This is a genomic window from Micromonospora sp. NPDC049101 (genome assembly GCF_040648675.1).
In the GTDB taxonomy this organism is placed as follows: Bacteria; Actinomycetota; Actinomycetes; order Mycobacteriales; family Micromonosporaceae; genus Micromonospora.
In genome coordinates this window covers 1-115,343 of the sequence record NZ_JBEZED010000022.1, presented here as the reverse complement: position 1 = coordinate 115,343, position 115,343 = coordinate 1, and the positions used below count along the sequence as shown (strand labels likewise).

General features: G+C 71.7%; 84 protein-coding genes and 1 pseudogene (1 of these 85 running past the window's edge). 52 read left to right on the top strand and 33 right to left on the bottom strand.

Features of this window, described 5'->3' with window-relative positions; genetic code table 11:
- The 9 genes and pseudogenes from AB0B57_RS26450 to ribD all read left to right on the top strand — a co-directional run.
- Positions 1-3,172: the 3' portion of a type I polyketide synthase gene (locus AB0B57_RS26450; RefSeq protein WP_357075206.1), read on the top strand. Its footprint begins 2,387 nt before the window's first position; only the last 3,172 of its 5,559 coding nucleotides appear in the window; its start codon lies beyond the left edge, outside the window; the stop codon is at positions 3,170-3,172.
- 34 nt (positions 3,173-3,206) lie between these two features.
- A pseudogene (locus AB0B57_RS26445) lies at positions 3,207-5,915 on the top strand (type I polyketide synthase); the annotation flags it as partial.
- 150 nt (positions 5,916-6,065) lie between these two features.
- Positions 6,066-12,107 (top strand): amino acid adenylation domain-containing protein, encoded by a 6,042-nt coding sequence (locus AB0B57_RS26440; protein WP_357075256.1) that lies wholly within the window; start codon positions 6,066-6,068, stop codon positions 12,105-12,107.
- 4 nt (positions 12,108-12,111) lie between these two features.
- Positions 12,112-13,458, top strand: a complete 1,347-nt coding sequence (gene ccrA, locus AB0B57_RS26435) for a crotonyl-CoA carboxylase/reductase (protein WP_357075203.1) — start codon at positions 12,112-12,114, stop codon at positions 13,456-13,458.
- Positions 13,455-14,459, top strand: a complete 1,005-nt coding sequence (locus tag AB0B57_RS26430; RefSeq protein ID WP_357075200.1) for a ketoacyl-ACP synthase III — start codon at positions 13,455-13,457, stop codon at positions 14,457-14,459. Before ccrA ends, AB0B57_RS26430 begins: the two co-directional genes overlap by 4 nt.
- Positions 14,460-14,600: 141 nt before the next feature.
- Positions 14,601-16,049, top strand: a complete 1,449-nt coding sequence (locus tag AB0B57_RS26425) for an FAD-dependent monooxygenase (protein WP_357075197.1) — start codon at positions 14,601-14,603, stop codon at positions 16,047-16,049.
- Between the two features lie 110 nt (positions 16,050-16,159).
- Entirely contained in the window at positions 16,160-16,870 is a 711-nt protein-coding gene (locus AB0B57_RS26420; protein ID WP_357075195.1) for a ThuA domain-containing protein, read from the top strand.
- On the top strand, positions 16,840-17,955 hold the full coding sequence (locus tag AB0B57_RS26415) for a Gfo/Idh/MocA family oxidoreductase (protein WP_357075192.1): 1,116 nt from the start codon (positions 16,840-16,842) through the stop codon (positions 17,953-17,955). Before AB0B57_RS26420 ends, AB0B57_RS26415 begins: the two co-directional genes overlap by 31 nt.
- Positions 17,956-18,080: 125 nt before the next feature.
- A complete protein-coding gene (gene ribD, locus AB0B57_RS26410) occupies positions 18,081-18,965 on the top strand; it encodes a bifunctional diaminohydroxyphosphoribosylaminopyrimidine deaminase/5-amino-6-(5-phosphoribosylamino)uracil reductase RibD (protein ID WP_357075190.1) in 885 nt (294 codons plus the stop codon).
- 275 nt (positions 18,966-19,240) lie between these two features.
- Here ribD and AB0B57_RS26405 read toward each other — a convergent pair whose 3' ends face one another.
- Entirely contained in the window at positions 19,241-20,194 is a 954-nt protein-coding gene (locus AB0B57_RS26405; RefSeq protein WP_357075187.1) for a cyclase family protein, read from the bottom strand.
- 223 nt (positions 20,195-20,417) lie between these two features.
- On the opposite strand from AB0B57_RS26405, the gene AB0B57_RS26400 reads away from it, so the two are divergent.
- Entirely contained in the window at positions 20,418-21,872 is a 1,455-nt protein-coding gene (locus AB0B57_RS26400; RefSeq protein ID WP_357075184.1) for an alkaline phosphatase PhoX, read from the top strand.
- A gap of 68 nt (positions 21,873-21,940) precedes the next feature.
- Here the strand turns inward: AB0B57_RS26400 and AB0B57_RS26395 are convergent, their stop codons facing one another.
- On the bottom strand, positions 21,941-23,683 hold the full coding sequence (locus tag AB0B57_RS26395; protein WP_357075181.1) for an RICIN domain-containing protein: 1,743 nt from the start codon (positions 23,681-23,683) through the stop codon (positions 21,941-21,943).
- Positions 23,684-23,993: 310 nt separating this feature from the next.
- Between AB0B57_RS26395 and lanKC the strand changes: the two genes are divergently transcribed.
- The 4 genes from lanKC (at position 23,994) to AB0B57_RS26375 (ending at position 30,328) form a co-directional block, all read left to right on the top strand.
- On the top strand, positions 23,994-26,630 hold the full coding sequence (gene lanKC / locus AB0B57_RS26390; RefSeq protein ID WP_357075178.1) for a class III lanthionine synthetase LanKC: 2,637 nt from the start codon (positions 23,994-23,996) through the stop codon (positions 26,628-26,630).
- A gap of 5 nt (positions 26,631-26,635) precedes the next feature.
- A complete protein-coding gene (locus AB0B57_RS26385) occupies positions 26,636-26,755 on the top strand; it encodes a SapB/AmfS family lanthipeptide (protein ID WP_013734295.1) in 120 nt (39 codons plus the stop codon).
- A gap of 73 nt (positions 26,756-26,828) precedes the next feature.
- The gene (locus AB0B57_RS26380; RefSeq protein WP_357075174.1) at positions 26,829-28,556 is read left to right on the top strand and encodes an ABC transporter ATP-binding protein; all 1,728 of its coding nucleotides are present in this window, start codon (positions 26,829-26,831) and stop codon (positions 28,554-28,556) included.
- Positions 28,553-30,328, top strand: coding sequence for an ATP-binding cassette domain-containing protein (locus tag AB0B57_RS26375; protein ID WP_357075171.1), 1,776 nt, complete (start codon positions 28,553-28,555; stop codon positions 30,326-30,328). The genes AB0B57_RS26380 and AB0B57_RS26375 overlap by 4 nt, the downstream gene beginning before the upstream one ends.
- A gap of 29 nt (positions 30,329-30,357) precedes the next feature.
- Here AB0B57_RS26375 and AB0B57_RS26370 read toward each other — a convergent pair whose 3' ends face one another.
- From AB0B57_RS26370 to AB0B57_RS26360, 3 genes are all read right to left on the bottom strand, one after another.
- Positions 30,358-30,942, bottom strand: a complete 585-nt coding sequence (locus AB0B57_RS26370; RefSeq protein ID WP_357075167.1) for a response regulator transcription factor — start codon at positions 30,940-30,942, stop codon at positions 30,358-30,360.
- A 120-nt stretch (positions 30,943-31,062) separates the two neighbouring features.
- Positions 31,063-31,668 carry a response regulator transcription factor gene (locus AB0B57_RS26365; protein WP_357075164.1) on the bottom strand — a complete coding sequence of 202 codons (606 nt, stop codon included), beginning with the start codon at positions 31,666-31,668 and terminating at the stop codon, positions 31,063-31,065.
- Positions 31,669-31,867: 199 nt separating this feature from the next.
- Complete coding sequence (locus tag AB0B57_RS26360) at positions 31,868-33,064, bottom strand: hypothetical protein (protein ID WP_357075161.1); 1,197 nt, start codon at positions 33,062-33,064, stop codon at positions 31,868-31,870.
- 416 nt (positions 33,065-33,480) lie between these two features.
- On the opposite strand from AB0B57_RS26360, the gene AB0B57_RS26355 reads away from it, so the two are divergent.
- Positions 33,481-34,776, top strand: coding sequence for a GAF domain-containing protein (locus tag AB0B57_RS26355; protein WP_357075158.1), 1,296 nt, complete (start codon positions 33,481-33,483; stop codon positions 34,774-34,776).
- On the opposite strand, the gene AB0B57_RS26350 is transcribed toward AB0B57_RS26355, so the two are convergent.
- The 6 genes from AB0B57_RS26350 to AB0B57_RS26325 are packed head-to-tail and all read right to left on the bottom strand — an operon-like array spanning position 34,773 to position 40,864.
- Complete coding sequence (locus tag AB0B57_RS26350) at positions 34,773-35,858, bottom strand: LLM class flavin-dependent oxidoreductase (RefSeq protein WP_357075155.1); 1,086 nt, start codon at positions 35,856-35,858, stop codon at positions 34,773-34,775. The genes AB0B57_RS26355 and AB0B57_RS26350 overlap by 4 nt on opposite strands.
- Positions 35,858-36,901 (bottom strand): aldo/keto reductase, encoded by a 1,044-nt coding sequence (locus tag AB0B57_RS26345; protein ID WP_357075152.1) that lies wholly within the window; start codon positions 36,899-36,901, stop codon positions 35,858-35,860. The genes AB0B57_RS26350 and AB0B57_RS26345 overlap by 1 nt, the downstream gene beginning before the upstream one ends.
- Before the next feature lie 18 nt (positions 36,902-36,919).
- A complete protein-coding gene (locus tag AB0B57_RS26340; protein WP_357075149.1) occupies positions 36,920-38,257 on the bottom strand; it encodes an LLM class flavin-dependent oxidoreductase in 1,338 nt (445 codons plus the stop codon).
- Positions 38,254-38,937, bottom strand: a complete 684-nt coding sequence (locus AB0B57_RS26335) for an ABC transporter ATP-binding protein (protein ID WP_357075253.1) — start codon at positions 38,935-38,937, stop codon at positions 38,254-38,256. The genes AB0B57_RS26340 and AB0B57_RS26335 overlap by 4 nt, the downstream gene beginning before the upstream one ends.
- A gap of 29 nt (positions 38,938-38,966) precedes the next feature.
- Positions 38,967-39,803, bottom strand: coding sequence for an ABC transporter permease (locus AB0B57_RS26330; RefSeq protein WP_357075146.1), 837 nt, complete (start codon positions 39,801-39,803; stop codon positions 38,967-38,969).
- Positions 39,800-40,864: an ABC transporter substrate-binding protein gene (locus AB0B57_RS26325; protein ID WP_357075143.1), complete on the bottom strand. Its 1,065-nt coding sequence runs from the start codon at positions 40,862-40,864 to the stop codon at positions 39,800-39,802. Before AB0B57_RS26325 ends, AB0B57_RS26330 begins: the two co-directional genes overlap by 4 nt.
- 484 nt (positions 40,865-41,348) lie before the next feature.
- Between AB0B57_RS26325 and AB0B57_RS26320 the strand changes: the two genes are divergently transcribed.
- From AB0B57_RS26320 to AB0B57_RS26280, 9 genes are all read left to right on the top strand, one after another.
- The gene (locus tag AB0B57_RS26320) at positions 41,349-42,674 is read left to right on the top strand and encodes a glycoside hydrolase family 6 protein (RefSeq protein ID WP_357075250.1); all 1,326 of its coding nucleotides are present in this window, start codon (positions 41,349-41,351) and stop codon (positions 42,672-42,674) included.
- Between the two features lie 89 nt (positions 42,675-42,763).
- Positions 42,764-43,945, top strand: coding sequence for a MalY/PatB family protein (locus AB0B57_RS26315; protein WP_357075140.1), 1,182 nt, complete (start codon positions 42,764-42,766; stop codon positions 43,943-43,945).
- A gap of 38 nt (positions 43,946-43,983) precedes the next feature.
- Complete coding sequence (locus AB0B57_RS26310; protein WP_357075137.1) at positions 43,984-44,343, top strand: DNA polymerase ligase N-terminal domain-containing protein; 360 nt, start codon at positions 43,984-43,986, stop codon at positions 44,341-44,343.
- Positions 44,344-44,444: 101 nt separating this feature from the next.
- Entirely contained in the window at positions 44,445-45,161 is a 717-nt protein-coding gene (locus AB0B57_RS26305; RefSeq protein WP_357075134.1) for an alpha/beta hydrolase, read from the top strand.
- A 315-nt stretch (positions 45,162-45,476) separates the two neighbouring features.
- Positions 45,477-45,776, top strand: coding sequence for an acyl carrier protein (locus AB0B57_RS26300; protein WP_357075131.1), 300 nt, complete (start codon positions 45,477-45,479; stop codon positions 45,774-45,776).
- Positions 45,776-47,047, top strand: a complete 1,272-nt coding sequence (locus tag AB0B57_RS26295) for a beta-ketoacyl-[acyl-carrier-protein] synthase family protein (protein ID WP_357075129.1) — start codon at positions 45,776-45,778, stop codon at positions 47,045-47,047. The genes AB0B57_RS26300 and AB0B57_RS26295 overlap by 1 nt, the downstream gene beginning before the upstream one ends.
- A gap of 38 nt (positions 47,048-47,085) precedes the next feature.
- Positions 47,086-49,134 carry a 3-oxoacyl-[acyl-carrier-protein] synthase III C-terminal domain-containing protein gene (locus AB0B57_RS26290; RefSeq protein WP_357075126.1) on the top strand — a complete coding sequence of 683 codons (2,049 nt, stop codon included), beginning with the start codon at positions 47,086-47,088 and terminating at the stop codon, positions 49,132-49,134.
- 11 nt (positions 49,135-49,145) lie between these two features.
- Positions 49,146-51,116, top strand: a complete 1,971-nt coding sequence (gene asnB, locus AB0B57_RS26285; RefSeq protein ID WP_357075123.1) for an asparagine synthase (glutamine-hydrolyzing) — start codon at positions 49,146-49,148, stop codon at positions 51,114-51,116.
- Complete coding sequence (locus AB0B57_RS26280) at positions 51,113-52,156, top strand: NAD-dependent epimerase/dehydratase family protein (protein WP_357075120.1); 1,044 nt, start codon at positions 51,113-51,115, stop codon at positions 52,154-52,156. The genes asnB and AB0B57_RS26280 overlap by 4 nt, the downstream gene beginning before the upstream one ends.
- Positions 52,157-52,171: 15 nt before the next feature.
- Here the strand turns inward: AB0B57_RS26280 and AB0B57_RS26275 are convergent, their stop codons facing one another.
- From AB0B57_RS26275 to AB0B57_RS26265, 3 genes are read right to left on the bottom strand one after another with little or no spacing between them, the layout of a single operon-like run.
- Complete coding sequence (locus AB0B57_RS26275) at positions 52,172-55,039, bottom strand: FAD-binding and (Fe-S)-binding domain-containing protein (RefSeq protein WP_357075117.1); 2,868 nt, start codon at positions 55,037-55,039, stop codon at positions 52,172-52,174.
- Positions 55,040-55,062: 23 nt separating this feature from the next.
- Positions 55,063-56,235 carry an anhydro-N-acetylmuramic acid kinase gene (locus tag AB0B57_RS26270; RefSeq protein WP_357075114.1) on the bottom strand — a complete coding sequence of 391 codons (1,173 nt, stop codon included), beginning with the start codon at positions 56,233-56,235 and terminating at the stop codon, positions 55,063-55,065.
- 11 nt (positions 56,236-56,246) lie between these two features.
- Positions 56,247-57,809: a sodium:solute symporter gene (locus AB0B57_RS26265; protein ID WP_357075111.1), complete on the bottom strand. Its 1,563-nt coding sequence runs from the start codon at positions 57,807-57,809 to the stop codon at positions 56,247-56,249.
- A 263-nt stretch (positions 57,810-58,072) separates the two neighbouring features.
- Here AB0B57_RS26265 and murQ point away from each other — a divergent pair, with 263 nt between their 5' ends.
- Positions 58,073-58,966 carry an N-acetylmuramic acid 6-phosphate etherase gene (murQ, locus tag AB0B57_RS26260; protein ID WP_357075109.1) on the top strand — a complete coding sequence of 298 codons (894 nt, stop codon included), beginning with the start codon at positions 58,073-58,075 and terminating at the stop codon, positions 58,964-58,966.
- Positions 58,967-59,062: 96 nt separating this feature from the next.
- On the opposite strand, the gene AB0B57_RS26255 is transcribed toward murQ, so the two are convergent.
- The 4 genes from AB0B57_RS26255 to AB0B57_RS26240 form a co-directional block, all read right to left on the bottom strand.
- Entirely contained in the window at positions 59,063-59,341 is a 279-nt protein-coding gene (locus AB0B57_RS26255) for a hypothetical protein (RefSeq protein ID WP_357075106.1), read from the bottom strand.
- 13 nt (positions 59,342-59,354) lie between these two features.
- Complete coding sequence (locus AB0B57_RS26250) at positions 59,355-60,104, bottom strand: hypothetical protein (protein WP_357075103.1); 750 nt, start codon at positions 60,102-60,104, stop codon at positions 59,355-59,357.
- 203 nt (positions 60,105-60,307) lie between these two features.
- Positions 60,308-61,546: an MFS transporter gene (locus AB0B57_RS26245; RefSeq protein ID WP_357075100.1), complete on the bottom strand. Its 1,239-nt coding sequence runs from the start codon at positions 61,544-61,546 to the stop codon at positions 60,308-60,310.
- A 146-nt stretch (positions 61,547-61,692) separates the two neighbouring features.
- The gene (locus tag AB0B57_RS26240) at positions 61,693-64,008 is read right to left on the bottom strand and encodes a tetratricopeptide repeat protein (RefSeq protein WP_357075098.1); all 2,316 of its coding nucleotides are present in this window, start codon (positions 64,006-64,008) and stop codon (positions 61,693-61,695) included.
- A gap of 118 nt (positions 64,009-64,126) precedes the next feature.
- On the opposite strand from AB0B57_RS26240, the gene AB0B57_RS26235 reads away from it, so the two are divergent.
- A complete protein-coding gene (locus tag AB0B57_RS26235; RefSeq protein ID WP_357075095.1) occupies positions 64,127-64,726 on the top strand; it encodes a hypothetical protein in 600 nt (199 codons plus the stop codon).
- Between the two features lie 161 nt (positions 64,727-64,887).
- Complete coding sequence (locus tag AB0B57_RS26230; RefSeq protein WP_357075092.1) at positions 64,888-66,153, top strand: PHB depolymerase family esterase; 1,266 nt, start codon at positions 64,888-64,890, stop codon at positions 66,151-66,153.
- A 48-nt stretch (positions 66,154-66,201) separates the two neighbouring features.
- Here the strand turns inward: AB0B57_RS26230 and AB0B57_RS26225 are convergent, their stop codons facing one another.
- The 6 genes from AB0B57_RS26225 to AB0B57_RS26200 form a co-directional block, all read right to left on the bottom strand.
- Complete coding sequence (locus tag AB0B57_RS26225; RefSeq protein ID WP_357075089.1) at positions 66,202-66,405, bottom strand: hypothetical protein; 204 nt, start codon at positions 66,403-66,405, stop codon at positions 66,202-66,204.
- On the bottom strand, positions 66,375-67,655 hold the full coding sequence (locus AB0B57_RS26220) for a transposase (protein ID WP_357075086.1): 1,281 nt from the start codon (positions 67,653-67,655) through the stop codon (positions 66,375-66,377). The genes AB0B57_RS26225 and AB0B57_RS26220 overlap by 31 nt, the downstream gene beginning before the upstream one ends.
- 190 nt (positions 67,656-67,845) lie before the next feature.
- Positions 67,846-69,321: a family 43 glycosylhydrolase gene (locus tag AB0B57_RS26215; RefSeq protein WP_357075084.1), complete on the bottom strand. Its 1,476-nt coding sequence runs from the start codon at positions 69,319-69,321 to the stop codon at positions 67,846-67,848.
- A gap of 238 nt (positions 69,322-69,559) precedes the next feature.
- Positions 69,560-70,306 carry a phosphotransferase gene (locus AB0B57_RS26210; RefSeq protein ID WP_357075247.1) on the bottom strand — a complete coding sequence of 249 codons (747 nt, stop codon included), beginning with the start codon at positions 70,304-70,306 and terminating at the stop codon, positions 69,560-69,562.
- A gap of 49 nt (positions 70,307-70,355) precedes the next feature.
- Complete coding sequence (locus AB0B57_RS26205; RefSeq protein ID WP_357075081.1) at positions 70,356-71,015, bottom strand: response regulator transcription factor; 660 nt, start codon at positions 71,013-71,015, stop codon at positions 70,356-70,358.
- Positions 71,012-72,382: a histidine kinase gene (locus AB0B57_RS26200; RefSeq protein WP_357075078.1), complete on the bottom strand. Its 1,371-nt coding sequence runs from the start codon at positions 72,380-72,382 to the stop codon at positions 71,012-71,014. The genes AB0B57_RS26205 and AB0B57_RS26200 overlap by 4 nt, the downstream gene beginning before the upstream one ends.
- Positions 72,383-72,587: 205 nt before the next feature.
- On the opposite strand from AB0B57_RS26200, the gene AB0B57_RS26195 reads away from it, so the two are divergent.
- Together AB0B57_RS26195 and AB0B57_RS26190 are read left to right on the top strand one after the other, a co-directional pair.
- Complete coding sequence (locus AB0B57_RS26195; protein ID WP_357075075.1) at positions 72,588-73,280, top strand: ABC transporter ATP-binding protein; 693 nt, start codon at positions 72,588-72,590, stop codon at positions 73,278-73,280.
- The gene (locus tag AB0B57_RS26190; RefSeq protein WP_357075072.1) at positions 73,277-75,670 is read left to right on the top strand and encodes an FtsX-like permease family protein; all 2,394 of its coding nucleotides are present in this window, start codon (positions 73,277-73,279) and stop codon (positions 75,668-75,670) included. Before AB0B57_RS26195 ends, AB0B57_RS26190 begins: the two co-directional genes overlap by 4 nt.
- 62 nt (positions 75,671-75,732) lie before the next feature.
- Here the strand turns inward: AB0B57_RS26190 and AB0B57_RS26185 are convergent, their stop codons facing one another.
- Positions 75,733-76,488, bottom strand: a complete 756-nt coding sequence (locus AB0B57_RS26185) for an MBL fold metallo-hydrolase (protein ID WP_357075070.1) — start codon at positions 76,486-76,488, stop codon at positions 75,733-75,735.
- Between the two features lie 135 nt (positions 76,489-76,623).
- Entirely contained in the window at positions 76,624-78,036 is a 1,413-nt protein-coding gene (locus tag AB0B57_RS26180) for an acyl-CoA synthetase (RefSeq protein WP_357075244.1), read from the bottom strand.
- A gap of 474 nt (positions 78,037-78,510) precedes the next feature.
- Between AB0B57_RS26180 and rph the strand changes: the two genes are divergently transcribed.
- Positions 78,511-81,111, top strand: coding sequence for a rifamycin-inactivating phosphotransferase (gene rph, locus AB0B57_RS26175; protein WP_357075067.1), 2,601 nt, complete (start codon positions 78,511-78,513; stop codon positions 81,109-81,111).
- Positions 81,112-81,184: 73 nt separating this feature from the next.
- Entirely contained in the window at positions 81,185-81,619 is a 435-nt protein-coding gene (locus AB0B57_RS26170; RefSeq protein ID WP_357075064.1) for a VOC family protein, read from the top strand.
- A 36-nt stretch (positions 81,620-81,655) separates the two neighbouring features.
- On the opposite strand, the gene AB0B57_RS26165 is transcribed toward AB0B57_RS26170, so the two are convergent.
- The gene (locus tag AB0B57_RS26165; RefSeq protein WP_357075061.1) at positions 81,656-82,600 is read right to left on the bottom strand and encodes an acyltransferase domain-containing protein; all 945 of its coding nucleotides are present in this window, start codon (positions 82,598-82,600) and stop codon (positions 81,656-81,658) included.
- A gap of 232 nt (positions 82,601-82,832) precedes the next feature.
- Here AB0B57_RS26165 and wrbA point away from each other — a divergent pair, with 232 nt between their 5' ends.
- From wrbA to AB0B57_RS26145, 4 genes are all read left to right on the top strand, one after another.
- Positions 82,833-83,432: an NAD(P)H:quinone oxidoreductase gene (gene wrbA / locus AB0B57_RS26160; RefSeq protein WP_357075058.1), complete on the top strand. Its 600-nt coding sequence runs from the start codon at positions 82,833-82,835 to the stop codon at positions 83,430-83,432.
- Positions 83,433-83,578: 146 nt separating this feature from the next.
- The gene (locus AB0B57_RS26155) at positions 83,579-84,319 is read left to right on the top strand and encodes a GNAT family N-acetyltransferase (protein ID WP_357075055.1); all 741 of its coding nucleotides are present in this window, start codon (positions 83,579-83,581) and stop codon (positions 84,317-84,319) included.
- A 49-nt stretch (positions 84,320-84,368) separates the two neighbouring features.
- On the top strand, positions 84,369-85,106 hold the full coding sequence (locus AB0B57_RS26150; protein WP_357075052.1) for a tetratricopeptide repeat protein: 738 nt from the start codon (positions 84,369-84,371) through the stop codon (positions 85,104-85,106).
- A 196-nt stretch (positions 85,107-85,302) separates the two neighbouring features.
- On the top strand, positions 85,303-86,748 hold the full coding sequence (locus AB0B57_RS26145) for an FAD-dependent monooxygenase (RefSeq protein WP_357075049.1): 1,446 nt from the start codon (positions 85,303-85,305) through the stop codon (positions 86,746-86,748).
- On the opposite strand, the gene AB0B57_RS26140 is transcribed toward AB0B57_RS26145, so the two are convergent.
- Positions 86,730-89,378: a family 78 glycoside hydrolase catalytic domain gene (locus tag AB0B57_RS26140; protein ID WP_357075046.1), complete on the bottom strand. Its 2,649-nt coding sequence runs from the start codon at positions 89,376-89,378 to the stop codon at positions 86,730-86,732. The two genes, AB0B57_RS26145 and AB0B57_RS26140, sit on opposite strands and share 19 nt — an antisense overlap.
- Before the next feature lie 264 nt (positions 89,379-89,642).
- On the opposite strand from AB0B57_RS26140, the gene AB0B57_RS26135 reads away from it, so the two are divergent.
- From AB0B57_RS26135 to AB0B57_RS26115, 5 genes are all read left to right on the top strand, one after another.
- Positions 89,643-90,272, top strand: a complete 630-nt coding sequence (locus AB0B57_RS26135; RefSeq protein WP_357075043.1) for a GTP cyclohydrolase — start codon at positions 89,643-89,645, stop codon at positions 90,270-90,272.
- A gap of 51 nt (positions 90,273-90,323) precedes the next feature.
- Complete coding sequence (locus AB0B57_RS26130; protein WP_357075242.1) at positions 90,324-91,004, top strand: creatininase family protein; 681 nt, start codon at positions 90,324-90,326, stop codon at positions 91,002-91,004.
- Positions 91,001-91,672: an HAD hydrolase-like protein gene (locus AB0B57_RS26125; RefSeq protein WP_357075040.1), complete on the top strand. Its 672-nt coding sequence runs from the start codon at positions 91,001-91,003 to the stop codon at positions 91,670-91,672. Before AB0B57_RS26130 ends, AB0B57_RS26125 begins: the two co-directional genes overlap by 4 nt.
- Before the next feature lie 98 nt (positions 91,673-91,770).
- Positions 91,771-92,067, top strand: a complete 297-nt coding sequence (locus AB0B57_RS26120) for a chorismate mutase (protein WP_357075038.1) — start codon at positions 91,771-91,773, stop codon at positions 92,065-92,067.
- A gap of 54 nt (positions 92,068-92,121) precedes the next feature.
- Positions 92,122-92,340: a hypothetical protein gene (locus AB0B57_RS26115; protein ID WP_357075035.1), complete on the top strand. Its 219-nt coding sequence runs from the start codon at positions 92,122-92,124 to the stop codon at positions 92,338-92,340.
- An 81-nt stretch (positions 92,341-92,421) separates the two neighbouring features.
- Here AB0B57_RS26115 and AB0B57_RS26110 read toward each other — a convergent pair whose 3' ends face one another.
- Together AB0B57_RS26110 and AB0B57_RS26105 are read right to left on the bottom strand one after the other, a co-directional pair.
- Positions 92,422-93,534 carry a hypothetical protein gene (locus tag AB0B57_RS26110; RefSeq protein ID WP_357075033.1) on the bottom strand — a complete coding sequence of 371 codons (1,113 nt, stop codon included), beginning with the start codon at positions 93,532-93,534 and terminating at the stop codon, positions 92,422-92,424.
- Between the two features lie 78 nt (positions 93,535-93,612).
- Entirely contained in the window at positions 93,613-94,374 is a 762-nt protein-coding gene (locus AB0B57_RS26105; protein WP_357075030.1) for an IclR family transcriptional regulator, read from the bottom strand.
- Between the two features lie 160 nt (positions 94,375-94,534).
- Between AB0B57_RS26105 and AB0B57_RS26100 the strand changes: the two genes are divergently transcribed.
- From AB0B57_RS26100 to AB0B57_RS26075, 6 genes are all read left to right on the top strand, one after another.
- Positions 94,535-95,782 carry a sugar ABC transporter substrate-binding protein gene (locus AB0B57_RS26100; protein ID WP_357075027.1) on the top strand — a complete coding sequence of 416 codons (1,248 nt, stop codon included), beginning with the start codon at positions 94,535-94,537 and terminating at the stop codon, positions 95,780-95,782.
- Positions 95,783-95,857: 75 nt separating this feature from the next.
- A complete protein-coding gene (locus AB0B57_RS26095) occupies positions 95,858-96,811 on the top strand; it encodes a sugar ABC transporter permease (protein ID WP_357075024.1) in 954 nt (317 codons plus the stop codon).
- Positions 96,808-97,638, top strand: a complete 831-nt coding sequence (locus AB0B57_RS26090) for a carbohydrate ABC transporter permease (protein ID WP_357075021.1) — start codon at positions 96,808-96,810, stop codon at positions 97,636-97,638. Before AB0B57_RS26095 ends, AB0B57_RS26090 begins: the two co-directional genes overlap by 4 nt.
- A gap of 8 nt (positions 97,639-97,646) precedes the next feature.
- Entirely contained in the window at positions 97,647-98,828 is a 1,182-nt protein-coding gene (locus AB0B57_RS26085; protein WP_357075017.1) for a mandelate racemase/muconate lactonizing enzyme family protein, read from the top strand.
- Positions 98,825-100,036, top strand: coding sequence for a fumarylacetoacetate hydrolase family protein (locus tag AB0B57_RS26080; RefSeq protein ID WP_357075014.1), 1,212 nt, complete (start codon positions 98,825-98,827; stop codon positions 100,034-100,036). Before AB0B57_RS26085 ends, AB0B57_RS26080 begins: the two co-directional genes overlap by 4 nt.
- The gene (locus tag AB0B57_RS26075) at positions 100,033-101,550 is read left to right on the top strand and encodes an aldehyde dehydrogenase family protein (RefSeq protein ID WP_357075011.1); all 1,518 of its coding nucleotides are present in this window, start codon (positions 100,033-100,035) and stop codon (positions 101,548-101,550) included. Before AB0B57_RS26080 ends, AB0B57_RS26075 begins: the two co-directional genes overlap by 4 nt.
- 99 nt (positions 101,551-101,649) lie before the next feature.
- Here the strand turns inward: AB0B57_RS26075 and AB0B57_RS26070 are convergent, their stop codons facing one another.
- A complete protein-coding gene (locus AB0B57_RS26070) occupies positions 101,650-103,173 on the bottom strand; it encodes an alpha-L-arabinofuranosidase C-terminal domain-containing protein (protein ID WP_357075008.1) in 1,524 nt (507 codons plus the stop codon).
- 673 nt (positions 103,174-103,846) lie between these two features.
- Between AB0B57_RS26070 and AB0B57_RS26065 the strand changes: the two genes are divergently transcribed.
- From AB0B57_RS26065 to AB0B57_RS26040, 6 genes are all read left to right on the top strand, one after another.
- The gene (locus AB0B57_RS26065; protein WP_357075005.1) at positions 103,847-104,869 is read left to right on the top strand and encodes a LacI family DNA-binding transcriptional regulator; all 1,023 of its coding nucleotides are present in this window, start codon (positions 103,847-103,849) and stop codon (positions 104,867-104,869) included.
- Positions 104,870-104,977: 108 nt separating this feature from the next.
- A complete protein-coding gene (locus tag AB0B57_RS26060) occupies positions 104,978-107,137 on the top strand; it encodes an alpha/beta hydrolase-fold protein (protein WP_357075002.1) in 2,160 nt (719 codons plus the stop codon).
- Between the two features lie 105 nt (positions 107,138-107,242).
- Positions 107,243-108,583, top strand: a complete 1,341-nt coding sequence (locus AB0B57_RS26055) for an extracellular solute-binding protein (RefSeq protein ID WP_357074999.1) — start codon at positions 107,243-107,245, stop codon at positions 108,581-108,583.
- 81 nt (positions 108,584-108,664) lie between these two features.
- Positions 108,665-109,606 carry a sugar ABC transporter permease gene (locus AB0B57_RS26050; protein WP_357074995.1) on the top strand — a complete coding sequence of 314 codons (942 nt, stop codon included), beginning with the start codon at positions 108,665-108,667 and terminating at the stop codon, positions 109,604-109,606.
- A complete protein-coding gene (locus AB0B57_RS26045; protein ID WP_357074992.1) occupies positions 109,606-110,490 on the top strand; it encodes a carbohydrate ABC transporter permease in 885 nt (294 codons plus the stop codon). Before AB0B57_RS26050 ends, AB0B57_RS26045 begins: the two co-directional genes overlap by 1 nt.
- 59 nt (positions 110,491-110,549) lie before the next feature.
- Positions 110,550-112,277, top strand: coding sequence for an IlvD/Edd family dehydratase (locus AB0B57_RS26040; RefSeq protein ID WP_357074989.1), 1,728 nt, complete (start codon positions 110,550-110,552; stop codon positions 112,275-112,277).
- Between the two features lie 78 nt (positions 112,278-112,355).
- Here AB0B57_RS26040 and AB0B57_RS26035 read toward each other — a convergent pair whose 3' ends face one another.
- Together AB0B57_RS26035 and AB0B57_RS26030 are read right to left on the bottom strand one after the other, a co-directional pair.
- Positions 112,356-114,089 (bottom strand): cellulose binding domain-containing protein, encoded by a 1,734-nt coding sequence (locus AB0B57_RS26035; protein WP_357074986.1) that lies wholly within the window; start codon positions 114,087-114,089, stop codon positions 112,356-112,358.
- A gap of 168 nt (positions 114,090-114,257) precedes the next feature.
- Entirely contained in the window at positions 114,258-115,187 is a 930-nt protein-coding gene (locus tag AB0B57_RS26030) for a hypothetical protein (RefSeq protein WP_357074983.1), read from the bottom strand.
- Between the last annotated feature and the right edge of the window lie 156 nt (positions 115,188-115,343).

Genomic DNA, 115,343 nt, shown 5'->3' with positions numbered 1-115,343 from the left:
CGGCGGCGAGTTGACCGGCGACTACTGGTTCGACAACCTGCGTCGTCGGGTGGACTTCGTCGGCGCGGTCGACGCGCTGCTGACCGACGGACACCGCGCCTTCGTCGAGTGCAGCCCGCACCCGGTGCTGACGCACGGGATCGAGGAACTGGCCGAGCACCGGGGCTTCGAGGTGACGGTGACCGGCTCACTGCGCCGCGACGACGGCGGCCCCGCGCGGTTCCTGACCTCCCTGGCCGAGCTGCACGTCCGTGGCGGCCGGGTCGAGTGGCAGGGGCTCTTCACCGGCACCGGCGCCCGGCGGGTGCCGCTGCCCACGTACGCCTTCCAACACCGCCGCTTCTGGCTGGACAAGCCGGCCCGCGCGAAGGGCGACGTCCGCGCCGCCGGCCTGCTGCCGGTGGACCACCCGCTCCTGGGCGCGACTGTCGACCTGGCCGGTGCTGCCGGCGCCGTGCTCACCGGTCGGCTGTCCCCGACCGACCAGAGCTGGGTCACCGACCACGCCGCCGGCGGCACCCTGCTCGTGCCCGGCACGGTCTGCGTGGAACTGGCCGGCCAGGTGGCGGCGCGGGCCGGCCTGGGCAGCGTCGAGGAGCTGACCATCGAGGTGCCGATGGTCATCCCCGACGAGGACGAGCTGGCTCTCCAGGTGACCGCCGGCGACCCGGACGAGACGGGCCGACGGCCGTTCGCCGTGTACTCCCGACCGGCCGGCACGGCGGCCGACGCGTCGTGGGTCCGACACGCCGGTGGCATCGTGCGCGCCGACCTGCCCGAGCCGGACCCGGCGGCCTGGTCCGCCCTCCGCGGCGCCTGGCCGCCGGTCGGCGCCGACCCGGTCGACGTGACCGGGGTGTACGACCGGCTCGCGACCCTCGGCTACCAGTACGGCCCCGCCTTCCAGGGCCTGCGCGGGGTGTGGCGGCGCGGCGCGGAGCTCTTCGCCGAGGTGGCGCTGCCCGACGGCGTACCGGCCGCGGGTTTCGGCCTGCACCCGGCGCTGTTCGACGCGGCGATGCACGCCGTTCTGGTCGACCGCGCGGACGGCGCGACCGGCGCGGGGTCGCTGAGCCTGCCGTTCGCCTGGCACGACGTGGTGGTCCACCGGGGCGGCGCGGAGGCCCTGCGGGTCCGGCTCGCCTACCGGGGTGCGGACGACGTCACCATGGCGGCGGTGGACCCGGGCGGCGCGCCGGTGGTCTCCGTCGGTCTGCTGACCACCCGCCCGGTGACACTGGAACAACTGCGGGCGGCCCGGGGGGCCCTGCGCGACGCCTGGTTCCGCCTGGACTGGACGCCCGTCGCGCCCACCGTGGAGGCGGCCGGGCCACCGCAGTTCGCGCTGCTCGGCGACGTCCCGGGCGTCGCGACCGCGAAACGGTACGCCGACCTCACGGCGCTGAGCGCGGCTCTGGACGCGGGCGGGCCCGCGCCGGACGTGGTCGTCGCCGGCGTCGCACCGGCCGACCAGGGGTCCTCGCCGGCCGAGGCGGTGCGCGCGGCACTCGACGGCACGCTGGCGCTGCTGCGGGCCTGGCTCGCCGACGACCGGTTGCAGGCGACCCGACTGGCCCTCGTCACCCGGGGCGCGGTGGCCGTGGACGGCGACGAGACACCACGACTGGACGGCGCGGCGGTGTGGGGGCTGGTGCGCTCGGCGCAGTCCGAGCACCCCGGACGCTTCCTGCTCGTCGACATCGACGGCACCCCGGCCTCCGGCGCGGTCGTGCCCGACGTGCTCGCCGGTGCCGAACCGCAGTGCGTGCTGCGGGCCGGGTCGGTGCGGGTCGCCCGCCTGGTCCGGGCCGCCACCCCCAGCACCGAGCCGGGGCCGGTCGCCGACGGCACGGTCCTCGTCACCGGCGGCCTGGGCACGGTGGGTGCGACGGTGGCCCGGCACCTGGTGACCCAGCGGGGCGCCCGGCACCTGCTCCTGATGGGACGCCGGGGCGCCGACACCCCCGGGGCGGATCAGCTCGTCGAGGAGTTGACCGCGCTCGGCGCGGCCGTCACGGTGGCCCGCTGCGACGTGGCGGACCGCGCCGCCGTCGCCGAGTTGCTGGCCGCGATCCCGGCGGAGCACCCACTGACCACCATCGTGCACACCGCCGGCCTGGTCGACGACGGTCTGGTCGACGCCCTGACCCCGGACCGGTTGGACCGGGTGCTGCGGCCCAAGGTCGACGGTGCCCTCAACCTGCACGAGCTGACCCGGGGCGACAACCTCGACGAGTTCATCCTCTTCTCCTCCCTCGCCGGGGTGCTCGGTGGCGCGGGCCAGGCCAACTACGCCGCGGCGAACGCCTTCCTGGACGCCCTCGCACAGCACCGCCGTCACCTCGGGCTCCCCGGCCTGTCGTTGGCCTGGGGGCACTGGGCCCAGACCAGTGGGCTCACCGGCGACCTGGCGGAGAAGGACCTGCGCCGGCTCGCCGCGGCCGGGATCGTGCCGATGCCGTCGGAGGAGGCGCTGGCCCTGCTCGACGCCGGTCGGGCGTCCGACGGGTCCGCCGTGGTCGCCGCGCGGCTGGACCTGTCCGCGCTGCGTACGGCGGCCGGCGCCGGCCCGCTGCCGCCGGTGCTGACCTCGCTGGTGCGCGTACCGGCCGTCTCGTCCGGGCCGGACGGCGCGGCGGACGCCTCGGTCGGGGACGCCGCGACGTGGCGGCGGGACCTGGCGGGGCTGCCGGCGGACGACCAACTCGTCCGGCTGACCGACCTGGTTCGCTCCCGGGTCGCCACGGTCCTCGGGCACCCGCCCGCCGCCGGCGCGTCGATCGACGCGGATCGCCCCTTCAAGGAGCTCGGGTTCGACTCGCTGACCGCCGTGGAACTGCGCAACCGGCTCGGCGCGGCCACCGGGCTGCGGCTGCCCGCGACGCTGGTCTTCGACCACCCCACCCCGTCCGCGCTCGCGGAGTTCCTCCGCACCGAACTCGTCGGCGACGAGGCCACGGGGGCCGACCCGGTGACCGCCGCCGTGGAGCACCTGCGTGCCGTGGTCGCCGCGCAGCCACCGGACGACTCGGCTCGGGCCGGGCTCACCGCCCGCCTGCGGGAGCTGATGCGCGAGCTCGACGTCCGCCCGCAGGAGCCGGCGGTGCAGGTGGAGTCCGCCACGGCCGACGAACTCTTCGACCTCCTGGACGAGCAGCTCGAAACCTTCTGAGCGAGCCGACCGCCAGCCGTCACCCGACACATCCATGGGGGTACCAGTAGTGGGCAACACTTCCGATTCGTTGGTCGAGGCGCTGCGGGCGTCTCTGCTCGAGAACGAGCGGCTGCGCCGACAGACCCAGGAGCTGGCGGACGCTGCCCGTGAGCCCCTGGCCGTCGTGGGGATGGCCTGCCGGCTGCCCGGCGGTGTGAGCACTCCCGAGGAGCTGTGGCGACTCGTCACCGACGGTGAGGACGCGGTCGGGCCGTTCCCCGTCGACCGGGGATGGGACGTCGACGCGATCTACGACCCGGAGCCGGGACGGCCACGCCGCTCCTACGTGCGCGAGGGCGGGTTCCTGCACGACGCCGCCGAATTCGACGCGGCCTTCTTCGGCATCTCCCCGCGCGAGGCGCTGACCATGGACCCACAGCAGCGGCTGCTGCTGGAGTGCTCCTGGGAGGCGCTGGAGCGCGCCGGGATCGACCCGAAGTCCCTGGCGGGCAGCCGGACCGGCGTGTTCGTCGGGCTGATGTACCACGACTACCTGGGCAACACCAGCTCCGGCAGCGTCGCCTCGGGCCGGATCTCGTACACCCTGGGCCTGGAGGGCCCGGCGATGACCGTCGACACCGCGTGCTCGTCCTCGCTTGTCGCGCTGCACGCGGCGGGGACCGCGCTGCGCCAGGGCGAGTGTTCGCTGGCCCTGGTCGGTGGCGCGACGGTGATGGCCACCCCGCAGGTCTTCGTCGAGACCTCGCAGCAGCGGATGCTGGCACCCGACGGTCGCTGCAAGTCGTACGCGGCGGGGGCCGACGGGGTCGGCTGGGCCGAGGGCGCCGGGGTGGTGGTGCTGGAACGACTCTCCGAGGCGCGGCGGCTGGGCCACCGGGTGCTGGGGGTGGTCCGTGGGTCGGCGATCAACCAGGACGGGGCGAGTAGCGGGCTGACCGCCCCGAACGGCCCGTCGCAGCAGCGACTCATCCGGCAGGCGCTGGCCAACGCGGGCCTCACGACTGCCGACGTGGACGTGGTGGAGGGGCATGGCACCGGCACCACCCTCGGCGACCCCATCGAGGCACAGGCGCTGCTCGCCACGTACGGCGCGGACCGGCCGCTCGGCCGGCCGCTGCTGCTGGGTGCGCTCAAGTCCAACATCGGGCACGCCCAGGCCGCGGCGGGCGTCGCCGGTCTGATCAAGATGGTGCTGGCCCTGCGCCACAGCGCCGTGCCGAGCACCCTGCACCTGGACGCCCCCAGTCCGCAGGTCGACTGGACGGCGGGCGCCGTCGAGCTGGTGACCAAGACCCGGCCGTGGCCGGACACCGACCGCCCGCGCCGGGCGGCGGTCTCCTCGTTCGGGCTGAGCGGCACCAACGCCCACGTCATCCTCGAAGAGGCGCCCGAGCCGCCGGCCGTCGAGCAGCCGCCGGCCGCCCCGGAGGTGGCGATGCCGTGGGTGGTCTCCGCCCGGTCGGCCGTCGCGCTGCGCGCCCAGGCCGCGCGGTTGCTCGCGTACGTGCAGGCGGAGCCGGACCTACGCCCCGCGGACCTGGCCCGCGCGCTGGCCGCCCGCACTCCCTTCGAACACCGCGCGGTGCTCGTCGGCCGCCACCGGGACGACCTGGTCGCCGGGTTGCAGGCGGTGGCCCGCGGGGTCGACGCGGCGGGCGTGGCCCGGGGCACCGGCCGGGCCGGTCGCCGGGTGGTCCTGGTCTTCCCCGGCCACGGGTCACAGTGGGTACGGATGGCCACCGACCTGCTGGACACCGAGCCGGTCTTCGCGCGGGAGATGGCCGCCTGTGACGCGGCCCTCCGGGAGCACCTGGACTGGTCGGTGGTCGACGTGCTGCGGGCGACGCCCGGCGCCCCGGAGCTGGACGGCGTCGCGGTCGTCCAGCCGGCGCTCTTCGCCGTGATGGTGTCGCTCGCCGCCCTGTGGCGCTCCTACGGCGTGGAGCCCGACGCCGTGCTGGGGCACAGCCAGGGCGAGATCGCCGCGGCCCACGTGGCCGGCGCGCTCAGCCTCGCCGACGCGGCCCGGGTGGCGGCGCTGCGCAGCCGGGCCATCGCCCAGGTGATGGAGGGCCGGGGCGGGATGGCCGTGGTCTCCGCCACCGAGGAGACCGTCACGGAGCTACTCGACCGCTGGTCCGGGCGACTCGTGGTGGCCTCCGTGAACGGGCCGTCGTCCATCCTGGTCTCCGGCGACGCCGACGCGATCGATGAGCTGGTCGCCGCGGGCGAGGCCGGCGGGCCGCGGGTCCGCCGCGTCGCCGCCGGGTACGCGCCGCACTCGCCGCACGTGGACGGCATCCGGGACACCCTGCTGGCCGACCTGGCCGAGGTGCGCCCCACTCGGGCGACGGTGCCGTTCTTCTCGCCGGTCACCGGCGAGTGGCTGGACACCACCGAGATGGACGCCGAGTACTGGTTCCGGGTGCTGCGCGGCCCGCTCCAGCTCGCGTCGGCCGCCACCGCCCTGCGCCAGCAGGGCTTCGACACGTTCATCGAGGTCAGCCCGCACCCGGTGCTCGCGTCCGGGGTGCAGGAGACGTTGGAGGCCGTCGGCGACCCGTTCGCCACGCTCGGCACGCTGCGGCGCGGTCAGGGCGACCGCGACCGGTTGCTGACGTCACTGGGGGAGGCGTTCGTCGCGGGCGTCCGGCTGGACTGGGACGCCGTCCTGCCCGCCGGCGACGGCACGGCCGTCGAGCTGCCCACGTACGCCTTCCAGCGGCAGCGGTTCTGGATCGACACCGTCGCGCCGGGCGTCGCCGCCGACGGGGAGGACCCGTTCGCCGGTCTGCCGGCGGAGGACGAGACCGTCGACGACACCCGCGAGCTGTTGCTCACCGGCAACGAGCAGACCCGGCGTACGGCCGCCGGCGGCCTGGTCGCCGGGGTGGTGGCCAGCGTGCTCGGCTACCGCCAGCCGGAGGAGATCGCACCGGACGCCGACTTCCTCGACCTCGGGTTCGACTCGCTGACCGCCCTGGAGGTCCGCAACCGGCTCAACCGGGCCACCGGGCTCACCCTGCCGGTGAGCATGGTCTTCGACCACGCGACGCCGACCGCGCTCGCCGACTTCGTCCTCGCGCAACTCGCCGCGTCCGACGGCGGTGACGACGACGGCGTCGAGCTGCTGCGCATCGCGCGCCGACGGCGGGCGGTGGCGACCCCGGACGAGCAGATCCCGCTCTCCTTCGCCCAGCAGCGGCTCTGGACCCTCGACCAGCTCGTGCCGGACAGCTACGCGTACAACGCCGCGTTCTCGCTGGCGCTGGACGGCCCGGTGCGGCCGGACGCCGTCGAGCACGCGGTCAACGAGCTCGTCCGGCGGCACGAGGTGCTGCGGACCACGTTCCCGAGCCGCGACGGCCAGGCCTGGCAGCGCATCGCACCCCACCTCACCGTGCCGGTGCCGGTGGTCGACCTCGCCGACCTGCCCGACGGCGAGCGGGAGGCCGAGTGCGAGCGGTTGGTCACGGTGGAGTCGCGCCGGACGTTCGACCTGGCCGAGGGGCCGCTGCTGCGGGTCGTCCTGTACCGCCTCGGCCCGACCGAGCACCGGATGCTCGTCACCGTGCACCACATCGTGGTGGACGTGTGGTCCGGCGGCATCTTCGCCCGGGAGTTGGCGGTCGCCTACGAGGCGTTCGTCGAGGGCCGTCGCCCGGAGCTGCCGGAGCTGCCCGTGCAGTACGCCGACTACGCGATCTGGGAGCGGCAGCGGCTCGGCGAGGACCGGCTCGCCGCCAGGCTGGCGCAGTGGCGCGAGCTGCTCGGCGGGTCGACCGGCGTGGAGCTGCTGACGGACCGGCCCCGACCGGCGGTGCAGAAGTTCAGCGGCGGCAGCCTCAGCTTCGACCTGGACACCGCCACCTCGGCGGCGTTGCGCGGATTCAGCGCGGAGCACGGTGTCACGCTGTTCACCACGCTGCTGACCGCGCTGAAGGTGGCGCTCTACCGGTACGCGGGCGACATGCAGGGCACCGGCGACGTGATCATCGGTACCGCGATGGCCAACCGGCAGCACGACGCCGTGCAACACCTGGTCGGCTTCTTCGTCAACACGGTGGTGCTCAAGACCGCGCTGGGTGACGATCCGACAGTCGCGCAACTGCTCGACCGGGTCGGGCAGGCGGTCAAGCGGGCCTACGACGAGCAGGACCTGCCGTTCGAGGCGCTGCTCGCCGAGCTGGCCCCCGACCGGGGCGCCACGACCAACCCGCTGTTCCAGGTCGTCTTCGACATGAAGCGCTACAGCGGCGACTCCCGGCCCGGTGCCGCGACCGTGGACGTGGCCGAGGTGCACACCGACACCAGCAAGTTCGACATCGAGATCTCGGTGACCGAGCAGGCCGAGACCCTGCTGGTGGACGTGGAGTACAACAGCGAGATCTTCGACCACGCCACCGTGGAGCGTCTGCTCGACGTCTACCGGACGCTGCTCGGGGCGTTCGCCGGCCCGCTCGACCGGCGGGTCTCGCAGCTGCCGGTGCTGCCGCCGGCGATGGCGCACCAGCTCCTGGTGGAGTGGAACGACACGGACGTGCCGTACCCGCTCACTCGTTGCCTGCACACGCTGATCGAGGATGCCACCGACCGGTGGCCGGACGTGGTCGCGGTGACCTTCGAGGGGGTGGAGGTCACCTACCGCGAGCTGGACCGCCGGGCGAACCGGGTGGCGCACCGGCTGCGCCGGATGGGCGTGGGGCCGGACCAGCCCGTCGGCATCTGCGTCGAACGCTCGGTGGAGATGGTCGTCGGTCTGCTGGGCATCCTCAAGGCCGGCGGCGCGTACGTCCCGATCGATCCGACGTACCCGCCGCAGCGGGTGGCGTTCATGCTCGCCGACGCGGAGCCGAGCCTGCTGCTGGTGCAGGAGCGGCTGGTGGAGCGCCTGCCCGAGCACGGCGCGGTGACCCTGCCGCTGGACCGGCCGGGAGAGTTCGACGACGAGCCGGACACCCGTCCGGACAACGTCGCCGGCATGGACGACCTGGCCTACATGATCTACACCTCCGGGTCGACCGGCCAGCCGAAGGCCGCCATGATCACGCACCGGGGCGTGGTGAACCGGCTGCTGTGGATGCAGGACGCGTTCGGTCTCACCCTCGACGACCGGGTCCTGCAGAAGACCCCGTTCAGCTTCGACGTCTCGGTGTGGGAGTTCTTCTGGCCGCTGCTGACCGGCGCCCGGATGGTGGTGGCTCGACCCGAGGGGCACAAGGACCCCGAGTACCTGAGCAACCTGATCCAGGAACACGGGATCACGACCCTGCACTTCGTGCCGTCGATGCTCCGGGTGTTCCTGCAACACCCCGGTATCGAGCGGTGTACGTCCGTGGTGCGGGTGATGGCCAGCGGCGAGGCGCTGCCCCCGACGTCCATCCGCGCGCTCTACGAGCGCTGGCCGGGCGCGACCATCCACAACCTGTGGGGCGCCACCGAATGCTCGGTGGACAGCACCTGCTGGGAGTGCCCCCGCGACCCGGGTGTGGTGTCGCTCGGGCCGCCGATCGCCAACACCCAGACCTACGTCCTCGACCGACACCTCAACCCGGTGCCGATCGGTACGCCCGGCGAGGCGTACATCGGTGGCATCGGCGTGGCCCGGGGCTACTACCGCCGCCCGGAACTGACCGAGCAGCGGTTCCTGCCGGACCCGTTCCGCCCGGACCTGGGCACCACCCTCTACAAGACCGGCGACCTGGCCCGGTTCCTGCCCGACGGCACGATGGTGTTCCTGGGCCGCACGGACTTCCAGGTCAAGGTGCGCGGGATGCGGATCGAGCTGGAGGAGATCGAGACGGCGATGGCCGGGCACCCGGCCGTCGACGAGGTGGTGGTCCTGGCCCGGGAGTTGCCGCACGACGCCGAGGACAAGCAGCTCGTGGCGTACGTCATCCCCGCCGAGGACGCCACCGCCCCGGAGGCGTCCGCCGAGGACCGGGTGGCGCAGTGGCAGAACCTGTTCGACCAGAGCTACGGGCGCGACACCGACGTCACCGAGACCGACTTCAACATCATCGGCTGGAACAGCAGCTACACCGACGAGCCGATCCCTGAAGCGGAGATGCGGATCTGGCTGGACTCCACGGTGGAGCGCATCCTCGCCCTGATGCCGCGCCGGGTGCTGGAGGTCGGCTGCGGCACGGGCATGCTGCTGGCCCGGATCGCACCGCACGCCGAGGCGTACCGGGGCACCGACATCTCGGGCACCGTGCTCGACTACGTCCGGGAGAACCTGCTGCCCGGGCTGCCCGACGGGGTCGACATCGAGCTCTTCCAACGCGATGCCAACGACTTCACCGGCCTGGCCGACGAGCGGTTCGACGCGGTCGTGGTCAACTCGGTGGCACAGTACTTCCCCGACCCCTCCTACCTGCGTGCGGTGATCGCTCAGGTGGTGGCCCAGGTTCGCCCGGGTGGGGCGGTCTTCCTGGGTGACCTGAGGCACCTGCCGACCCTGGACGCCTTCCACGTCGAGGTCGAGGTGGCCCGCGCCGAGCCCGGTCTGACCCTCGGACGACTCCGCGGCCGGGTGCAGCAGCGCACCCAGCACGAGCGGGAGCTCGTCGTGGCACCGGAGTTCTTCACCGCGTTGCGCGAGGAGGTGCCCGGCATCGCACGGGTCGAGCTGATGCTCAAGCGCGGCGAGCACCACAACGAGCTCACCCGATACCGCTACGACGTGATCCTGCACATCGGGGAGCCGGTCACGCCGTCGGCCGAGCCGATCCGTACACCGTGGACGTCGGTGGCGGAGGTCCGCCGCCTGCTCACCGAGGACCGGCCCGAGGCGCTGCGGGTGGACGACGTCCCGAACGCCCGGCTGGCCGGCATCAACGGCTTCCGCAGGGCCGCCCGGGACGCCGCCGACGACCGGCTGGTGTCCGACCTGCGCTACGAGCCGGCCGACGGGGTGGAGCCCGAGACGTGGTGGGCGCTCGCCGATGAGTTGGGTTACGTTGTCGACGTGGCGTGGGTCGGTGGTGCCGACGACGGCCGCTACCGGGTGACGTTCCGGCGGCCCGGGTCGGCGTACGTCGCCGACTGGGCCGACCCGGTGTTGCCCGGCCGCACCTCGCGGCACTACACCAACAATCCCCGCCTGCTCGAGTTGAGCCGGTGGTTGAGCACCGACATCCCGCGCTTCGTCCGGGACAGCCTGCCCGACTACATGCTGCCCTCGGCCGTCGTCGCCATCGCGGAGTTCCCGACCGACGCCAACGGCAAGCTCGACCGGCGGGCCCTGCCGATGCCGGTGCGGGCGCTGCACGCCACCGGTGAGGTGGTCACCCCACGTACCGAGGTGGAGCAGCAACTCGCGGCGATCTGGCGGGACGTGCTCGGCCTGGAGGAGGTGAGCGTCGACAGTGGATTCTTCGCCCTCGGCGGGGACTCCCTGCTCGGCATCCAGATGGTCAGCCGGGCCAACGCCCGGGGCATGGCGCTGAACCCGCAGGACGTGTTCCAGAGCCCGACCATCGCGGAGCTGGCCGAACTCGTCGGCGCCCGGGGGGCGGTGCAGACGGAGAAGGTCGCCGAGCGCGACCCGGCCCTGTTGGAGTGGGCCCGGGCGCACTTCTCCGACGCGGAGGACGCCTTCCCGACCACGGGCACCCAGCAGCGCATGCTGGAGACCGCGCTGCGCAACCCGGGCCTGGGGATAAACGTCACCCACCAGCGGTTCCGGTTCACCAACGGGGGCCTCGACCCGGACGCGCTGGAGCGGGCCTGGCAGCACACCATCGACCGCTTCCAGTCGATGCGGGCCAGCTACGAGCGCGACGACACCGGCCGCTGGATCCAGGTCGTCCACCGCGACGTCCGACTGCCGATCGAGCGGTTCGACCTGCGCGGGGTCTCCGAGACCGAGCAGCACCGGCGGATCGAGACGTACGTCGAGGCGCAGCGACGGCGCGGGTTCGACGGGACGCCGCCGCAGATGCGGCTGGCGCTCTTCCGCCTGGAGCACGACACCTGGGAGCACATCCACATGTTCAGCCTCCCGGGGCAGGACGGCTGGAGTTACCAGATCATGGTGGTCAACCTGCTGGAGACGTACGGCGCGATCCTGGCGGGTCGCGAGCCGGCGGCGTGGCCCGTGTCCCGGGTGTACGGCGACTTCTGCACCGAGCAGGCGCAGCGGGACACGACGTCGGTCGAGGAGTTCTGGCGACGGGAACTCGCGGACGTGGCGTTCCCGCTGGCACCCATCACCCTGCCCCCGGCGCAGCGGAGCACCGAGCTGGTGCCGACGCTGTTGCAGGAGACGGTGCAGGTCAGCCAGGAGGTGTCGATCCGGCTCAGCGGGCTGGCCGCCGAGTCCGGGATCAGCCTCAACACGGTGCTGCACGGCGCCTGGACACTCATGCTCAGCGCGATCAGCGCGTCGCCGGACGTGGTCTGCGGGGCTGTCTACTCCGGCCGCAGCACCACCTCGGTCGACGTCGACCAGGCGGTCGGTCTGCTGTTCAACGTGCTGCCGGTGCGGGCTCGGGTGGAGCGGTCGACGCCGCTGCTGGCCTGGCTCAACGAACTGCACCAGCGGATCTCGACGCTCAACCAACACGAGTACGTGACGCCGGCCGCCCTGTACGAGATCACCGGCGTTCCCGTCGAGCAGCCGATCTTCGAGAGCTATTTCGTCAGCGAGACCCTGCCGGGCTTCGGCACCAACCTGGGTCAGTTCATGTCCCTCCTGGGTGCCGCGCCGGTGCAGGTTCTCGCCCAGACCGAGCACCCGCTGCGGGTCGAGGCGGCGGTGGCGTACGACAACATCTTCATCTCGATCAACCACCGGTCGGGCCTCTTCCCGGCCGGCGCGGTCGCCCGCTGGAGCCGAGCCTTCGAGGGGCTCCTGGCGTCCATCGCCGCAGATCCGGAACGTCCCCTGGGCGACATCCTCCCCGACCTCGCCGACCCGCAGGAGTAGACCGATGGACCCACTGAGTGAGGCCGTACTCGCCGGCGCCTCCCCGGAGACGCTGTCCGCGGCGCCGGTGCCGGACCGCTATCTCGCCGCGCACCTGCGGGTCGAGGACGTCAAGATGTTCACCGGCGTCGAGGACAAGGACGTCCGTAAGTCCCTGCGGGTCGGCGAGGTGCCGATGCCGGAGCTGGCCCCGGACGAGGTGTTGGTCGCCGTCCTGGCCAGCTCGATCAACTACAACACGGTCTGGTCGGCGATGTTCGAGCCGATGCCGTCGTTCGGCTTTCTGAAGCGGTTCGCCGCCACCGGGGGCTTCGCCGGCCGGCACGACCAGCCGTACCAGGTGGTCGGTTCCGACGGCGCGGGCGTCGTGGTGCGCGTCGGCGTCGGGGTGCGGCACTGGCGGGTCGGCGACCACGTGGTGGTCAGCCCCGCCTACGTCGACGACCAGGAGCCCGCCACCCACGGTGACGGGATGATGGGCAACGAACAGCGGGCGTGGGGCTTCGAGACGAACTTCGGCGGGCTCGCCCACTACACGGTCGTCCGGGCCACCCAGCTGTTGCCCAAGCCCGCCCACCTGACGTGGGAGGAGGCGGCCTCGGTGACGCTCTGCGCCGGCACCGCGTACCGGATGCTGGTGAGCCGGCAGGGCGCGGACATGAAGCAGGGCGACATCGTGCTGATCTGGGGCGCCACCGGCGGCCTCGGCGCCTATGCCGTGCAGATGGTGAAGAACGGTGGCGGCATCCCGGTCGGGGTGGTCAGCTCGCCGCAGAAGGCGGAGCTGCTGCGCCGGCTCGGCTGCGACATCGTCGTCGACCGCGAGGAGCTGGGCCTGGGCGGGGCGGAGGACGGGCCGGAGGAGACCGTCGCCGCCGGCAAGCGCCTCGGCCGGATCATCCGGGAGCGGGCGGGCGGCGACCCGCACATCGTGTTCGACTACGTCGGCAAGGCGACCTTCGGCCTGTCGGTGTTCCTGGTCCGGCGCGGCGGGACGGTGGTGACCTGCGGCTCCAGCACCGGCTACCAGCACCAGTACGACAACCGGTACCTGTGGATGAACCTGAAGCGGGTGATCGGCAGCCACGTGGCCAATCTCCAGGAGAACACGGAGTGCATCCGCCTGTTCGACCTGGGGCACCTGTCGCCGGCGCTGTCGCGCAGCTACCAGCTCGCCGAGGTGGGTGAGGCGGCCCGGCTGGTGCAGACCAACTCGCACATCGGCAAGGTCGGGGTGCTCTGCCTGGCGCCGGAGCCGGGGCTCGGCGTCACCGACCGGGCGGCCCGGGAGCGGATCGGCGAGCAGCGGATCAACCCGCTGCGCCTGCCGGTCGCGGCGGAGGCGTTGTGAGGGCGCGCGGCACGGGCATCCTCGGCACCGGGTCTTACCTGCCCAAGCAGGAGGTGACGAGCGTGGAGTTGGCCGAGCGGATGGGGCTCGACCCGTCCTGGATCGAGCGCAAGACCCAGATCGCCTCCCGGCGCTACGCCGCCCCCGACGAGGCCACCTCCGACCTGGCGGTCAAGGCCGCCGAGCGGGCGCTGGCGCAGAGCGGACTGTCGGCGGACCAACTGGCTTACGTGATCGTCTCCACCTCCACCGGGGACTCACCGCAGCCGCCCACCTCGTACCTCGTGCAGGACGCGCTCGGCGCCACCCGGGCGGCGTGCTTCGACGTCAACGTGGTGTGCAGCGGCTTCGTCTACGCGTTGGCGCTCGCGCACAGCCTGCTGGCGGTGGGCGAGGACGACCGCTACGCGTTGGTGATCGGTGCGGACGTGTACTCCCGGTCGCTGGACTTCGACGACCGCCGCACCGCCGTGCTGCTCGGTGACGGGGCGGGCGCGGCGGTGGTGGGCCCCGCGCCCGAGGGGAGCGGCTTCCTGGCCTTCGACCTGTCCAGCTTCGGGTCCGCACACGGGCTGATCCACGTGGCGGCCGGCGGCAGCCGCCTGCCGGCGTCGGCGGAGACGGTGGCCGCCGGCGGCCACTTCTTCCGGATGGACGGCCGCGGGGTGCGCGACTTCGTCTTCGAGCACGTCCCGCCCGCGATGCGGGGTCTGGCGGAACGGGCCGGCGTCGGCCTGGACGACATCGACCACTTCGTGCCGCACCAGCCGAACGGGGTGCTGCTGAGCGAGTTGGTGCAGCGGTGCGGCCTGGCCGGGGCACACACCTGTCGGACCCTGGAGCGGTACGGCAACGTGGGCAGCGCCTCGGTCCCGGTGACGCTCGACGATGCCAACCGCGAAGGCCGGCTACGCCCCGGTGACCTGGTCCTGCTCGCCGGCTTCGGCGGCGGCATGAGCCTCGGCGCGAGCCTGCTCCGGTGGGGTCCCGCACCTCAGTGACGGCAGCGGCCGGCGGGTTCACCCCGCCGCGCACCAACCTTCATCGAACGCGAGAGGACACTCCATGACCGACCCTGCCCGCCACGCCTCGGCGGTCCGCCGCGTGGCGCGTACGGCGGCCCCGACGACCCGGGCCACGCGGTGAACCCGGCGGAGCGCCGGGCCGTCGTCCTCGGTGGCGGACTCGCCGGCATGCTCGCCGCGCAGGTCCTCGCCCGGCACTTCGGCACGGTCACCGTGGTGGACCGGGACGACCTGGGCGCGCCCGGCCCACAGCCGCGTACCGGGCTTCCGCAGGCCCGGCACCTGCACCAGTTGTGGTCCAGCGGCGCGCGGGTGCTCGACACCCTGCTGCCCGGCCTGACCCAGCAGCTGTTGCGGGCCGGCGCGAAGCGCGTCAGCATCCCCACCGGCAACGCCCTGTTCAGCGCGTACGGGTGGCAGCACCGGTTCCCCGAGGCGCAGTTCATGCTCTCCGCCAGCCGGGACCTGTTGGACTGGACCGTCCGCCAGCGGGTGCGCGCCGATCCGAGGATCGTGGTGCGGGATCGCACGCAGGCGGACGGCCTGCTCGGCTCGGCCGAGACGGTGACCGGCGTCGCGGTGCGTTCGGTGGCCGACGGCGAGACCACCGAGCTGGCCGCCGACCTCGTCGTGGACGCCACCGGTCGCTCGTCGGCGACCCGGCGGTGGCTCGCGGAGTTGGGGCTGCGGCCGGTCGAGGAGGACCTCGTCGACACCGGCATCACGTACGCCACGCGGCTGTTCCGGGTGCCGGAGTGGGTGGACGGCAGCTTTCCCGGGGTGAGCGTGCAGCCGGACCACCGCGACGGGCGCCCTGGTCAGAGCGGATACCTTCTGCCGATCGAGGGCGACCGGTGGATCGTCGCGTTGTCCGGCACCCGCGGCGGCGAGCCGTCGGCCGACGACGCGTCCTTCACCGAGTTCGCCGGCAACCTGCGGCACCCGATCATCGCGGAGTTGATCGGTGGCGCGGAGCCACTGACCTCGGTCCAGCGGTCGCGGAGCACCGCCAACCGCCGCCTGTACCCGGAGCGCGCCGCCGACTGGCCCCACGGCCTGCTCCTGCTGGGCGACTCGATGGCCTCGTTCAACCCGTCGTACGGCCACGGCATGGTCACCGCCGCCCGCAGCGCCGCAGTCCTGGACCGGGAACTGTCCACCGGCGACGCCGGCCCGGCGACGATGCGGCGCGTCATGCGCGGCCTCGCCGACGTCGTCGACGAGGCCTGGACGTTCGCCACCACGCAGGACATCTGCTACCCCAACTGCCGGGTACGCAGCGGCGACGACCGTCTGCTGCCGCAGCAGGCCAACGCTCGACGGGAGATGACGGACGCGATCGGAACGGCCGCCGCCCGGCAGCCGGAGATCGCGTCGGCACTCTTCGACGTCGTCACACTCGCGGCCCCGGTGAGCAGCCTGATGGAACCGCGCGTCCTCGCGGCGCTGCGCGCCGGGCCCACCCACCCGCCGCTGAAGGCTCCTCCGTTCACCCCGGAGGAACTCGCGATGCTCAGACGGTCCACCCGGCGTACGGTCCGCGAGAGCACACCGGCCGCCGGCTGACGGGCGCACCGCAACAACCCCTAGTACGGTTTTCGGTGCGCGACATTCACGGGCATCGTCGAGGCACGAACGGTCAACCCGGTGGCGACCAACCGGGGGAGGGAGCGAGGGTGGCGCAGCGGAGAGCACTTGTGGTGCGGGGCGGGTGGGAGGGGCACCAGCCGGTCAGGGCGACGGAGTTGTTCCTCCCCTTCCTGAAGGACAGCGGCTATGCCGTACGGGTCGAGGAGTCGACCGAGGTCTACGCCGATGCCGCCGAGATGGCCGACACCGACCTCATCGTGCAGTGCATGACGATGTCGCAGATCACCGCGGAGCAGGTCGCGGGCCTCAGCGCGGCGGTCGTCGCCGGCACGGGGTTCACCGGCTGGCACGGCGGCATCGTCGACTCGTTCCGCGCGTCATCCGAATACCTGCATCTGGTCGGTGGCCAGTTCGCCACCCACCCGGGCAAGGAGCCGTGCGAGCGGCACGGTGGCCCGGAGGACAACTTCCTGCCGCACCCGGTGCGCGTCACCGACCTCGGCCGGGAGCACCCGATCACCGCCGGCATCGACGACTTCGACCTGGTCACCGAACAGTACTGGGTGCTGCACGACGACCTCGTCGACGTCCTGGCCGTGACGACCCACCCCACCCAGGCGTGGCACCCGTGGCACCGGCCGGTCACCTCGCCCGCCATCTGGACCCGGCGCTGGGGTGCCGGGCGCATCGTCGTGACGACCCCGGGGCACAGCCTGGACGTGCTGGAGCACCCGAGCGTCCGTACCGTCATCGAGAGGGGAATGCGGTGGGCGACCCGCACCTCGTCGGCATCGTAGGTCTCGGGGTCATCTCCCGCGCGTACCTGGATACCCTCGCGAACCACCCCGCGGTGCGCGTCGCCGCACTGGCCGACCTCGACGCCTCCCGGGCCGCCGAGGCCGCCGCCCTCATTCCCGGGGCCGAGGCGTTGAGCGTCGAGCGCCTGCTCGCCCACCCGGACGTGCGGACGGTGCTCAACCTCACCATCCCCGCGGCGCACGCCGACATCTCCCTCGCCACGATCGACGCGGGCAAGAACGTCTATGTCGAGAAGCCGCTCGCCGTGACGTTCCCGGAGGGTCGCACGATCATCGAACGGGCCGCGTCGGCCGGCGTACGCGTCGGCTGCGCGCCGGACACCGTCCTGGGCACGGGTACGCAGACGGCGCGGGCGGCGATCGACGGCGGGCTCATCGGACGCCCGATGTCCGCCTCGGCCGTCATGGTCACCGCGGGGCACGAGCGCTGGCACCCCAACCCCGACTTCTACTACGCCCCGGGCGGCGGCCCGTTGCTGGACATGGGGCCGTACTACATCTCGGCGCTCATCCACCTGCTCGGGCCGGTGCGCGCGGTGGTCGGAGCCGCCAGCCGGCTGCGTGCCGAGCGCATCATCAGCTCGGGCCCGCGCACCGGCCAGCGGATCCCGGTGGAGGTGGACACCCACGTGACAGGCGTGCTCGAACACGCCAACGGTGCCCTGTCCACCATCACCACGAGCTTCGACGGCGTCACGACGGCTGCCGCGCCGATCGAGGTACGGGGGGAGACCGGCACCCTCGCCGTACCCGACCCGAACCACTTCGACGGGGAGGTCCGCCTCTTCGCGCTCGGCGGCACCGAATGGCGCGTTCTCCAACCGCAGGCCGGATACGCCGAGTCGTCCCGCGGCATCGGTCTGATCGACTTCGTCCGGGCCGACGGTCAGCGTCCGCCGCGCGCGGGCGGCGACCTCGCACTACACGTACTCGAAACGATGACCATGCTGCTCCAGTCGGCAGCCGAAGGCCGCCGGATCGAGCTGACGACCGGGGTGCGGCGGCCCGCGCCGGTCCCGCTCACCCCGGCCGAGGAGTGGAAGGCTCACCTCGCAGAAACGTAGATTGACTTCCAGGTCCGTAGCGGTACCGACGGGTTGCACCGGCCGATGTGGCGGTACCGGTTCGTTGTGGGCAGGCGGGCGGGGCGTGCTCGTGCGTTCCTCGACGATCTTGTGGAGACCGCCTGATGGCCTCAGCCGTAGAGCTGTCCGCGATGCGGCATGCCATCACCCTCTCCGCTCTTGGGCTGGGCACCACGAGCCCGAACCCGCCCGTCGGGTGCGTGATCCTGGAGCAGCACGGAGCCGTTGTCGGTGCGGGATTTCACCGCCGCAAGGGGGAGTCGCACGCCGAAGCGCACGCTCTCAACGCGGCGGGAGGTGCCGCTCGCGGCGGTACGGCTGTCGTCACGCTGGAACCCTGCAACCACGTCGGAGTCACGCCGGCGTGTCGCCAGGAGCTGATCAACGCCGGTGTCTCCCGGGTGGTCATTGCTGTCATGGACCCAACGTCCCGTGGTGAGGGTGGCGCCTCGATGCTCGCCGCGGCGGGCGTGGAGGTCGAGATCGACGTGTTGCGCGACGAAGCCCTGACCGTCCTTGAGCCGTGGCTGACCGCAACACAACGGCGCAGGCCCTACCTGACGTGGGCGTTCGCAGCGGAGAGCGGGCATCGAACGGCGGCGGAAAAGCGACTCCTACGCGTTCTTCGCGCGACCGCTGACCTCGTCATTGCGGACAACACTCTCCAGGAGGGCATTCCCGGGGGTCACGCTGACGCGTACTTCGCACTGCCCGGCGCTGCCGAGATCGGCGGGAACCTCTCGCAGTGGCAGTCAGCGGCCTACGAAGTCGGCGTACGCAGCATGCTCGTTGTCGGTCACGAGCAGGCCGCCGCGCTGCGACCGCACCTGCACGCGGTCGACGAGATCGTCATCGCTGTGCCGCGAACCGACCCGTTGCGAGCGTTGGACGTGGTCCACCCCGACCTCATGCCGGTCGGCTTTCGCCTGGTCGAGGTCGCTGCCGACGCGGAGTCGATGACGCTGCGCCTGCGACGCCTGGGTGTTTAGCGCGAGATCGGGTCGGGTCCGCGGGCGTACGTCCTCGGACCAAGCGAGGGTCGCAACGTCTGTGACCGGCGCGTATTGGGGTGCAGAGCAAAGAGCTGCACTCGTCCTCGGTCCTCGGACCGAGCGAGGGCCGCAACCGCGTCACGTGCCACCCCTAGGCGTGCGACGTGCACGGGTGTGAGCGGTGCCAGTCCCACCGGTCCGAGCGGAAGTCGTCCGCCGCTGTCAACGGAAGTCCTCCTGGCCGCTCCGGTGGGCCGCCGCTCGACGCGCGGTCAGAAGGTGGCGATCGGGTTGACCAGGCTGCCGGACGTGCCGGCGAAGCGGACCGGTGCGACCGCGAGCTGGAAGTCCCACTGGCCGAGCTCGGCGGCGGTCGTCGCGCACGCCTCCAGGTCGCAGTTGTCGAGCAGCCACAGACCCATCGCGACGAGGCCCACCGCGTGGACGGGCATCAACACGCGCTCGTACCCCGACGGTTGCACGTCCTGGGGGCTGTCCGCGCCGATCAGCGCGACCTGCCGATCCTGGAGCCACGGCAGGCAGGACGCGTGCCAGCCGGCCTGCGCGAAACCGCTGGCCGCGCCGGCCTCGTGCCGGAAGCGGCCGTAGCCGGTGCGCAGGAGCACCGCGTCGCCGGGGAGCACGCGTACGCCCTGGCGGCGCTCGGCCTCTTCGAGATCGTCGGGGAAGACACCCTGCCCCGGCTCCAGCCACGGCACGTCGCGGGCCCCCGCGACGTCGAGCAGGACTCCACGGGTGATGATCCCGTTGGCTGCCGCCGTCACGGCGGCCCACGCCGATCCCGTCTCGGCGTCGACCAACGCGTGCGACCGCCCGTTGTACATCTTGCCGTCCCAGAACAGGTGGCAGGGCGAGTCGACGTGGGTGAGGGTGTTGCCGTGGAACGTGATGCCGAGCCGTTCGGACGAGAAGCCCCAGCTCCGGTCGCCGTGGAAGTGGGGCGGCATGTGCTCGGCGCCCGGCATGTCGGCGGCGCACGGGCACGTCGTCGTCGACCGCTCCATGTCCGTCGGTGCGGCGACCTCCCACGCGCAGGACACGCTCCTGCCGTGGCGCACGGCCCGCGCCGCCGCCAGCCGGACGTCGTCGGTGATGTGGTTCAGCGTGCCGCGTTCGTCGTCGTCGCCCCACCGTCCCCAGTTCGACAGCGTGTCGAAATAGCCGAGTACGTCGTCCTGGGAGGGCATCTGTCGCTCTGCCGTCATTCCCGTATCGACTCCTCCGGTCCGGCTCCGCTGGTCACCGCGGTCAGGGTATCCCGCCGCCGGATCGAGGTCCGCGACGACCTGTGACCAGCTTCGGGACGGGTGCCCGGCCCTGATTCTTCACCTCGATGTCACCACGGGAACCCTCGGGCGACGTGTCGGTGTCCGTCCACGGGAGTTGGCTGTCAGCCGTCGTACATCCCTGGACCAGGAGCTGATCCGCGTGCCTTCCTCCCGTCGTACCTTCCTCGCGGGCGGCGCCGCCGCCGGTGTGGGCCTAGCCGTCGCCGGTGGCCTGCCGTCCCTGGCCCAGGCCAGCCCCGGCCGGCCGCACTCGCCGGTCCCGGGCGGTCACGTGCCCTTCCCGCCGCTGGTGGACGACCCCAAGGGGATCCTGGCCCTGCCCGAGGGCTTCAGCTACACGGTGGTCACCCGGACCGGCGTCACCCGACTCGACCGTGGCCAGGGCGTGACGCCGTCGGACCACGACGGCATGGCCGTCTACGACGCCGGCCACGGCCGTTACACACTGATCCAGAACCACGAGATCGACCCGGGCGCCGAGTTCGGCGTACCGCACGTCAAGGGCACGGTGTACGACGCGGGCGCCACCGACGCCGGCGGTTGCACCGTGATCAGGACCGACCGCGCGGGCCGCAACCTGGGTGAGTTCGTCGCCCTGTCCGGCACCATCTCCAACTGCGCGGGCGGGCCGACCCCCTGGGGGACCTGGCTGACCTGCGAGGAGACCGAGGACCGGGCCGGCGACGAGTGGGAGGAGGGCACCCGGTCGGGCGTCTACCAAAAGGATCACGGCTACGTCTTCGAGGTCTGGGCCGACGGCAGTGCGGACCCGCGGCCGATCAAGTGCCTGGGCCGCTACTCCCACGAGGCCCTGGCGGTCGACCGGGACCGCACCCGGATCTACCTGTCCGAGGACGCGGACGAGCCCAACGGCCTCTTCTACCGCTGGACCGCCCCGGCCGGGGTCAAGCTCGGCCCCGGTGTGCTCACCCGCCTCGCACCCAACGCCGGTGTCCTCGCCGCCATGCAGATCATCATGGATGACGGCTCGGTGCTGCCGGACGTCGCCTACCTGACCTCGGCCCAGTTGGGCCGCCCCTTCCCCGTACGGTGGATCGAGGTGCCGGACCGCGACGCGCGGCACACGTCCGTGCGCGAGCAGTTCGCCGACGGTCAGGTCACCCGCGGACGCAAGTTCGAGGGGGTGTGGAGCACCGACGAGGGCGTCTACGTGGTCAACTCCTACGCCTGGGACGACGGTGACCTGCCGGCCGACGCCGCGCCGCACGACGGCATGGTGTGGTTCTACAACTTCCGGACCCAGACCATCCAGCTGGTGACGTACTTCCCGCACCAGGTGGCCTCCGAGGAGGGCGCGCCGGTCAAGTACAACGACCTCACCTTCGACGGACCGGACAACGTGTCCGTCACCCCGTGGGGCAGCCTGGTGCTCGCCGAGGACGGCACCGGCGCCTCCCACGTGCTCAGTACGACCCCGGGTGGACCGACGTACGCGATCGCCCGCAACCAGCTCAACGATTCGGAGTTCTGCGGGCCGACCTTCAGCGCCGACGGCAGGGTGCTCTTCGTCAACATGCAGGACCCCGGCCTCACGCTGGCGATCACCGGCCCGTGGGAGAAGTACCTGGGCTGACCGAGGGGGACCGGCCGGTGGGGATCGGGTGATCAGCCTGATCCCCACCGGAGGCGTGCGGTGTTCGGTCAGCCGACCGGCACCAGACGCCAGTTGTTCCTGGTGCTGCCGTTGTCGGTGTACTGGACGGCCTGGGTGCCCCAGGTGCTGGAGCCGTTGAGGATGGCGAGCACCTTGCCGCTGTTGGCGTTGCGGATCCGGTAGGAGCCGTCGCTGTTGGCCACCAGGGTCCAGCGGTGGTCCGCGGTGCCGTTGTCGCTCCACTGCATGACGCGGGCGTTGTCGGCGGTCGACATGTTCTCGACGCCGAGGACCTTGCCGCTGTTGACGTTGCGGAACCGGAACGCGCTGCCGTCGGTGACCCGGACCCAGTTGTGGTCGGCGGTGCCGGTGTCGCCCCACACCACGGCCAGACCACCATCGGCGGTGGACATGTTCTGGACGCCGAGGACCACACCGGTGTCGACGTTGACCAGCTTGTAGGTGTCACCCACCGGGGTGGTGCCGGTCACGCTGGTCACGAAGGTCATCACGCTGCGGGCGGGGAGCGTGACGGTGAGCGAGCCGTTCGACATGGTGAGCGCGCCCTGGGGCGCGACGGTCCGGCTCGCGTCGGTCAGCCAGTTCGACACGCTGCCGGACGCGCTGGTGTTGGACAGGGTGAACTGCTGGCTCACCGACGAGGTGTTCTTGTTGACGGCGACGATCACGACGGTGTTGCCGCCGCGGTACGCCGAGACGTAGACGTTCGACGCCGGGTTGGCCGTCGCGTCGATCCGCTGGTATCCGGGGCGGACGAACCTGGCGAAGTGCGCCATCATGGCCCCACGCTTGCTGATCTGGCCGTCCTCGCGCATCGGACCGTAGCTGCGCCGCAGATACCACCAGACGTACGCCTGGAACTCGGCGTCCACCATGGCGCGGTGGATGTGCTCGCCCACGTCGAGCGCCTCCGGCCAGGCGTCGCCCGAGTTCGTGTTGCTGTTGGGGTAGTAGACCTCGGTCATCCAGAGTTCTTTGCCCGCACCCTTCTGCTTGAACAGCGGGTAGGCGAAGTTCGAGTACGACGTGCCGTAGAGGTGCGCCCCGATGATGTCCACGTTGGCCAGCGCCGTGGCGTCGTTGAGGATCGGGTCCGACACGGACTTCACGTACTGGAAGGACTCCGGGGCGATGACCCGGGTGCTGATCGAGCCTGCGTTCTCCCGCAGGAACCGCACCATTTCGGTGGTGGTCCACCACGTCCACTCGGCCGCGTAGTCGGGCTCGTTCTGTACCGAGATGGCGTACAGGTCCACCCCGTTGTTGCGCAGGTGCGTGGTGAAGTTGTTCAGGTGCGTGGCGTAGGCGGCGTACGAGCTGTACCGCAGGCGCCTCGCGTTGGTCTGGTTGCCGCGGGTGAAGGTCTCGATCATGCTGGCCGGGGGGTTCCACGGCGACGCGAACACGGTGGCTCCGAGTGCGACCGCGCGTTGCGCCGTCGCCAGATCAGCGCTCCAGTCCGCCTGGTTCTCGTTGACGGGGATCCGCAGCAGGGAGAACCCCAACTGACCCTGGCCGGTGCCGAACGCCGTGTCCCGCTGGGCGGCCGTCAGGTCACCGATCCAGGCCGCGTGGGCCATGGCGCCGAAGCCTCGGATCGTTTGCCGCGTCGCGGACGGATTGATGCTCGCCGGTGCGGCCGAGGCCGGCGTGGCCCCCGCGACCGCGGCGACCGCCGCGACCGGTACGGCCCCCATTGTCGTCAGGACGGTTCTCCGGCTCAGCAATTTCCGCTCGCCGCTCACCGGCTCGTTCTGCTCGTGCGTCATGTCTCGTCCTCCTGGCTGGTGGTGGTACGCGCCTTCGCGGTCCCCTCGGCCCGGTCGGCACTGGTCTGTCGCGTGGCCACCGGGGTTGACGGGGACCCCGGCGGTGATGACCTGTCGATTACGATCGAATGACGTGACTGTTAACGTTAACAATCACGGGAGTCTAAGTTCCGTTCTCGCCGGGGGTCAAGAACACGCAGCTCAGTGAGCAGGCGGCCACCCTGTGTGTCAGGCCCTGACTAATGTCACTGGGCACCGTGCGCCCCGCATCGAACGTCGTGACTATGTGCACTGGGGCACGGCACGTCCCGTGGACGAGACTCGATGCAACGCCGGAACACAGCCGGCCGAGTCGAAGGGCGGCGGGACAGTGGACGAACGCTACGACAGCTACTGCGCCGCGGACCCGCTGTTCTACGACTCGCTCGGCAGCGCCGTCGCGCAGCCCGTCTTCCCGGCCGCCGAACGGCCGCTGCCGACCGGCTGGCGCCGCGAGCCGCTCGACGACTGGCTGATCTACGCCCCCGACGGCGGCTCGCTGCCGCAGCAGGGCTGGAAGATCCACATCTCGGCGGGTCTGGCGAACGCCGAGCGGGTGCTGGACACCGTCTGGGACTACTGCGTCCCCCGTGGCCTGTCCTTCAAGTTCCTGCGCGGGCCCCGCACACTGCTGCTGCGCAACTCCAAGTACGCCGCCCGCGCCGCCAGCGGCAAGTTCGTCACGGTCTACCCCCGCGACGACGCGGAGCTGGAGCTGACCTGCAAGGAGCTCGACGAACTGCTCACCGGCGAGACCGGGCCGTACATCCTCAGTGACCTGCGCTACGGCAGCGGCCCGGTGCACGTGCGCTACGGCGGCTTCGCCGCCCGCTACTGCCTCTCGCCCGACGGGCAGGTGGTGCCGGCCATCGAGGACGACTCCGGCACGCTGGTGCCGGACCGCCGGGAGCCGGTCTTCCACGTACCGTCCTGGATCACCCTGCCCGACTTCCTCGGCCCGCACCTGGCCGCCCGCAGCGGCACCAGCACCGACCAGGTGCCGTACCGGATCGAGCGGGTGATCCACTTCTCCAACGGTGGCGGGCTGTACGTGGGCCGGGACCTGCGTACCGACACCGAGGTGGTGCTGAAGGAGGCCCGGCCGCACGCCGGCCTGGACGCCGACGGCACCGACGCCGTCGCCCGGCTGGCCCGCGAGGCGGACGCCCTGCGGCAACTCGCCGACCTGCCGCAGGTGCCCCGGGTGCACGACGAGTTCGCCCTGGGCGAGCACCGGTTCCTCGCGCTCGAGTTCATCGAGGGCCGACCGCTGAACAAGGTGCTCGTCGACAGGTACCCGCTCATCGACGCCGACGCGACCGACGACGACCGGGCGGCGTACGCCCGGTGGGCCCGGCAGACCTACGAGCAGGTCGAGTCGGTCGTCGCGGCTATCCACGAGCGCGGCCTGGTCTACGGTGACCTGCACCTGTTCAACATCATGATTCGGCCGGACGACCGGGTCGCCCTCGTCGACTTCGAGGTGGCCGCGCCGATCGCCGGGCACCGCCGGCCCGGGCTGCGCAACCAGGGGTTCGCGGCACCGCGGGACCGGACCGGGCCGGCGGTCGACAGGTACGCCCTGGCGTGCCTGCGGCTGGCGCTGTTCCTGCCCCTGACCCAGTTGGTGCGGCTCGCACCGGCGAAGGTGGCGCACCTGGCCGACATCGTCGCCGCGAACTTCCCGGTGCCGAGGTCCTTCCTGGACCCCGCGGTCGAGGAGATCACCGGTGGCCCCCGGCCCGCGGACGTACACCACGCGTCGCTCACGCGGGAGAAACTGGCGACGGCCATCCTGGCCAGCGCCACCCCGACCCGGGACGACCGACTCTTCCCCGGCGACATCGAACAGTTCCGCAGCGGCGGCCTCAACCTCGCCCACGGGGCGGCGGGAGTGCTGTACGCGCTGGACAAGAGCGGTGCCGGGCGGTGGCCCGAGCACGAGGACTGGCTGGTGCGGCGGGCGACAGCGCCGCCGTCCGGCACCCGCTGCGGCTTCTACGACGGGCTGCACGGCGTCGCCCACGCGCTCGATCACCTCGGCCGACGGCAGGACGCGCTGGACGTCGTCGACATCTGCCTGCGCGAACCCGTGGACGGGCTCGACCACAGCCTGGCGAGCGGACTGTCCGGGATCGCGCTCAACCTGGCCGAGCTGGCCGCGCGTACCGGAGAGGCGTCGTTGCGCGACGCCGCGTGGCGGGTCGCCGAGCGGGTGATCGGGCAACTGGCCGACGACCCGGGGCCGGACCTCAGCGGCGGACGCAATCCGTACGCCGGGCTGCTGCGCGGCCGGACCGGACCGGCGCTGATGCTGCTGCGGCTCTACGAGCTCGGCGGCGACGAGGAGCTGCTGGGGCACGCCGCCACGGCGCTGCGCCAGGATCTGCGCCGATGTGTGCTGCGCCCGGACGGCGCCCTGGAGGTCAACGAGGGCTGGCGGACCATGCCGTACCTGGCGCACGGCAGCGTCGGCATCGGGCTGGTCCTCGACCAGTACCTGCGCCACCGCGCCGACGAACGGTTCGCCGAGGCGAGCGCGGGGATCCGCCGCGCCGCGCGGTCACCGTTCTACGCACAGTCCGGACTCTTCGCCGGCCGCGCCGGCATCATCGCCTACCTGGCCGCCTCGACCGACGACACCGACCGCCGGGAACTCGCCGCGCAGGTGGACCGGCTGACCTGGCACGCGCTGCCGTACCGGGACGGGACCGCGTTCCCCGGTGAGCAGTTGCTGCGGCTCTCCATGGACTTCGGCACCGGCACCGCCGGCGTGCTCTACGCGCTGGCCTGCGCACAGCGCGACCAGCCGCCGGTGCTGCCCTTTCTCGCGCCCCTGCCGGGCGCGCAGAGACTCCCTCGCGACAGCGGGGGCGACCGGTTCGGCGAACAGAAGGAAGGGAGGTGAACGACATGGCGCTTCTGGACCTCCAGGGCCTGGAGATGGCTCCGGCCGACCGCACGGGTGGCGGTAGCCGGGCGAGCCTGCTGCTCTGCGGCGACAGCTCGCTCTCCGTCACGACCTGCAACTGATCCGCCGCACAAGCGAGGCCCTGGGTGGGCAGACGTGCCCACCCAGGGCAGTCGCGTACCAACGGGAGGACCGATGCCGACGTTCGCCGCGGGGGACCGGTTGCTGTGGCGGACGGTCCGAGCGGGCGGCGGCTGGACCGGTGGGCTCGCGGCGGTCGCGCTGCTCGGCGCGGCCGCCGAACTGTTGCTACCCGCGGCTCTCGGCCGCGCCGTCGACGCCGCCCTCGCCGGCGGCTCCGGCTGGTGGGCGGTGTCCGCCGGTGGCCTGGTCGTCGTCCTCGTCTGCGTCGACACCCTCACGGATCTGACCAGCGGATTCGGCGCGGCACGCGCCACCGCCGGGCTGCGCCGGCACCTGCTGCGGCACGTGTTCGCGTTGGATGTCCGCGCCACCCGCCGCCATCCCGTAGGTGATCTCGTCGGCCGGTTGGTCGGCCAGGCCGCCGACGCGGGACAGGCTGGCAACGCCGTGGTGCTGGCCGTCGTGGCGGTGCTGCCACCGCTGGGCAGCGTCGTCGCCCTCGCCCTCATCGAACCGGTCCTCGGGGTCACCCTGCTCGCCGGTCTCGTCCTGCTCGCCGTCCTCATGCGCGCCTTCGTGGCCGACGCCTCGGCTGCGACCGCCGCGTACCAGCGGGTGCTCGGCACCATCGCCGGCCGGCTGCTGGAGTCGCTGACCGGTGCCCGGACCATCGCCGCCGCCGCCACCACCCACCGCGAGGAGGACCGCGTGCTGGCGGCCCTGCCGGAGCTGGGCCGGCACGGCCGGCGCGGTTGGGACCTGTTGGCCCGGGCGAGTGCGCGCACCTCCGCCGTGGCGCCGCTGCTGAACCTGAGCGTCATCGCGGTCGGCGGGTACGCGCTCACGGCGGGCTGGCTCACGCCGGGCCAACTGGTCGCCGCGGTCCGCTACGCGGCCATGGGCGCTGGGCTCGGCGCGGTGCTCGCCACCCTCAACCACCTGGTCCGCAGCCGCGCCGGGGCACACCGGCTCGCCGAACTGCTGCACCAGCCGGCCACGTCGGCCGGCGACCGGCCCCTTGCACCCGGCGGAGGCGCCCTGCGACTGCGCGGGGTACGCGTGCACGCCGACGACGGCCGGCCCATCCTGGACGGCATCGACCTGGACGTACCGGCCGGCGCGACGGTGGCTGTCGTCGGAGCCTCCGGTGCCGGCAAGTCGACACTGGCGGCCGTCGCCGGACGGCTGTACGACCCCGACGCCGGTGAGGTGCGACTCGACGGCGTACCGCTGCGCGACCTCGACGGGTCGGCACTGCGCCGAGCCGTCGGCTACGCCTTCGACCGGCCGGTGCTGATCGGCGCGACGGTCCACGACGCGATCGGGTTGGCGCTGCCGGTCGACGCGGCGGCACCACCGGCCGACCCGAGCCCGGCCACACCGGCGGTCCTGCGGGCGGCCCGCCTGGCGGCGGTCGCCGACGTGATCGACCGGCTGCCCGACGGCTACCGCACCCCGCTGGTGGACACACCGCTCTCCGGAGGCGAGGCCCAACGCCTCGGCCTGGCTCGGGCGTTCGCCGCCGAGCGGCTGCTCATCCTGGACGACGCGACGTCCAGCCTGGACACCGCGACCGAACACCGGATCACCCAGGCGGTGCTCGGGCGGGCCGGCGAGCGTACCCGACTGGTGGTCACCCACCGGCCGGCGGCGGCCGCGGCGGCCGACCTCGTGGCCTGGCTGGACGGCGGTCGGCTGCGCGGCCTGGCACCGCACCGGCGGCTCTGGGCCGACCCGGACTACCGGGCCGTCTTCCAGCCGGCCGGCGGTGGGCCGTGAGCCGTCTGAGCGTACGGCGGGTGACCTGGCGGGCACTGCGAGCCCGGCGGGGTGCTCTCGTCCGGCTCTGCGGCTGGTCGCTCGTCGAGTCGCTGCCCGCCCTGCTCGCCGGCCTCCTGGTCGCCCGCGCCGTCGACGAGGGTTTTCTGGCCGGACGTCTTTTCAACGGCCTGGCGTGGTTGGGCGCGCTCGCCGTGGCCGTCCTGGTCGGCGCGGCGGCGACCGGTCGGACGTACCGGAGCCTCGGTGCCGTGGTCGAGCCGTTCCGCGACGACGTGGCCGCCCAGGTGGTCCGGGGTGCGCTGCGCGACGCCACCCGGGCGGGCGGTCGTCCGGACAGCGCCGCGGTGACCCGGCTGACCCACCAGATGGAGATCGTCCGCGACACCTTCGCCGGTCTGCTCATGGTGACCCGCGGTTTCCTCTTCTCCGCCGGTGCGGCCCTGCTCGGCCTCCTCGCCCTGGCACCGGTGGTGGCGGCGCTGGCCGCCGCGCCGCTGGTCGCCGGCTTGGCCGTGTTCCTCGCCGCGCTGCCGGCGATGGTCGCGCACCAGCGCGCGTACGTCCGGGCCGGTGAGCACCTCGGCCAGTCGGCGGGGGCCGCCCTGGCCGGTCACCGCGACGTGGTGGCCTGCGGCGCCCAGGCACGCGTGACGGCGGACGTGGAACGCCGAGTGTCCGCGCAGGCCGCCGCCGAACGCACCCTCGCCCGGATGGCGGCGATCCGCAGCCTCAGCCTCGGCATCGGTGGCTGGCTGCCGCTTGTGGTGCTGCTCGTGGCCGCGCCGTGGCTGGTCGAGCGCGGGTTGACCGCGGGCGCGGTGCTGGGCGCGCTGATCTACGTCTCCACCGGTCTGCAACCCGCCCTGCACACCCTGGTGCAGGGCCTCGGCGGCGGCGGGCTGCGGTATGCGGTCACCCTGGAGAACATCCTGCGTGCCTATCCGGGGCCCACCGCCCCCCGCCCGCCGGCCCCCGCCACCCGGGCACCCCGACCGCCAACCGGGCCGGTCGGCCGCTCACCGGCCGTCGAGGTCCGGGGGCTGACCTTCGGGTACGGCCCGCGCGCCCGGCCCGTGCTCCGGAACTTCTCGCTGACACTGGCCGAGGGGGAGCACCTCGCCGTGGTGGGCCCGAGTGGAGCGGGCAAGTCCACACTGGCCACCCTGCTGGCCGGGCTGGTGCCGCCGCAGACCGGCACGGTCCACCTGGCCGGCGCGACGGTCGCCGACGCCGAGCCGTCCGCCCTGGGCGAGATGCGGGTGCTGGTGCCCCAGGAGGCGTACGTCTTCACCGGCAGCCTCGCCGACAACCTGCGCTACCTGCGGCCGGACGCCGACGACCACACGCTGGAGGCCACCCTCGACGCGCTCGGTGCGCGTCCCCTGGCGACCCGCCTGGGAGGCCTGGCCGCGCCGGTCGTGCCGGCTCTGCTCTCCGCCGGCGAGCGGCAGCTCATCGCGGCGGTCCGGGCCTGGCTGGCACCCGCCCCGCTGGTGATCCTGGACGAGGCGACCTGCCACCTGAACCCGGCGCTGGAGGCGACAGTCGAGGACGCCTTCGCCCGGCGGCCCGGCAGTCTCGTGGTGATCGCGCACCGGATCAGCTCCGCGCTGCGGGCCGATCGGATGCTGGTCCTCGACGGCGACGAGGCCGTCCTCGGGACGCACCGGGAGTTGCTGGCCCGCTCGGCCACCTACCGCATGCTCGTCGGCTGCTGGGACGACCCGGTGGTGCCGTCCCGGGCGGCGTCGGCCCGGCGGCGGGGCTGAACCCCGCGCACCAGGGCCGACGGCACCGGTCAGATCCAGCCGGCCTCGCCGGCCATCCGCACGGCCTCCACCCGGGTACGCGCGCCCACCTTGCGGGCGATCCGACCGAGGTGGTTGCGGACGGTGCCACGGCTGAGCCCGAGTGACGCCGCCACCTCCGCGACCGGCGCACCCGCCGCGGTCAGCCTCAACACCTCCGTCTCCCGGCTGGTCAGTGGGCCGTCCGACTGCAGTGCCGCGACGACGAGGTCCGCGTCGAGCACGGGCTCCCGCCGGGCGAGCCGGCGGATCCCGTCGATGACGCGTTGGGGGGCGGCGTCGCTGCGCAGGATGCCGACCGTCCGGGTCGGGTTGAGCATGCCGCGCAGCCGCCGGGCCCGATGGGGGTGGGCCAGCACCAGGACGGGGCACGGGTCGAGGCGACCCGAATCGACGTCCTCGACGAGGTCGAGGTCGGCCACCACCACGTCGGGTCGTTGGGCGCGGACAGCCGCGGAGACCGCGTCGCCGCGATCCACCTCCGCCACGACATGGATGTCCTCCTCGGCGGCGAGGACGAACGACAGCGCGCCCAACACCAGGGCGCCGTCCAGGGCGAGCAGGGTACGGATCACGACGAACCTTCCCGCACTCCGATGACGATCACTCAACGTCAACATTCAAACACGACTCGGCTGGGTCCGCACGGCGACGGGAGGCGGGCCCGGACGCCTTCGCCGGACCCGCCACCACGGCTACAACCAGCCGTTACGCCGCGCGCGCCACACCGCCTCCAGGCGGTTGCGGGCTCCGGTCTTCCGTAGGATCACCGACAGATGGTTGCGCACAGTGCCGTGTGCCAGGTAAAGACGGACGGCGATCTCCTTCAGGGGCAGACCCTCGGCGGCCATCCGCAACACGTCCATCTCCCGAGGTGTCAACGGGATCTCCGGAGGGCTCAGCACCGCCACCGCCGCGGCCGGGTCGATCGCCCGTTCCCCGGCCGCGAGCGCGCGGATCGCCCGTACCAACTCCGTCAGAGAGCTGTCCTTGCCGACCAGGCCGCGCGCCCCGGCCGCCAGCGCGGCCTCCACCAGGGTCGGGCTCCACCGGGGGCTCATCGCCAGCACGGCCGCGTGCGGCGCCTCCGCGTTGATCCGGGCGACCACCTCCACCGGGTCGGACGACTCGGGTGTCAGCGCCAACACCACCACCTGGGGTCGGTACCGCCGGACCGCCGTCAACAACTCGCCGACACCCTCGACGTCGGCGACCACCTCCATGTCCTCCTCACGTGACAGCGCGGCGCAGAGCGCACCACGCAGCAAACCCATGTCTTCGGCGACGACAACGTGGATCACCACGTTTCTCCGATCTCAGGTACGCGGCACGACGGCCACCGGTCCCGGAACATCCACGGGTTGGTCGGGGCGCTCGTGCGCGACGGACGGGATAGGCACCGCCCCGTGGCACCGTCACGGCGGACGGGCGCGGGGCCCTGTCGACCGAGCCGGGTGGAGTTGGCCGTGTGTGCCAGCCACCCGGGTCGGTCGACCCGCCTCAGCCCGGCCGGGCGATCCCGGACGGAGTGTGGCCCTCGACGAGAAGCGGCAGGAGATGGCAGGGCTGCGCGACACCGAGGTGCGACTGCCGGTCGGCCGCCCGGACCAGCCCCGGCCCCGGCGTCGATCCATCGTCGACACCGGCGGCGTCCTGGTCGACGGGCGCGACGGGTCCGCCCGGTGGGTCGGCAGCCGCGAGCACCGGACCCGGACGCGCGGCGAGGTGCCGGGTCGAGGCCGTCGGGCGCGTGCATTCGGCGACGGACACCCGCGGCGGCGCGGCGGGGGTCAGCACCGCCGTGACGGATACCGGCACCAACGCCGGGTCCGCCGGGCCCGTCGGGTCCGCCGGTGGCGCTGGTGGCGTCGGTACGGTCGGCGCGGGTGTCGGGTCGGCCACCGGCACGGCGGGCGGCCCGAGTGCTCGGCGAGCGGGTGGTGGTGGTGCCGCCGGAACGACCACCGCGTCGAGAACGGGCGCCAGAACGGCGTCGGTGACACCGAGGAGTGCCAGGACGACCGGCCGGATCGGCACGATCTCGACGACGTGCGGCAGTGCGACACTCGCGGTGTCGACGACGTGCGGCAGCGTGGCGTTCGCGATGTCGACGACGGGCGGCAGCGTGGCGTTCGCGGTGTCGATGACGGGCGACAGCGTGGCGTTCGCGATGTCGATGACGTGCGGCAGGGTGGCGGTGATCAGCGGGGCGGTGGCCCGGTCCGTCGCGGGTGGGTCGGCCGGCCCGTGCGCCGCGGGTGCGGTGCTGGCCGCTTGTCGTGGTGGAGCAGCGGCCGGTCGCGACGGGTGGGCGGGGGAGGCGGGCCGGAGCCGTTCGCGCTTTCCCGCACCGGTTGGGTCGACCCGGGGCGGCGACACGAGCGCCGGTGACGCGCCCTTCGGCGGTCGAGGCGGCGTCGAGGAGGTGGCGTCGCGGGGGGCGACGGCGGCGGCGATGGTCCCTGCCAGCGGGGTGTCGGGGTGCCCGTCGCGGCGGGCGTCGGCACCGGTGGGGCGTTGACGGTGCGGGTCGGGGAGCCGTGCGACCGTGAGCCGCGTGACCGGCTCGACCAGGCCGCCGATCCGCGCCTGAGGGTCGTCTCCGGCGCCGCCGCGTATCCCGCCGGCGGCGGCCGGCCCGTCGAACAGGGCGGCCAGGAGGAAACCGGCCCCGACGGCAGCCGCGAACAGCACCATCAGCCGGGCGAGCCTGCGGAGTCGGCCGGCCGCAGGCGGCGCGGGTCGACCCGGCGTAGACGTCGGCGCGGTTCCGTTGACGGGACTTCGCACGCGGGCACGACCCCCTTCCGTCTGGATTGCTGACCCATAGTAGCGATGCGCTCACATATCCGCATCTGTTGATGTGTGCATGTGTTGGCCGGGTGCGACCACCGGCCGGCGCGGTGTCCGCCGTCCCGCTGCGCTGGCCTGGGGAACGGGTGTACGGACCAGGTGCGCCGGGCGCGCCGTCGCCGCTGCGTTCGCCGCCGGTTCCGCCCGCCGGTACGCTGCATCGGCGGCCCCAGCCACCTCCTCGCACACGGTGAGCACCGTTACCGAGCGACGCACCACCCAGTCATCCCCGTAACCGCAGACGAGAGGCGGACCACGACGTGACGGCGGTACCAGGCCAGCTGTCCTCGACCGCGGATTCGGCGGGCGCCGGGCCGGGAGCGGCGGAGGAGGATCTGCGGGCGTTGTTCGGGCAGTCCACCGCGGTCTTCGCCTCGCTGGCCGGCCCGGAGCATCTGGTGGAGACGGCGAATCCGGCGTTCTTCGCCACCATCGGCGAAGAACGGGCCCGCACCGGCGTCGCCCTCGTGGACCTGATGCCCGAGCTGGCCGGTCAGGGCTTCATCACCCTGCTGGACCAGGTCTACCGCACGGGTGAGCCGTACACCGGCGGCGACGTCCGGGTCATCCTGGGGACCGGCCCGCAGGCGCGGGAGGCATACTTCGACTTCACCTACGAGCCGCGCCGGGACGCCGCCGGTCAGGTCTGCGGGATCCGGGTGCTCGGCGTGGAGACCACCCAGGTCAAGCAGGCGCAACGGCTGATGGCCGAACACCGCGCCCTGTTGGAGCAGATCGCCCGTCAGGCGCCCCTGGCCGAGGTGCTCGACGGGATGGCCCGCTGCATCGAGAATCTCGCACCGCAGGAAGTGCTCGTCTCCGTTCTCCTCGCCGATGCCGACGGTCGGCACCTGCGCCACGGCGCCGCACCCAGCCTTCCCGCCTTCTACAACGAGGCCATCGACGGGATCGCCACCGGCGAGGGCGTCGGCTCCTGTGGCACCGCCGCCCACCGGCGGCAACCGGTGATCGTCACCGACATCAGCACCGACCCGTTCTGGGACGACTTCCGGCACCTGGCCGATCAGGCCGGCGTGTCGGCCTGTTGGTCCACCCCGATCCTGGCCCGCGACGGCGGCCTCCTGGGCACCTTCGCCATGTACCACCGCACTCCGCGGGCTCCGCAGGACTCCGACCTCGCCCTCGCCCGGGTCTTCGCCGGCACCGCCGCCCTGGCGATCGAGTGTCACCACAGCGAGCAGGCACGCCGGGCCGCCGAAGCACGTGCCCGGTCAGCCCATGACGAGCTGGCCAGGGTGGTACGCGTGGAACGGGAGCTGCGCGCCGAGGCCGAGCAGCGCGCCGCGGCCGCCGCGGAACTCGCCGCCCGGATGCGCGCCGCCGCGGCCGCGCAGGCCGCGATGCCGCACCCGGAGCACTGCGAACTCGGTGGCGCCCTGGGATGCACCGCCCCGGCCGAGATCAAGATCGCCGATTCGTGGGGCGACGCGGCGTGGGGCTGCTCCGCCCACGTCGAGGAGGCCATCCTCAACGTACGGTCGGTGTTCATCGCCAGCGAAGAGCTCGGCGGTCTGGCCGCCTACCTCAGGCGCTAGGTGTTCTGTCGCACGGCTCCTTCGCGCAGCAGCGGCAGGAGCTGCGTACCCTGGCGTTTGATCTCCGGTAGGTAGGGCGTGTCGGAGAGTACGAAGTGTCTGATGCCGAGATCTTCGTACCTGCGCAGTGATCGCGCCACGTCCTCGGCCGAGCCCACCAACCAGGTGGTGCCGGCCCCGCCGCCGCCATACCTGCCGGGTGCGGTGTAGAGGTTGTCGTCGAGCACGTCGCCGCGCGCGGCGAGGTCGAGCAACCGCCGCTGCCCGACGGCGGCCTGCCAGTGCGGGTTGCGCTCGATGCCGCCGGCGCGGCGTGCCAGCTGGGCAACCTTCGCCTCGGCGTCGGCCCACGCCTGCTCGGTGGTGTCCCGGACCAGGGTGGTGACCCGCAACCCGAACTCCAGTGGGGCGTGCTCGCGCCCCAGCTTCTCGCTGAGCTGCCGCAGCCGCTCGATCCGCTCGGCCACGCCGTCGAGTGGCTCGCCCCAGAAGAGCTGGACGTCGGCCTCGGTGGCTGCCACCTCCTCGGCGGCGGCCGAGGCGCCACCGAAGTACAGGCGCGGGTGCGTGCGCTCGCCCCGGACCACCGGTCGGAGCGCCAGGGTGGAGTCGGTGACGCCGAAGTGCTCGCCGCGGTAGGTGACGGCGTCCTCGGCCCACAACCGGCGCACGAGCTGGATGAACTCTCTGGTCCGGGCGTAGCGGGCGGCCTGGTCGCCGTCGGTGTCACCGTACGCCGCCAGGTTGTCCTTGCCCGACACGATGTTGATCAGCACCCGCCCCTCGCTGAGGTGGTCCAGCGTCGCGGCGGCCGACGCGAAGTTGGCCGGCCGCCAGTAGCCGGGCCGGATCGCGATCAGTGGCTGGAACGTCGTCGTACGGGCGGCGAGCGCGGCGGCGACCGTGAAGGTGTCGGGGCGTCCCCAGCCGGTGCCGATGAGGGCGCCGGACCACCCGTGCCGCTCAAGAGCCTCGGCGTGGCCGGTGAGGGTGTCGAGGCTGTTGTGCTGCTGGACGACGTCGTCGCCGCGGTGGCCCGGCTCGACCTGGTTGGGGATGTACCAGAGGAACTCCGAACTCATCAGCCGTTCCTCCCGCCGCGACGCCGGTGGGCCGGGTCGCTCAGCGACGGCGGTTGGTATCCGGCGTCGGCGGGGTTCAGCGTGGTGCCCGGCGGGACGATGGCGTCGATGCGGTCCAGCACGTCGCGGGACAGGCTCACCTTGGCGGCGCCGAGCTGTGACTCCAGGTGGGTCAGCGTGCGCGGGCCGATGATCGCCGACGTGACGGCCGGGTGCTCCAGGACGAACGCGATCGCCAGGTGGATCAGGGACAACCCGGCCTCGTCGGCGAGGGCGGCCAGCTCGTCGACGACGGCGAGCTTGGCGGCGTTGGCTGGCCACGACGGGTCGAACCGGGCGGGCAACCGGTCGGCCCGGCGGGAGATCGGCGCGTCGAGCCCGCCGTGGTAGCGCCCGGAGAGCCAACCGCCGGCCAGTGGGCTCCACGGCAGCACCGCCAGCTCGTAGCGCTGCGCCACCGGCAGCACCTCGCGTTCGATCCCGCGGGCCAGGATCGAGTACGGCGGCTGCTCGCTGACCACCCGCTCCCGGCCGCGCCGCTGCGCGACCCACTGACCCTCCACGATGGCCGACGGCTCGAACGTGGAGGTGCCGAGGTAGCGGATCTTGCCCTGGCGGACCAGGTCGGTGAGCGCGCCCAGGGTCTCGTCGAAGTCGGTGTCCGGCTCCGGCCGGTGCACCTGGTAGAGGTCGATCCAGTCGGTGCCGAGCCGGCGCAGGCTGTTCTCCACGGCTCGGAAGATCCAGCGGCGGGAGTTGCCCCGGTGCTGCGGGTTGTCGCCCACCTGGCCGTGGAACTTGGTGGCGAGGAAGACCTCGTCGCGACGCCCGCCGGCGAGGGCCTTGCCGACGATCTCCTCCGACTCGCCGTGTGAGTAGACGTCTGCGGTGTCGATGGCGTTGATGCCCGCGTCGAGCGCCCGGTGGATGATCCGGATGCCGTCCTCGTGGTCGGGGTTGCCCCGTTCGCCGAAGTTCATCGCACCCAGCGTCAGCGAGCTGATTCGTACGCCGGTGCGCCCGAAGGGTCGTTGGTCGACCATGGTTCGTCCTCCTGGTGGTCAGTGGGAAGCGGCGGCGAGCCGCCGAGCGGACTGGTTGGCCGGGCGGGGCAGCCCGTAGTGGTCGCGCAGGGTGGTCCCGGTGTACTCGGTGCGGAACAGCCCTCGGCGCTGGAGGATCGGCACCACGTGGTCGACGAACGTCTCCAGCCCGGACGGCAGCACCGGCGGCATGATGTTGAAGCCGTCGGCGGCGCCGCTGCGGTACCACTCCTCGATGGCGTCGGCGACCTGCTCCGGCGTGCCGGCGAAGGTGCGGTGCCCGCGTCCGCCACCGAGCCGGCCGATGAGCTGGCGTACGGTCAGGCGTTCCCGCCGGGCCAGGGTGACGATGAGCGTGTACCTGCTCTTCGCGCCCTGGATCTCGTCCTCGCTGGGCAGGTCGGCGGGCAGCTCCTTGTCCAGGTCGAGGTCTTCCGGGGAGACCCGCAGCGTGGTGGCGAGCTGGGCGCGCGCGTACTCCGGTTTGATCAACCGATCCAGCTCCTCCTCCAGCGCGCGGGCCTCGGCCTCGGTGGCGCCGACCGCCGGCACGATGCCGGGCAGGATCTTGACCGAGTCCGGGTCGCGCCCGAACTGCGCGGCACGCCGCTTGAGGTCGCGATAGAACTCCTGCGCCTCGCCGAGCGTCTGCTGCGCGGTGAAGACGGCCTCGGCGTACCGGGCGGCCAACTCCTTGCCGTCCTCGGACGACCCGGCCTGCACCAGCAGTGGGTAGCCCTGCGGCGAGCGCGGAACGTTGAGCGCGCCGGCCACCCGGAAGTGCCGCCCGACGTGGCCGGGCGGGTAGACCAGGTTGTCGTCGCCCCACCGGCCGGCGTCCTTGTCGCCGAGTGGCGCCTCGTCGTCCCAGCTGTCCCAGAGCTTCAGCGAGACCTCGATGAACTCGGCGGCCCGCTCGTACCGGTCCCGGTGGGCGGGCAGCTCGTCCAGGTTGAAGTTGCGGGCCGCGTCCACGCCGGCCGTGGTGACGATGTTCCAGCCGGCCCGACCGCCGCTGATGTGGTCCAGCGACGCGAACCGCCGGGCCAGGTTGAACGGCTCGTTGTACGTCGTCGAGGCGGTCGCGATGAGCCCGATGTGCCGGGTCGCGCCGGCCAGTGCGGTGAGCAGCACCGTTGGTTCGAGCGTGCCCGCCGGCCGTCGGCCGATGCTGTTCCAGAGCACCGGGCTGTCGGCGAGGAAGAGCGAGTCGAGCTTGCCCCGCTCGGCGATGCGCGCCAGGCGCGTGAAGTGCGCGACGTCGGTCTGGGCGAACGGATCGCTCTCCGGCAGCCGCCAGGCGGCCTCGTGGTGGCCGACGCCCATCAGGAACGCGTTGAGGTGCAGCATGGTCATCCTTCCGTCTGCTCGACGCCGAGCGCGCGCAGCAGGGTTTCGCGGTACGCGAGGAATTGCGGCTGCCGGTACGAGCGTGGCGCCGGCAGGTCGATGGCGAGGTCGACCGCGATCCGGCCCGCGTCGAGCAGCAGGACCCGGTCGGCCAGGGTGATGGCCTCGTCGACGTCGTGGGTGACGAGCAGGACCGTGGGCCGGTGCCGGGCGCACAGCTCACGCAGCAGGCCGTGCATGCGCAGGCGGGTCAGCGCGTCCAGCGCGCCGAACGGCTCGTCGGCGAGCAGCAGCTCCGGCTCGGACACCAGTGCCCGGGCCAGCGCCACCCGTTGCTGCTCGCCACCGGACAGCTCGTTGGGCCAGGCCCGCTCCCGCCCGGCCAGGCCGACCTCGGCGAGTGCCGCACGGCCGCGCTGGAAGGCGTCCGGCCCGCGCAGGCCGAGCACGACGTTGTCCAGCACCCGTTGCCAGGGCAGCAGCCGGGCGTCCTGGAAGACGACCGAGGAGTTCTCCGGTACGTCGATCAGGCCGGAGCCGGTGGCGTCGCCGTCCAGGCCGGCGAGCGCACGCAGCAGGGTGCTCTTGCCCGAGCCACTGCGGCCCAGTAGCGCGACGAACTCGCCCGCGCCGAACTCCAGGTCGAACCCGTCCAGGACGGCCCGGTCCCCGAAGCCGCGGACCAGTCCCTCGATCCGGACGGTACGGGTGGCGGTCAGTCCGCCATGGTGCGTCGCCACGACAGTGCCCTCCTCTGCGCAAGCCGGACGGCACCGTCGGACAGCAGCCCGAGCAGCCCGTACAGCACGAGTCCGACGATGATCACGTCGGTCTGGCCGTACTCCCGGGCCAGTTCCATCATGTAGCCGATGCCGCTCGTCGAGTTGATCTGCTCGACGACCACCAGGGACAGCCATGCCCCGACCACCGCGAACCGCATGCCGAGCAGGAAGCCGGGCAGCGCTCCGGGCAGCACGATCCGGTGGATGAAGGTCGTCCGCCGCAGGCGCAGCGACTCGCCCAGCTCGACGTACCGGCTGTCGATGGTGCGCAGCCCGTTGTGGGTATGGATGTAGACGGGGACGAAGACGCCGAGCGTGATGGTGATGACCTTCATCTGCTCGCCGATGCCGAACCAGAGGACGAGCAGCGGGATCAGCGCGAGGGCGGGGATGGCCCGCTTGATCTGGATCGGTCCGTCGAGGATGGCCTCACCCCACCGGCTCAGACCCGCGAGCAGGGCCAGCACGATGCCGACGACGGTGCCGATGGCGAGGCCCAGGCCGGCCCGTTGGGCCGAGATGGCCAGGTTGTCCTGCAGTCGGCCGTCCGCGATGAGGTCACCCGCCGTCGTCACCACGGTCCAGGGCGCCGACAGGGTACGCGGGTCGATCCAGCCGCCCGCCGAGCCGGCCGCCCACACCGCCAGCAGCAACAACGGACCGATCGCCGACCCGAAGGGGATGGGTCGACCCGGCTTCAGCCGGCGCCGTGGACGCCTGGCGGGAACGGTGGCGGCCGGCCGGGGCCGGGTCAGTGCCGAGACGCTCACTTGGCGCCTCCCGCGGTCAGCGCCTGCGCGCCCACGGCTTCGTACCGCCGGTCGTAGAGGTCCTCGGCCTTGAGGGGCTTGTTGCCCGTCTCCTTGGCCAGCAGATCGATGGTCTCCTGGTGCCGGCCGATGGCCTCCGTCCAGCTGGACGGGATGTCGGCCACGCCGCCGTTCTCGACCAGCCACCTGCCGTCGTCGGTGGTCAGGCCCTGGTCCTTGACGTAATACCGCTCGATCCACTCGTCCGGGTTGGCCTCGCGCCATCGCCAGGCCCGCGCCCACGCCTGCACGTACTCGCGGATCGCCGCCGCCTTGGCCGGATCGCCGAGCACGGTGACGGGCGCGTACAGGTGACCGGGGTCGTCGCGCAGTCCGTGCGAGATCAGTGTCGCGCCGTCGCGGCCGTACTTGCTCTCGTAGCGTTTGATCTGCACGCCGCCGATCGGCGCCACCTCGACCTGGCGGCTGGCGAGCGCTGTCCCGTAGACGTCGCCGGTGCTCGGCAGCTCGACCAGCTTGACGTCCTTCTTGCTGAGGCCGGCCTTGTGGAGTACCCGCAGGATCAGCGCGCCCTGCGCCTGCCCCGGGCTGTACGCGATCTTCTTCCCACGCAGGTCGGCGAGGGTGGCGACCGTGACGCCGGGTGCGATGCCGAGCCGGTAGATGGCGTGGTTGAGCGGGTCCTGGCGGTACTTCGAGGCGACGATCTTCGTGGGGATGCCGGTCCAGTGCGAGTGGATCGGGGGGATGTCCGCCACCGAGCCGAGATCCACCGCCTTCGCGCGGAAAGCCTCCAGGGTCTGTGGGCCGCCGCTGATGTTCGCCCACTCCACGGTGAAGGACAGCTTCTCCGCCTCCCCGGAGAACTCGATCGCCTTCTGGTGCTCCTTGTCCCCGATGACGAGCTTGGTGCCCTTCGGTACGGCCTCCGGCAGTGGCTCGCCGGCGGCCAGGGCCACGGGGGGTGTCTCGTCGCCGGCGCAGGCGGTCAGGCCCAGCGTGACCGCGCCGAGGGTGGCGGACAGGAAGGCCCGTCGACCCAGGAGGGATGGTGATGTCACGTATGACTCCTTCGTGGCTGGTTGCGGGACGGGGCAGCACCCCACGTGGTCGGGGCGGCGCCGTCGCCGGGACTGCCGACCAGCGGCTCGGCGAGCACGATCGCGTGGTCAGCGGGGCACCCGGTGGGAGCCCGCGCGATCGGCTCGGCGCGCATCCGTTGATCGGGCGGAGGGAACGGCTGCCGGTCGTCGTCGAGCCGGCGGCGCCGCGGATGGAAGAAGCGGGTAACGCTCGCTCAGCGGCAGCAGCCGCAGGCGGCGGTCCAGCTGCGGCAGCATCCCCGCGACACCGCGATGGCGGTGCCCCGAAGCAGGGTGTGCTGGCTGGTCATGGATACGACGCTAACCCACAATTCCTATGTGTCAACTAGGGTTTCATGCGCTGGGACGCGACGGGTGCGATAATAGATCGAAATAGATAAATCTGTGACCGAGGCGCACGCCCGCCGCCCAGGTCAGATCCGAGGGAGCCACCACCGTGACCATGCCGCCGGTCCGCTCAGTCCTCGCCGCCGTGTCCATCCTGGTGGCGGGAGTGCTCGCCAACGCCGGCCCGGCCCACGCCGCCGACCCGCCGCCAAGGGTGGACAACCCCTACGTCGGCGCCCGGGTCTACGTCAATCCGGAGTGGGCCGCTCGCGCCGCCGCCGAGCCCGGCGGTGCCGCGGTCGCCGGCCAGCCGACGGCCGTCTGGCTGGATCGGATTGCTCGGATCGCCGGCACCGACGGGGTGCTGGGCCTGCGCGCGCATCTGGACGCCGCCCTGGCGCAGCGCGCCGACCTCGTCCAGTTGACCCTCTACAACCTGCCGGCCCGCGACTGCGGCCGGCGGGCCCCGCAGGGGGAGCTGTCGATCGATGACACCGCCCGGTACCAGGACGAGTTCATCGATCCGATCGTCGAGATCCTCGCCGCTCCCCGCTACGCCGACCTGCGCATCGTCGCCTTCGTCGAGCCGAACTCGCTGCCCAACCTCGTCGTCAACACCGGCAACCGGTACACCGCCACCCCGGCCTGCGACGAGGTGCGGGCACGCGGCACCTACCAGCAGGCGATCGGGTACGCCCTGGCCCGGCTCGGCACGGTGCCCAACGTCTACCCGTACCTGGACATCAGTCACCACGGCGAAGTCGGCTGGCCGGAGGACTCGGCGCCGCTGACGGCGCTGCTGCTCCAGGCCGCGACCGCCGCCGGCAGCACGGTGGCCAACGTGCACGGCTTCGTCGCCAACACCGCCAACTACTCCGTCCTGCGCGAGGAGCACTTCCGCGTCGACGACGTCATCAACGGCCAACCGGTGTACCAGTCGAGGTGGGTCGACTGGAACCCGTTCGTCGACGAGATGCCCTACGCGCGGCACCTGCGTGCCCTGCTGACCGAGGCCGGCTTCTCCCCGCAGGTCGGTGTCGTGGTGGACACCTCCCGCAACGGCTGGGGCGGCCCCGCCCGCCCCACCGGGCCGGCGCCCGCGAGCGAGGTGAACCGGTACGTCGACGGCAGCCGAATCGACCGGCGAGCCTACGTCGGGAACTGGTGCAACCAGGCGGGCTCCGGCCTCGGTCAGCGGCCCGCCGTCGAACCGGAGCCGGGCATCGACGCCTACGCGTGGATCAAGCCGCCCGGCGAGTCCGACGGCGCCGCCGGCAGCCCGACCCCGGGTCTGCCGTACGAGCCGCTGTGCGACCCGAACTACCTCGCGCCGCGCGGCTCCCCGTACGCCACCGGGGCGATGCCGGGCGCCCCGCCGTTCGGCGAGTGGTTCCCGGCGCACTTCCGACAGTTGCTGACCAACGCCTGGCCGCCCCTGTGACAGTGGTTCGGCTCCGCCCACGAGTCGCTAGCCTGGCCGACGTGGCGGCCTCCAAATCGCGCGGACGCTGAGCGGAATAGGCTGCGGCCATGAGTGGCGTGCCGAGCGGTGCCCGAGTCTCGACGAATCCCCTTCGCCAGCTCACGATCGACCAACTCCGGCAACGGACGAGCCTCAAGTGGCGGGAGTACCCCGACGACGTGCTGCCGCTGTGGGTCGCGGAGATGGACGTGCCGCTGGCCGAGCCGGTCGCGGCGGCGATCACCGACGCGGTCGCGCGCGGCGACACCGGCTACCCCGCCGGCACGGCGTACCCGCAGGCGTTGGCGGAGTTCGCCCGGCGGCGGTGGGGTTGGGACGGGCTGGTGGTGGAGCGCACCGCGCTGGTGCCCGACGTGATGCACGGTGTCGTCGAGGCGCTGCGGCTGGTCACCGAGCCGGGCGACGCGGTGGTCGTCAACTGCCCGGTCTACCCGCCGTTCTACGAGTTCGTGACCCATGCCGACCGCCGGATCGTGGAGGCGCCGCTCGGCGCGGACCTGCGGATCGACCTCGGCACGCTGGAGGGCGCGTTCCGCAGGGCCCGGGCCGGTGGGCGGCCAGCGGCGTACCTGCTGTGCAGCCCGCACAACCCGACAGGCGTCCTGCACACCGTGGACGAGTTGGCCGCCGTCGCCAGCCTGGCCGAGCGGCACGGGGTACGGGTGGTCGCCGATGAGATCCACGCCCCGCTGGTGGGTGGGGGAGCGCGCTTCGTGCCGTACCTCTCGGTGCCCGGCACGGAGAACGGCCTGTCGCTCATGTCGGCCTCCAAGGGGTGGAACCTGGCCGGCCTGCGCGGTGCGCTGCTCATCGCCGGCCCGGCCGCGGCCGGAGACCTGGCCCGCGTTCCGTTCGATGCCAGCGTCAGCACCAGCCACCTCGGGGTGATCGCCCACACCGCCGCCTTCCGCGACGGCGGCGAGTGGCTCGACGCCCTGTTGACCGGCCTGGACGACAACCGTCGGCTCCTCGCCGCGCTGCTCGGCGAGCACCTGCCGGCCATCCGTTACCAACCCGGTCCGGCCACGTACCTCGCCTGGCTCGACTGCCGCGCCCTCGGCCTCGGCGACGACCCCGCCGCGGTGTTCCTCGACCGTGGCCGGGTGGCGCTCAACCCGGGTCCGGCCTTCGGCACCGGCGGCGACGGGCACGTCCGGCTGAACCTGGCCACCGCACCCGAGCTGATCACCGAGGCGGTACGCCGGATGGCCACCGCCGTCGCCGGATAGGCAAGGGCAGGCACCGAGAGCGGTGGCGGACGGCGACAATGGTCGGCGTGCCACCCGCCTTCGTGCTGCACCACCACCGCAAGCCGCGACCGCACTTCGACCTGCGGCTGGAGGAGGCTGGTGTGCTGCGTTCCTGGGCGGTGCCCCGCGGCCTGCCGGACAGTCCCCGTGCCAACCGGCTCGCGATCGCCGTGCCGGACCACCACCTCGATCACCTCACCTATCAGGACGCCGACAAGTCGATCGCCGACATCGGCACCTGGGAGGAGCACGACCGCACCAAGCGCCGGATGCTGTTCACGTTGCACGGTCGCACCGGCCGACGCCGGTACGCGCTCATCCGCACCGGCGAGGGCTGGTTGTTGCACCTGACGAAGGAGCAACCCGCGGACGAGTGAGGGCGGCGGCTCCCGATGTTTCGGCCTCGCGTGACGGGTATTCAGGCGCACCGGCGCGGCCGTGGGTGCAACAAGTGTCACGGAGTAAGGGAGTGCGCGTTATGTCTGATCCGCAGCCCACAATCGTTCTCGTGCACGGGGCGTTCGCCGAGTCGGGGAGCTGGAACGGCGTGATCGAGCGGTTGGGCGCCGCGTACGACGTGGTGGCCGCCGCCAACCCGCTGCGGGAGGTCGCCGGCGACGCCGCGTACGTGCGGGACGTGGTCCACGGGATCGGCGGTCCGGTCGTCCTCGTCGGACACTCCTACGGCGGCATGGTGATCACGCAGGCCGCTGCCGACGAACCACTGGTGCGGGCCCTCGTGTACGTCAACGCCTTCGCCCCGGACACCGGCGAGTCGGGGCTGTCGCTGTCCGGGAAGTTCCCCGGCAGCACGCTCGCCGACACGCTTGTGAAGTACCCGCTGTCGACCGGCGGTAACGAGGTCGCGATCGGCCAGAACACCTTCCACAAGCAGTTCGTCGCGGACGTGTCGGCCGACGTCGCCGCGCAGATGGCCCGGACCCAGCGGCCGATCACCGAGAAGGCCCTGGGTGACGGGCTCACCGGCGACCCGGCCTGGCGATCGCTGCCCAGCTGGTTCGTGTTCGGGGACTCCGACAACAACATCCCGGTCGCCGCGCACCGGTTCATGGCCGAGCGGGCCCAACCGCGGGGCCAGCGTGAGGTCGCCGGGGGTTCGCACGCCATGGTGGTGGCCCGGCCGAGTGAGGTCACCGAGACGATCATCGAGGCGGTCCGGGGCGTGGGCGGCTGACGCCCGATCCCGGTGGCACGTCGTCGACCGCTGTCGCGGTTGACCGGGGTGCCGCACGTCGGCTGGTCCGCAGCCCCGCGCCACGACGCGGGGCTGTTTGCTGGTGCCCGACAGGCGTGCCCACTGTCATTCATGATCGGTTGTCGACGCGATGGGAATGAGCACATTGTATTGGCGATGACATATCCGAGTCGGATCCATGACCCACGCGCAATCGGCCTTACTGGCCAACCGCCCTGCGTGTTAGCCTGCCTCAACTCTTGCAGGTGAAGCCCAATTCGGCACCGATTACCTCGGGCGATTGTTGGAGGGCATATGGACAGACTGCAGGCTTATGCGGTTTTACGTGAGGTCGCGGTCGAGGTGCTGATGGTCGAGCCGGAGGCGGTGACCGAGGACGCCGACTTTCGCAAGGATCTCGACGCGGAGAGTCTCGATCTGGTGGAGCTGTTGATGGCGCTGGAGGACCGGCTCGGGATCCGGCTTCCGCAGGACGGGCTGCGCGAGATCAACACCGTCGGGCAGGCGCTCGACATGGTGCTCGACGGTGGGGCTGGCGATGTTGCCGAGGGCGCCGGGGTGGTGGGGGAGGCCGAGCGTAAGACGCCCGCCTGATGGCGGGCGACGGCCCAGCCCGGCACCGGGTCGCCGTCACCGGGCTGAGCGCCAGGACGCCGGCCGGCGACACCCCCGACGCACTGTGGTCGGTGCTGCGGTCCGGGCGTTCCGTCATCGGTCCGATCCGCAGCTTCGACGCCTCCAGGTTGGCGACCCGCTTCGCGGGTGAGATCCAGGGTTTCGATCCGGCCGCCTATCTCACTCCGAAAATGGTCCGGCAGACCGATCGCGTCAGCCAACTCGCCTACGCGGCGGCCATTGACGCGTTCACCGACGCCGACACCAGACAGTTCGACCCGGACCGGTGCGCGGTCGTGGTCGGCACCGGCATGGGCGGATCGGACAGCTTCTACCGGCAGGTCCGCGCGTTCGTCGAGAACGGCCCGGACCGGATCAGCCCCTGGGCCATTCCAATGATCATGCCGAACGCGGCGGCGTCGCTCATCGCCCGGCAACTCCGCTGGCGCGGCCCGAACTTCTGCATCTCGACCGCCTGCACGGCCGGTGCGAACGCGATCGGCGAAGGCGTCCGGCTCATCCGTGACGGCAGCGCCGACGTCGTCCTGGCCGGCGGCGCGGAGGCGGCGGTCAACCCCATCGTCGTCGCCGGTTTCGCCCGGATGCACGCGCTGAGCACGCGAAACGCCGAGCCCGAGACCGCCTCACGTCCGTTCGACGGCGCTCGGGACGGCTTCGTGCTCGCCGAGGGGGCGGCCTTCGTGCTGTTGGAACGCCTCGACCGGGCGTGGGCCCGAGGTGCCCGCATCCACGGCGAGGTTGCCGGCTACGGGTTCAACAGCGACGCGTACCACTCCACCATGCCGCACCCGGAAGGTCGCGGCGCCGTGCACTGCATGCGCCTGGCGCTGCGCGACGCGGGCATCGACCCGGCCGACGTCGGCCACATCAACGCGCACGGCACGTCGACGATGCTCAACGACGCCGCCGAGGCACAGGCCATCCACACCGTGTTCGGGGGCGCCGCACCACCGACCACCTCGGCGAAGGGCTCGCTGGGGCACCTGATCGGCGCCGCCGGCGCGGTCGAGGTCGTCGCGTCACTGCTCGCCCTGCGGCACGGCGAGATCCCGCCAACGGCCAACCTGCGCACCCGCGGATCCGACATCCCCATCGACGTCGTCGCCGACGCTCCACGCACCGGCCGCCCCGGCCCCATCCTGACGAACTCGTTCGGTTTCGGCGGGCACAACGCCGCGCTGGTGCTCGCCTCCGTCGACGACGGTGGCGCCACCGTCAACGCCAACTGAAGCAATCGCAGCGTCCAACCGAGAAAAGGTGGTCGAGGGTGAGCATCCAGGCCGCCCCGGCGGGAGCCGGCAGCGTCATCGACAGCATCGGCGTCGCACTGCCCGACCGGGTCATGACCACCCGCGAGGTGCTCGACGGCTGCCGGAGCCGGCTGGCACTGCCGCTGGAGCAGACCACCGGCATCGTGTCGCGGCGCGTCGCCGGCGACGTCGAGTACGCCCTCGACCTGGCCACCCGGGCCGCCGAGGACTGCGTCTCCCGCTCGTCCATCGGGCTCGGCGACGTCGACCTGCTGATCAGTGCGAGCATCTCGCGGGTCGACAGCCCGCAACGGTCGACCTACGAGCCGTCGGCAGCCACCCACCTGCGCCACCGGCTCGGCTGCGAACGGGCGTGGGCGTTCGACGTGACGAACGCGTGTGCCGGTCAGTTCACCGGCATCTACATCGCCGACGCGCTCATCCGCGCCGGCGAGATCGGTTCGGCGCTGATCGTCAGCGGGGAGTACATCTCCCATCTCATGCGTACCGCCCAGCTGGAGATCGCCGACGAACTCGACGCCCGCATCGCCTGCCTGACGCTCGGCGATGCCGGTGCGGCCGTCCTGCTGACCCGGGCCGACGACGGGTCGGGGGGCTTCGACCACATCGGCATCCGCACCGTCGGGCGATACCACACCCTCTGCGTGGCCGGGCCGACCGACCGGCCGCACGGCGGCGTGATCATGAAGACCGACATGATGGGTCTGGCGGCCGCCGGCATCCGGGAGATGGTGGCGCACACCCAGCAGACCCTCGGCGCGATGGGCCTGTCGCCGACGGACTTCGACCGGTTCATCCCGCACCAGACGTCGACGCTGGCGATCCAGGCCGCCGTGCGCCGGACGAACAAGGTCTTCGGCGGGGTGGTCCTGGACGAACGGGACGTCATCAACAACCTGCCGAGGCGTGGCAACACCGCGACCACGACGCACACGGTCGCGCTGCGCGACGCGAGCCTCGACGGGCGGATCCGGACCGGCGACCGGGTGCTGTTCGAGGTCGCCGCGTCCGGAGTCAACGTCGGCACCGCCGCGTACCGGCTGGACGGGCTGCCCGACCGGCTCGCCCGGGGGGCCCGGTCATCGCGTACCGCGCCGCCGCCCCGCCGCCCGGCATCGTGGCGGCACCCGGTGCGCGCCGTCGCGATCGGCCTCGCCGACCCCACAGCCGCAGCCGCAGCCCACCCCGCAGCAGCGGCCCAACCCGGGGCCGGCGCGACGACGCTTCAGCTCATCGGTGCCGCCACCGGCGACTGCCTGCGCCGGGCGGGCGTCCGCGCCTCCGGCGTCGACCTGCTCATCCACGTGGGCGTGTACCGCACCGGCATGATCGCCGAGCCGGCGATCGCCGCGATCGCCGCGGGGGAGCTGGGCTTCGACGGCAGCACCGCCGCCACCGGCGAGATCCTCGCCTTCGACGTCGCCAACGGCGCGCTGGGCATGCTCGACGGCTGCCGGATCGCCGCCGAACTCATCCGGGCCGGCAAGGCGGACACCGCCGTCGTGGTCGCCTCCGAGGTCGAGCAACGCGAACCCGGCGCGGTCGGGCCCGCGGTGGCCAGGTGCGGCTCGGCGGTGCTGCTGCGCCTCGACCCCGACCGGGCCAGCGGCTTCCTCGGCTTCCACAGCCGCTCCGTCGCGACGCCCGCCCCGGACCGGGGCGCCTGGGTGATGCAGGACGGCGGGCACAGCTTCATCCGCGCCACCGACCGAACCGAGCCCGCCGCCGCGTACGCCGAGCACCTGCCCGTGGTCGTCGCCGAGTTGCTGGACCGCCTGCGGGTGCGACCCGACGCGATCCGCGCGGTCGTACCGCCCTGGCTGCCACCGCCGGTCGCACGCCGGCTGCGCGACACCTGGCCGGTGCTCGGTCCGCGGCTGACCACGCTGCCGCCCGCCTGGGACGGCACCGACCTGTTCACCTCGGCCCTGCCGATCGGCCTGCGCGCCGTGTCCGCCGGTGGCGGCGTGTCGCCAGGCGAACTGGTGGTGGTCGTCGGCGCGAGCACCGGCATGGAGATCGGCGCCGCGCTGTACCGCATCTGAAGGGGGCGCGTATGTGTGGTGTCGCGGGCATCCTCGATCTCGACGCGGCTGTCGAGCCGCACCGGCTGGCCCGGATGGCGCACTCGCTGGCGCATCGCGGCCCCGACGGTGAGGGCTACTTCGTGGGCCCGGGGATCGGGCTGGCGTACCGGCGACTCGCGATCGTCGACGTGGCCGGTGGGCAGCAACCACTGAGCGACGAGCGCGGGGACATCCAGGTCATCTTCAACGGCGAGATCTACAACCACCGGGCGCTCCGGGCCCGGCTCGTCGCGCGCGGTCACACGTTCACCAGCGGCAGCGACGGCGCGGTGATCGCTCACCTCTACGAGGAGCACGGTCTCGCCTTCGTCGACCACCTCGACGGGGACTTCGCCATCGCGTTGTGGGACGCCCGCCTTCGTCGGCTCACGCTCGCCCGGGACCCGGTGGGTGTCAAACCGTTGTATTACCACGTGGACGGTGGCCGGCTTCAGTTCGCCAGCGAGGTGAAGGCCCTGTTCGCGTCCGGGCTGTGCGCGGCGCGCGTCGACCCGCAGGGGCTGCGCGACGTCTTCGGCTACGGCCAGCCGACCGCGCCGGGCACCTTCTGGGCCGATATCCACGACCTGCCGCCCGGGCACCTGCTGGTGGCCGACGAGCAGGCGGTCGTCCTGCGCCGGTACTTCACCCCGCTGGTCGGTGACCCGCACGACCTGCTGCGCGGGCGGGCGGCCGTCGAGCAGTTCCGCTCGGCGCTCGTCGAGGCGGTCCGTAAGCGGCTGCCGGACGAGGTCGGCTTCGGCGCGACGCTGAGCGGCGGTCTGGACAGCACCGCCGTCGTCGCGACGATCTCGGCCGTCCTCGGCACACCGGTACGGACCGCCAGTATCCGACTGCCCGGCTCGGACCTCGACGAGGGCCGCTACTCGCGGCTCGCCGCGAAGGCACTGGCTGTCGACAACGTCGAGATCGAGTTCGGCGGCGCGCAGGCGTGCGAGCACCTGGCGAAGACACTGTGGCACCTGGAGGCGCCGCAGTGGTTCGGCGTGGCCACCCCGTTTCTGGAGGTGACCCGGATCGCCGCCGAGCGGGGCGCCAAGGTCGCGCTGACCGGCGACGGCGCCGACGAACTGCTCGGCGGCTACTCCTGGTACGTACTCCAGCGGCTGGAGCAGCGGCTCGGCCGGCTGAACCGGGCGGGCCTGGACCCGCTGCGCCGGCTGATCCTGGCCGGGGTGCTCGCCCGCAACGGCGCACCCACCGGCGCCGCCGCCCACCTGACCGCCGTGCCGGGACGGCTCGCGGACACCGCGGATCGCTTCGGCGGTGGCGCACCCGCCTGGTTCTACCTGTGGTCGGCGATGGACGCGGTCGCGCCCGCGCTGCTGCGACCGTCCAGTGGCGCTCTGGCCCCGTCGCCGCTGCCGGCCCCGCCGACGCACACGGCGCTGCACCGCTCGTTGCACTACGAGTACCAGACCAGGCTGCCCAGTTGGGTCCTCGTGCTCAGCGACCGGCTGTCCATGGCCAACGGCGTCGAGGTACGCGTGCCGTTCATGGACCGGGCGCTGCTGGACCTGTCGGCACGGCTGGATCCTCGGGTGCTCATGCGCGGCACCAGCGAGAAGCACATCCTCAAGCAGGCCCTGCGCGACGTGGTCCCGGCACCGATCCGACGCCGCCGCAAGAAACCGTTCTTCACGCCCATCACGCCCTGGTATCTGACCGGCCCGGGCGAGGAACTCGCGGCGACGTATCTCGGGCCGGCGGCGGTACGCGCCCACGGGCTCTTCGACCCGGCGCAGGTGACCGCCCTGCACCAGGCCGCGCTGCGGGGAGCCGGCCGCACCTGGGAGGGCACGGTCGCCGAGTGGGCCAGCATGGCCGTCCTCACCACCCACCTGCTGCTGGAGGTGTTCCGCGACGCGGCGGTCAGACCCGCACCGGACGCGCTCCCGGCGCCGCTCACCAGCGCCCTGCAACGTGCCGAGCGGCGATGACGAGCACCGAGGGGCACCCCTGGCCCGGCATCGATTCGCGCACCATCCTGGTCACCGGTGCGACCGGCTTCATCGGCGTCCGGCTCGTGCGGCGGCTGGCGGAGCTGGGGTGCACCGTCGTGGCGATGGTCCGCCCGACCTCCGACCGGACGGCCCTGGCCGGCATCCCCGGGCTGCGCTGGGCCGTGGCGGACCTCGACACCGGTGCGGGCGTGCCGGCGGCCGTCGCCGGCGTCGACACCGTCGTGCACCTGGCCGGCCAGGTGAAGGCCCGCCGTCCGGGGGCCTTCCGGCGTGGAAACACCGAGTCCACCGGCCGGCTGGTCGCCGCCGTCGCCGCCGCCGACCCGACCCCTCGGCTGGTGCTGTGCTCGTCCCTGGCCGCCGCCGGCCCGTCGCGGCCCGGCCGGCCCCGCGACGAGGGCACGCCTGTCGCGCCGGTCTCCGCGTACGGCCGCAGCAAGCTCGCCGCCGAGGAGATCGCCCGCGCCGCCGGTGTGCCCACAGTGGTCCTGCGCCCGACCATCGTCTACGGCCCGGGCGACCACGACTTCCTGCCGTCCTTCCTGCCGATGGCCCGCCTGGGCGCCCAGCTGCGCCCCACCCGCCCGGAACGCGAGTACTCGTTCGTCCACGTGGACGACCTGTGCGCCGCCCTGATCGCGGCCGTCGTCCGGGGCGAGACGCTGCCCCCGGACGGCGGTGCCGCGGGCGTGTACCTCATCAGCGACGGCCAGGTGTACGGCTGGAGCGACTTCTGCCGCGAACTCGCCACCGCGATCGGCCGCCCCCGCCCGCGCCTCATCCCGGTGCCGGGCCCGCTCGTGCACGCGACCGGCTGGCTGTGCGACCTGAGCCCGGTCCGGCGCGGCCCGGCACTGACGATGAACCGGGACCGCGCGCACGAGATCCGCCAGTTGGCGTGGACGTGCGCCACCGATCGGGCCCGGACGGACCTCGGCTTCACCCCCGCGTACCGCCTGCCGGAGGGCCTGGCCAGCGCGGTGGCGTGGTACCGCGGCCAGGGCCTGCTCCGCTGACCACCGCCAACCCGGCTACGCCTGCGGTTCGACCGCCTCGACGAGGACCTGGAGCACGTGCCGGTACGACTGTCCGGTGGCCCGGCTCATGCCCATCTCGCAGGTGCGGTTGCAGGAGGCATACGCGTCGTGGTCGCGCTCGTTGACCTCGGCGGCCTGGGCGGCGGTGGCGCCGGCGGTGACCTCGGGATGCAGCAGCCCCCGGTCACCGGCGAAGGCGCAGCACCCCCAACTGTCCGGCACGGTCACCGTGTCGGCGACCGCCTCGGCCACCGTGCGCAGGTCGTCACTGCCGCCCAGGTGCACCGTGGAGCAGGTGGGGTGCAGGGCCAGCGAGCCCAGCCGTCGGGGCTGCGGCAGCGCCGGCAGGAGGTGCTCGGCGGTGAAGGTCACGCTGTCGACGAAGCGCAGGGCGTCGTACCGTGCCCGGTCCTCCTCGGCCAGCGCGGCGGTCAGCTGGGTCAGCCCGTGTGTGCAGGACGACGCGTCGCACACGACGGGCAGGCGACCCTCGTCGCTGGCCTCCCACAGCGCGGCCAGGGTCCGCTCGGCCATCTCGCGGTGACCGGCGGGGTAGCCCTTGGACTGCCACGGCGTGCCGCAGCACAGGCCCGCCGTGGCGGCCGGCACGACGACCGGCACGCCGGCCAGCTCGCACAGGCGCAGGAACGCCGCCGCCGCACCGCCGGACGGGCCGTCGTCCGGCGCGAAGAGGCTGCCCACGCAGGCCGCGAAGAACACCGCCCGGGCGTCCGGCGCGCTGCGGGGTCGGGGGCGGGGAGCGCCGGCGCGCGGCATGTCGTCGCTCCACCGGGGTACGAGTTCGGTGGCGCCGAGTCCACGGATCACCCCGGTGGCGGCCCGGGTCAGCGGCGTCGGCACGGCGTGTGCGGCGGTCAGCCCGACCCGGACGCCGGCCACAGCGCCCTTCCAGTGCCGGGCGACACCGCGGGCGGTGCGCTGGGCGGCAGGGCTGTGCCGTTCGGCGCGCAGCCGCTTCATGGCCGCGCCGGTGTCGATGCCGACCGGGCAGGCGGTGACGCAGAGGCTGTCCGCGGCGCAGCTGTCCACCGCGGCGTACGCGTAGTCGGCGGTCAGCTCGCGGCGGCGCTCCTCGTCCCCGGCGGCGGTGGCGAGGGCGATCTGTCGTTGCAGGACGATGCGCTGCCGGGGTGTGGTGGTGACGTCGGCGGTGGGGCAGACCGGCTCGCAGTAGCCGCACTCGACGCAGGCGTCCAGCTCGGGGTCGACCGTCGGGACGGCCTTGAGCTGCCGCAGGTGCACGGTCGGGTCGTCGTTGAGCAGCACACCCGGGTTGAGCAGGCCACTCGGGTCGCACAGCCGCTTGAGGTCGCGCATCACGTCGTACAGGTCGTCGCCGTACTGGCGGCGGACGAAGGGTGCCATCGCCCGGCCGGTGCCGTGCTCGGCCTTGAGGGTGCCCCCCTCGGCGAGCACGAGGTCGACCATGTCCTCGGTGAACCGGGCGTAGCGGTCGATCTCGGCGGGTGTGTCGAAGGACTGGGTCAGCATGAAGTGCAGGTTGCCGTCGCGGGCGTGCCCGAAGATCACCGCGTCCGGGTAGCCGTGCCTGTCGAACAGGTCGATCAGCCCGTCGCAGGTGCCGGTCAGGCGCGGCATCGGCACCGCGATGTCCTCCAGCAGGGCCGTGGTGCCGGGCGGGCGGGCCCCGGCGACCGCCGTGTAGAGGCCCTTGCGCAGGTGCCAGAGCTTGGCCCGTTCGCGCGGGTCGCGGGTCAGTTCGGTGCCGGTGACGGCGGGCAGCCGGTCGAGCACACCCCGGGCGTCGGCAAGCGTCGCGGCCAGCCGCTCCGCGCTGTCCTCGGTGAACTCCACGAGCAGCGCGGCGTGCCCGGTGACCGTCAGGCCCCGCAGGGCCGCGCTGGCGTCCGGGTCGCGCTGGCTGACCCGCAGCGCGGCCGCGTCGAGCAGTTCGGCGGTGCGCGCACCGGCGGCGAGCAGGGCGGGCAACGCGTCGGTGGCGGCGCTGAGGCCGGGCAGGATCAGCAGGCCGGTGGCGGCGTGCTGGTGGATCTCGACGGTCCGGAAGACGGCCTCGGCCACGAAGCCGAGCGTGCCTTCGCTGCCGATCATCAGGTGGGCGAGCATGTCGGCCGGGCTGTCGTGGTCGAGCAGGGAGTTCAGCCCGTACCCCATGGTGTTCTTCATCGCGAACAGCCGCTCGATCGTGGCGCGCGACCCCGGTGTGGCGCGCACCCGGTCGCGCAGCCGCAGCAGCCCGGCGTGCAGCTCCGGCTCGTCGGCCCGCAGCCGGTCGTCGGCGTCGCGCGCGCCGGAGTCGACGACGGTGCCGGACGGCAGCACGAAGCGCAGCGACTCCATGGTGCGGTACGCGTTGTCGGTGGTGCCGCAGGTCATCCCGCTGGAGTTGTTGGCGACCATGCCACCGACCGTGCAGGCGGCCTCGCTGGCCGGGTCCGGGCCGAGCCGGCGTCGGTAGCGGGCCAGCCGGGCGTTGGCCTGCCGGATCGTCAGGCCCGGCTGGAGCCGGATGCGGCGGCCGTCGTCGAGCACCTCGGCGTGCCGCCAGTCGGTGCGCACGTCGACGAGCACGCCCGCGCCGCCGGCCTGCCCGGCGAGGCTGGTGCCGCCGCCGCGCAGGGTCAGCGGGACGCCGGCCTCCCGGGCGCCCGCCATCAGCGCCCCCACCTCGGCCGCCGAGGCGGCGCGCACCACGGCCTGTGGCTCGAACAGGTACGGCGAGGCGTCGTGCGCCGCCGCCAGCCTGCGGGGCAGCTCGCCGCTGGCCCGGCTCGGATCGTCGAGGCGTGAGCGCAGCAGCTCGGTGACCTCGCGGGCGCGGACGCCGGCGGCGGTCGGCGCGGGTACGACGGTGCTCATGGCGGGTCCTCCCGGGAGGGTGGTCAGTCGGCGGCGATCAGCAACCGGTCCGGAGCGGTGTCGACGGGTGCCGGCAGCCGCAGCGGTTGGCGACCGGGGGTGATGCTGCCGAGCACCGAGGCGTGCCGCGCGCCGGTGCCCGAGGGCAGGGTGCCCGGCAGCCCGTGCACGGTCAGGTAGCCCAGCAGCGCGAAGGCCAGCGCCTCCTTGGCGTCCGACGCCACACCCAGGTCGTCGCTGGACGACAGGTCGACGCCCGGCAACTCCTCGGCGAGCATGCGCAGCAGTGTCGGGTTGTGTGCGCCGCCGCCGGAGACGACGAGTCGGGTGACGCCGTGCTCGCGGCAGGCGTCGGCCACCGTGACCGCCGTCAGCCGGGTGAGCGTGGCCAGCACGTCCTGCGGGTCTGGCGTCGGCGCGTCGGCGAGGGCGGCGAGCAGGTACGGCAGGTGGAACAGCTCCTTGCCGGTGCTCTTCGGGCCGGGCTGCCGGTAGTACGGCTCATCGAGCAGCCGCCGCAGCAGGGCCTGGTCCACCTGCCCGGCCGCCGCCCCGCGCCCGTCCCGGTCGTACTCCTCGGTGCCGCCGCTGAAGTGCCGCACGGCGGCGTCGAGGAGCGCGTTGGCCGGCCCGGTGTCGTACGCGAGCGGGTCCGCGTCCGGCGCGACGACTGTGATGTTGGCGATGCCGCCCAGGTTCAGCGCGGCGGGGACGCCGGGCAGGCCCCGCAGCAGCAGCGTGTCGAACAGGGCGACCAGGGGAGCGCCCTGGCCGCCCGCGGCGACGTCGCGGGAGCGCAGGTCGGCCACGACCGGGAGACCGGTGGCCTCCGCGATCCAGGCCGGCTGGCCCAGTTGCAGGGTGCCCCGGACCACCCCACCGTCGACCCAGTGGTGCATGGTCTGCCCGTGCGACACGACCAGGTCGGCGTCTCCGTCGCACAGTTGGGCGAGCGCCCGCGCGCCGGCCTCGGCGAAGGCCTGACCGATGCCGGTGTCCAACACCGTGATCGCCTCGGTGGTGGTCGGCGCGGGCGGCAGGGCGGCGGCGATCCGGGTGCGCAGTTCGTCGGGGTACGGGTGGCTGAGCCGGCCCAGTGGCCGCATCCGCAGGGTGTCGCCGCTGCTGTCGAACTCGGCGGCGGCGGCTTCGATGCCGTCGTAGGAGGTGCCGGACATCAGGCCGATGACACGCATCACGGTCTCCTTCACGCCCGGCCGGCGGGCTCTGCCGCCGGGTCGTCGGCGTCGTCGCCGCGCCGGTGGTCGTAGGGCGCTGCCGGGGCCGCGTGGAACCGGCTCGACACCGCGCCGACCAGCAGGGTGATCAGGACTCCGATCGGCACCAGCCACTGCGCGGCGATGGCGGTGGGGACGGTGTGCCCGGCCGTCGTGACGTCGATCTTGACGTAGCGGACGATGTAGGTCATCACCGCCACGGTGACCAGGAAGGCGACGAAGGCGTCGACCTGGTTGGCCCGGCTGACCAGGCGGCCGAGCAGGAACGCCCCGAGCAGCGCCCCGTAGGTGTAGCCGGCGATGGTCAGACCGGTCAGGTAGACGTTGCCGGTGCTGGAGCTGAACGCGCAGGCGAAGGCCGCCATCAGCACCGCCCAGACCAGGGTCATCACCCGGGCGAGCCGCAGCATCGCGTCGTCGGAGGGCACCTTGCGGAAGAAGCTGTGGATGAAGTCGGCGACCGTGGAGTTCGACATCGAGTTCAGCGCCGACGACAGCGACCCCATCGCGGCGCCGAGGATGCCGGCGACCAGCAGACCCGAGATGCCCACCGGCAGGGCGTGCAGGATGAAGCTCGGGTAGAGGTTGTCGCTGCTGTTCAGGCCGAGTTCCTTGAAGGTCTGACCCTTGTTGTACGACCACAGCAGCGCGCCGACCAGGGAGAACGCCGCGAACTGGATGACCACGAAGATGCCCGAGGAGATCATCGCCTGCTGTCCCTCGCGCAGCGTGCGGGTGGACAGGATGCGCTGGACGATCAGCTGGTCCGAGCCGTGGCTGGCCATCGCGAAGATCGCACCACCGATGATCGCGGTCGGCAGGGCGAACGGGCTGGTGAGCACGTGCGCGAGGTCGAGGTTGGTGTCGAAGAGCTGGAACTTGCCGGCGTCCAGCGCCTGCGAGTAGCCGTCGAAGCCGACGGCGTGGCTGAGCACCGCGATGGCCAGGATCGCCCCACCCAGGTAGAGCCCCATCTGGATGGCGTCGGTCCAGATGACCGCCTTGATGCCGCCGAGGTAGGTGTAGATCACCGTGATCAGGGTCAGGACGATGATGATCGCCTGATAGCCGACATTCAGCCCAAACTCGTCGAGGAGCAGCTTGATGGGGATGGCCGAGGCGAACAGCCGTACACCCTCGGCGAGCAGGCGGGTGAAGACGAACGTGACAGACGCCAGACCCTGGAGTTTCAGGCCGAACCGCTCACCGAGGTACTGGTAGGCGCTCACGAAGCCACCCCGCTTGTAGAGCGGGATGAGCACCGCGGCCACGACCACTCGACCGATCACGTAACCCAGGGCCAGCTCGACGTTGCCGAACCCCTGCCCGCTGTAGGCGCCACCGGGGACGCTGATCACGGTCAGGACGCTGGTCTCGGTGGCGACCACGGAGAACGAGACGGTCCACCACGGCAGTCGACCCTCGCCCACGAAGTAGTCCTTCGCGGACTTCTGTTTGCCGGACAGGCGTAGTCCGACATAGGCGATCACCACGAGGTACAGCACGATCACGACAAGGTCGAGTTGACGCACGGCTCGCTCCCAACCAGGAGTTGTCAATAAGTGACGCATGTCTAGCGTATCGCGAAACTTTTTGCCAGTCCCCGCCCGGGCTGGCTACGCTGTGGTCCCGGCCTGCGGATACGGGGGATGCGGGGCCCGGCGCAACGGCCCACATCCACCGTGCCGTCCAGGCTGGCACGGTCGGAACGGCGCGTTGCGGACCCGGCGCCCGACGAGCCGCTGCCCGTCGTCCGACCGGCGACTGAACACCAGCGAGAGGAACGAGTAACCCCGTGGACCTCAGCACCCTCGGCACCGAGACCCGCAACGACAAGACCAGCGACCTCGACCTGATGTCCCCCACCGAGCTGCTCCTCGCGATGAACGACGAGGACCAGACGGTGGCCCAGGCGGTCCGCCGGGCCGTGCCGGACATCGCGGCCGCCGTCGACGTCGTCGTGGCATCGTTGCGCCAGGGCGGGCGGTTGATCTATGTCGGTGCCGGCACCAGCGGTCGGATCGGCATGCTCGACGCCGTCGAGATCCCACCCACCTTCGGTACGTCGCCCGACCGGGTTCTCGGCCTGCTCGCCGGGGGAGCGCGCGCCTTCGGCGTCGCCGTCGAGGGCGCGGAGGACGACCCGAACCGTGCCGTCGCCGACCTCGACGCGGTCGGCCTGACCGCCCGCGACACGGTGGTCGGGCTCGCCGCCAGCGGCCGTACGCCCTATGTGGTGGGCGGGCTGGAGCACGCCCGCGCGCTCGGCGCGTCGACCGTCTCGGTGGCCTGCAACTCCGATGCGGTGATCAGCCGGTACGCCGACGTCGCCATCGAGGTGCCCACCGGCCCCGAGGTGCTCACCGGCTCCACCCGGCTCAAGGCCGGCACCGCCGAGAAGCTCGTCTGCAACATGCTCTCGACCGCCACGATGGCCCGGCTCGGCAAGGTCTACGGCAACCTGATGGTGGACATGAACGCCACGAACGAGAAGCTCGTCGACCGGGCACGTCGGATCGTCGCCGAGGCCGCCGACACCGATCTCGACAGCGCCGCGCGGGCGCTCGCGGCGGCGAACGGGCACGCCAAGACGGCCATCGTGCTGCTGCTCGCGAACTGCACCGCCGAGGAGGCCGCAGCCCGGCTGCGCGACGCCGACGACGACGTCCGGGCGGCGGTCGCGGCCTGAGACGCGGCGGCCGCGCCGACGGCCGCCTGCTCGCCCTCGCCTCGATCCAGAGTCGACGAAGCGCCCCGTCCGGGTCGGACGGGGCGCTTCGTCGTGTCAGCCGAGCTTCGGGTAGGAAACCGTTCGGTCCCCGTCGGCGGCGGTCGCGGTGGCCAACTCGATCCGGGGGGACCGGTCCGGCGGGAGGTGGGCATGGTCGGCGATGACGACGACGTCCACCTCCCCGTCGATCATGGCCTGCTCGACGGTCTCCCACGATGCCCGCAGTATTCCCGCGAATCGGTACGAGTGTCGGCGAAGGTGCGCAAGACACGTCGCGACGGCGGGCTCCGCCGGTTCGATGTCGGCGGGAATCCAGATAACGGCTATCTCCATGGTCCTCTCCTGATCAACGTCGTGGACGCGAGTGGGTGATCAGGAGTTGTCGTGGCGGTGGGGGACCCCGCTCCACCGGTCGGCTGGCAGCGCGCCTGTCGACGGCGGTGACGGTGCGCCCTGGGCCCAGCGACGCGCTGGGCGGGGCAGCCTCGGCTGGCGACGTGGGTGCATCGGTGCCGCCGGTGCTGGCACCGGTGGGCGCCGACGCGAGGGCCAGCACGAGCGCCGGTGGCCCCGACGCGGGACGGGCGGGTGACCGGGGCGGCTCGTCGGTGACCGCGGCCGTCGCCACCCGCGCCCGACCCGGTGTCCGGCCGTCGGAGGTGCCGTGCACGACCGGGGACACCGTCGCCGGCACGGGCATCGCCGGTGCCGACCGCGAGGCGGCGCGTGCCGCCGTGGAGGCCGGGTTCGACGGTGTGGGCGTGGCCCGCGGCGGCGACGGCGACGGGCGGGCCGGCCGCGTCGGTACGACGGTGGAGGGATCGACCGGCAGCGTCGGCAGCGGGACGGCCGACGGCAGGGGAGCGGCGGACGGCAGGGGGAGTGCGGTCGGCAACGGCAGGGGGGCGGACAGCCGCACCTCGACGAGGTCGGGCACCCGCACGGTGATGGTGCTCGGCGAGGTGCCGACCTCCACCAGCTGGAGACTCGTCGGCAACGGTAGCGGCGTGTCGGCGTGGGCGGGGTTGGTGCCCAGGGCCGCGCCGAGCGCTGCGGCCCCGAACGCCGCCGCCGGAAGGCTGTGCCGCAGCCGCATCAGACGGAGGCCACCGACAGTTGCGCCGCGAGCCCGGCCCGGCCCGATTCACCGGTACGGTGCCGCCGGCCGAGCGGTTGCCCGTCGCGTTCTGCCGTTCCCTCCATACGCGAGTTCTTGCCCCGGGAATCCCCGGCCTACACCTTCTGTCGATGTCTGGGTGGCTGGCTTGCGCGTCCGACCTGGACGCGGGCGCCGACGGATCACACCCGGGCTTCGGCGGGCGCCGGGGCGGGTTCGAGCGGCAGGTCGCGCATCCGGCGGATCGGGGTCGACAGATAGATGATCGGGGAGAGCACGGTGAGCGCGCCGAAGATCAGCAGGGTCGTGCGCGCGCCGAGCGGCCCGGCCAGGACGCCGGCGAGCAGACCGCCGAGCGGAATGGCGCCCCAGGAGACGAACTTGACAGTGGCGATCACCCGCGAGAGAAGCTCCGGCGGACTGGCGAGCATCCGGTACGTGCGAGTGGTCACGCTGAGCACCACCGTGGAGCCGGCGAAGACGAGATTCCCGACGGCGAAGGCGACGTAGGCGGCGGTGCCGGTGCCCAGCGGGATCATGAGCGCGCCGACCACGCCGACGAAGGCCGCGATGATCAGACCACGTGCGGTGCCGAACCGGTCGGTGAAGCGCGTGGTCAGCGCGGCACCGATGAGCGTGCCGAGCCCGTCGGCGGCGAGTAACAGCCCGACCAGGAGCGGCGACGCGTGCAGCTCGCGGACCAGGTAGAACGGGACGAGAGCCAGCATGGCGCCGTTGACGAAGTTCGTCGCGGTGGCGTCCCACATCGCCGGCCCGATGATCGGGTGTCGCAGCACGTAGTGCCAACCCTCGCGGATCATCGTGACCATCGGTGGCCGCTGGTCCGGTTGCCGCACCTGCCGGGCCGGCAGGGTGCGCAGCAGCACCGCGGAGACCACATAGCTGACGGCGTCCACGAGCAGCGTGGGCACCGCTCCCACCAGTTGCACCGCGAGCCCGCCCAGGGACGGCCCGCCCAACTGGGTGGCGGCATGGGTGCCCGAGTTGAGACTGTTGCGTGCCTGCAGCTGGGCGGCCGGCACGATCTCCGGCAGGAACGTCTGGTTCGCCACGTCGAACAGCACGTTGGCGAAGCTCACGACCAGGGCGACCACGACCAGGTGGGCCACCGTCAGGGCGTCGTACCACCAGGCCAGGGGGACGGACGCGATGGCGAGGGCCCGGACCAGGTCCAGGGCGACCTGCATGCCGCGCAGCGGCACGCGCTGCACGATCACCCCCGCCGGCAGACTGATCAGGAGGTACGCGAGATAGCCGGCCGCCGTGATCAGTCCCATGTCGAACGCCGACGCGTCCAGCACGACAAGCGCGGTCAGCGGCAGGGCCACCCCGCCGACCGCCGAGCCGAGGTGGCTGGTCGTGCTGGCCACCCACCAACGCCAGAACGCAGTAAGTTCCATAATGGAACTCAATATAGCCGTGCGGGCACGGGCGGTCGACCCGGCAACCCGGGCCGTGGCGCCGGCCGTACGGCCGGGCCGTGCGCCGGGGCAGCCGAGCCCGACTCGACGCTCCCCCGTCCCTCCCCTGTGGGGGTGGGCTCTGCTTACGGGAGCACGAGTTTCGCGCGGACGGCGGCGGCGTCCGGGTGGTTCAGGGCGGTGAGGATGTCCAGCGCCAGTTGCCAGTCGGCCCGCGCGGAGGCGGGGTCGCCGAGGGCGGCGCGGGTGTCGCCCAGTCGGCTGAGGGTGTCCGCCTCGCCCCAGCGGTCGCCGAGGTCCCGAGTCAGCTCGAGCGTGCGCTCGTAACAGTGCACGGCCTGGTCGTACTGGCCGAGGTGGTGGTGGGCGAAGCCGAGGCTGTCCCAGGTGGCCGCCTCGCCCGCGTGGTCGCCGAGCTGCTGGAGGAGTTGGAGCGCCTGCTCGCAGTACGCCAGGGCCGAGCTGTGCTCGCCGAGCTGGGCGTGGCACCACCCGACCGCGTTGAGCGCGTCGGCCTGGGCCCTGTCGTGGCCCGCGGCCCGGGCCAGGGTGAGAGTCCGCATCGAGTGCTCCAGGGCCTTCCGCGGCTCGCCCTGCCGGTCCCACAGCGCGGCAAGATTCTGGTGCGTACGCGCCTCGCCCTCGGTGTCCCCGCCGAGGACGTACAGCGCCAGAGCGCGTTCGAGGTGGTCGTGCGCGTCGGCATAGTGACCGACCACGGTGTGGGCGCCGGCGAGGAATCGGTGCGCGACAGCCTGCGCGACTCCGTCGCCGAGACGTTCGGCGGCGAGCAGGGCCGCCCGGCAGGTCTCGACGCGGTCGTGCCAGTGCCCCTGCCGGTCCAGGAAGGTGTCGAGAGCCCGCCCCAGCCGCCACACGTGCACGTCGAAGCCGGCGCCGGCGGCCTGCCGCAGCGCGGCGAGCAGGACCGGGTGTTCGGCCGTCAGCCAGGCCATCGCCTCGGCGTGGGTGGTGGGCCGTTCGGAGAGCACGCCGGCCACGGGCGCGGCCCTGAGGTGGTCCACCGGGTCGGCGTTGGGGCGCAGCAGTTCGTCGGCGGCGTGGGCGGTGTGGGTGTAGTGGTCGAGCAGCCGGGTCGTGGCGGCCCTGCGGTCCGACTCGGGATCGGTGTCGTCGGCGAGTTCGGTGGCGTACGCCCGCAGCAGGTCGTGCGCGGTGAACCGCCCGGGCCGGTACTCGGTGAGCAGGTTGGCGCGGGTCAGTTCGGTGAGCAACCGGCGGGCCGCAGCCGCGGTGAGACCGGCCAGGCTGGCCGCTGCGGGCACCGTGATGTCCGGGCCGGGGTGCAGACCCAGCAGCCGGAACAGCCCGGCCGCTGGTGCGGTGAGCGAGGTGTACGACCAGGAGAACACCGCCCGCATCTCGCCGACGGCGTCACCCGCGTCCAGTACGCCGAAGCGCTGACCGGCGGTGCCCAACTCGCCCGCGAGGGTGGCCAGCGGGAAGCCGGACTGCTGGGCCCTGGCGGCGGCGATGCTCAACGCCAACGGCAGGCGGGCACAGGCGGTGATGATCGCCTCGGCGGCCTCCGGCTCGGCGACCACCCGCTGCGCACCGAGCCGGTTGGTGAGCAGGTCGTTGGCCGCTTCCCGGGTGAGCAGGCCGAGCGGGAGCGGGTGCGCGCCGTCGAGGCTGACCAGAGAGGTGAGCTGGTTGCGGCTCGTCACCAGTACCAGCGTGCCGGGTGCGCCGGGCAGCAGCGGACGGACCTGTTCGGCGTCCCGGGCGTTGTCCAGCACGATGAGGATCCGCCTGCCCGCCAGCACACTGCGGTACAGGGCGGCCTGGGCGTCGAGTTCGGCGGGCACCCGCGCGGCCGGTACGGCGAGCGCGTCCAGGAAGCCGCGCAGCGCCGTCGCCGCGCTCAGAGCCTGCCCGCCCGGGTCGAAGCCGCGCAGGTTGACGTAGAGCTGACCATCGTCGAACCGTTCGGCGACGCGGTGGGCCCAGCGCACGGCCAGGGCGGTCTTGCCCACCCCGGCGGTGCCCGAGATCGCCGCTACCACAACGGCGGTGGGCGCGGTGGCGAGCTTGTCGAGCCTGGCCAGTTCGTCGTCGCGGCCGGCGAGCCTGGCCACGTCTGCGGGTAACTGCCGGGGCACCAGCCGGTCCGGTGCGCGCGGCGCGCGGCGGCGGCTCTCGTCGATCCGGTCCCGGGCGGTGGCCAGCGCGCCCTGCTCGGCTGGCGTGGCGCCGAGCAGTCGCGCCAGATCGTCGAGCCGGTCGGTGGGCGGCAGCGTCTTTCCGGTGAGGTATTCCGCGATCGCCGTGTGCGACCAGCCGGTGCGCGCGGCCAACTCCCGGTAGGTCAGCTCACCGCCGCCCAGTTGGCGAGCGTGCCTGCGCCGCAACGCCCGCAACAGCCCGGCCAGGTCGTCGAGCGTTTGCGCCCCGGTGGCATCCAGCGCCCGGCCCCCCACACTCGACTGCTGACGTACGTCAATGTACGGCGGTGTACGGGATTCCGGCCAGAGGCTCGGTCCGATCGGCGATCCTGCTCGCGTGCAGAGCGCACCGACCGCACCCAGTGGAGGTAACGTGCCCGTACAGCTCAAGTCTCTGGTCACGGCCCTGACCGTGCTCGCGGCAACCCTCGCCGTCCCGGCGGCGGCCGCCTCGGCGGCGCCCGACGCGTCCGTCTGCACGACGAAGGCGGCGTGCGCCGACGGCGGCCTGCGCGCGACGTCGTCGGGCGGCAAGACTCGCACCACAGGTGACATCACGACGAACGCGATCCCGGTGCCGACGCCGCCCGCGTTCCCGCCGGGCACCCCCTGCTACCGCGAGGAGGTCTCCGAGCAGGTCTACGAGACAGCCACCTACACCACCATCTACACGTTGTACTTCCAGGCGAGTGTCTGCCTGTTCGCCAACGAGATCGTGCTGTACGGCCTGGACACCTCCCTCTCCTTTCCCAACGACGTGCAGGACCCCCGACTGACCTCGATGCGGTTCGTCGTGCGGGACCAGGTCGTCACCTACAGCCCGACCGAAAAGGACGGTTACTCCGAGCTGTGGGTGACCTTCTGCCCCGACCCGGCGCAGCCGAGCACCTGCCAGCGCTACCTGCACCGGCTGGGCCTCATCTTCAACCCCGCCTGGGTCTACCCGTTCTCCGTGTTCCAGCGCCTGGGCTGACCGGGCGACGACCTTCCTTCCGTGACTGATCAGGGCGTCTTCAGCTCCCACGACGTGGAGCGCCCTGATCACTCGTGACGGCGCCGGTTGCCAGCGGATCTCGGCGGCGTTACGTTGGGATCTCATCGACGGATGTCTACGTCGCAACGTACGGGGGCCGTATGTCCACGCCTGTCACTCGTCGCACCGTCCTGGCCGGTGGGGCCGGTGCCGCCATCGGCCTGGCCCTGCCCGGCCTCGCCGCCCACGCCGGTGGCCGCCATCCCACCACCGTGAGCTTCACCCTCGACGCGACAACGCTCGACGGCGGCGAACAGATCACCTCGGTCACCCTCGACACCCGCCGGCTCGGGCCGATCGACCCGGCCGGGCTGACCCCCGCCACGTTCAGCGTGCACGCCAAGGCCACCAGCCCGCTCCCGATCGCTCCCGGCGACCAGATCTTCAGCGAGTACGACCTGGACCGCACGGTGACCGCGGCCCGCCTCGACCGGCACGGCAACATCGTGCTGGAGCTGAGCCACGCCGAAGGTCAACCCGGCGGCGGCACCCTCGGCTACATCCTGAGCAAGGGCCGCAACGTCCGGCTGGACCTCGTCTACACCATCACGCAGAACGCCCCGATCGCCCGGCGCCACGGCTCGCCGGTCACCATCACGCGCTTCCTGCAGGGACGGCTGTCGAACCCCGAGGTGGACGCCTTCACCCACCACGTCTCGGGCTCGGGTATGAAGTACCGGCTGTACTCCCCCGACCACTCGCCCCGGCACGGTCGACGGCCGCTGATCGTCTGGCTGCACGGCGCCGGCGAGGGTGCCTCGTTGCCCGACGACTACTACGACAACGAGACCACCCTGCGCGCCAACCGGGGGGCGCTCGGCTTCGCCACTGCGCAGGCGCAGCGGATCTTCTCCGGCGCGTACGTCGTGGCTCCGCAGAGCACCTCCTACTGGATGGAGGACGGCCCCCGGTTCGCCCCGCTGATCCGCGAGATCATCCAGGACCTGGTCCGCCGCAAGCGCGTCGACCCCGACCGGATCTACGTGGTCGGTTGCAGCAATGGCGGCTACATGTCGCTGGAGATGACTGTGGCATATCCCGACCTGTTCGCCGCGTCGGTGCCGATCTGCGGCGTCGTCGAGCCGCTCGGCGGGGAGGGCCCGCCGCTGATCACCGACGCGGAGCTGGCGGGGATTCGGACCCCTACCTGGCTGGTCACCTCGCTCGACGACGACACCGTGCCACCGGAGACCAACACGATCCACGCCCACGACCTCATCCCGGGATCGCTTGTCAGCCTGTACGACCACGTCGTCTGGAACGGCTACCAGTTCCCCGGCCACTGGTCCTGGATCTACGTGGCCCGCAACGACCCGAGCCTCAACGGCGCCCACATCTGGCAGTGGATGGCCCGCCGCCGTCGGTGAGCGCAGGGAGTGCGGCCGCCCGAACCCGGTCGGCCGCACTCCCTCGACTCAACACCACGTCAGCGTCGAGTTGACCCGCGTGACGTTGCTGATCGTGTTGTTCGCCCCACCGCAGGGGCTCTGGGTGATGTTGGTGCCGCTGACGGTCAGGTTCTGCAACCGGATGCCGGAGGAGATCGGAAACTCGCTGCGCGCCGCGATCCGCACCTCACCGCCGCCGGTCACCGTCCCGGACACCCCGGCGATGACCACGTTTTGACATCCTCGCCGTCCTGAAAGACGGAGATTCCCTCCACGCTGCGAGTGGGACACACGGCGTCCGGGTGGGTTACCGCTTCGCCGCGCGGTGCCAGCACGGATGCTGGTCTTATCTGCGCTCCACGGTCGTTGAAGTCCGCCTGTCCGGCGGCCTTGATGTTCTTCGCAGCGTTGACGTCCCGGTCGTGTGCTGCGCCGCACGGACAGTCCCACGCTCGGACGTTCAGCGCTATCTTGTCGTTGACCCGGCCGCAGTCGGAGCACTTCCGGGTCGACGGGAAGAACCTGTCCACCCGGGCGAATGTGCGCCCGTACCGGGCGGCCTTGTACTCCAGCATGTCCGTGAACGACGACCATCCAGCGTCGTGCACGGACTTCGCGAGCCGAGTCCTGCCGAGACCGACCACGCACAGGTCCTCGACGTACACCGCTTGGTTGTCGCGGATGATCGATGTCGAGAGCTTGTGCTGCCAGTCCCGTCGGGAGTCGGCCACCCGCGAATGAGCGCGGGCGACCTTCACGACGGCCTTCTTGCGGCGGTTGCTGCCCCTGGTCTTGCGGGACAGGTCCTGCTGCAACCGCTTGAGCTTGCGGGCCGCACGGCGCAGGAACTTCGGTGCGGTCACCTTCGTGCCATCGGACATGACCGCGAAGTGGGTCAGGCCCAGGTCGACACCGATCTCGTAGTCCGTCTCCGCCAGCGGCGCGTCGGTGGTGTGGACCACGAACGAGGCGAAGTACCGCCCGGCCGCGTCCCGGATGACCGTGACCGAGCTGGCCTCAGACGGCAGGCTGCGCGACCACCGAACCGACATGTCACCGATCTTCGGCAGCCGAAGTCGACCGTTGTCGAGGACCTTGAACCGGCTGTTCCTGGTGAACCGGATCGCTTGCCGGTTGTCCTTGCGGGACCGGAATTGGGGCGGTGCCACCGTGCGGCCCTTGCGCTTCCCGGTGATCGAGGAGAAGAAGGTGCGGTAGGCCATGTTCAGATCCGCGAGGGCCTGCTGCAAGACCACAGCGGACACCTCGCCCAACCACGCCCGATCCGGCATGTCCTTGGCCTGCGTGATGACCCGCTTGGACAACTCTCCGTCCGAGACGTACCCCTCGCCGGCCTCACGTGCCTGCTGACGCAGACGCAACCCGTCATTGAACACCACCCGGGCACACCCGAACGCCCTCGCCAGTGCGCTGCGCTGTACAGCATCCGGATAGACCCGGAAGTTGTAACGAAGCAGCATGAGTCCGAGTTTCGCACGTTGGCCTATGCCAAATATTGATGACACCCCGCACCGTAGAAATGGTTTTGTTCTACCCGCCGCCGGACGGTCTTGTCCTGCTGGGAAAGGGCATCGCTCCTCCTGGGCTGGATCGGCTCCGGACGAGCCCGGACGGGTGTCGGCGACGGCGCGCCTCGCAACCGGCGGGCGACTATTCCAGGTGGAAGGTGGCCGAGGCACGCTCGGCGCTCGAACTCACCGGCTCCACGTAGAGCAGGCCGCCGCGGTGGCGCACGTGTCGGCCCGGGAAGTTCTGCGACTCCAGGGAGATCCCGGCGCTGTCGGCGAGGCCGGCTTGACGACGGAAGCTCGCGTCACCGCCGAACAGCGCCGAGCCGTCGTTCTTCTCGACGTACAGGGCGTAGCCCCGGTGGCGCAGGTAGTACCCGGGGAAGTTCGTCGACTCCAGCGACACCGACCCACCGCCGGCGAGCCCGTTGACGATCCGGAACTGCGAGTCCGCCAGATTCGTCACGTTCGGCTCGATCCGGGCCCGGTACTCCCAGTGCCGGATGTAACTGGTGGCCAGGTCGTGCGACCGCAGCCGGACCGGGGTGGCCCCGTCGGGCACCGGAATGCCGAAGTTCGGGGTGCCGTCGGCGTTCCAGTACACCTTCTGCAGCCGGGTCCGCCGGTTCGGATCGTTGAGCGGATCGCCGCTGATGTCGCGGTAGTTGCGGTCGTGATAGACCAGGATGTCGCTCTGCCCATCCTCGGAGACGGTGAACGAGTTGTGGCCGGGGCCGTACTGGCTGGTGGCGGCGTTACTGACGAACACCGGGTTGGGGCTCTTGCTCCAGGAGCCGGCGTCGAGCAGGTTCGCGGTGGTGGAGGCGCTCAGCATCCCGAGGCAGTAGTTGGCGTCGGTGGCGCTGGCCGAGTAGGTCAGGAAGATGCGGCCGTTGCGTTGGATCACCGCCGGCCCCTCGGCGACCCGGAAGCCGCGGGTCTCCCAGTCGTACGTCGGCACGACGAGCCGGGTCACGGTGCCGGTGATCTGCCAGGGGTTGGCACCCATCCGGGCGAGGTAGACGTTCGAGTTGTTGGAGATGCCCGGCTCCTGCTGCGCCCAGGTCAGATAGCGCACCCCGTTCGCGACGAAGGTCGAGGCGTCCAGGCTGAAGGTGTCCCAGGGTGTCGTGATCCGTCCGCGTTCGGTCCACGAACCGGTGAGCGGGTTGGCGCTGGCGTTCTCCAACGCGTACATCCGGATCCGCCACACGTCGTCGGCCCGGCCGGCGGCGAAGTAGATGTACCACCTGTTGTTGATGAAGTGGATCTCCGGTGCCCAGATGTGGGCGCCCATCTCTCCGCTGGTGTGCCGGCTCCAGATCGTCGACTCCGCCGCCGTCGCCAGCCCCTGCAGGGTGGTCGCCCGTCGCAGCACGATCCGGTCGTACTGCGGCACGGTGGCGGTCAGGTAGTAGTAGCCGTCGGTGTGCCGGAAGATGTGCGGGTCGGCCCGTTGGTTCACCAGCGGGTTTGTGTAGTTGACGGCCGGTGCGGCCTGCGCCGGCCCCGCCGCTGGCAGGCCGGCCGTCACGGCGAGCACCACCAACACCGCGGCCACGACCGACCGTAGGCGTCGGGGGGTGTGGCGGTCGGCGTGGGGGAGTGGCAGCGGCATCTGTCCTCCGTGAGGTTCGTGGGCGACCGGTGGTCAGGACGGCGGTATCGGCCGACCTGTCGGGGTCGAATCGCCCGAGCAGCGACGCGAACCGGGCGGCGTCCCGCCGGGGACGGAGAGCGAGCGGACCGGAAACATGACGGTGGCGTTGCGTCCAGGTTGCGTCATAGTGTTGGCGTTAACATCGACGCGTGTCAAGGAATTCTGGCCGTGACCTGCACCGTCTGGTCTGCCGGCCTCACATCCGGGCTCTCAGCACGTCGACCTCGCAGCCGGGCGCGGAGGGGTCGAAGCCGTGTTCGACGAGCCATCGCACCGCCCGCAGGCTGCGCAGGGACCACCACCCGCGGATCACGTCCAGGTCGACGTCGGTGCCGTAGCCGGCGACGACGTCGTCCAGGTGCTCCTCGTGCCCGAGCGTCAGACTGGCGAGGTCGTACAGGGCATCGCCCTGGCTCGCCTCGGACCAGTCGACCACGCCGGTCACCTCGTCCCCGTCGACGAAGACGTGGGTGATCTGCAGGTCCCCGTGCGTGAACACCGGTGCCCACGGTCGGAGCGCGGCTTCGGCGACCCGGCGGTTGCGGGTGACCAGATCGGCCGGAAGGACACCGTTCCTGACGAGCAACTCGCACTCGCCGTCGAGGTGCGCGGCGATCTCGTCGACGCTTCGACCGGGCCATGGCGGCAACGGCGCGTCGTGCAGCATCCGTACGGCGGCACCCGCCGCCGCCCACGCCCCCGCCGACGCGGTCGACGGTTCGCCGAGGCGGCCGAGCGCCGTGCCGGGAAGGGCGGCGAGCGCGAGCACGGGCGGCCTGCGCCACAGCACCTCCGGCGTCGGGATCGGTGCCATCGCCATCGCCGCGACCTCGACATCGGTGCGCCTCTGATCGGCGTCGATCTTCAGGAACACCGCACCGACGCGCAGGGTGGCGCGCTCGTGATGGGCAACGACGACCTCGACCTCCTCCACGCGAACCATTGTCGCGGGGGCGGCCACCGCCGTCACCGGCTTCTGTGCCGGCCCACGGTCAGGGGGCGACCAGGCCGGTCCGGTACGCGACGACGACGGCCTGGACCCGGTCGCGCAGGCCCAGCTTGGCCAGGATCCGGGCGACGTGCGTCTTCACTGTCGCCTCCGACAGGTGCAGGCGACCGGCGAGCTCGGCGTTGCTCAGGCCGTGGGCCAGCAGGCCCAGCACCTCCAGCTCACGCGGGGTCAGGGCGGACAGGTCCCGGTGGGTGGTCGGCGGGTCGGTGTCGCGTTGGGCGAACCGTTGCACCAGCCGCCGGGTGATCGTCGGCGCCAGCAGCGCGTCGCCGGATCGGACCAGCCGGACCGCACCCACCAGATGCTCCGGAGTGACGTCCTTGAGGAGGAATCCGCTGGCGCCCGCGGTGAGTGCCGCGTACACGTACTGGTCCAGGTCGAAGGTCGTGAGCATGATGATGCGCGGCGCCTCGCCAACACCGGCGAGGATCTGGCGGGCGGCCGCGAGACCGTCCAGGTCAGGCATCCGGATGTCCATCAGGACCACGTCGGGCCGGTGCCGGTGGACCGCGTCGACCGCCTCGACCCCGGTCGTCGCCTCGGCGACCACGTCGATTCCGTCGGCGGTCAGGATCATCCGGAACCCGGCCCGGACCAACGCCTGGTCGTCAGCGACCACCACCCGCAGTGGTGTGGTCATGCCTCGCCCCCCAACGGTGCGCCCGTCCGACCGTCGCCCGCGACGCCGTCGACCACGACATTCTCCATCGGGATCAGGGCCTGGACACGGAACCCGCCGGTGAGTCGTGGACCCGCCGCGAGCGTGCCACCGTAGACCGCGAGCCGTTCGCGCAGACCGATCAGCCCTCGCCCGGTGCCGGTGGTCACGCCGGCTCGGCCGCCGGTGTCGGTGACCTCGACGCGCAGGTGCTCCCCGCCGTACTCGACGAGCACACGGACGGATGCGCTGGCAGCGTGTTTGACCGCGTTCGTCAACGCCTCCTGCACCAGCCGGTAGACGGTCAGCTCGATGCCCGACGGCAGCGGCCCCCGCTGCCCGCGGACGACGAGCTCGACCGTGACCCCCGAGTCGCGGACCCGCTGCACCAGCGCGTCCAGCCCGTCGAGACCGGGCTGCGGCACCAGGTCGGACCCACCCTCCTGCCCGAGAACGTCGTCGTCCATGGTGAGCAGACCCATCACGTGCCGCAGCTCGGTCATCGCCGCCCGACCACCGGCCTCGACCGCGAGCAGCGCCGCCCGGGCGTCCGCGGGCCTGGACTCCATCACCTTGCGGGCCGCGCCGGCCTGGATCACCATCACGCTCACGTTGTGGGTCACCACGTCGTGCAACTCCCGGGCGATCCGGGCCCGTTCGACCTCCGTCGCCCGGCGCAGCGCCTCGACCTGCTCGTGCTCCATGGCCACCATCCGCGCCCGGCCCTCGTCGGCGTGCTCCTTCCACCGGCGTAGCCCGTCGGCCGCCACCGCGATCGGCAGCAGGATCAAAAACGGCACGGCGCTGTCGGACACCGAGCTGGCGTCCGACTGCAACCCCGCGTGCAGGAACGCGGCCGCCGGCAGGCTGGCCAATGCCAGGATCTTGTACGGGCTGAAGACAGCGGCGCTGTAGCCGGCCACCACGCAGGCGAAGAAGGACAGCCGCAGCGCGGCCGGATTTTGGTCGACCAGCCCGGCGCTCGCCAGCACCACCCAGAGCGTCCCCAACGGGTACCGGCGGCGGAACACCAACGGAAGCACGACGAGCAGGAGCAGCGCCGCCGTCCAGCCGGTGCCGTCGTCCTCGACTGGCAGGAAGGGCGGCCACACCGGGTCGGGTGGCACCGGCGGCCCTCGCCAGAGCTCACCCCGATCCACCTCGACCCGGTACGGCCTCGGCCCGTCCGCGTCACCCGTACCCGCCTGGATCGCGAGGAGACCGAGCCCCAGCGCCAGGAGCGCGTCGAACAGCTGCCCCCGGCGCGACAACTGCGGCACCTGGCCGACCGGACGCGCCAGGGACCGGATGTGCGACCACAGCCGGATCACCACCGCACGTCCCGTCATCGGTTCATTCTCGGTGCCGACCGCGCCGGTGGGCATCCGCCTGGCGAGCGGTGTCGCTACATCACACGCCTACCTCGCAGGGATGACGCCGCCACCGCTCATCCCGACGCGGTACCGAAGATGCCTCCCGCTGCCGATGTGTCCGACTCGTCCCCGCCCCTAGCGTCAGCCTCGCCAGCTCACCACCACCTGAGGAGACGGGGACATGACCACACCGCTTATCGAGTTGCACGAGGTGACACGCCGGTACGACGAAGGGCCACCGGCGCTGCGTGCGGTGTCGTTGAGTGTCGCGCCCGGCGAGGCGGTGGCGATCCTCGGCCCGTCCGGCAGCGGCAAGTCGACGATGCTGAACCTGGTGGCCGGGCTGGACCGGCCGAGCACCGGCACGGTCACCGTCGACGGGGTGCGGGTCGACCAGCTCGGCGAGGCGGCCTCCGCCCGGTACCGCAGGGCCCGGATCGGCCTGGTGTTCCAGTTCTTCAACCTCCTCGACGACCTGACCGTCGCCGACAACGTCATGCTGCCGGCACAGCTGGCCGGGATGGGCCGCGGCACCGCCCAGCGGCGGGCGACCGAACTGCTCGGCCGGCTCGGCGTCGACCGACACGCCGGCGCGTACCCCGGGAGGCTCTCCGGCGGTGAACGGCAGCGGGTCGCCGTCGCCCGCGCGCTGATGAACCGGCCGCCGCTGCTGCTGGCCGACGAGCCGACCGGGGCGTTGGACACCGCCTCCGGCGAGGAGGTCATGCGCCTGCTGACCGAGTTGCACGCCGACGGCCAGACCATCGTCGTGGTCACCCACGACCTGGTCCTCGCCGAGCGGTGCGCAACCCGGACCGTCCAGCTCCTGGACGGGCAGGTCGCCGCCGACTCCGCGTTGGAGCGGATCCGATGAGCGCGCTGGCTCGGGTTGTCCGTGCCGGGGTCGGGCGGCGACGCGTACAGACTGTCGTGATCGGTTTGGTCGTGATGATCGCGGTGACCTCGGCCGTCCTCGGCGGTTCGCTGATGGTGGCCTCCCGGGGACCCTTCGACCGGGCCTTCAGCCAGCAGCAGGGCGCGCACCTCGCCGCCCAGTTCGACGCGGACGCGGTCACCGAGGCGCAGCTGGCCGCCTCCGCGAGCGTCGCCGGGGTCGCCGGGTCGGCGGGACCGTTCCCGAACGCGGAGCTGAACCTGACCAGCCCGATGGGTAACCCGATGCCGCCGCTGACCGTCGTCGGGCGTGCCGATCCGGGCGGCGCGGTCGACCGGGTCGACGTCGTCGACGGCCGGTGGGCGACCGGACCGGGGGAGATCGTGCTGGCCACGGGGGAGAATCTGCGGTTGCCACCGAAGGTGCTCGGCCAGCGGTGGACGGTGTCCGACGCACCGGGCAGCCCGTCGGTGACAGTCGTCGGGCTGGCCCGGTCGGCCAGTCAGACCGCCGACGCCTGGACCACCCCGGCGCAGCTCGTGGCCTGGACCGGCCCCGACGGCCCGCGCGCCTACCAGATGCTCTACCGCTTCACCGAGGCCGGCACGGCCGCCCAGGTCCAGGCCGGTCGGACCGCGGTGCAGGCGTCCCTCCCCGCTGCCGCGCTCGACAGCGCCGTGTCGTGGCTCGACGTCCGCCGGGAGGCCACCGGCGAGACAGTCCTGCTGGTGCCGTTCCTGATCGCCTTCGGCATGCTGGGTGTGGTCATGGCGGTGCTGATCATCGGCAACGTCATCGCCGGCGCGGTCTCCACCGCCACCCGCCGGATCGGCATCCTCAAGGCGCTCGGCTTCACGCCGGCCCAGGTGGTCCGCGCGTACGTGGGGCAGGCGCTCATCCCGGCCACTGTCGGTGCGGCGCTCGGTGTGGTCGCCGGCAACCTCCTGACCGTGCCGATCCTCGCCCAGACCGACCGGATCTACGGTACGGACGACAACGGGGTCGCGCTCTGGGTCGACGCGGTGGTGGCCGGCGGCGCGCTCACCCTCGTGGCGGTGACCGCCCTGGCCGCCGCGGCCCGGGCCGGCAGGTTGCGCAGCGTCGACGCGCTCGCCGTCGGGCGTACCCCCCGGCCCGGCCGCGGTCGGTGGGCGGCCCGCCTGACCAGCCGGCTGCCGGTCTCCCGGCCGGTGACGCTCGGCCTGGCCCACCCCTTCGCCCGACCGGTACGGGCGGTGAGCGTGGTCGCCGCGATCGCGTTCGGCGCGGCCGCGGTCACCTTCGCGGTCGGTCTCGGTACGTCGCTGAACCGGATCCAGGAGGTCGAGGACATCGCCGACGTCCAGGTCGGGCAGCCGCACCGGATGCCGCAGGGCGGGCCGCCGCCGGGGCCGGGGCAGCCGCCGGGCCCGGGGCAGCGACCGGGTCCGGTGCAGGAGCAGCCGTTCGGCGACCCGGCAGCGATCGAGCGGGTGATCGCCGACCAGGCGGGCACCGACGGGTACCTGGGCATGGCCCGCAGCGAGATCACCGCCGCGGGGATCACCGGCGAGCTGGACGCGGTCGCGGTCACCGGGCCGGACGCTGCGCGCTACTACCGGATGGTGTCGGGGACCTGGCTGACCGGCCCGGCGCAGATCGTCGTCTCGACGCCGTTCCTCACGGCGGCCGGAAAAGGGGTCGGTGACCGCATCGTGCTGACCGACAAGGGCGTCGACATCCCCGTCACGATCGTCGGTGAGGCGTTCAACATCGACGACGACGGCATGCAGGTCGTCACCGACATCGCCACGCTGCGGGCGGCCGAGCCGGAGCTGGCACCGTCGACGTACTACGTCACGGTGGAGCCCGGCACCGACGCCCGGGCGTACGCCACGGCGTTGACGGCGGCCCTGGACCCGCTCGGCGCGGTGGCCGACGGCCTCAGCCACGAGCCCGACGAGATGATCATCATCATCAACGCGCTGACCGGGCTGCTCAGCCTCCTGCTGATGATCGTCGCCGGCCTCGGCGTGCTGAACACGGTGGTCCTGGAAACCCGGGAACGCGTCCACGACCTGGGCGTGCACAAGGCGCTCGGGATGACGCCCCGGCAGACCACGGTGATGGTCATCGCCTCGGTCGTGGTCACCGGCCTGGTCGGCGGTGCGGTCGGTGCGGGGGTCGGCGTGCTGCTGCAACGCACGGTCATCACCGAGATGGCGAGCAGCGTGGGCTTCCGCCTGCCGGACGCGATCCTGGACGTGTACGGCTCGGTCGACCTGTTGCTCTTCGGTCTCGGCGGGTTGGTCATCGCCGTGGTCGGCGCCCTGCTGCCGGCCGGCTGGGCGGCGAAGACCCGGGTCGCGGTGGCACTGCGAACCGAGTGACGAGAAGTGACCGCCGCTCACGGGGTTGCCCGTGAGCGGCGGTCACCTGCCCGCACCAGAGCTCAGATGGTCGCCGAGTCGCCGGGGCGCAGGTCGACGAGCAGGTGTCTCAGGCCCGCCGCCGTGAAGGCGCGCTCGACGTCGTCGGCGTCCTGGGTGTAGTGCGCCCAGCCGTGCTGGTGCACCGGGACCACCGCCCGGACGCCGAGCAGGGCCGCCGCGCGTGCCGCCAGCTCCGCCGTCAGGGTGAGGAACCCCTCGCCGCGTGCCGCGATGTAGGCCGCGCCCAGGTTGAGGATCGCGATCTCGATCGCCGGGAACCGTTCCGCGATCACCGCCACGACGTCCACCGACGCGTTGTCACCGCTGACGTAGACCGTCGGCCAGCCACCCGCCTCCAGCACGAACCCGATCACCGGGCCGTTGACCACACCGATCTCCGGCGTACCGTGCAGCGCCGGAACCGCCGTGACCCGCAGGTCGCCGACGTCGGCGTGCGCGAACGGCAGAAGGCCGACCGCACCGGGGCCGAGCTTCGGTGCCCCCGCCGCCGTGGTGAGCACCCGCCGGGCCTGCCGCGCGTACTCCCGGCCGGAGATGTCGAGATTGTCGAGGTGGTGCTCGTGCGACACGAGCACCAGGTCGACCTGACCGAGGTCCTCGGGCGAGACGCTCGGGCCGACCAGTTTGGTCGCGGTGACCTTGCCGTAGTGGTACGTCTGCGGATCGTCGAAGGTCGGATCCAACACGACGCGCGAGCCCGCGTAGTCGAGGACGGCCGTCGGCCCGCCGATGGCGCGTACGGTCAGCTCGTTCATGGCGCCTCTCTGGTCTCCGGTGGCACCCGCGGTCGTCCGCGCGAGGTGCGCGAGTCGGCGTTCCCACTTTTCGGCCGGGAACGCCTCGATCTCGCGCCGGCCGGTCAGGGAGGGGCGCCGGCGGCCGGTGCGGGATCAGTCCGCCCGGAGCCGGCCCTTCTGCACCTTGCCCAGAGCGTTGCGCGGCAGGGCCTCGACCAGCCGCACCTGCCGGGGACGCTTGTGCGTCGACAGTTGTCGGGCCACGAACTCGATCAGATCCGCCTCGTCGAGCGCGTCACCCACGACGTACGCCGTCACCTGTTGGCCGAGATCAGGGTGCGGCGTGCCCACCACCGCGGCCTCCCGGACACCGGGATGCGCCAGCAGCGCGTCCTCCACCTCGCCGGCGCCGATCCGGTAACCGCCGCTCTTGATCAGGTCGGTGGCTGCCCGGCCGACGATGCGATGCCAACCGTCCGGACCGATCGTGGCCACGTCGCCGGTGCGGAACCACCCGTCCGTGGTGCGGGCGGCGGCGTCCGCGTCGGGCCGGTTCAGGTACCCGTCGAAGAGGGTCGGGCCGCACACCTCGAGCTCGCCCATCGCCACCCCGTCGGTGGGCATCGAGCGGCCCTGCTCGTCGACGACCCGGGTGCGTACCCCCGGCAACGGCAGACCGACGGCGCCCGGGCGGCGGGGGCCGTCGGCGGTGGCGCTCACCGTGATCAACGTTTCGGTCATCCCGTAGCGTTCGACGATCTGGTGGCCGGTGAGCCGGGCCAGGTCGGCGAAGACCGTCGCGGGCAGAGCCGCGCTGCCCGACACCAGCAGTCGCGCGGCGCGCAGGGCCCGGGCCGAGGGCTCGTCGGCGGCGATCCGGGACCAGATGGTGGGGACGCCGAAATAGAGGGAGCCGGCCGCCGCCGCGTACCGCTGGGGGCGGGGTTGGCCCACGTGGTGCAGCCGGCTGCCCACGCGCAGGGGGCCGAGCACCCCGAGCACCAGCCCGTGTACGTGGAACAGCGGCAGGCCGTGCACGAGCAGGTCGTCCGGCGTCCACTGCCAGGCCGCGGCGAGCCCGTCGAGGCAGGCCGCGATGGCGCGCCGGGAGAGCATCACGCCCTTCGGCGCGCCGGTGGTGCCGCTGGTGTAGAGAATCAGCGCGATGCCGGCCGGATCCGGCTCCGGATGGTTGGTGTCCGATCGTCGCGCGAGGTCGATCGGAATGGTCGGCAGCCCGTCGGGTGCCTCGCGGCGCTCCGCGTCGGCCGGCACGAGCAACGCTCCGGGCGCCGAGTCGCGCAGGATGTGCTCCCGTTCCATCGGGCCGGCGTCCGGTGGCACCGGTATCACCGCCGACCCGGCCAGCAGCGCGCCGATGACGCCGACCACGGTGTGCAGGCTGGCGGTCGCGTCGATGGCGACACGGTCCACACCGCGCAGGTCGTCGGCCACCGCACCGGCGAGCCGCCGTAACTCCACCCACGACGTCGCCCGGTCGTCGATCCGGATCGCATCCGGGTGCTCGTCGGTCGACGCGAGCAGCGAACTCAGCAGCACAGGCAGGTGCCCCTTCTCGTCGTACCCCGCGGCGCGTCACCGGCGCACGACGGCCGGGCCCGGTGCGGGTCGCCGGGCGTGGCCGGTGCCCCGGCAGGCAACTGCCGGACGTTGTGAACCTAGCCCGGCCCACCGGAGCGGACCACCCCTAACCGGCATCCGCCGCGGGTGCCCGGCGGGCTCTGAGTTGGTCGACGGATCTCGGCCCGCAACGGCCGACAAAAGCAAAGGCAGGGAGATCAGACTCCCTGCCACTTCTAACTTATACCGCAGCGGGGGGCTTGCGGCAAGGCCCGGGTCGTGCCGCAGAATCGGCGGCCGGACGCGGCGTCGACAAGGAAAACGGGGGCCCGACGTGGGTGTGTGTTCGTTGTACGGGGGACGCGGCCACCGCGATCCGCGGACGGTAGTGGCGGTGCGGTTGCCCGCGACCGCGGCCGCCGCGGTGCCAGGCAGCACGGCTATCCGGGAGGTGGGGCAGTGATCGAGCAGTATGTGTTGGATCTTCGAGAGGTTGACCAGACGTCCGTCGCGCTCGTCGGCGGAAAGGCCGCGAACCTGGGCGGCCTGTCCCGGATCGACGGCATCCGGGTGCCGGCTGGCTTCTGCGTGACGACCGCCGCCTTCCGGCGGATCCTGGCGGACTCACCGGGGATCGACGATGCGCTCGATCAGCTGTCGCGCCTGAGCCCGGATGACCGGGAGGCGATCGGTGCGCTCAGCGCGCAGGTCCGCCGGAGCATCGAGGGGATCCCCATCCCTGGCGATCTCGCCACGGCGATCACCCGTCCGCTCGCCGTCCTCGGCGAGAGATCCGCCTACGCCGTGCGTTCCAGCGCGACGGCAGAGGACATGCCGACCGCCTCCTTCGCTGGTCAGCAGGACACCTACCTGAACGTCATCGGCCCGGCGGCGATCCTCGAGCACCTCAGCCGGTGCTGGGCGTCGCTGTTCACCGAGCGGGCCGTGACCTACCGCCTGCGCAACGGCTTCGACCACCGGAGGGTCGGCATGGCCGTGGTCGTGCAGCGGATGGTCTTCCCCCAGTCGGCCGGCGTCCTGTTCACGGCGGACCCCGTCACCGGCAACCGGAAGGTCGCCACCGTGGACGCGAGCTTCGGCCTCGGTGAGGCCCTGGTCTCCGGCCGGGTGAACCCGGACGTCTTCACGGTGCGCGATGGTGCGGTCATCGCCCGGACCGTCGCCGCCAAGCGGGTCGCCGTGCACGCCGTGCCGGCCGGTGGGACGCGCGAGGTGACGATCGACCCGCAGCGGCAGGAGCAGCCGGCGCTCACGGATGCGCAGGTCGTACGACTCGTGCAGCTCGGGCGACGGATCGAGGCGCATTTCGGTCGGCCACAGGACATCGAATGGTGTCTGGTCGACGACGACTTCCAGATCGTGCAGAGCCGGCCGATCACCACGCTCTTCCCCATCCCCGCCGTCGCCGACCAGGAGAACCACGTCTACCTCTCCGTCGGTCACCAGCAGATGATGACCGACCCGATGAGGCCGCTGGGACTCTCCATGTGGCAGCTGACGGCCATGGCGCCGATGCTCGAGGCCGGCGGGAGACTGTTCGTCGACGCCACCCGGATCCTGGCCTCGCCCGGGAGCCGGGCCGGCTTCCTGAAGATGGCAGACCGGACCGACCCGCTGACCAGGGACGCGCTGGAGACGGTCCTGGAGCGCCCCGACTTCGTACCGGCGCTCGCGGACAGCGGTCCCGTCGGGCCGCCGGCTCGGGGTGCGTCCGCCCCGATCGAGACGGATCCGGCCATTGTGACCCAACTGATCGCGCGCAGCGAGGCGGCCGTCGCCGCCCTGCGGCACGACATCGCGGCGTTGAGTGGCCCGGCGCTGTTCGACTTCCTGCTGACGGCCTTCGCGGAGCACAAGCGCGACCTCGGCGATCCGCTGAGCATGCAGGCGATCATGGCGGGGATGGAGGCCACCTGGTGGCTCAACGACCGGCTGGGGGAGTGGTTGGGTGAGCGGAACGCCGCCGACATCCTCACGCTGTCCGCCCCCGGTAACGTCACGTCGGAGATGGGGCTCGCGCTGCTCGACGTCGCGGACGTGATCCGTCCACATCCGGAGGTGGTGGCGTTCCTGCGGGGCGTCCAGGATGACGGCTTCCTGGACGAGCTGCCGAAGCTCGCGGGCGGGCCGGAGGCGCGCGACGCCATCGAGGCCTACCTCGACCGGTACGGCATGCGCTGCGTCGGCGAGATCGACATCACCAGGCCGCGGTGGCGCGAACGCCCCGCCACGCTCGTGCCGGTGCTCCTGGACAACGTCGCGAACTTCGCGCCGGGTGCCGCCCAGCGGCGCTTCGAGCAGGGGCGGCAGGAGGCGCAGGAGAAGGAGCGCGAGGTGTTGACGCGCCTGCGGGCACTGCCGGACGGGGAGCAGAAGGCCGACGAGACCAAGCGGATGATCGACCGGGTCCGGACCTTCGTCGGCTATCGGGAGTACCCGAAGTACGGCATCATCAGCCGCTACTTCGTCTACAAGCAGGCCCTGATGCGAGAGGCCGAGCGCCTCGTGCGGGCCGACGTGCTCCGCGACCGGGAGGACGTCTTCTACCTCACGTTCCAGGAGTTGCACGACGTCGTGCGCGCGAACCAGGTGGTGGACGACGCCCTGATCCAGCGCCGCAGGGACGAGTTCCGGTCGTACCACGCGCTCACGCCGCCCCGGGTGCTGACCTCGGACGGCGAGGCCCTCACCGGGGCGTACCGGCGTGACGACGTGCCGGCCGGCGCGCTGATCGGGCTACCGGTCTCCGCCGGGACGGTCGAAGGGCGTGCCCGCGTCATCCTGGACCTGGCCCAGGCTCATCTCGAACCGGGCGACATCCTCGTCACGGCCCACACGGACCCGAGCTGGACGCCTCTCTTCGTCGCCGTCGCGGGCCTGGTGACGGAGGTCGGCGGCCTGATGACGCACGGCGCGGTGATCGCCCGGGAGTACGGTCTGCCGGCCGTCGTCAGCGTGGTGGACGCCACCCGGCTGATTGCCGACGGGCAGCGGATCCGCGTACACGGCAGCGACGGGTACGTCGAGATTCTCTCGTGACCGACCAGAACTCGGGGGCGGCCGTCGGGCAGGGTCGGTGCGGACGACGAGGCCGTCCCTCTAGGGTGGCGGGATGGCGTCGGTCAGGCAGGTCCAGATCACCTTCGACTGCGCGGAGCCGGAGCGCGTCGCCCGCTTCTGGTGCGCGGTGTTGGGTTACGTCGTACCGCCGCCGCCGAAGGGGTTCGCCACCTGGGACGACTTTGATCGGGCGCGGCCACCGGAGAAACAGGGTTCCGGATTCGCCTGCGCCGATCCCACCGGGGTGGGTCCGCGCCTGTACTTCCAGCGCGTTCCCGAAGGCAAGGTCGTCAAGAATCGGCTGCATCTTGACGTACGGGTCGGCACCGGCCTCGTCGGCGATGAGCGGCTGGCCGCACTGGAGGCCGAATGCGCGCGGCTTGTCGCGCTCGGCGCGACGCGCGTACGGCTGCTCACCGCCGACGAGGACAACGAGTCGTGCCTCGTGATGCAGGACGTCGAGGGCAACGAGTTCTGCCTCGACTGAGCGGCCGAGAACGCGGCACCCGGTGCGGGCGGGCAGCTAGATGGGGAACCGGCCGCGGTGCCAGCGCCAGTGGCGGCCGGCCGCCAGGTGGTCGACGACCGCACGCTGGAGCACGGTGCCGCGCGGCAGTTGGTCGAGTGGCGTGGTCAGGGTGCGGAACGCGAACCGCAGCACCTCGACGTCGGCGTCGATGCCTTCGGGCTCCTCGTAGGGGTCCAGCTCGAACCGCTGCTGGAACCGGATGATGTTGGAACCCTCGGGCAGGTACTCCCGCAACTGCGGGTCCAGCAGCCAGGAGCCGCAGGCGAACGCGGTGTAGTGCTCGTCGGGGAAGTGGCGTGGAAAGAACGCGCGGGCCTCGTCGAGTGACGCGTCGACAGCCGTCGGGGTCAGCGGCCCCGCCTCGGGGATGTGCAGATCGATGGCCGTGCCGCCGCGCTGGTGCTGTAGTCGGCCCAGCTCGTAGAGGCCGCCGCGTGCGTGCAGCGTCAGCCAGCTCTGCATGACCGGCCACCCCTCGCGGCGCATCCGCCTGTCGATCGCGAGGTTGCGGCCCAGGTCCGCCAGGGTCACCCAGGACACGTCGTCGGGGATGCCGTGGTCGCGGTGGTATCCCCGGACGACGTCGACCAGGGCCAGGTACGCGTACACGTAGAGATGCCGCCAGGCGGGGCCCCGGTCGCGCGGCAGTGCGGGGCCGGGCGGCAGCCAGCCGTGGCCGCCGAGATCGGCGACAACCAGAGCGGTCGAGCGGTCGAGCAGCCAGCGCAGCTCCGGAGTCCACAGTGGCGAGCCGGGGTCGGGCCAGCCCGCCATGATCTCGGCGGCGTCGTCCGGTCGTACGGCGAGGCGGTCGAGGAGTGCGGGCGCGTCCGCCTTGACCGGTAGCGGAGCGGACGGCCGGCCGTCGGCGAGGCGGTGCACGCGGTCGACGTCCTCGACGGGCACCCCGAGCCGGTCGGCGGTGACGTCCAGATTCACGCGCTGATCGTACCGGCCGCGGACTCGCCCGGCCGGCCGCCGGGTTGGGGTGATCGACTCGGTCTCCTGAATGTCGGGGTGTCCGGGCCGGTCGGACAGCCCGGTTCTCTGAAAGCGAGTTGATCATGGGGCTGCCGGGGGCTCGTTGGCGGTCTCCCGCTCCCGTTGCTAGAGTCAGATTGTTGCTGCCGCAACTTTATCGCCAGCAACTACTTCGAGAAGGGACCCTTCGATGGCCAAGCTCTCCGTCATCTACTACTCCGCCACCGGCACCATCCACGCCATGGCCCAGCGGCTCGCCGAGGCTGGCGAGAAGGCCGGCGCCGAGGTGCGCCTGCGTCAGGTTCCGGAGCTTGCCCCGGAGGAGGCCATCGCCTCCAACGCCGCCTGGAGCCAGCACTTCGACGCCACGAAGAACGAGGCGAAGGCGACCGCCGACGACCTCGTCTGGGCCGACGCGGTGCTGTTCGGCTCGCCCACCCGGTTCGGCAACATCGCCAGCCAGCTCAAGCAGTTCCTCGACACCCTGGGCCCGCAGTGGGCGCAGGGCCTGCTGGCCGACAAGGTGTACGCCGGCTTCACCGCGACCATGACCGCCCACGGTGGGCAGGAGTCGACGCTGCTGGCGCTCTACAACACGATCCACCACTTCGGCGGCGTGGTCGTCGCACCCGGCTACACCGACCCGCTGAAGTTCGCGGACGGCAACCCGTACGGCGTCTCGCACGTCACCGGCGGCGGCAACGACGCGCCGCTGGGTGACGCTCAGCTCAACGCCCTCGACCACATGGCTCAGCGGGTCGTCAAGATCGCCAACAAGCTCGCCGCCTGACCGCTCTCGCTGGGGGCCGGTTTCCATCGACGGAGACCGGCCCAGGCATACTCGAACGCTTCACGGGCTGGTCAGGGCGCCGCAGAGCTGGGGTTGGGGGCTGCGGACAACACGAGGGAGTCTCGATCAACACCATCGCCGAGCGGATGGCCGCGTCGTACTTCGATGCCATCAAGAACCTCTGTGCGGTCACCCCGAAGGGCTGGTACGCCGAGCGGGGCACCGCACGCGCAGCGCTGACCCACGCCGGAGTGGCGGCGCTGAACGCGGCCTACGACACGACGCTCAGACCGGACCTCGTGGCGCTCGACGAGATGGCGGTCGAGGTCGGCAGGCAGACCACGCGCTGGTCGATCATGGTTCGCGGCGAGGCGGACGACGAGGTCCGCGCTCTCGCGGCTCGACACGGGTTGCTCCACAGCAGTGCTGTGCCGATGCTGGCCTGCGGCGCGGAAGACGTCGTGTTCCGGGCCGACGCACGGCGGCGAGAGGTGGTCCGCCAGGTCCGCGCGGCGGAGGCCGACCTCTACACCGACACCCTCACCCGGGGCTTCGAAGCTCCCGAGGGCATCTTCGGTTCGCTGATGGGCGGCGGTGTGCTCGACGCCGACTCCATCACCGGTTACCTGGCCGAGGAGTCCGGCCGGCCGGTCGGCACCGGGCTCGGGATGTCGACCTCCGGCGTGGTGGGCGTGTTCAACATCGCCGTCGTGCCATCCGCACGAGGCCGCGGGCTGGGCCGCACGATCACGGAGGCCGTACTGCGCGACGGTATCGCGGCCGGCGCGGACGCCGCCTACCTGCAGTCCAGCGCGATGGGCCGGGCGCTCTACGAGTCGATGGGGTTCGGTCTCGTGGAGACCTGGACCAGCTTCACCGCGGGCTGACCAGCACGCGTTCGCGCAGGATGACCGCAGCGCAGAGGGAAGGACAGAGATGGGTTTCAGCGACGACGTGCGCGCGGCCTTCCGTCGGGGCGAGACCGCCGCGGTGGTGCGGATGAGCGAGGTCGAGATCGACAGGGCGCGCGCCGCCGGTGATCCGGCGGGAGAGGTGGAGGCCCGCTACAGCCTCGCCCGGGTCGCCATCCGAGGAGGTGACCTCGCCGGTGGGGAGGCACGCGCTCGGGAGGCGCTCGCGGTCGCGGTCGCTGCCGGCGATCGGAGTCTGGAGGAGCGGCCCCGCCACGTGCTTGCCGCCGTGGCACGGATGTCCGGTGACCTGGCCCGCGCCCGGGAGCTCTACCGGGAGAGCATCGCGCTCAACGAGGCCCTGGGCCAGCCCGAGGTCGTCAACTCGGAGACCCACAACCTCGCGTTCTGCGAGTTGGGTCTCGGCAATCTCGACGCGGCGAGGGCGTTGTTCGCCGCGAGCCGCGAGAAGGTCTTCCGCAACGGCTGGGCGGACTTCGTCCCGTACGTCTGCGTGGCGGGCGCCGCGCTCGCGTCGGCCCACGGCGACCACGCGCGGGCCGCCCGGATGATCGCCGTCACCGACGCCGCCTTCGCGGCACTGGGCCAGGTGCCGGATCCCGACGACGCCGCCGACCTGGCGGCCGTGCGGGCGGCCGCGGTCGAGGCCCTCGGCCCGGCCGGCTACGCCCAGGAGTACGCGCGGGGCCAGCGTCTCGAACCGCAGGCGGCGTTCGCCGACGGTGACGACTCCGGCGGCTGAGCTGGGTCCGGCGCAGGCCGACGGGGCGGTGGGGCGCACCGACGGGTGGTGGCGGAGCATGCTGACGGATCGATCCCGCTCCTCGATTCACCGCCGCGTCCGCGACACGCGCTTACGCATGCGTTTCCGGCGGCGGAATCGCGTTGAAACTGCCGGTGGGCGGCCTTTCTCGGATTCGCCTGGCAATACTGTGGCGATGGTCTCTCAGGTGAACCCGGATGTAGACGTCGTCGTCGTGGGGGCCGGTCCGACCGGGCTCACCCTCGCCATCGAGCTGGCCCGGCGCCGGGTGCGGGTGCGGATCATCGACCGGAACCCGGCCGACTTCTACCCCGGCACACGCGGCAACGGGCTGCAGCCGCGCACGCTGGAGGTATTCCACGACCTCGGCGTCATCGACCCGATCCTCGCGACCGGCCAGGAGTACCCGCCGGTCCAGGTGTACTTCGGACGGGACCCGGTGTACCAGGGGCACACCCAACCGCGTAGCGAGCCCACGCCCGACGTGCCGTACCCGATGCCGATCGTGCAGCCGCAGTGGCGCACCGAGCGGATCCTCCGCGAGCGGCTGGCCGGACTCGGCGTGGCGGTGGAGCACGACGCCGAGATGGTCGGGTTCGACCAGGACGACAACGGGGTCACCGTTTCCACAGCGGCCGGTTCGTCGATCCGGGCACGGTTCGTGGTCGGTGCCGACGGCGGCCGTAGTGGCGTGCGCAAAGCGCTGGGCGTCGGCTTCACCGGGACCACCCGGCCCGCCGAACGCCTTCTGCTGGGCGACGTCACCGTGCCGGGTATGCGCCGCGACGTGTGGCAGGTCTGGGTTGACCCGGAACGCAAACAGGTCCAGGCCAGCATCTGGCCGGTCGCCGGCACCGACTACTTCCGGATGTCGGCACCGATCACCGCCGACGACACACCCGATCTGACGCTGGCGGGATTCCAGCGGCTCCTGACCGAGCGCACGCGGCGGCGCGACCTGACCGTCACGACGCTCACGGCCGCGACGGACTACCGGGTCAGCATGCGGCTCGCCGACCGCTACCGTGTCGGCCGGGTGTTCCTCGCCGGCGACGCCGCCCACATCCACTCGCCGGCCGGCAGCCAGGGGCTGAACACCGGGGTCCAGGACGCCTACAACCTCGGTTGGAAACTCGCCCGCGTGCTCGCCGGAGCGCCGGACGCGCTGCTGGACACGTACGAGGCGGAGCGGCGGCCGGTCGCCGAGCAGGCAATCGGGCTGAGCACCGAACTGCTTGACGACAAAGAGGCCACGCCCGACGAACGGACTTTCCAACTCAGACTGTCGTACCGCGACGGTCCACTGGCGGCGGGCGGACGCGGCGGTGACCGCGCTCCCGACGCGCCGTGCCGCACCGCCGACGGCACGTCGACCAGCCTCTTCGACGTGTTCCGGGGCACCTCGCCCACGCTGCTGTGCCTCGAACGCTCGGGAGAGGTTCCGGAGGGTATGTCGGATGCGGTGCGGGCGTACCGCGTGGGCGTCGACCTCCTGGATCCGGACGATCACGTCCGGGCCGCCTACGGGGACTCGGGGTACGTGCTGGTGCGGCCGGACGGCTACATCGGTGTGGACACCAGTTCGGCCGGCGAGGTGGCGGCCTACCTCACCGCGATCTGACCCCAGCTGATCTCGTGGATGCCCGATCCGACGTCGACAGTGCGATCGGTGTGGATCCTGGCGCTCGTCCCGGCGGGTACGGTGACGGTGAGGGTGCACGTCCCGCCGTCCACACGCCACGCGCTGGACGCCGGTCCGTACGGGGTGCGCACCGTCGCGGACGCGTGGGTGAGGCCGCCACCGGGCACGGGCCGCACGTCGATGACGCGGTAGCCGGGTTCCGCCGGAGTCAGCCCGGCGACGTACTCGGTGAGAAATCCGGCGACGACGCCGTGCGTGTAATGGTTGTGGGACAGGAGCCCGCGGCCCTTGTCGTCGTATCCGTCCCAGGTCTCCCACACCGTGGTCGCGCCGCGCTCCACCTGCGCCAGCCACGACGGTGACGCGGTGCGCATCAGCAGGGCGTAGGCGAGGTCGGCGCGGCCTCCGTCGGCGAGTACGGGCAGGATCATCGGTGTGCTCAGCAGACCCGTGGTGACGCGGGTTCCCGCGCCTTCGACCAGGGCCGCCAGCCGGGCGATCGCCGCCGGCCGCTGCTCACCGGTCAGCAGGTCGAACCCGAGGGCGCGGACGTAGTCGTCCTGGCCGTCGGCGCCGATCCGGCCGTCGGGGCGCACGAACGCGGCGCGCCACGCGGCTCGTACGGCGTGCGCGAGATCGGCGTAGGTCGCGGCGTCGGCGTCGCGGCCGAGGACGCCCGCCGCGCGGGACAGGAGGTGGGCGGACCGCGCGAGGTAGGCGGTGGCGACCACCGGCCGACGTACGAGAAGGTTGCGCACCTGCGATCCTGTGTCGGACCCGGCGCGGTACCACTCCCCGAAGTGGAACCCGGAGTCGAGGATGTACCGCTCCTGGCCACCGACCCGCTTCCCGAACCAGCGGGCCCAGCCCGAGCGGGTACGTGCCCGCCGTTCCAGGTGGTCGACCCAGCGGCGCATGCTGTCGTACTGGCGGTCGAGCACCCGCTCGTCACCGTGGTAGCGGTACAGCGTCCAGGGCAGGATGACGCTTGCGTCGCCCCATCCGACTGACCCGGACGCCAGCTTCGAGAACGTCCTCCGGCCGCCGGAGAACGTCGAGTCCTCGCTCGGGATCATCGGTGGTACGCGGCCGTCCGGCAGCTGCTCGCAGGCCAGATTGCGGAGGTAGCGGCGCAGGAACGCCTGCGCGTCGACACAGACGACCGCCGTGGGCGCGAAGGTCTGGATGTCGCCCGTGTATCCGGAGCGCTCGCGCGTGGGGCAGTCGGTCGGCGTGTCGGCGAAGTTGGCCCGCACACTCGCCAGCACGTTGTCGTGGAAACGGTTCAGTCGCTCATCCGAGGTGTCCACGCGGCCCGTCGCGGCCACGTCGGTGGACAGGACGATCGCCTCGGCGCCGGTGAGGTCCTCGGCCGGACCGTCGATCTCGACGTAGCGGAACCCCCGCACCGTGAACCAGGGCTGGTACCACGTCGGGCCGCCGTCCAGCGTCACCTGGTCCCGCTGCGGCTTGGCCCTGCCGTGGTTCGCCGTGTGCGCGGCGTCGAGCTCGCCCGCGGGGTCGAGGAGTTCGCTGTATGTCACGCTCACCGTGGTGCCGGCGGGGCCGGCAAGCAGCAGCCGCGCGACACCGGAGACGTTGCGGCCGAAGTCGACGAGCTGCCGTCCGCCGGGCGAGCGCCACACGCGAGTGGCGGGCAGCCGTTCGATGCACCGAACCCGCTCCACCTCCTCGGCCACCAACTGCCGATCCGGCCACGGCAGCACGTCCACCGGGTGCAGGGTCACCGGGGGCGGGGTCACCGGCGTTGTGGCGGCGGTGCGCCAGGCGTGGTCGTCGATCCGGAGGTCGACGCGCTCGCCCCACTTCGGGTCGGACGCGAGGATGCGGCCGGGCCCGGCGCACCACCGCTCGTCGGAGTCGAGCCGGGCCACGCCGCCGTCGGCCAGTTCGAGGTCGACCTGTACGAGGCCGGCGAGCCGGTCACCGTAGACCGAGCGTTTGTCGAGTGCCCCGAGCCGGCCGCGGAACCGTCCGTCACCGACCGCCATCGCGACGACGTTGGTGCCCGGGCGGAAGAATCCGGTGACGTCGTACGTCTGGTACTCCACCATGTGGTCGAGCGGTGTCCACCGCGGCACCAGGGCATCACCCGTGACGTCGTGCCCGTTGACGAAGAAGCGGTACCAGCCCAGCGCCGACACGTACGCGCGGCCGCGCACGATCCGATCCGACACCTCCACGGTGGTGCGGAGGTAGAGCGCGGCATGGTCCTGCGCGGACTCCGGCGGGCCGCTGATCCAGTGCGCCCGCCAGCCGGCCGGATCCAGCAGGGCCGTCTCGAACCAGGCCGGCCCGCTCCACCCGCTGATCGTTCCCGCGTCGTCGACCACCCGCACCCGCCAGTGGTAGCGGCGGCACGACTCGAGCGGTGGTCCCGCGTACGCCACCCCGAACGGGCGGTCACCCCTGATGCGTCCGCTGTTCCACCATGCGCCGTCCGAAGTGGAAATCTCTATCTCGTACGCCGTCTGCAGCGTGCCCGGCCGGTCGGCTACGAGGCGCCAGGCGAACTCCGGCGTCGGGTTGTCGATGCCCAGCGGGTTGGTACGGGCGTCTGTGCGGAGGTCGTCGACCTGCAGCGACACGATGCTCTCCCTCAGGGGAACCGGGTCCGAATCGATACATGCTCGCCGCTGCGGCAGTCGTGCGCCACGCGGTTCGGACGGCGGAAATCGGCCCGGTTCTGCGGGTTTCGAGGATTCCGGCCGGATGATCCGGGCCGGCAATCCTGCCGCCGGAATTGCATTGTCAACGACCCGGACCAGTCAAGATCCTGGTCACACCGACCGTCACTCCGTCGGCCCCGCGCGCTCAACAAGGGCCGGCCCGCAACGTCGAGGACAGCACACATGACCATTGAACGTTCCGAGGTGGCCACGCTTCGGATCGACGATCGCGACTGGCATGCGGCCGGTGTGCGCGCGTACGACCCCGCGCAGGGCCACACCGGGGGCGACCATCTGATTCTGGTGTACGCGGCCGGAACCGCTCCGCCGAAGGGCGCGTTCCCGACCCTGCCCGCCCGGCCGGTACCGGTGCGCGTGCACTCAGAGTGCCTGTTCGGCGACGTGTTCGGCGGCGACCGGTGTGACTGCGGCGCCCAACTCCGCGCGGCCCGGCGCCGCATCGTCGCCCGCGGCTACGGCATCATCGTCTACCTTCGGCAGGAAGGGCGCGGCATCGGGCTGTACGACAAGGTGCGCAGCCTCCTCCAGGACGGCGACACCTACCAACGCAACGTCGCGATCGGCGCCAAGGAGGACGCCCGCGGCTACGGCCTCGCCGCGCGCGTTCTCCACCACATCGGCGTCGACGACGTGTGTCTGCTGTCGGGCAACCCCGACAAGGCGAAAGCGTTGTCCGATGCGGGAATCACGGTCTCGGTCGACCCGGAGATCGCACCTCCCCGGTCGGCGGAGGCGACCAGCGAGGTCCTGTCGAAGCTGTCGCGCGGCTACTCGTACCTGATCCGGAAGTGACAGGTGGACCCGCGACTCCTTCTCCCCGGCGTCACGTCCGATGACGCCGGCGTGCGGCGCGGCGGCGTGGCGGTGCTGCCGGTGGGCAGCTTCGAGCAGCACGGGCCGTTCCTGCCGCTGGCGACCGACACCATCGTGGCAACCGCGATCAGCGACCGCATCTGCCTCGACCACCAACTGTTCCCGCTTCCGCCGGTGACGATCTCGTGTTCGCACGAGCACGCGGGCTTCCCGGGGACGGTGAGTATCAGCGCTGTCACCCTGCACTCGATGATCGGTGACATCTGGCGCTCGCTCGCCCGTGACGGCTGGTCCGGGCTGGTGGTGGTCAGCGGTCACGGCGGCAACTACGTGCTGTCGAACGCGGTGCAGGAGTTGAACGTCGACGGTCCCCGGATCGTCCTCTTCCCCACGCCCCCCGACGTCGCGGCCGCCTGCGACGACGCCGCGCTGTCGACGCGCGCCGGCCACCGCGACATGCACGGCGGCGAGTACGAGGTCTCGCTGCTGCTGCACCTCCATCCCGAGCTGGTACGGCCGGGCTACGAGGAGACCGACTGGGAGACCGAGGAGTGGCGCGGCGGGCTGCTCACCCGGGGGATGCGCGCGTACACCCCGCACGGGGTGATCGGGCGCCCGTCGGCCGCCACGGCGCAGAAGGGCGCGCGGATCCTGGCGAGCCTGAGCGCGTCACTTCCGCAGCGCCTCGCCGACCTCGCCGAGACGCCGTGATCGAACGGGCCGCGTACGGGCACGTGCTGTTCGACTTCGACGGCGTGCTGTGTGACAGCGCCGCGCTGAGCGTCCGGATCTATCGCGAGCTCCGCGACGAATTCCCCGACCTGCCGGAGGTCGGCGGCGTGGCCGACCTGAACTGGGTCTGCGCCGGGCCTCCGGGGACGTGGCTCGCGCCCTGGCTCGGCGTCGACCGCGCAAACGCGTTCTGGCGCTGCCACGAGGCCCGGATGACCGACCTCGCCGCCGAGCTCGGGCTGTTCCCGCACATCGGCGATCTGCTGCTGGCGCTGCCGGCGGGCAGCGTGTCGATCGTCACCGGCGCGCGGGCGCGGCGGGTGCGTGAGGTGCTGACCCGGTGCGTCGGCGGTGTTCCACCGTCGGTCGCCTCCATCGCGGGTGCCGAGGAGACTGGCGACAAGGTCGAGAAGGTGCGGCGTCTGCTGGCGCGTCGGTCGCCGGTGTCGTCCGTGTACGTCGGTGACACGGCGGCTGACATCATCTGCGGCCGGGCGGTGCCGGTCGACGTGGTGGCGGTCGGCTACGGATACCAGGTAGCGCGGGCGCTCGACGAGCACCGGCCGACCTGGCACGTGGAGTCGCCGGAGCGGCTGGCCGCCTGCGTCCAGAGCTGGCACCGGGGGCCCGTGGCCGACCTGCCGTAGAGCCGCACGGCGCCCCGACCGTCGGCGTCCGCGACCGGGGGTGGACCGTGCCGATCCTCGGCGGGTCCGAGTGCCTCTCGCTGTGCCACGATCCCGGCATGACAGACACCGCGTCGGCGCTTGCCGACATCCGCGCCCAGATCGACGAGTTGGACGCGGCACTCGTCGGGCTGCTCGCCCGGCGGGAGGCCCTGGTCCGGCGAGCGGCCCCGCTCAAGAGCGACACGCAGGCGGTCCGTGCGCCGGACCGGGTCGCCCAGGTGGTGGCCCGGGTCCGCGCGCTTGCGGACGAGGCCGGCGCGGATCCGGACCTCATCGAGCGCATCTACCGCGCCATGATCCAGGCCTTCATCGACATGGAGACCGGCGAGCACCAGCGGCTCGGCGGCGCCTGAGCGCTCCGCGCCAGCACGGGTTTGTGGCGACGGCCCGTCGGGCACAGAATCACCATGGCGAATGAACGAGTCAAGTCAGTCGGCGGCTACGTCATGCGACTTGTCGGCGGGGTGGCGGTCATCATCGGCCTGCTGGGCATCTTCGCGACCCTGGCCCAGGGCAACGTCACCGGGCTGGTCCTCAGCATCATCTTCATCGTGGGCGGTGTCGTCCTGCTCAAGCGGTCACCAGATCTCGGCCGAGCGGGTCGGAGGGAACGCGGACACGCGTGACCCTCCACGGCGGCGCGACCGCCTCCCGCACCTGAGACGCGGGAGGCGGTGCGTCCGGCTCCCGTACCTCGGCGCGCGGTGTCACGCGCGACCCAGCTCGACGTCGATACGCAGTTGTTCGGCATCGCGGAGCTGCCGGTAGCGCCTCGCCGCAGTCTGCTGACCGACCCGGTCGGCCGCCTCGACGGCGACGCGCAGCACCACCAGGGGCAACCGGGGGACGTGGCGCGCCTGCCGGTCGGCCTCGCCGAACACCACGGCGGCAAGCTCGGCGCTGGCGGAGCGGGCCAGGAGGAAAAGCTCCTCCACGTACATCCGACCCAGGCCGACCTCGGTCCAGCCGGACACGTCGTGCAAGGCTCGGCGACACTCACGTAACGCCTCCCAGGCGGCGGCGTGGTTGCCGGCCTGGCGCTCCAGCCCGGCAAGGGACTGCCAGGCTGGCGCCGCATCCCAGGCGTTGTCGGCGAACACCAGGCTCTCCCGCTGCGCCGAAGCGGCCTCAGCGAACGCACCGAGATCGGCCAACTCATATCGCAGCTGGCTTAGTGTGGCCCTGTCCCGAGGCCGGTCCACCGCCCAGCGGTCCAACCACTCGCGCGCCAGCACCTGTTCACCGACCAGTTTGGCGCGTGCGATCCAGGTGAGCGGGTCCTCGGCGGTCGGGTCGCCCGGGAAGCGCGATCGTGTCCCACCCCACCACTGGGCCAGGCCTTCCTCGGAGACGCCCGGCTCGCCCTCCTGGTCCACCAGGTACGCCAGCACGTCGTCCCGGTCGGCGTGCCCGCTGTCCCGCACGAAGGCAACGGTGGCCGACACGCCGGCGGCGAACAGGTACTCCGCGTCGTAGCCGCACCAGGTGTCGAAGTTGGCCCGCTTGATCTCCCAGTGCAGCCACACGTCCTCCACCTGGCGATACTCGGCGAGCAGATAGCCGGCCAGCTCGGTCTCGTCGGTCAGCCCCTGGAACGGCGCCTCGCGTCGGCACTGCGCCTCCTGCCCGACCAGCCACCGCACCAGCGGAAGGTCACCGGCCCGACGGTCGTACTGCAGTGCCCACAACACGCTCGCTCGCCGGCCCGCGTTCTCGTCACAGGACTGGCCATCGGCGTCGGTGCCGCGCGCGTAGCGCAGCTCGTGCCACCCGGCCGAGGAACTTCGTGCCCGTTCGAGTGCGCGACGCGCCGCCTCCATCACCCGTACAAGATCCCACTGCCGACGAGCGTCCGCATCGTCGAACTGGCCACGACGCGCGGCGGCGGGGGACTGAAGTCACTCGGCGGACGGGGGTGTGTAGCCGAGTTCGTTGGAGATCTGGGTTGCGGTCTCCAGCAGGCGCGGCAGGTTGCCCTTCAGCTGGTCGAGGCTGGCGATGACCTCGATCGCGGTGATCGAGGCGGCGGCGATGACCTGGCCCCGCGAGTCCCTGATCGGCGCGGCGACGCACATCACGTAGGCGTCGTGCTCACCGTTGTCGGTGGCCCAGCCGAGATCGCGGATGCGGGCAAGCTCGGCGTCGAGGGCATCGCGGTCGGTGAAGGTGGTGTCGGTGAATCTCTTGTAGACGACATGGGAGAGCAGGCGGTCGCGTTCCTCGCGGGGGAGGTAGGCAAGGATCGTCTTGCCGACGGCGCTCGCGTAGATGGACACCGCCCGCCCGACCCGGGACGGCAGCTTGACGGCGTCGAACGCCGGGCTGTCCACCTTGTCGATGTAGATGATCTCGTCGCCGGTCAACTGTGCCAGGTGTACGGTGTGGCCGGTCTCGCGTTGCAGCGCCCGCAGGTGTGCGGCGGCGGGCTGCCGGAGGTCCATCGAGCCGAGCGCGAGCTCGGACAACTCGATCAGGCCGCTGCCGAGCACGTAGGTGCCCGCGCCGGTCCGTCGGACGAAGCGCGCGGACTCCAGTGTCTGCAGGATGCGCAGGGCTGTGGACTTGTGGACGCCGAGCACCTCCGCAGCCTCCGTAAGGGACAGCGGGTGCTCCGCGGATCGACGGATCAGGTCGATCGCGCGGCGGATCGATTGCGCCAAGGCTGTGCCCCCCTTACGCGACGAACGGGCCGTCGCTGTCATTGCACATTATGCAATATAGATGACGCCATGTGCAATCGCCTCTTGACACCGTTGCGCATGGCGCTACGATCGTTGCAATTTCATCCAGATGATGCTGTCTCGTAACACTGGAGTAACAATGGGTAACCAGCGCGCTCGCTTCGGCATCGCCAGGGCGACATGTGCCCTCGGCTTGGTCGCCGCTTTCCTGACCGGTTGTGGCTCCGACGGCGATTCGGGGGACGGTGTCACCAAACTGACCTTCGCCGCCTCGACCTTCGGCGATCCGGGTCGCGGACCTCTGCTGACCAAGTGGCTCGACGAGTTCAACGCGAGCCAGACCAAGGTCCAGGTCTCCGCCGCCGCGGTGCCGTACCCGACCTTCGGCCAGACGGTGCTCACCCAGATGGGCAGCGGCAAGGGCCCCGACCTGGTCCGCTTCGACATGCCCGAGTTCGAGGCCGCGTCCGACGCCGGCCTCGTCGCACCGCTGGACAAGCTGATCGATGCCGGGAAGTACGACCTGCTCAAGCAGCCCGACCAGTTCATGGTCCACGACGGCGTCCGGCACGGCCTCATCTTCGAGGCGTCGAACTACGCGATGTTCTACAACGCGGATCTGATCCCGACACCGCCGTCCACCTACGAGCAGTTCGCCACCACCGCGAAGTCGCTGACCAAGGGCGACGTCTTCGGCCTGGCGTTCCGGCAGACCGAGGCCGAAGAGGCAGGCGTGTGGCAGGACATCTTCAACTACGTCTACGGCTTCGGCGGCGCGTGGTCCGACGGTAAGAACCTGACGATCAACTCGCCGGCGAACCTCAAGGGTCTGCAGGCGTACAAGGACCTGTACGACGCCAAGGTGATCCCGCGCGGAGCGGACGCGGCGACGTTCCGGCGCATGTTCGCCGAGGGCAAGGTCGGGATGGAGCTCAACAACGGGGGGTACGTGACCGCGACGCGCGGTCAGAACGCCAAGCTGAACTTCACCGTCGCGCCCATCCCATTCCCGGTCCGCAAGCAGGGTGCGATCCTCGCGCCGATCGTGATCAACGAGGCGAGCGAGGGCAAGGACGAGGCCGCCACCTTCATCAAGTGGGCGCTGGAGCCGCAGAACCAGGTCAAGCTGCAGGAGATCCTCGGCGCGAGCAGCGTCGCCATCACCACGCAGCGCAGTGCCGAGTCGCTCAAGGCGACCCCGTTCCTCACCGTCTTCGACGGGCTCACCGAGACCAGCCTGCCGCAGATCGTGTTGGGCTTCGAAGCCAAGACGCCGGACATCCGCAAGGTGGTCGTGCAGAACGTGGTCGCGGCACTGCAGGGTAAGGCCGACCTGACGTCGGCACTGGACCGCGCCCAGCAGCAGGCGACCGACCTGGTCCGCTGACCGCTCGACACGGCGACGCTGCCGGCGCGACGCGACGTGCGCCGGCAGCGTCCTTCCCCAGAAGGATCGAACCCGATGACTGTGGTCGAGCAGACCGGAGCACCGAAGACAACACCCCGGCCCGGGGCCGGGCGTCGGCCCAGCCCGTTGGGCAGCAGGTGGACGCCGTACCTGTTCCTGGCACCCGCCGCACTGTTCATCCTCGTCTTCCAGGCGGTGCCTCTCGTTCAGGAGGTGTACCTCAGCTTCACCCGGACGAGACTGCTCAACCCGACCAAGAGCGAGTGGGTCGGGCTGGACAACTTCGAGCGCATCTTCGGTGACCCGGAGTTCCGCCACACCCTGCTGATCACCGTCGTCTACGTGATCACCTGCGTCGTGGTCGCGATCGGCGCCGGGCTCGCCGTCGCACTCCTGCTCAACGGGAAGTTCCGGGGCCGTGGTGTGGCGCGGGCGCTCGTCACGGTCCCGTGGGCCGCTCCCGGCATCGCGGTCGCGCTCATCGCCACCTGGATGCTCAACGCGCAGTACGGGATCGTGAACCGGTTCCTCGACGCGGTAGGGCTCGGTGTGCCGGGCGGCGCGATCCTGGACAGCTCCCGCTACGCGCTCCCGGCGGTGCTCGCCACGACCATCTGGCAGCTGTTTCCGTTCACCTCCGTGGTGCTGCTCTCCGCGCTGCAGTCGGTTCCGCAGGACCTCAACGAGGCCGCGACCGTGGACGGCGCGGGGCGATGGGCCACCTTCCGCGCGGTTACCTGGCAGGTCATCAAGCCCACCGTTGGCCTGCTGGCGCTGCTGATGACGATCTGGTCGCTGCGGCGGTTCGAGTTGATCTGGCTGATGACCAAGGGCGGCCCGGTCGGCGCCACCGAGACGCTCGTCATCGACCTCTACTCGCAGGCGTTCGACTCGAAGGAACTCGGATCGGCGGCGGCCATCGGGATGGTCGGTGTCGTCATCTCACTCATCGTCGTCATCGGCAGCCGACTGGTCGCCCGTGCCGTGGAGAAGGAGCACGCCCGATGAGGCGCTTCCGTTTCGGTGTCACCGCACGAATCGTCGCCGTGCTCGTCGTACTCGGTGTCGCGGTGTTCCCGTTGTACTGGATGTTCGTCACGGCGCTGTCGAGCAACAGCGACCTCTTCGCCGACCGCCCCCGGCTCACGCCGGACCTCGGCCAGTTCGGGGTGTTCGTTGACGCGCTCGCCGAGGGCAAGGCGGCCGGCTGGCTGCTCAACAGCCTCATCATCGCCGTGGGAACGATGGTCGTCTCGGTCGGCCTGGGCATCCCGCTCGGCTACGCGCTGTCCCGGTTCTCGTTCGCCGGCAAGGCCGTGTTGACAGTCGTGCTGCTGTTCACGCAGATGCTGCCCGAGGCGCTCATGGTCGTGCCGCTGTTCGCGCTGTTCCGCCGATTCGAACTGCTCGACTCGCTGACCGGCCTCGTCCTGGTGAACTCCGCCTTCGTCCTGCCGATCGTCGCGCTGATCCTCAAGGGCGCGATCGACGGCATCCCGAAGGAGTTGGAGGAGGCCGCGCGTGCCGACGGCGCCCGGCCCTTCACCACCCTGACCCGCATCAACGTGCCGCTGATCGCACCGTCGATCGCGGCGACCGCGGTCATCGCCTTCTTCCACGCCTGGAACGAGTACGTGTTCGCGGTGACGTTCATCTTCAACCCCGACCTTCAGCCGGCCTCCGTCGGCATTGCGAACTTCATCGGCGAACTGGGTACACCGATCCAGACGGTGATGGCCGTCGCGTTCCTGTTCACGCTGCCCGCCGTCGCCTTCTACCTGCTGGTGCAGAAGTACGTGGTGTCCGGCATGACCGCCGGCGCGGTGAAGGGTTGAGTCGAAGAATGAAGATCGTCTCCGTCGACACGGTGGTCGTCGACTTCTACCGTACGAACCTCGTCATCGTGCGGGTGCACACCGACGAGGGGATCACCGGGCTCGGTGAGGCCACCCTGGAGGGCAAGGAACGGGCCGTCCAGGGCGCGATCGCCGAGCTGGCCGAGGCGGTGGTGGGCCTGGATCCCACAAGCATCTCGAAGATCCTCTACGAGACCGCGCGGGACTGGTACTGGCGCGGCGGGCCGGTCATCATGACCGCGTTGAGTTCGCTGGAGATGGCCCTGTGGGACATCTCGGCGCGCGACCTCGGTGTCCCGGTCTCCCGGCTGCTCGGCGGTGCGACCCGCGACCGGGTGCGTGCGTACGCGAACGGCTGGTTCTCCGGAGCGGTCACGCCCGGGGACTACGCGGCGGCCGCGCGCCGGACGGTGGAGTCCGGCTTCCGAGGCCTCAAGTGGGACCCGTTCGAAAACTACGACCTCACCATCACCACCGGGCAGTTGGATCGGGTGCTCGCCCAGATCGACGCCGTCCGTGCCGCGGTGGGTCGCGACGTCGAGCTGTTCATCGAGGGGCACGGGCGCTTCGACGTCCGCCACGCGATCAGGGTCGCGAAGGAGATCGCCCAGTTCGACCCGGTGTGGTTCGAGGAGCCGTGCCCGCCGGACAACCTCGACGCGCTTGTCGACATCCGCCGCGCGTCGCCGGTGCCCATCGCGGCGGGGGAGCGGTGGTACGGCCGGCAGGGTTTCGCGCCGGCGCTGGCCCGCCAGGCGGTCGACTTCGTCCAACCCGACGTGACGCACGCCGGCGGGATCGCCGAGTTGGCTTTCATCGCGACGCTCGCGGCGACCAGCTACGTGGGGTTCGCGCCGCACAACCCGAGCGGCCCCCTCAGCACGGCCGCGACGCTGCAACTCGGGGCGACGCTGCCCAACTTCCGGTACCTGGAGATCATGGCGACCGACGTGCCATGGCGGCCCGAGATCACCAACGAACGGCTGGTGCTGACCGCCGACGGCGATGTGCTCATCCCGACCGGGGTCGGACTGGGCATCGAGTTGGATCTCGCCGCGATCGAGCGGCACCCGTTCACACCGCATCCACTCCGGATGTTCCAGGACGCCGTGTACGACATCCGTCCGCGAGACGAGCGTTCCTTCTTCAACCTGGAGAGCGGCTCATGACGGTGCCCCAGCCCCGACGACAGCCCGACGGCGCGGACTGGTGCGGGACCGCCGCCGAGGCGCTGCCGGACGACGTCGACGACAGTGTCCTCATCGGCCGGATCTGGGATCCGGCCGGCGACGGCCCCTCACCCGTGACCGTCCGCGACGGCGAGGTCATCGACCTGAGCCGGCGGTTCCCCACCATCCGGGACATCTGCGAACTGCCCGACCCCGCCGCGACCGTGGCCGGCCTGGACGGGCCGCGGCTTGGCGACTTCGGGGAGATCCTGGCGAACACGGGTGCCGCGACCCGCGACCACACCCGGCCCTGGTTGCTCGCCCCGGTCGACCTGCAGGCACTCAAGGCCGCCGGCGTGACCTTCGCCGTCTCGCTCATCGAACGCGTCATCGAGGAGCGGGCCCGCGGTGACCTGGCGCTCGCCGCGGACATCCGGCACCGGATGCTCGCCGACATCGGCGCCGACCTGCACAGCCTGGTGCCCGGCTCGGTGGAGGCCGAGCGGCTCAAGAGCCTGCTGGTCAGCGAGGGTGTCTGGAGTCAGTATCTGGAGGTGGGGATCGGGCCGGACGCCGAGATCTTCACCAAGGGGCAGATTCTCTCCGCCGTCGGCACGGCCGTCCCGGTGGGAGTCCTCGCCTCGTCGACCTGGAATAATCCGGAGCCCGAGGTCACGCTGATCGTCCAGTCCAGCGGCCGGATCGTCGGCGCCACCCTCGGCAACGACGTGAACCTGCGCGATGTCGAGGGCCGCTCGGCGCTCCTGCTTCCCCTGGCCAAGGACAACAACGCCTCGTGTGCCCTGGGTCCCCTGATCCGGCTGTTCGACGAGCGGTTCGACCTGGCCCGGGTGCGCGAGCTCGAGGTGAGCCTGGAGGTCCGTGGTGTGGACGGTTTCCACCTGGCGGCGGTCTCGCAGATGACCCAGATGTCGCGCGACCCGGCGGACCTGGTGCGGCAGCTGATCGGCCCGCAGCACAGCTATCCCGACGGCGCCGCCCTGATGCTCGGCACGATGTTCGCGCCCACCCAGGACCGGGACCGCCCCGGCGAGGGCTTCACCCACAAGGTCGACGACGTGGTACGCATCGGCTGCCCGGCGCTGGGCACCCTGGTCAACCGGGTACGGCACGCCCAGGAGTGTGAGCCCTGGCAGTTCGGCGTCCGGGATCTGATGGGCAATCTGGTAAGGAGAGGACTGCTGTGAACGTGGTCAGCACTGTCGACCCCCGCGACGGTCGACGTCGTACGACGGAACTCACCGAGACCGACGAGCCTCGGCTGGAGGTGATCGCCAACCAGGCGTCCCAGGCCGCCCGGTGGCTGTCCGGCCTGGGCCGACTCGGCCGGGCCGACCTGCTGGACGCGATCGCCACGTCCCTGGAGGCCCGTCGCGGGGACCTGGTCGCGGCGGCGGAGGCGGAGACCGGGCTGAGCCACGCGCGACTCGACCAGGAACTCACCCGGGCGGCGATCCAGTTCCGGATGTTCGGTGACGTGCTGCGCGACGGGGGCTACGTCGAGGCCGCCATCGACCACGCCGCCGACACACCGCTCGGACGCGGCCCGGACCTGCGGCGGATGCTCGTACCCCTCGGGCCGGTGGCCGTCTTCGGAGCCAGCAACTTCCCGTTCGCCTTCTCGGTGGCGGGGGGTGACACCGCCGCCGCGCTCGCCGCGGGCTGTCCCGCCGTCCTGAAGGCCCACCCGTCACACCCGTTGACCTCGCACGCCTCGGCCGAGGCCATCGCGGCGGCCGTCCGCGACCTGGGTGGGCCCGACGGTGTGGTCGCGACCGTGTACGGCGAGCAGGCCGGCCGCTCGCTGGTGCGCCACCCCGAGATCCGCGCCGCCGCGTTGACGGGCTCCGTCGGCGCCGCCCGTGCCATCCAGGCGGCCATCGACGAACGCCCCGATCCCATTCCCCTCTACGCCGAGCTGAGCAGCGTGAACCCGATCGTCGTCCTGCCCGGCGCGGCCGTCGACCGGGCGGAGCAGATCGCCGAGGGGCTGTTCGCCTCCTTCACCAACTCGGGCGGCCAGTTGTGCACGAAGCCCGGGTTGGCGTTCGTGCCGTCCGATCCGAGCGGTGCGCGCCTGGTCGACACGCTGCGGAAGAAGGTCGCCGCCGCTGGCGGTGCGATCCTGCTCAACGACCGCATCCAGGCCGCGTACGAGCAGCAGGCGACGGCGTTCGAGCAGGCTGGCGCCCGTGTCGCGGCACGAGCCCAGGTCGACCCCGACGAGGGCTTCCGCGTCGCGCCAGCGCTCTTGGAGGTCGATCTGCCGGGCCTCACCGCCGAGCTCACCGACGAGTGCTTCGGCCCGCTGATGGTCGTGGTGCGCTATGACGACGTCGCCGCGCTCGACGCCGTCCTGGCGACCGTCCCCCCGTCGCTGACCGGTTCCATCCATCGTGGACCGGCCGACGACGCCGGTGTCGTACGCCGGCTCGTCGACAGGTTCGCCGGCCGCTCGGGTCGTGTCGTCTTCGACGGCTATCCCACCGGCGTGCGGGTGTCGTGGGCCCAGCACCACGGCGGGCCCTGGCCCTCGACGAACGCCGTGCACACCTCGGTCGGCGCCACCTCGATCCGGCGCTTCCTTCGCCCGCTGGCCTGGCAGGACGCCCCGGCCTGGGTCCTTCCGGAGGAACTGCAGGACGGCTACACCGCCATTCCCCGGCGCGTCGACGGGAGGTTGGAGCAGGCGGCGCGATAGCCGCCGCACCCATCGACCTCCCCGGTGGGCGGTGGGATGAACCCCGGCCGCCACCCCTGGTGTCAGGAGTGACGGCCGGGGCACCGCCGCCTCAGCCGGTCACCGGGTCGCTTCCGTGGCCCGCATCCGCAGCATCGTCCAGGATGCGGGGGGCAGGGTCAGCCGGACGTCCGCGTCGGCCTGTCGCGCCGTGTCGTTGGGGCGCGGCTCGGCGTGGTCCGGGCCGTCGGCGGTGTTCTTGGCGGCCAGGTCGGTGCCGCCGACGGTGACACACTCGATGATCCCGGTCACCTGGGCGCCGCTGACGTCGACGGTCACCGCGGCCGGGGCGTCGGTGCCCCGGTTGACGAGGAACACGGCCAGCTCGCCGGTGCTGTCGTCCCAGGTGCAGACCGCGTCGACCGCCGCCACCTCGCCGTAGCGGTCGGTGGCCGTCGTGCTGCCGGCGCGCAGCACGTCGAGCACCGCCCCCCGGGCGTGCCGGGCGGTGCGGGCGAACGGGTGGAAGATGGTCTGCCGCCAGGCCGAGCCGCCGGGCTCGGTCATGATCGGTGCGATGACGTTCACCAGTTGCGCCTGGCACGCCGCCGCCACCCGGTCGCTGTGCCGCAGCAGGCTGATCAGCAGGCCACCGACGACGACGGCATCGGCCACGCTGTAGTGATCCTCCAACAACGGCGGTGCGACCGGCCAGTCCTCGCCGCTCGGCGGCGTCGACGGGGCGGCGGACTGGTACCAGACGTTCCACTCGTCGAACGCGATCATGATCTTCTTGGTCGAGCGGCGGATCGCACCGACGGAGTCGGCGATGGCCGTGACGGCGTCGATGTAGGTGTCCATGTCCTCGGCGGAGGCGAGGAAGCTGCGCAGGTCGTCGTCGACCGGCTGGTAGTAGGCGTGCAGCGAGATCAGGTCGACGTCGTCGTACGCCTCGGTGAGCACGTCGCGTTCCCAACTGCCGAACGTGGGCATGCCGAGGTGGGACGAGCCGCAGGCGACGAGCTCCAGACCGGGATCGAACCGGCGCATCGCCTTCGCGGTCTGTGCGGCGAGGCGCCCGTACTCGGTCGCGCTGCGCTGGCCCACCTGCCACGGGCCGTCCATCTCGTTGCCCAGGCACCACAGCCGGATCCCGTACGGGTCGACCGCGCCGTTGTCGCGCCGCTGGTCGGCGAGGTGACTGCCGGCGCGGTGGTTGGCGTACTCGAGGAGGTCGACCGCCTCGGCGGTGCCCCGGGTGCCGAGGTTGACCGCCATGATCGGTTCGGCGTCCGCCTTGCCGAGCCAGCGCATGAACTCGTCGAGCCCGAACGCGTTGGTCTCCAGGCTGTGCCAGGCGAGGTCGAGCCGGGCCGGTCGTTGCGCGACCGGCCCGACGCCGTCCTCCCACCGGTAGGAGGAGACGAAGTTGCCGCCCGGGTAGCGGACCGTGGTGATGCCCAACTCGCGCACGAGCGCGAGGACGTCGCCCCGGAAGCCGTCGGCGTCGGCCGTCGGGTGCCCCGGCTCGTAGATGCCGGTGTAGACACAGCGACCCAGGTGCTCCACGAACGAGCCGAAGAGTCGACGCGGCACCGGCGCGACGCGCCGACGGGGGTCCAGGCTCAGACGCGCGGTGTGCACGGCGCCTCCCCGGTGACCATCGGCGCGATCCCGGCCTGCCGGTCCGGCCTGGGCCGGGCGGGCAGCCGGCGGCGGTGGGGGAGTGGGCATCCGGTGCCGGCCAGGTGCTCCGGCGGGTTGCGGTGGGGGTTCAGGACGGGCTCCCTTCGTGCGGGCCCCGACGCCGAGATCTCTGCCGCGGCAGCGGAACCGAGGGGTGGTGGTGGCCGTGTGCGAGGTCTGGACATCGCGGTGGCGGTCGGTTACGTTCTCGATCTATGTAAACGTTACCGATTACGTTTGCAGTAGGGAACACGTCGCCCGCGATCAATGTTCGCCCGGCCGGGCGACCGCCGTGCAGGCGCCGACCGGATTCACCGCCACGGCGGCCCGGGCCGGTTTCCGGTGGCCCGCATTTCCGCGTCGCCGTTCGCCTCGTCGTTGGATGGAATGGATTCCGACGGCGCTTGCCCGCCATTCTTCCGGGCCGGAGGTCGGCAGCTCTAATCGGCCGCCCGGAGTGACAGTCGGCCACATTTTCGTGACAACCCGCGTCGGTCCATCGTGTCCCGACAACTGTCCTGGTAGGACGGTTGTCCCCGGTCCGGAGGTCTTGTGCTCGTAACCCCTGTCGGTTACGTTGGCAACACCCTGGAAACGTAACCGATAACGATTGCAGTCCAGAGGGAGCGGCATGATCGAGGTCAATGCCCCAGCGACAATGAGTGATGTGGCACGGGTTGCCGGCGTTTCCACCGCCACCGTCTCGCGAGTGGTCAACGGGCATTACGGCGTCAGTGCCCGCACGATCGCTCAGGTCCGTTCGGCCATCGAGCAACTCGGCTACGAGTCGAGTCTGGTGGCCACCAGCCTTCGGCGCAGCCGCACCAACGTCCTGGGCCTGGTGACGCACAGCTTCCAGTCGTACACGGCGGAGGTGCTCAAGGGGGCGATGAAGGCGCTGAGTCGCTCCGGCTTCGACCTGATCATCTACGCCAACAGCGACCTCTACGGATCGTATTCGGAGGGTTGGGAGAAGCGGCACGTGACGCGCCTGTCGGGCACCCTCACCGACGGGTGCATCGTCGTCACACCCTGGGGCGAGGTGCAGAGCCGGACGCCGATCGTGGCCATCGACCCGGTGCGGGGTTCGACGGCGCCCTCGGTGACCGCCGACAACCTCGCGGGCGCGACCACCGCGGTCGAGCACCTCCTGGGCCTGGGCCACCGACGCATCGGGTTCATCGCGGGCCGATCCAGCCTCGCGGCGGCCTGGTCGCGGGAGGAGGGATACCGGGCGGCGCTGAGCGACGCCGGCATCCCGATCGACCCGACGTTGATCGGCGAAGGGGACTTCAACCCCGAGTCGGCGGTCCCGCTGGCGCGCGCCCTGCTGCACCGGGCGGACCCGCCAACGGCGATCTTCGCGGCGAGCGACGGGATGGCCCTCAAGGTGCTGGAGGTCGCCGCGGAGCTGGGGTTCTCGGTCCCCGGGGACCTGTCCGTCGTCGGATTCGACAACATCCCGGAGTCGGCGCTGACCGAGCCGGGTCTGACCACCGTGGACCAGTCGATGTACCAGCTCGGGTACGAGGCCGCGCGCATGTTGCGGTCGCTGGTGACCGGCGAGTGGGAGGGGCCGCGCCAGGTGGTGCTCCCGACCAGCCTGGTCATCCGCGGATCGAGCGCGCCACCACGAGGCACGGCACGAGGGTGACCCAGGCCCGCGAAGGAGGTGTGCACGCAGACCCACGGCGAGATCCACCGATGAGTTGAGCCGGTCAGTTGGGTCGCATCCGCTGCCGGCGCAGGAAAGGAGTGGAGCGTGACAACCGAAACGTACCACTGGCGTTCACGCCGATCGGGCGTGCGTCGGCTCTCGGCGGTGTTCGCCGCCGGAGTCATGGCGGCCGCGACTGTTCTGCTCGCGCCGCAGCCGGCCGCGGCGGAGACGCCGTGGCTGGAGGTCTCCCCGGATCGCTACGCCTCGTTCACCGTTCCCGCGGCGTACATCCAGGAGCAGTTGGGCACGGTGTCGCAGGTCGTCGTCGAAGGCAACATCGGCCCCTCCGCGGCGTGGGCGGAGTTTGGTCTGACCCGGCGTGGCGACGTGTGGTCGGGCATTCTTGGCCCGCTCAAGCCGGGGCTCTACCAATACCAGCTCACCGCCGACGACACCAGGAGCCTCAAGGATCCGACGAACAGCACGGGTGTGGCGTCCAAACCCCTCCTGAGCACCTTCCTCGTCGCGGGTGACTCGGCCCGGTGGCTGGCGGACGTGCCGCCGGGCACCGGCGGCAGGGTCGAGACCCTGACCTACCGGACCGGGAGCGGGCAGCGGTCGGCCCTGGTCTGGACCCCACCGGGGTACGCGGCCAAGGGTTCCAGGGGCTACCCGGTGCTCTATCTGCAGTCGGGCGAGGACGTGCCCACCACCGACTGGCTCGACCTCGGCCGGACCAGGCAGATCCTCGACAACCTCGCGGCCGAGGGCGCCAGCAGGCCGATGGTGGTCGTGATCAACGACGCCAACGGCGCGGATGGCAGGGAGCTGCGCAAGGCGGTCGCCGACAGGTACCGGGTCCTGCGCGACCCGGCGCACCAGGCGATCGCGGGCGTGTCCGACGGCGCGACGCAGGCGCTGGGAGCGGCCGTGGCCAGTCCTGGCCAGTTCGCCCACGTGGGCTGGTTCTCGGGCCACGCGGCCCCGACCGTCGATCGGAGGAACGCCCGGGCGGTCAAGCTGCTGCGCCTCTACACGGGCAACGTGACGGATCCCGCGTACAACACCACCTACCGGCTGATGCGGGCGTTGGACCGGGCCGATGTGAGGTTCGAGTTCGACGGGATCAACCCGGACGGTGGTGCGAACTGGCAGACCTGGCAGGAGAATCTGGTCGACTTCGTGCCGCGGCTGTTCCAGCACGTGTCGGACCACGGCCCGAGCCCCGGTCACCGGCCGCTGACGGGGGAGTTCGCCCCGCCGCCGGCCGGCACCACCCCGACGCCCTTCGTCACCAGGGACGGTTTCGTCACCTTCGAGACCACCACCGACTTCACCGACGCCCAGCACGTCACGGTATGGGCGAACATCGCGCCGGGCGGCAGTTGGCTGCGCGTGCCGCTGACCCGCGAGGGCGACCGGTGGCGAGCGACAGTGGGCCCGCTGAAGCCCTGGTTCTACTACTACCGGCTCATCGTGGACCGGGTCGCGGTCAAGGACACCGCCAACCCGACGAAGGTGACCACCGAACCGACGTGGAGCACCTTCCTCCTCCCCGGGCCGGGCGCTCGCCTGCTGTCGGACGTGCCCGCCGGCCGGGGCGGCACGGTCGAGAGCATGACCTATCTGAGCACCGTGGCGGGCCAGGAGCGCACCGCGCTGGTGTGGACACCACCCGGATACGATCCGGCCCGGCCGCAGCCGTATCCCGTGCTCTACCTCCAGCACGGCGGCGGCCAGAACTACACCGACTGGGTCGAGATGGGCCGCGCCAAGCAGATTCTCGACCACCAGTTCCTCGACGGCGACCTGACGCCCATGGTCGTGGTGATGGGCAACGGCAACTCGTCCAACTTCAACAGGGAGTTGCTGGACAACATCGTGCCGACGGCCCGCGCTCGCTACCACGTCTCCAGCGAGTCGTCGCAGCAGGCCATCGCCGGCCTGTCCATGGGCGGCGGGCAGGCGTTGGGGGTGCTGCGGGCCTACCCGGGTGAGTTCGCCTACGTCGCGGCACTGTCCGCCGGGTTCGGCAGCGGCACCGGCGTCGACGTCGAGGCGATCAACAACGGGACCACGATGCTGCGCCTGTACGTCGGCGACCAGACCGACTTCGTGTACCCGAGCTTCATGGCATCGCTGACCACGTTGAACACCCTCGGCATCCGCTACGAGTTCGACGGGGTGACCCCCGGGCCGCACGGCTGGGACGTGTGGCAGAAGAACCTCATCGACCTGGCGCCGCGTCTGTTCAAGCGCTAGGAGCAGCGTGTCCGGCGGCGCCACCGGGAGCGGGGTCTCCCGCGCCCGGTGGCGCCCGCCGAGCAGGAGACTGTCGCACCGCCAACCCCGGAGGGAATCACGTCGATGAAGACGAAACGAATACTCGCCACGGTGACCATGCTCGCGGCCGGGGCTGGCCTCGTCGCCTGCTCCTCCGACGAGGGGGGCAGCGACGCGAGCAACTGCACGAACACCATCACCAAGCAGAACGTGCCGGTGGTGACGATGTGGGGCTGGTATCCCAACACCCAGCTCGTCGTCGACAACTTCAACAAGCAGCACGACGACGTGCAGGTCTGCTGGACCAACGTCGGGCAGGGCGGCGACGAGTACGACAAGTTCCAGACGGCCATCTCGGCGGGCACCGGCGCACCCGACGTGATCATGGTCGAGGCGGACCGGATCCCGACCTTCCAGATCCAGGGCGCGCTCGTCGACATCAAGCAGTACGGCTACGACGCGGTCAAGGCCAACTACGGCGAGGGCGCCTGGAAGGACGTGTCGGTCGGCGACGCGGTCTACGGCGTCCCGGTCGACGGTGGCCCGATGGGCATGATCTACCGCAAGGACATCTTCGACAAGTACAAGATCACACCACCGAAGACCTGGGCCGAGTACGAGCAGGCCGCGCAGAAGGTGAAGGACGCCGGAGGCCCGCTCTTCGGGGACCTGGGCGCGAACGTCCCGGCGGTCCTGATGGCGCTGCAGATCCAGAAGGGCGCCTCGCCCTTCACCTTCGATCCGGCGCAGCCCAAGTCGATCGGGGTGAAGCTCAACGACCAGGCCTCCAAGGACGTGCTGGACTACTGGGGCGGCCTCGCCAAGAAGGGCCTGGTCGGGACGCAGGACCAGTTCACCCCGGAGTACATCTCCGGCGTGATCAGCGGCAACTACGCGACGTACATCTCGGCGGCCTGGGCGCCGGGTTATCTCACCGGTGCGGGTGTCGGCAAGGGCCAGGACACCGGCAAGTTCGCGGTGGCGCCGCTGCCGCAGTGGGATGTGAACAACCCCGTGCAGGTCAACTGGGGTGGGTCGGCCTTCTCGGTGACCAAGCAGGCGAAGAAGCCGGACCTGGCGGCGAAGGTCGCCTACGGCCTCTACGCCGACAAGGAGTCACTCACCGACGGCTGGACCAACCAGATCATCTTCCCGCTGAACCTCACGGCACTCAACGATCCGGCGTTCATCGACCTGAAGGTGGCGTTCTTCGACGGCCAGCAGGCGAACAAGGAGGTCTACGTCCCCGCCGCCAACGCCTACAAGGGCGTCGCCTACGCACCGTTCGGTCAGTACTACCTCGACGCGATGACGAAGCAGATCAGCGAGATCATCAAGGGCTCCACAAGCGGCTCGCAGGCCGCCGACAAGCTTCAGGGCGACGTGACGAAGTACGCCAAGGAACAGGGCTTCACCGTTCAGTGACCCCAGGGGTGGGCCGCGCCGCCGCTCGACGGCCGGCCCACCCGCCCACGACCCGTAGCGTCCACGTCCCGGAGACCACAGATGACACTCCTGACCGAGCAGCGCGCCGCGCGTACCCGCGCCGAGACACGCAGGACCCGTGGCAAGGTGCACCTCCGCGAACACCTGATGGGGTGGTTCTTCGTCGGGCCGTTCGCGGTCGTCTTCCTGGCGTTCCTCATCGCGCCGCTGGGCTACGCGCTGTATCTCAGTCTCTTCCAGAAGAAACTGATCGGCGGCACCAGCTTCGTCCTCTTCGACAACTACGTGAAGGCGTTCACCGACCCGAGCTTCCTGTCCGGGGCGTGGTTCGTCATCCGCTTCGCACTTGTCGCCATCCCGGTGCAGATCGCCATCGCGCTCGCGATGGCCCTCATCCTGGACGCGGTGACGTCCCTGTTCGCCCGCTTCTCCCGCCTCATGATCTTCCTGCCCTACGCGATCCCGACGGTCATCGGTGCGGTGATGTGGGGTTTCCTCTACAGCAAGGGCTTCGGCCCGCTCACCGACATCTTCGGGCTGATCGGGGCGACCGCACCCGACTTCCTGGGCAGCAACCTGATCTTCTACGGCCTGCTCAACGTCGTCACCTGGCAGTGGGTGGGTTACTACATGATCATCCTGTACGCGGCGTTGCAGGGGGTCGATCCGACGCTCTACGAGGCCGCCCGGATGGACGGCGCGGGGCGGTGGCAGGTCGCGTTGCGGATCAAGATTCCGCTGATCGCGCCCGCGCTGAGCCTCATCCTCGTCTTCGCGCTCATCGGCACCCTGCAGTTCTTCAACGAGCCGCAGATCCTGCGGTACCTCGCCGCCGGCACGATCGGCGCGGACTTCACCCCCAACATGTACGCGTACCAGCAGGCGTTCTCGCTCGCCAACTTCAACTACGGATCGGCGATCTCGTTCGCCCTCGGCGGCATCGTGTTCGTCTGCGTGTACGTGTTCCTGTTCTTCACCCGCAAGCGGAGGAGCTTCCTCTGATGGCCAACCGCACGAGCGTCAGCGCAGGCCCCCGCCGACCGCAGCGCTACCTGCCGCTGCAGATCCTGCTCGGCTTCATGGTGATCTACTTCCTCGTACCCTTCTGGTGGGTCGTCGTCAACAGCTCCAAGGACGCACCGGGCCTGTTCGGCGGCGGCAACACCATGTGGTTCTCCGACCAGATCGACTACGTCGGCAACCTCAGGCAGCTGTTCACCTACGACGGTGGCATCTACCTGCGGTGGATCCTCAACTCCACGTTGTACGCGATCGCCGGCGGAATCGGCGCCACGGTCCTGTCGGTGATGGCCGGCTACGGCTTCGCCAAGTATCGGTTCGCCGCCCGGCGCTTCAGCTTCGCCGTCGTGCTCGGCGCGGTGATGGTGCCCGCCACCGCCCTGGTCATCCCGACCTTCATCATGTTCTCCCGGCTGGGCCTGACCAACACGGTCTGGGCGGTGATCCTCCCGTCGCTGCTCAACCCGTTCGGCGTCTACCTCATGCACGTGTACGCGCGGGACGCGGTGCCCGACGAGCTGCTGGACGCGGCGCGGGTCGACGGCGCGGGCGAGCTGCGCACCTTCGTCCAGATCGCCCTTCCGCTGATGCGCCCCGCGGTGGTCACCGTGCTCCTGCTGTCCGCCGTGGCGTCCTGGAACAACTACTTCCTGCCGCTGGCCATGCTCTCCGACAACCGGCTCTTCCCGGTGACCGTCGGCCTCGGTCTGTGGCAGGGGATCGCCTCCGCGAACAACTCGGGCGGCACCTCGCTGTGGAGCCTCATCATCCTGGGCTCGCTGGTGTCCGTGATTCCACTGGTCATCGCGTTCTTCAGCCTGCAACGGCACTGGCGCGGCGGGCTGTCCGTCGGCGGCCTCCGGTAGGTGCCACCCCGTGACCGCCGCGCACCCCGCGGCCGCACGCATGACAGAGAGGTGTGCTGATGTCGACGACGGATCGTCCGCTGCGCAGCGGGCAGTGGTTCGGTGCGGAGGGCCGCAACGGGTTCATCCATCGGTCCTGGATGCGCAACCAGGGTTTCGCGGACGACGTCTTCGACGGTCGCCCGGTGATCGGCATCGCCACCACCTGGTCGGAGCTGACACCCTGCAACGCCCATCTGCGCGATCTGGCCGAATCGGTGAAGCGCGGCGTGTGGGAGAGCGGCGGCCTGCCGTTGGAGTTTCCCGCCATGAGCCTGGGCGAGCCCCTGATGCGGCCCACGACCATGCTCTACCGCAACCTGCTGGCCATGGAGTTGGAGGAGTCGGTCCGCGCCAACCCCCTCGACGGGGTGGTGCTGCTCTCCGGCTGCGACAAGACCACCCCCGGCCTGCTGATGGGCGCGGCGAGTGTCGACCTGCCCACCCTGATGATCACCGGCGGTCCGATGCTGAACGGCAAGTTCCGGGGCCAGGACATCGGGTCGGGCACCGTCGTCTGGCGCTTCACCGAGGAGCAGCGCGCCGGCCGGATGACCGCGGCCGACTGCGCGGAGGCGGAGGTCGGCATGTCCCGCAGCCGGGGGCACTGCATGACCATGGGCACCGCCTCCACGATGGCCTGCGTGACCGAGGCGTTGGGCGTGCAACTGCCGGGTGCGGCCGCCGTGCCGGCTGTCGACTCGCGCCGGTACGCGCTCGCGCAGGCCGCCGGCCGGCGGATCGTCGCCATGGTCGGGCAGGACCAACGGCTGTCCACGGTGCTGACCCGGGAGGCGTTCGAGAACGCCATCCGGGTCAACGCCGCGATCGGCGGTTCCACGAACGCCGTCGTCCACCTGCTGGCGATCGCCGGCCGCCTCGGCGTCCCGCTGACCCTGGAGGACTTCGACATCCTCACCGCCGACGTGCCCATGCTCGTCAACCTGATGCCGTCCGGGGCGTACCTGATGGAGGACTTCGCCTACGCGGGCGGCGTGCCGGCGGTGATGAACGAGATCGCCTCGCTGCTGCACCTGGAGCACGTCACCGTCAGCGGGGCGAGCGTGGCCGACAACATCAGCGGCGTCCAGTGCTGGAACCGGCAGGTCATCGGCACGATGGCCGAGCCGTTCCAGCCCGCCGGCTCGGGCACCGTGGTGCTGCGCGGGTCACTCGCGCCGGACGGGGCCGTGCTGAAGGTGTCCGCCGCCTCCGCGCACCTTCTCGCGCACACCGGGCCGGCGCTCGTCTTCGACCGGATCGAGGACTACGTCGTCGCGGCCGACGATCCGGCCCTGGAGGTCACCCCCGACACGGTGATCGTGGTCCGAAACGCCGGCCCACGCGGCTATCCCGGCTTCCCGGAGGTCGGCAACGTGCCCATGCCGCGTCGGCTGCTCGAAGCCGGCATCACGGACATGGTGCGGATCTCCGACGCCCGGATGAGCGGCACGGGGTACGGCACCTGCGTCCTGCACGTGGCCCCGGAGGCGGCCGTGGGTGGCCCGCTGGCGCTGGTGCGCACCGGCGACCTGGTCCGGGTCGACGTCGCGACGCGGCGCCTGGACCTCCTGGTCGACGACACGGAACTCGCCCAGCGCCGTGCCGGCTGGCATCCGGCACCGCTGAGCGCCGACCGGGGCTGGGCAAAGCTGTACAGCGAGCACGTCCTGCAGGCCGACCAGGGCGCCGACCTGGACTTCCTGGTCGGCGGCAGCGGCAGCGCCGTGCCCCGCCACTCGCACTGACCGTCGCGAAACGGGAGCCCCGGCGGGTTGCCGGGGCTCCCGTGACGTCGGACCGCTCTCAGGGTCGAGCGGTGGTGTTCAGAGGGTGAAGACGAGCGTGGAGATGCTGCGCGCGCCGACGTTGATGGTGGCCTGACCGCCGTTGACGCTCGTCGGCTGGCTTGCCGCGTTGGCGTTCTGCGAGGTCAGGAAGTGCTCGGCCGTGGTGACGTTCTGCGGTGCCTGGATCACGGCGTTGTTGACCGCGCTGTTGGACCGGTTGAGGATCACCAGGGTGATCTTGCCGTCGCCCTGGTAGGCGGTCACCTCCAGCGGGGAGGCCTTGGAGCTCTTCGTCAGGCCGACCCGCTGGTAGCCGGGGCGGACGTACTTCGCGTACTGCGAGAAGGCGTACCCGCGCTTGAGCGGAGCGCCCGCGACGGTGCCGAACGCGGCCTCGCCGTCACCGATGAAGGAGTAGTAGCGCTTGCCGTACCACCAGATGTAGGCGCTCCAGTTGGCCTCCATCGACCGGTGCACGGTGCGCATGATGTCGTCGAGGGTCTCGTTCCAGACCGTCACGTTGGCGGGGTTGCCCCAGATGTTGGAGCCGCCACCGTCGGCCTCGTGCAGGTTCCACTCGGTCATCCACACCGGCTTGTTGTACTGCGCGGCCAACGGGTACGGCTTGAGCCGGCCGGAGTCCTCGGTGCCGTACAGGTGCCCGCCGATGTAGCCGATGTTGTTGCGGGCGGTGGTGTCGTTGAGGGTCGGGTCGGTGAAGTTGTAGTTGAGGTTGACCGCCTCGGCGACCATCAGCTTGGTGTTCTGCACCTTCGTGCCCTGGTCGCGGACGAAGTTGCGCAGCTCGGTGCCGCTCCAGTCCATCGAGTCGTAGTTCGGATGCCAGTCCGGTTCGTTCTGCACCGAGGTGACGTCGATGTTCACGCCCTGGCCACGCATGTACTGCACGTAGCTGTTGAGATGGTTGGCGTAGTCGTCGTAGTAGTCGGTCTTCAGCTTGCCGCCGTTGACCCGGCTGTTGTTCGTCTTCCACGCCGCCGGGGCGGTCCACGGCGAGGCGAGGATCTTCACGTTCGACCCGGACGCCTCGGCCGTCTTCAACGAGTTGACGTGCGTCGCCCACTCGCTGGACTCCGGCGACAGGCCGGTCCGCACGATGGACAGCCCCAACTGGTTGGCGCCCATTCCGACAAGCGTCTGCGTGTCCGTCGTCGACCAGGCGCTGCCCCAGATGGACTGCGCGGCCCCGAACCCGTCCACGGTCTGGTACCTGGTGGCGCTGTTCACAGTGATGTCCGCCGGTCCGTTCGGCGGCGGAGTCGTCGGCGGTGGCGTGGTGGGTGGTGGGGTGGTCGGGGGTGGGCTGGTCGGTGGCGGCGTGGTCGGCGCGGGGTCGCCGGTGCAGACCACCCCGTTGAGCGTGAAGCTTGTCGGAGCGGGGTTGCTGCCGGTCCACGAGCCGTTGAAGCCGAACGAGACGGTGGCGTTGGTGGCGATGGCCCCGTTGTAACTGACGTTCTTTGCGGTGACCGCGGCGCCGCTCTGCGTCAGCGTCGTGTTCCACGCCTGGGTGACGGTCTGCCCGGCGCCGTAGGACCAGCCGAGCGTCCAACTGCTGACCGGATCACCGAGATTGGTGATGGCGACGTTGGCGCCGAAGCCACCCTGCCACTGCGACGACACGCTGTAGTCCACCGAGCAGCCAGCGGCTGCCGCCCCGGCCGGCATCGCCAGGGCGACCCCGGCCGATGCCAACAGGACGGCGCTGGCCGACACCAGCGCCGTGTTTGTCCCTCTTCGTCTTCTCATGCGACCTCTCCTGACATGGTGGTGGCGGTCGACGCGTCCAGGGGCCCGACTGTTCGTCGAGCCCATGGGTGGCTCGGCCATTGGGAGCGCTCCCAATCGCCTCGTTGCCAGGAAGTTAATTCGTCTAATGATGTATGTCAATGCCGTAACGTCCCGGCCCGGTGGCCGTCATCGTCCACAGGCCCCGCACGCGACGCGGGTGCGCAGGTGGTAGTCGCTCGACGCCACGACGAGCCCGAGCCCGAGGACGCAGTACGCCGACATCGCCAGCCAGAGGAACGTGTCGGAGAACTGGCTGACCGATCCGGACACCAACTGCGTCAGCCCCATGCCGAAGTAGGCCACGATGCCCGCCCCGAGCCCGAAGCCGGGCACCAGCAACAGCGGACGGGGGATCGGGCGGCCGGCGAGCAGCGGCACCCACGCCGGCCAGATCTCCCCCCAACCGTGCACGAGCGCCAGCGGCAACAGCACTCCCGCCAACAGCAGGCCGATCTCCAACCCGACCACCGAGGCGTCCCGGGTGAGCCCGTCGAAGCCCACCAGGAGCTGGGCCGCGAAGCGGCCGACGAGGCCGGCCACCGCGGCGTACGCGGCCCAGCGTGCCCAGCGTGCCGGGGCCACGCGCCGCCAACCCGGGCGGACCGTCCGGCAGCACTGCGGACAGTCGCCCCGGGTGCGCCGCTGGTAGTGGGCGGTGGCCAGGCCGAGCAGGACCGCCCCGGTCACACAACCGAGCCGGCTGGCGAACGCCGTCGGATCGAAGTACGGGCCGACCGTGAACAGCAGGAAGCCCACCAGCTCCGGCAGCAGGATCGCGGCCGCCGCGACAAGCGCCCCGGCGACCGCCCAGGCCACTCCCGCGAGCATCGGCCGCCACGTCGTCGCCCGGTCCAGCGCCACCGCCACCACGGCCACGGTCAGGCACAACGCCACCGACCACCAGCCGGTGAAGCCCAGCAGGTCCGACCCGAACCGCCGGAGGGCCGGAGCCTCGCCGACGGTCCACGCCAGACGCACGCCCCCGTATGCCACGGCCCAGCCGAGCACAACGTACGTCTGGCGGTGGCCCGTCCTGCGGGCGATCGTCGTCGCCATGCATCCGATCTTTGCGCCGCTTCGGCGCGGACGAACCCCGCTGACAGGGGACGGGTGCTCCCTCGCGGGAGGGATCTACTCTCCTCGCTCCGAACGCGGCGCGGCGCCGGGGGGGGGGGGGGGGGCGTGGGGGCGGGGCCCCCCCCGCGGTGGGGC

What these genes read in the sequence shown, in the direction of transcription:
- AB0B57_RS26050 (WP_357074995.1), top strand. Translation starts at nt 108,665, where the DNA reads ATGACACTCCTGACCGAGCAGCGCGCCGCGCGTACCCGCGCCGAGACA.
- AB0B57_RS26280 (WP_357075120.1), top strand. Translation starts at nt 51,113, where the DNA reads ATGACGAGCACCGAGGGGCACCCCTGGCCCGGCATCGATTCGCGCACC.
- AB0B57_RS26170 (WP_357075064.1), top strand. Translation starts at nt 81,185, where the DNA reads ATGGCGTCGGTCAGGCAGGTCCAGATCACCTTCGACTGCGCGGAGCCG.
- AB0B57_RS26030 (WP_357074983.1), bottom strand. Translation starts at nt 115,187, where the DNA reads ATGGCGACGACGATCGCCCGCAGGACGGGCCACCGCCAGACGTACGTT.
- AB0B57_RS26405 (WP_357075187.1), bottom strand. Translation starts at nt 20,194, where the DNA reads ATGACGGCAGAGCGACAGATGCCCTCCCAGGACGACGTACTCGGCTAT.
- AB0B57_RS26315 (WP_357075140.1), top strand. Translation starts at nt 42,764, where the DNA reads ATGAGTGGCGTGCCGAGCGGTGCCCGAGTCTCGACGAATCCCCTTCGC.
- AB0B57_RS26040 (WP_357074989.1), top strand. Translation starts at nt 110,550, where the DNA reads ATGTCGACGACGGATCGTCCGCTGCGCAGCGGGCAGTGGTTCGGTGCG.
- AB0B57_RS26395 (WP_357075181.1), bottom strand. Translation starts at nt 23,683, where the DNA reads ATGACGCACGAGCAGAACGAGCCGGTGAGCGGCGAGCGGAAATTGCTG.
- AB0B57_RS26145 (WP_357075049.1), top strand. Translation starts at nt 85,303, where the DNA reads ATGGTCTCTCAGGTGAACCCGGATGTAGACGTCGTCGTCGTGGGGGCC.
- AB0B57_RS26310 (WP_357075137.1), top strand. Translation starts at nt 43,984, where the DNA reads ATGGTCGGCGTGCCACCCGCCTTCGTGCTGCACCACCACCGCAAGCCG.
- AB0B57_RS26215 (WP_357075084.1), bottom strand. Translation starts at nt 69,321, where the DNA reads ATGCCGCTGCCACTCCCCCACGCCGACCGCCACACCCCCCGACGCCTA.
- AB0B57_RS26085 (WP_357075017.1), top strand. Translation starts at nt 97,647, where the DNA reads ATGAAGATCGTCTCCGTCGACACGGTGGTCGTCGACTTCTACCGTACG.
- AB0B57_RS26275 (WP_357075117.1), bottom strand. Translation starts at nt 55,039, where the DNA reads ATGAGCACCGTCGTACCCGCGCCGACCGCCGCCGGCGTCCGCGCCCGC.
- AB0B57_RS26295 (WP_357075129.1), top strand. Translation starts at nt 45,776, where the DNA reads ATGGCGGGCGACGGCCCAGCCCGGCACCGGGTCGCCGTCACCGGGCTG.
- AB0B57_RS26305 (WP_357075134.1), top strand. Translation starts at nt 44,445, where the DNA reads ATGTCTGATCCGCAGCCCACAATCGTTCTCGTGCACGGGGCGTTCGCC.
- AB0B57_RS26245 (WP_357075100.1), bottom strand. Translation starts at nt 61,546, where the DNA reads ATGGAACTTACTGCGTTCTGGCGTTGGTGGGTGGCCAGCACGACCAGC.
- AB0B57_RS26220 (WP_357075086.1), bottom strand. Translation starts at nt 67,655, where the DNA reads ATGCTGCTTCGTTACAACTTCCGGGTCTATCCGGATGCTGTACAGCGC.
- AB0B57_RS26360 (WP_357075161.1), bottom strand. Translation starts at nt 33,064, where the DNA reads ATGGTGCTGTTCGCGGCTGCCGTCGGGGCCGGTTTCCTCCTGGCCGCC.
- AB0B57_RS26190 (WP_357075072.1), top strand. Translation starts at nt 73,277, where the DNA reads ATGAGCGCGCTGGCTCGGGTTGTCCGTGCCGGGGTCGGGCGGCGACGC.
- AB0B57_RS26135 (WP_357075043.1), top strand. Translation starts at nt 89,643, where the DNA reads ATGACCATTGAACGTTCCGAGGTGGCCACGCTTCGGATCGACGATCGC.
- AB0B57_RS26080 (WP_357075014.1), top strand. Translation starts at nt 98,825, where the DNA reads ATGACGGTGCCCCAGCCCCGACGACAGCCCGACGGCGCGGACTGGTGC.
- AB0B57_RS26055 (WP_357074999.1), top strand. Translation starts at nt 107,243, where the DNA reads ATGAAGACGAAACGAATACTCGCCACGGTGACCATGCTCGCGGCCGGG.
- AB0B57_RS26110 (WP_357075033.1), bottom strand. Translation starts at nt 93,534, where the DNA reads ATGGAGGCGGCGCGTCGCGCACTCGAACGGGCACGAAGTTCCTCGGCC.
- AB0B57_RS26340 (WP_357075149.1), bottom strand. Translation starts at nt 38,257, where the DNA reads ATGACCATGCTGCACCTCAACGCGTTCCTGATGGGCGTCGGCCACCAC.
- ribD (WP_357075190.1), top strand. Translation starts at nt 18,081, where the DNA reads ATGGCCTCAGCCGTAGAGCTGTCCGCGATGCGGCATGCCATCACCCTC.
- AB0B57_RS26120 (WP_357075038.1), top strand. Translation starts at nt 91,771, where the DNA reads ATGACAGACACCGCGTCGGCGCTTGCCGACATCCGCGCCCAGATCGAC.
- AB0B57_RS26320 (WP_357075250.1), top strand. Translation starts at nt 41,349, where the DNA reads ATGCCGCCGGTCCGCTCAGTCCTCGCCGCCGTGTCCATCCTGGTGGCG.
- AB0B57_RS26270 (WP_357075114.1), bottom strand. Translation starts at nt 56,235, where the DNA reads ATGCGTGTCATCGGCCTGATGTCCGGCACCTCCTACGACGGCATCGAA.
- AB0B57_RS26255 (WP_357075106.1), bottom strand. Translation starts at nt 59,341, where the DNA reads ATGGAGATAGCCGTTATCTGGATTCCCGCCGACATCGAACCGGCGGAG.
- asnB (WP_357075123.1), top strand. Translation starts at nt 49,146, where the DNA reads ATGTGTGGTGTCGCGGGCATCCTCGATCTCGACGCGGCTGTCGAGCCG.
- AB0B57_RS26205 (WP_357075081.1), bottom strand. Translation starts at nt 71,015, where the DNA reads ATGACCACACCACTGCGGGTGGTGGTCGCTGACGACCAGGCGTTGGTC.
- AB0B57_RS26195 (WP_357075075.1), top strand. Translation starts at nt 72,588, where the DNA reads ATGACCACACCGCTTATCGAGTTGCACGAGGTGACACGCCGGTACGAC.
- AB0B57_RS26100 (WP_357075027.1), top strand. Translation starts at nt 94,535, where the DNA reads ATGGGTAACCAGCGCGCTCGCTTCGGCATCGCCAGGGCGACATGTGCC.
- AB0B57_RS26155 (WP_357075055.1), top strand. Translation starts at nt 83,579, where the DNA reads ATGGCCGCGTCGTACTTCGATGCCATCAAGAACCTCTGTGCGGTCACC.
- AB0B57_RS26150 (WP_357075052.1), top strand. Translation starts at nt 84,369, where the DNA reads ATGGGTTTCAGCGACGACGTGCGCGCGGCCTTCCGTCGGGGCGAGACC.
- AB0B57_RS26380 (WP_357075174.1), top strand. Translation starts at nt 26,829, where the DNA reads ATGCCGACGTTCGCCGCGGGGGACCGGTTGCTGTGGCGGACGGTCCGA.
- AB0B57_RS26300 (WP_357075131.1), top strand. Translation starts at nt 45,477, where the DNA reads ATGGACAGACTGCAGGCTTATGCGGTTTTACGTGAGGTCGCGGTCGAG.
- AB0B57_RS26250 (WP_357075103.1), bottom strand. Translation starts at nt 60,104, where the DNA reads ATGCGGCTGCGGCACAGCCTTCCGGCGGCGGCGTTCGGGGCCGCAGCG.
- AB0B57_RS26035 (WP_357074986.1), bottom strand. Translation starts at nt 114,089, where the DNA reads ATGAGAAGACGAAGAGGGACAAACACGGCGCTGGTGTCGGCCAGCGCC.
- AB0B57_RS26385 (WP_013734295.1), top strand. Translation starts at nt 26,636, where the DNA reads ATGGCGCTTCTGGACCTCCAGGGCCTGGAGATGGCTCCGGCCGACCGC.
- AB0B57_RS26345 (WP_357075152.1), bottom strand. Translation starts at nt 36,901, where the DNA reads ATGGTCGACCAACGACCCTTCGGGCGCACCGGCGTACGAATCAGCTCG.
- ccrA (WP_357075203.1), top strand. Translation starts at nt 12,112, where the DNA reads ATGGACCCACTGAGTGAGGCCGTACTCGCCGGCGCCTCCCCGGAGACG.
- AB0B57_RS26230 (WP_357075092.1), top strand. Translation starts at nt 64,888, where the DNA reads ATGTCCACGCCTGTCACTCGTCGCACCGTCCTGGCCGGTGGGGCCGGT.
- AB0B57_RS26115 (WP_357075035.1), top strand. Translation starts at nt 92,122, where the DNA reads ATGGCGAATGAACGAGTCAAGTCAGTCGGCGGCTACGTCATGCGACTT.
- AB0B57_RS26065 (WP_357075005.1), top strand. Translation starts at nt 103,847, where the DNA reads ATGATCGAGGTCAATGCCCCAGCGACAATGAGTGATGTGGCACGGGTT.
- AB0B57_RS26095 (WP_357075024.1), top strand. Translation starts at nt 95,858, where the DNA reads ATGACTGTGGTCGAGCAGACCGGAGCACCGAAGACAACACCCCGGCCC.
- AB0B57_RS26210 (WP_357075247.1), bottom strand. Translation starts at nt 70,306, where the DNA reads ATGGTTCGCGTGGAGGAGGTCGAGGTCGTCGTTGCCCATCACGAGCGC.
- wrbA (WP_357075058.1), top strand. Translation starts at nt 82,833, where the DNA reads ATGGCCAAGCTCTCCGTCATCTACTACTCCGCCACCGGCACCATCCAC.
- AB0B57_RS26185 (WP_357075070.1), bottom strand. Translation starts at nt 76,488, where the DNA reads ATGAACGAGCTGACCGTACGCGCCATCGGCGGGCCGACGGCCGTCCTC.
- AB0B57_RS26350 (WP_357075155.1), bottom strand. Translation starts at nt 35,858, where the DNA reads ATGAGTTCGGAGTTCCTCTGGTACATCCCCAACCAGGTCGAGCCGGGC.
- AB0B57_RS26090 (WP_357075021.1), top strand. Translation starts at nt 96,808, where the DNA reads ATGAGGCGCTTCCGTTTCGGTGTCACCGCACGAATCGTCGCCGTGCTC.
- AB0B57_RS26200 (WP_357075078.1), bottom strand. Translation starts at nt 72,382, where the DNA reads ATGACGGGACGTGCGGTGGTGATCCGGCTGTGGTCGCACATCCGGTCC.
- AB0B57_RS26045 (WP_357074992.1), top strand. Translation starts at nt 109,606, where the DNA reads ATGGCCAACCGCACGAGCGTCAGCGCAGGCCCCCGCCGACCGCAGCGC.